Source organism: Gordonia sp. BP-119 (assembly GCF_016924115.1).
Taxonomy (GTDB): domain Bacteria; phylum Actinomycetota; class Actinomycetes; order Mycobacteriales; family Mycobacteriaceae; genus Gordonia; species Gordonia hongkongensis.
This window is the reverse complement of record NZ_JAFFZF010000006.1, coordinates 1-115,343: the sequence shown is the minus strand read 5'-3', so window position 1 is coordinate 115,343 and position 115,343 is coordinate 1. Positions and strand designations below refer to the sequence as shown.

General features: G+C 68.5%; 102 protein-coding genes, 1 tRNA gene, 2 pseudogenes and 1 riboswitch (1 of these 106 running past the window's edge). Of the genes and pseudogenes, 68 read left to right on the top strand and 37 right to left on the bottom strand.

Features of this window, described 5'->3' with window-relative positions; genetic code table 11:
* The 3 genes in view from carA to pyrF are tightly spaced (each overlapping or abutting the next) and all read left to right on the top strand, a layout consistent with a single transcriptional unit that may run on beyond the window.
* A protein-coding gene (carA, locus tag JW364_RS05960; RefSeq protein ID WP_068971598.1) for a glutamine-hydrolyzing carbamoyl-phosphate synthase small subunit crosses the window boundary here: on the top strand, positions 1-904 show its 3' portion. 266 nt of this gene lie to the left of the window's left edge; 904 of the gene's 1,170 nt are visible here — the last part of the coding sequence; its start codon lies beyond the left edge, outside the window; its stop codon occupies positions 902-904.
* Positions 904-4,239, top strand: coding sequence for a carbamoyl-phosphate synthase large subunit (gene carB, locus JW364_RS05955; protein WP_068971597.1), 3,336 nt, complete (start codon positions 904-906; stop codon positions 4,237-4,239). Before carA ends, carB begins: the two co-directional genes overlap by 1 nt.
* Complete coding sequence (gene pyrF / locus JW364_RS05950) at positions 4,236-5,066, top strand: orotidine-5'-phosphate decarboxylase (RefSeq protein WP_068971596.1); 831 nt, start codon at positions 4,236-4,238, stop codon at positions 5,064-5,066. The genes carB and pyrF overlap by 4 nt, the downstream gene beginning before the upstream one ends.
* A gap of 21 nt (positions 5,067-5,087) precedes the next feature.
* On the opposite strand, the gene JW364_RS05945 is transcribed toward pyrF, so the two are convergent.
* Positions 5,088-5,660 carry a hypothetical protein gene (locus tag JW364_RS05945; protein WP_139115557.1) on the bottom strand — a complete coding sequence of 191 codons (573 nt, stop codon included), beginning with the start codon at positions 5,658-5,660 and terminating at the stop codon, positions 5,088-5,090.
* The gene (locus JW364_RS05940; RefSeq protein WP_139115556.1) at positions 5,657-6,760 is read right to left on the bottom strand and encodes a hypothetical protein; all 1,104 of its coding nucleotides are present in this window, start codon (positions 6,758-6,760) and stop codon (positions 5,657-5,659) included. The genes JW364_RS05945 and JW364_RS05940 overlap by 4 nt, the downstream gene beginning before the upstream one ends.
* A 986-nt stretch (positions 6,761-7,746) precedes the next feature.
* Here JW364_RS05940 and mihF point away from each other — a divergent pair.
* The 11 genes from mihF to JW364_RS05885 all read left to right on the top strand — a co-directional run bounded on the left by mihF (position 7,747) and on the right by JW364_RS05885 (position 19,758).
* On the top strand, positions 7,747-8,061 hold the full coding sequence (gene mihF, locus JW364_RS05935) for an integration host factor, actinobacterial type (protein WP_004021989.1): 315 nt from the start codon (positions 7,747-7,749) through the stop codon (positions 8,059-8,061).
* A gap of 40 nt (positions 8,062-8,101) precedes the next feature.
* Positions 8,102-8,731 carry a guanylate kinase gene (gmk, locus tag JW364_RS05930; protein WP_137808803.1) on the top strand — a complete coding sequence of 210 codons (630 nt, stop codon included), beginning with the start codon at positions 8,102-8,104 and terminating at the stop codon, positions 8,729-8,731.
* A gap of 41 nt (positions 8,732-8,772) precedes the next feature.
* Positions 8,773-9,072 carry a DNA-directed RNA polymerase subunit omega gene (gene rpoZ / locus JW364_RS05925; RefSeq protein WP_004021987.1) on the top strand — a complete coding sequence of 100 codons (300 nt, stop codon included), beginning with the start codon at positions 8,773-8,775 and terminating at the stop codon, positions 9,070-9,072.
* Positions 9,073-9,084: 12 nt separating this feature from the next.
* Entirely contained in the window at positions 9,085-10,356 is a 1,272-nt protein-coding gene (gene coaBC / locus JW364_RS05920) for a bifunctional phosphopantothenoylcysteine decarboxylase/phosphopantothenate--cysteine ligase CoaBC (RefSeq protein ID WP_068971593.1), read from the top strand.
* Between the two features lie 86 nt (positions 10,357-10,442).
* A complete protein-coding gene (gene metK, locus JW364_RS05915; RefSeq protein WP_065632139.1) occupies positions 10,443-11,651 on the top strand; it encodes a methionine adenosyltransferase in 1,209 nt (402 codons plus the stop codon).
* 64 nt (positions 11,652-11,715) lie between these two features.
* Complete coding sequence (locus tag JW364_RS05910) at positions 11,716-13,680, top strand: primosomal protein N' (protein ID WP_068971592.1); 1,965 nt, start codon at positions 11,716-11,718, stop codon at positions 13,678-13,680.
* Positions 13,681-14,640: a methionyl-tRNA formyltransferase gene (gene fmt / locus JW364_RS05905; protein WP_205333430.1), complete on the top strand. Its 960-nt coding sequence runs from the start codon at positions 13,681-13,683 to the stop codon at positions 14,638-14,640.
* Positions 14,637-16,010 (top strand): RsmB/NOP family class I SAM-dependent RNA methyltransferase, encoded by a 1,374-nt coding sequence (locus JW364_RS05900; protein ID WP_068971591.1) that lies wholly within the window; start codon positions 14,637-14,639, stop codon positions 16,008-16,010. Before fmt ends, JW364_RS05900 begins: the two co-directional genes overlap by 4 nt.
* Positions 16,011-16,139: 129 nt before the next feature.
* Positions 16,140-16,451: a hypothetical protein gene (locus tag JW364_RS05895; RefSeq protein WP_068971590.1), complete on the top strand. Its 312-nt coding sequence runs from the start codon at positions 16,140-16,142 to the stop codon at positions 16,449-16,451.
* On the top strand, positions 16,451-18,964 hold the full coding sequence (locus JW364_RS05890) for a hypothetical protein (protein ID WP_068971589.1): 2,514 nt from the start codon (positions 16,451-16,453) through the stop codon (positions 18,962-18,964). Before JW364_RS05895 ends, JW364_RS05890 begins: the two co-directional genes overlap by 1 nt.
* Positions 18,961-19,758, top strand: coding sequence for a hypothetical protein (locus JW364_RS05885; protein WP_139115555.1), 798 nt, complete (start codon positions 18,961-18,963; stop codon positions 19,756-19,758). The genes JW364_RS05890 and JW364_RS05885 overlap by 4 nt, the downstream gene beginning before the upstream one ends.
* A 51-nt stretch (positions 19,759-19,809) precedes the next feature.
* On the opposite strand, the gene JW364_RS05880 is transcribed toward JW364_RS05885, so the two are convergent.
* Together JW364_RS05880 and JW364_RS05875 are read right to left on the bottom strand one after the other, a co-directional pair.
* On the bottom strand, positions 19,810-20,289 hold the full coding sequence (locus tag JW364_RS05880; RefSeq protein WP_068971588.1) for an SRPBCC domain-containing protein: 480 nt from the start codon (positions 20,287-20,289) through the stop codon (positions 19,810-19,812).
* On the bottom strand, positions 20,286-20,627 hold the full coding sequence (locus JW364_RS05875) for a helix-turn-helix transcriptional regulator (protein ID WP_068971587.1): 342 nt from the start codon (positions 20,625-20,627) through the stop codon (positions 20,286-20,288). Before JW364_RS05875 ends, JW364_RS05880 begins: the two co-directional genes overlap by 4 nt.
* Before the next feature lie 176 nt (positions 20,628-20,803).
* Here JW364_RS05875 and rpe point away from each other — a divergent pair, with 176 nt between their 5' ends.
* From rpe to ppc, 15 genes are all read left to right on the top strand, one after another.
* The gene (gene rpe, locus JW364_RS05870; RefSeq protein WP_068971586.1) at positions 20,804-21,508 is read left to right on the top strand and encodes a ribulose-phosphate 3-epimerase; all 705 of its coding nucleotides are present in this window, start codon (positions 20,804-20,806) and stop codon (positions 21,506-21,508) included.
* A gap of 5 nt (positions 21,509-21,513) precedes the next feature.
* Positions 21,514-22,539 (top strand): bifunctional diaminohydroxyphosphoribosylaminopyrimidine deaminase/5-amino-6-(5-phosphoribosylamino)uracil reductase RibD, encoded by a 1,026-nt coding sequence (gene ribD, locus JW364_RS05865; protein WP_068971585.1) that lies wholly within the window; start codon positions 21,514-21,516, stop codon positions 22,537-22,539.
* 82 nt (positions 22,540-22,621) lie between these two features.
* Positions 22,622-22,778, top strand: a riboswitch (FMN riboswitch).
* Positions 22,779-22,822: 44 nt separating this feature from the next.
* Positions 22,823-23,461, top strand: coding sequence for a riboflavin synthase (locus tag JW364_RS05860; protein WP_068971607.1), 639 nt, complete (start codon positions 22,823-22,825; stop codon positions 23,459-23,461).
* A gap of 20 nt (positions 23,462-23,481) precedes the next feature.
* Positions 23,482-24,810 carry a bifunctional 3,4-dihydroxy-2-butanone-4-phosphate synthase/GTP cyclohydrolase II gene (locus tag JW364_RS05855; RefSeq protein ID WP_068971608.1) on the top strand — a complete coding sequence of 443 codons (1,329 nt, stop codon included), beginning with the start codon at positions 23,482-23,484 and terminating at the stop codon, positions 24,808-24,810.
* On the top strand, positions 24,807-25,319 hold the full coding sequence (gene ribH / locus JW364_RS05850; protein WP_058250361.1) for a 6,7-dimethyl-8-ribityllumazine synthase: 513 nt from the start codon (positions 24,807-24,809) through the stop codon (positions 25,317-25,319). Before JW364_RS05855 ends, ribH begins: the two co-directional genes overlap by 4 nt.
* On the top strand, positions 25,316-25,804 hold the full coding sequence (locus tag JW364_RS05845; protein ID WP_068971584.1) for a PH domain-containing protein: 489 nt from the start codon (positions 25,316-25,318) through the stop codon (positions 25,802-25,804). Before ribH ends, JW364_RS05845 begins: the two co-directional genes overlap by 4 nt.
* 10 nt (positions 25,805-25,814) lie before the next feature.
* A complete protein-coding gene (gene uvrC, locus JW364_RS05840; protein ID WP_068971583.1) occupies positions 25,815-27,872 on the top strand; it encodes an excinuclease ABC subunit UvrC in 2,058 nt (685 codons plus the stop codon).
* Complete coding sequence (gene rapZ, locus JW364_RS05835) at positions 27,865-28,797, top strand: RNase adapter RapZ (protein ID WP_065632222.1); 933 nt, start codon at positions 27,865-27,867, stop codon at positions 28,795-28,797. Before uvrC ends, rapZ begins: the two co-directional genes overlap by 8 nt.
* Positions 28,794-29,822 (top strand): uridine diphosphate-N-acetylglucosamine-binding protein YvcK, encoded by a 1,029-nt coding sequence (yvcK, locus tag JW364_RS05830; protein ID WP_068971582.1) that lies wholly within the window; start codon positions 28,794-28,796, stop codon positions 29,820-29,822. Before rapZ ends, yvcK begins: the two co-directional genes overlap by 4 nt.
* Before the next feature lie 73 nt (positions 29,823-29,895).
* A complete protein-coding gene (gene whiA / locus JW364_RS05825) occupies positions 29,896-30,873 on the top strand; it encodes a DNA-binding protein WhiA (RefSeq protein ID WP_174316851.1) in 978 nt (325 codons plus the stop codon).
* Positions 30,874-31,032: 159 nt separating this feature from the next.
* Positions 31,033-32,052: a type I glyceraldehyde-3-phosphate dehydrogenase gene (gene gap / locus JW364_RS05820; RefSeq protein ID WP_058250365.1), complete on the top strand. Its 1,020-nt coding sequence runs from the start codon at positions 31,033-31,035 to the stop codon at positions 32,050-32,052.
* A 33-nt stretch (positions 32,053-32,085) separates the two neighbouring features.
* A complete protein-coding gene (gene pgk, locus JW364_RS05815) occupies positions 32,086-33,297 on the top strand; it encodes a phosphoglycerate kinase (protein WP_165630119.1) in 1,212 nt (403 codons plus the stop codon).
* Between the two features lie 3 nt (positions 33,298-33,300).
* Complete coding sequence (tpiA, locus tag JW364_RS05810; protein ID WP_205333431.1) at positions 33,301-34,089, top strand: triose-phosphate isomerase; 789 nt, start codon at positions 33,301-33,303, stop codon at positions 34,087-34,089.
* Between the two features lie 106 nt (positions 34,090-34,195).
* Complete coding sequence (gene secG, locus JW364_RS05805) at positions 34,196-34,432, top strand: preprotein translocase subunit SecG (RefSeq protein ID WP_010841002.1); 237 nt, start codon at positions 34,196-34,198, stop codon at positions 34,430-34,432.
* A gap of 55 nt (positions 34,433-34,487) precedes the next feature.
* Positions 34,488-37,319 carry a phosphoenolpyruvate carboxylase gene (gene ppc / locus JW364_RS05800; protein WP_205333432.1) on the top strand — a complete coding sequence of 944 codons (2,832 nt, stop codon included), beginning with the start codon at positions 34,488-34,490 and terminating at the stop codon, positions 37,317-37,319.
* A gap of 7 nt (positions 37,320-37,326) precedes the next feature.
* On the opposite strand, the gene pgl is transcribed toward ppc, so the two are convergent.
* Genes pgl through tkt form a run of 5 tightly spaced genes read right to left on the bottom strand, consistent with a single transcriptional unit; the run spans position 37,327 to position 43,830 of the window.
* A complete protein-coding gene (pgl, locus tag JW364_RS05795; protein ID WP_205333433.1) occupies positions 37,327-38,064 on the bottom strand; it encodes a 6-phosphogluconolactonase in 738 nt (245 codons plus the stop codon).
* Complete coding sequence (locus JW364_RS05790; protein WP_205333434.1) at positions 38,061-38,993, bottom strand: glucose-6-phosphate dehydrogenase assembly protein OpcA; 933 nt, start codon at positions 38,991-38,993, stop codon at positions 38,061-38,063. The genes pgl and JW364_RS05790 overlap by 4 nt, the downstream gene beginning before the upstream one ends.
* Before the next feature lie 49 nt (positions 38,994-39,042).
* Positions 39,043-40,596: a glucose-6-phosphate dehydrogenase gene (gene zwf, locus JW364_RS05785; RefSeq protein WP_205333435.1), complete on the bottom strand. Its 1,554-nt coding sequence runs from the start codon at positions 40,594-40,596 to the stop codon at positions 39,043-39,045.
* A 6-nt stretch (positions 40,597-40,602) separates the two neighbouring features.
* Positions 40,603-41,724 (bottom strand): transaldolase, encoded by a 1,122-nt coding sequence (gene tal, locus JW364_RS05780; RefSeq protein WP_205333436.1) that lies wholly within the window; start codon positions 41,722-41,724, stop codon positions 40,603-40,605.
* Between the two features lie 27 nt (positions 41,725-41,751).
* A complete protein-coding gene (gene tkt / locus JW364_RS05775) occupies positions 41,752-43,830 on the bottom strand; it encodes a transketolase (RefSeq protein WP_137808835.1) in 2,079 nt (692 codons plus the stop codon).
* A gap of 371 nt (positions 43,831-44,201) precedes the next feature.
* Between tkt and JW364_RS05770 the strand changes: the two genes are divergently transcribed.
* A complete protein-coding gene (locus JW364_RS05770; RefSeq protein ID WP_205333437.1) occupies positions 44,202-45,197 on the top strand; it encodes a heme o synthase in 996 nt (331 codons plus the stop codon).
* A gap of 7 nt (positions 45,198-45,204) precedes the next feature.
* Here JW364_RS05770 and JW364_RS05765 read toward each other — a convergent pair whose 3' ends face one another.
* Entirely contained in the window at positions 45,205-46,179 is a 975-nt protein-coding gene (locus tag JW364_RS05765) for a quinone oxidoreductase (RefSeq protein WP_205333438.1), read from the bottom strand.
* Positions 46,180-46,211: 32 nt separating this feature from the next.
* Here JW364_RS05765 and JW364_RS05760 point away from each other — a divergent pair, with 32 nt between their 5' ends.
* Positions 46,212-46,598 (top strand): hypothetical protein, encoded by a 387-nt coding sequence (locus JW364_RS05760; protein WP_058250374.1) that lies wholly within the window; start codon positions 46,212-46,214, stop codon positions 46,596-46,598.
* A 13-nt stretch (positions 46,599-46,611) separates the two neighbouring features.
* Here the strand turns inward: JW364_RS05760 and JW364_RS05755 are convergent, their stop codons facing one another.
* From JW364_RS05755 to mptB, 4 genes are all read right to left on the bottom strand, one after another.
* Complete coding sequence (locus JW364_RS05755; protein ID WP_205333439.1) at positions 46,612-47,670, bottom strand: heme A synthase; 1,059 nt, start codon at positions 47,668-47,670, stop codon at positions 46,612-46,614.
* Positions 47,667-48,497 (bottom strand): ABC transporter permease, encoded by an 831-nt coding sequence (locus tag JW364_RS05750; RefSeq protein WP_058250375.1) that lies wholly within the window; start codon positions 48,495-48,497, stop codon positions 47,667-47,669. Before JW364_RS05750 ends, JW364_RS05755 begins: the two co-directional genes overlap by 4 nt.
* Positions 48,494-49,483 (bottom strand): ABC transporter ATP-binding protein, encoded by a 990-nt coding sequence (locus tag JW364_RS05745; RefSeq protein WP_374100795.1) that lies wholly within the window; start codon positions 49,481-49,483, stop codon positions 48,494-48,496. The genes JW364_RS05750 and JW364_RS05745 overlap by 4 nt, the downstream gene beginning before the upstream one ends.
* 108 nt (positions 49,484-49,591) lie before the next feature.
* Positions 49,592-51,412 (bottom strand): polyprenol phosphomannose-dependent alpha 1,6 mannosyltransferase MptB, encoded by a 1,821-nt coding sequence (gene mptB, locus JW364_RS05740; protein ID WP_205333463.1) that lies wholly within the window; start codon positions 51,410-51,412, stop codon positions 49,592-49,594.
* Between the two features lie 133 nt (positions 51,413-51,545).
* Here mptB and JW364_RS05735 point away from each other — a divergent pair, with 133 nt between their 5' ends.
* The 8 genes from JW364_RS05735 to JW364_RS05700 all read left to right on the top strand — a co-directional run bounded on the left by JW364_RS05735 (position 51,546) and on the right by JW364_RS05700 (position 58,540).
* Complete coding sequence (locus JW364_RS05735; protein WP_205333464.1) at positions 51,546-52,388, top strand: metalloregulator ArsR/SmtB family transcription factor; 843 nt, start codon at positions 51,546-51,548, stop codon at positions 52,386-52,388.
* A complete protein-coding gene (gene sufB / locus JW364_RS05730) occupies positions 52,385-53,833 on the top strand; it encodes a Fe-S cluster assembly protein SufB (RefSeq protein ID WP_058250379.1) in 1,449 nt (482 codons plus the stop codon). The genes JW364_RS05735 and sufB overlap by 4 nt, the downstream gene beginning before the upstream one ends.
* Positions 53,833-55,020 carry a Fe-S cluster assembly protein SufD gene (gene sufD, locus JW364_RS05725; protein ID WP_205333441.1) on the top strand — a complete coding sequence of 396 codons (1,188 nt, stop codon included), beginning with the start codon at positions 53,833-53,835 and terminating at the stop codon, positions 55,018-55,020. The genes sufB and sufD overlap by 1 nt, the downstream gene beginning before the upstream one ends.
* A gap of 57 nt (positions 55,021-55,077) precedes the next feature.
* Positions 55,078-55,851, top strand: coding sequence for a Fe-S cluster assembly ATPase SufC (sufC, locus tag JW364_RS05720; RefSeq protein ID WP_058250381.1), 774 nt, complete (start codon positions 55,078-55,080; stop codon positions 55,849-55,851).
* Positions 55,852-55,896: 45 nt separating this feature from the next.
* On the top strand, positions 55,897-57,174 hold the full coding sequence (locus JW364_RS05715) for a cysteine desulfurase (protein WP_205333442.1): 1,278 nt from the start codon (positions 55,897-55,899) through the stop codon (positions 57,172-57,174).
* A gap of 3 nt (positions 57,175-57,177) precedes the next feature.
* Positions 57,178-57,645: a Fe-S cluster assembly sulfur transfer protein SufU gene (sufU, locus tag JW364_RS05710; RefSeq protein WP_058250382.1), complete on the top strand. Its 468-nt coding sequence runs from the start codon at positions 57,178-57,180 to the stop codon at positions 57,643-57,645.
* A complete protein-coding gene (locus tag JW364_RS05705; RefSeq protein WP_205333443.1) occupies positions 57,642-58,046 on the top strand; it encodes a metal-sulfur cluster assembly factor in 405 nt (134 codons plus the stop codon). Before sufU ends, JW364_RS05705 begins: the two co-directional genes overlap by 4 nt.
* A 101-nt stretch (positions 58,047-58,147) precedes the next feature.
* Positions 58,148-58,540, top strand: a complete 393-nt coding sequence (locus JW364_RS05700) for a DUF1992 domain-containing protein (protein ID WP_205333444.1) — start codon at positions 58,148-58,150, stop codon at positions 58,538-58,540.
* Here the strand turns inward: JW364_RS05700 and JW364_RS05695 are convergent, their stop codons facing one another.
* Complete coding sequence (locus JW364_RS05695) at positions 58,541-59,668, bottom strand: lycopene cyclase family protein (protein WP_205333445.1); 1,128 nt, start codon at positions 59,666-59,668, stop codon at positions 58,541-58,543.
* Between the two features lie 58 nt (positions 59,669-59,726).
* Positions 59,727-60,539 (bottom strand): SDR family oxidoreductase, encoded by an 813-nt coding sequence (locus tag JW364_RS05690; RefSeq protein WP_068971573.1) that lies wholly within the window; start codon positions 60,537-60,539, stop codon positions 59,727-59,729.
* Between the two features lie 100 nt (positions 60,540-60,639).
* On the opposite strand from JW364_RS05690, the gene JW364_RS05685 reads away from it, so the two are divergent.
* Positions 60,640-62,268 (top strand): ABC-F family ATP-binding cassette domain-containing protein, encoded by a 1,629-nt coding sequence (locus JW364_RS05685; RefSeq protein WP_068971572.1) that lies wholly within the window; start codon positions 60,640-60,642, stop codon positions 62,266-62,268.
* On the opposite strand, the gene JW364_RS05680 is transcribed toward JW364_RS05685, so the two are convergent.
* The 8 genes and pseudogenes from JW364_RS05680 to JW364_RS05655 form a co-directional block, all read right to left on the bottom strand.
* Positions 62,252-63,313 carry a histidinol-phosphate transaminase gene (locus JW364_RS05680; RefSeq protein ID WP_068971603.1) on the bottom strand — a complete coding sequence of 354 codons (1,062 nt, stop codon included), beginning with the start codon at positions 63,311-63,313 and terminating at the stop codon, positions 62,252-62,254. The genes JW364_RS05685 and JW364_RS05680 overlap by 17 nt on opposite strands.
* Positions 63,310-64,338, bottom strand: coding sequence for a 3-oxoacyl-ACP synthase III family protein (locus JW364_RS05675; RefSeq protein ID WP_159370746.1), 1,029 nt, complete (start codon positions 64,336-64,338; stop codon positions 63,310-63,312). Before JW364_RS05675 ends, JW364_RS05680 begins: the two co-directional genes overlap by 4 nt.
* Positions 64,335-64,999: pseudogene (locus JW364_RS05670) on the bottom strand (SRPBCC family protein). The gene JW364_RS05675 and the pseudogene JW364_RS05670 overlap by 4 nt, the downstream one beginning before the upstream one ends.
* Entirely contained in the window at positions 64,996-65,574 is a 579-nt protein-coding gene (locus JW364_RS24635) for a thiamine pyrophosphate-dependent enzyme (protein WP_374100793.1), read from the bottom strand. Before JW364_RS24635 ends, JW364_RS05670 begins: the two are co-directional and overlap by 4 nt.
* Before the next feature lie 224 nt (positions 65,575-65,798).
* Positions 65,799-66,026: pseudogene (locus JW364_RS24630) on the bottom strand (thiamine pyrophosphate-binding protein); the annotation flags it as partial.
* A 30-nt stretch (positions 66,027-66,056) separates the two neighbouring features.
* Positions 66,057-66,683 carry a thiamine pyrophosphate-binding protein gene (locus tag JW364_RS24625; RefSeq protein ID WP_374100792.1) on the bottom strand — a complete coding sequence of 209 codons (627 nt, stop codon included), beginning with the start codon at positions 66,681-66,683 and terminating at the stop codon, positions 66,057-66,059.
* 145 nt (positions 66,684-66,828) lie between these two features.
* Complete coding sequence (locus JW364_RS05660) at positions 66,829-68,373, bottom strand: AMP-binding protein (RefSeq protein WP_205333446.1); 1,545 nt, start codon at positions 68,371-68,373, stop codon at positions 66,829-66,831.
* A 112-nt stretch (positions 68,374-68,485) separates the two neighbouring features.
* Positions 68,486-69,934 carry a GMC oxidoreductase gene (locus JW364_RS05655; RefSeq protein WP_240198722.1) on the bottom strand — a complete coding sequence of 483 codons (1,449 nt, stop codon included), beginning with the start codon at positions 69,932-69,934 and terminating at the stop codon, positions 68,486-68,488.
* Between the two features lie 66 nt (positions 69,935-70,000).
* On the opposite strand from JW364_RS05655, the gene JW364_RS05650 reads away from it, so the two are divergent.
* A complete protein-coding gene (locus JW364_RS05650) occupies positions 70,001-70,789 on the top strand; it encodes a hypothetical protein (protein ID WP_307814750.1) in 789 nt (262 codons plus the stop codon).
* Between the two features lie 2 nt (positions 70,790-70,791).
* On the opposite strand, the gene JW364_RS05645 is transcribed toward JW364_RS05650, so the two are convergent.
* Together JW364_RS05645 and JW364_RS05640 are read right to left on the bottom strand one after the other, a co-directional pair.
* Entirely contained in the window at positions 70,792-71,358 is a 567-nt protein-coding gene (locus tag JW364_RS05645) for a TetR/AcrR family transcriptional regulator (protein ID WP_058250388.1), read from the bottom strand.
* A gap of 15 nt (positions 71,359-71,373) precedes the next feature.
* A complete protein-coding gene (locus JW364_RS05640) occupies positions 71,374-74,175 on the bottom strand; it encodes an aconitate hydratase (protein WP_205333448.1) in 2,802 nt (933 codons plus the stop codon).
* A 382-nt stretch (positions 74,176-74,557) separates the two neighbouring features.
* On the opposite strand from JW364_RS05640, the gene JW364_RS05635 reads away from it, so the two are divergent.
* From JW364_RS05635 to JW364_RS24495, 9 genes are all read left to right on the top strand, one after another.
* Positions 74,558-75,169: a DUF6676 family protein gene (locus JW364_RS05635; RefSeq protein WP_065632173.1), complete on the top strand. Its 612-nt coding sequence runs from the start codon at positions 74,558-74,560 to the stop codon at positions 75,167-75,169.
* Positions 75,170-75,541: 372 nt separating this feature from the next.
* Entirely contained in the window at positions 75,542-77,056 is a 1,515-nt protein-coding gene (locus JW364_RS05630; protein WP_065632228.1) for an NlpC/P60 family protein, read from the top strand.
* A 185-nt stretch (positions 77,057-77,241) separates the two neighbouring features.
* A complete protein-coding gene (locus JW364_RS05625; protein ID WP_065632174.1) occupies positions 77,242-78,441 on the top strand; it encodes a MoxR family ATPase in 1,200 nt (399 codons plus the stop codon).
* Positions 78,431-79,369 carry a DUF58 domain-containing protein gene (locus JW364_RS05620; protein WP_058250392.1) on the top strand — a complete coding sequence of 313 codons (939 nt, stop codon included), beginning with the start codon at positions 78,431-78,433 and terminating at the stop codon, positions 79,367-79,369. The genes JW364_RS05625 and JW364_RS05620 overlap by 11 nt, the downstream gene beginning before the upstream one ends.
* A 4-nt stretch (positions 79,370-79,373) precedes the next feature.
* Positions 79,374-80,342: a VWA domain-containing protein gene (locus JW364_RS05615; RefSeq protein WP_068971571.1), complete on the top strand. Its 969-nt coding sequence runs from the start codon at positions 79,374-79,376 to the stop codon at positions 80,340-80,342.
* An 87-nt stretch (positions 80,343-80,429) separates the two neighbouring features.
* Positions 80,430-81,164, top strand: a complete 735-nt coding sequence (fabG1, locus tag JW364_RS05610) for a 3-oxoacyl-ACP reductase FabG1 (RefSeq protein ID WP_065632177.1) — start codon at positions 80,430-80,432, stop codon at positions 81,162-81,164.
* Positions 81,165-81,252: 88 nt separating this feature from the next.
* Entirely contained in the window at positions 81,253-82,092 is an 840-nt protein-coding gene (gene inhA / locus JW364_RS05605) for an NADH-dependent enoyl-ACP reductase InhA (protein WP_065632178.1), read from the top strand.
* Entirely contained in the window at positions 82,089-83,213 is a 1,125-nt protein-coding gene (locus JW364_RS05600) for a ferrochelatase (protein ID WP_065632179.1), read from the top strand. Before inhA ends, JW364_RS05600 begins: the two co-directional genes overlap by 4 nt.
* 452 nt (positions 83,214-83,665) lie before the next feature.
* The gene (locus JW364_RS24495) at positions 83,666-84,010 is read left to right on the top strand and encodes a hypothetical protein (RefSeq protein ID WP_307814748.1); all 345 of its coding nucleotides are present in this window, start codon (positions 83,666-83,668) and stop codon (positions 84,008-84,010) included.
* A gap of 163 nt (positions 84,011-84,173) precedes the next feature.
* Here JW364_RS24495 and JW364_RS05590 read toward each other — a convergent pair whose 3' ends face one another.
* On the bottom strand, positions 84,174-85,028 hold the full coding sequence (locus tag JW364_RS05590) for a serine/threonine protein kinase (RefSeq protein WP_065632180.1): 855 nt from the start codon (positions 85,026-85,028) through the stop codon (positions 84,174-84,176).
* Between the two features lie 149 nt (positions 85,029-85,177).
* Here JW364_RS05590 and JW364_RS05585 point away from each other — a divergent pair, with 149 nt between their 5' ends.
* From JW364_RS05585 to JW364_RS05575, 3 genes are all read left to right on the top strand, one after another.
* A complete protein-coding gene (locus tag JW364_RS05585; protein WP_068971570.1) occupies positions 85,178-86,005 on the top strand; it encodes a DUF3097 domain-containing protein in 828 nt (275 codons plus the stop codon).
* An 82-nt stretch (positions 86,006-86,087) separates the two neighbouring features.
* Positions 86,088-86,516 (top strand): NfeD family protein, encoded by a 429-nt coding sequence (locus JW364_RS05580; protein ID WP_065632182.1) that lies wholly within the window; start codon positions 86,088-86,090, stop codon positions 86,514-86,516.
* Between the two features lie 45 nt (positions 86,517-86,561).
* Complete coding sequence (locus tag JW364_RS05575) at positions 86,562-87,794, top strand: SPFH domain-containing protein (protein WP_065632229.1); 1,233 nt, start codon at positions 86,562-86,564, stop codon at positions 87,792-87,794.
* Positions 87,795-87,801: 7 nt separating this feature from the next.
* On the opposite strand, the gene JW364_RS05570 is transcribed toward JW364_RS05575, so the two are convergent.
* From JW364_RS05570 to JW364_RS05560, 3 genes are all read right to left on the bottom strand, one after another.
* Positions 87,802-88,440, bottom strand: a complete 639-nt coding sequence (locus tag JW364_RS05570; RefSeq protein WP_065632183.1) for a hypothetical protein — start codon at positions 88,438-88,440, stop codon at positions 87,802-87,804.
* Positions 88,437-89,039 carry a hypothetical protein gene (locus tag JW364_RS05565; protein WP_205333449.1) on the bottom strand — a complete coding sequence of 201 codons (603 nt, stop codon included), beginning with the start codon at positions 89,037-89,039 and terminating at the stop codon, positions 88,437-88,439. The genes JW364_RS05570 and JW364_RS05565 overlap by 4 nt, the downstream gene beginning before the upstream one ends.
* Before the next feature lie 82 nt (positions 89,040-89,121).
* A complete protein-coding gene (locus JW364_RS05560) occupies positions 89,122-89,904 on the bottom strand; it encodes a TVP38/TMEM64 family protein (protein ID WP_205333450.1) in 783 nt (260 codons plus the stop codon).
* A gap of 145 nt (positions 89,905-90,049) precedes the next feature.
* Here JW364_RS05560 and JW364_RS05555 point away from each other — a divergent pair, with 145 nt between their 5' ends.
* The 3 genes from JW364_RS05555 to meaB are packed head-to-tail and all read left to right on the top strand — an operon-like array spanning position 90,050 to position 95,267.
* A complete protein-coding gene (locus tag JW364_RS05555; protein ID WP_205333451.1) occupies positions 90,050-91,996 on the top strand; it encodes a methylmalonyl-CoA mutase family protein in 1,947 nt (648 codons plus the stop codon).
* Positions 91,993-94,269 carry a methylmalonyl-CoA mutase gene (scpA, locus tag JW364_RS05550; RefSeq protein ID WP_065632187.1) on the top strand — a complete coding sequence of 759 codons (2,277 nt, stop codon included), beginning with the start codon at positions 91,993-91,995 and terminating at the stop codon, positions 94,267-94,269. Before JW364_RS05555 ends, scpA begins: the two co-directional genes overlap by 4 nt.
* On the top strand, positions 94,269-95,267 hold the full coding sequence (gene meaB, locus JW364_RS05545; protein ID WP_205333452.1) for a methylmalonyl Co-A mutase-associated GTPase MeaB: 999 nt from the start codon (positions 94,269-94,271) through the stop codon (positions 95,265-95,267). The genes scpA and meaB overlap by 1 nt, the downstream gene beginning before the upstream one ends.
* Before the next feature lie 144 nt (positions 95,268-95,411).
* On the opposite strand, the gene JW364_RS05540 is transcribed toward meaB, so the two are convergent.
* Positions 95,412-96,362 (bottom strand): LLM class F420-dependent oxidoreductase, encoded by a 951-nt coding sequence (locus JW364_RS05540; RefSeq protein ID WP_205333453.1) that lies wholly within the window; start codon positions 96,360-96,362, stop codon positions 95,412-95,414.
* 4 nt (positions 96,363-96,366) lie between these two features.
* Entirely contained in the window at positions 96,367-97,437 is a 1,071-nt protein-coding gene (locus JW364_RS05535; RefSeq protein WP_205333454.1) for a nucleoside hydrolase, read from the bottom strand.
* A gap of 266 nt (positions 97,438-97,703) precedes the next feature.
* On the opposite strand from JW364_RS05535, the gene JW364_RS05530 reads away from it, so the two are divergent.
* Positions 97,704-98,633 carry a mechanosensitive ion channel family protein gene (locus JW364_RS05530; RefSeq protein ID WP_205333455.1) on the top strand — a complete coding sequence of 310 codons (930 nt, stop codon included), beginning with the start codon at positions 97,704-97,706 and terminating at the stop codon, positions 98,631-98,633.
* A 66-nt stretch (positions 98,634-98,699) separates the two neighbouring features.
* Here the strand turns inward: JW364_RS05530 and JW364_RS05525 are convergent.
* Positions 98,700-98,788: transfer RNA gene (locus tag JW364_RS05525), tRNA-Leu, on the bottom strand.
* A 120-nt stretch (positions 98,789-98,908) separates the two neighbouring features.
* On the opposite strand from JW364_RS05525, the gene JW364_RS05520 reads away from it, so the two are divergent.
* Positions 98,909-100,243: a M20/M25/M40 family metallo-hydrolase gene (locus tag JW364_RS05520; protein WP_065632192.1), complete on the top strand. Its 1,335-nt coding sequence runs from the start codon at positions 98,909-98,911 to the stop codon at positions 100,241-100,243.
* A 106-nt stretch (positions 100,244-100,349) separates the two neighbouring features.
* Positions 100,350-100,895 (top strand): YbhB/YbcL family Raf kinase inhibitor-like protein, encoded by a 546-nt coding sequence (locus JW364_RS05515; protein ID WP_078112464.1) that lies wholly within the window; start codon positions 100,350-100,352, stop codon positions 100,893-100,895.
* A 53-nt stretch (positions 100,896-100,948) separates the two neighbouring features.
* Here the strand turns inward: JW364_RS05515 and JW364_RS05510 are convergent, their stop codons facing one another.
* The 3 genes from JW364_RS05510 to JW364_RS05500 form a co-directional block, all read right to left on the bottom strand.
* On the bottom strand, positions 100,949-102,085 hold the full coding sequence (locus JW364_RS05510; protein WP_205333456.1) for a quinone-dependent dihydroorotate dehydrogenase: 1,137 nt from the start codon (positions 102,083-102,085) through the stop codon (positions 100,949-100,951).
* Positions 102,079-102,426, bottom strand: coding sequence for a DUF5703 family protein (locus tag JW364_RS05505; RefSeq protein WP_058250410.1), 348 nt, complete (start codon positions 102,424-102,426; stop codon positions 102,079-102,081). Before JW364_RS05505 ends, JW364_RS05510 begins: the two co-directional genes overlap by 7 nt.
* 107 nt (positions 102,427-102,533) lie before the next feature.
* Entirely contained in the window at positions 102,534-103,613 is a 1,080-nt protein-coding gene (locus JW364_RS05500) for a hypothetical protein (RefSeq protein ID WP_205333457.1), read from the bottom strand.
* 101 nt (positions 103,614-103,714) lie between these two features.
* Here JW364_RS05500 and JW364_RS05495 point away from each other — a divergent pair, with 101 nt between their 5' ends.
* The 6 genes from JW364_RS05495 (at position 103,715) to JW364_RS05470 (ending at position 108,655) form a co-directional block, all read left to right on the top strand.
* Positions 103,715-104,557: an undecaprenyl-diphosphate phosphatase gene (locus JW364_RS05495; RefSeq protein WP_205333458.1), complete on the top strand. Its 843-nt coding sequence runs from the start codon at positions 103,715-103,717 to the stop codon at positions 104,555-104,557.
* 67 nt (positions 104,558-104,624) lie between these two features.
* On the top strand, positions 104,625-105,386 hold the full coding sequence (locus tag JW364_RS05490) for an MSMEG_4193 family putative phosphomutase (protein ID WP_058250413.1): 762 nt from the start codon (positions 104,625-104,627) through the stop codon (positions 105,384-105,386).
* A gap of 25 nt (positions 105,387-105,411) precedes the next feature.
* Complete coding sequence (locus JW364_RS05485; protein ID WP_058250414.1) at positions 105,412-106,146, top strand: DUF3090 domain-containing protein; 735 nt, start codon at positions 105,412-105,414, stop codon at positions 106,144-106,146.
* Positions 106,118-106,972, top strand: a complete 855-nt coding sequence (locus JW364_RS05480; protein WP_078112407.1) for an SCO1664 family protein — start codon at positions 106,118-106,120, stop codon at positions 106,970-106,972. Before JW364_RS05485 ends, JW364_RS05480 begins: the two co-directional genes overlap by 29 nt.
* A gap of 66 nt (positions 106,973-107,038) precedes the next feature.
* Positions 107,039-108,292, top strand: coding sequence for a cysteine--1-D-myo-inosityl 2-amino-2-deoxy-alpha-D-glucopyranoside ligase (gene mshC / locus JW364_RS05475; RefSeq protein WP_205333459.1), 1,254 nt, complete (start codon positions 107,039-107,041; stop codon positions 108,290-108,292).
* Between the two features lie 54 nt (positions 108,293-108,346).
* Positions 108,347-108,655 (top strand): hypothetical protein, encoded by a 309-nt coding sequence (locus JW364_RS05470; protein WP_058250417.1) that lies wholly within the window; start codon positions 108,347-108,349, stop codon positions 108,653-108,655.
* A gap of 28 nt (positions 108,656-108,683) precedes the next feature.
* Here JW364_RS05470 and JW364_RS05465 read toward each other — a convergent pair whose 3' ends face one another.
* On the bottom strand, positions 108,684-109,562 hold the full coding sequence (locus JW364_RS05465) for a PAC2 family protein (RefSeq protein WP_058250418.1): 879 nt from the start codon (positions 109,560-109,562) through the stop codon (positions 108,684-108,686).
* A gap of 51 nt (positions 109,563-109,613) precedes the next feature.
* Here JW364_RS05465 and metH point away from each other — a divergent pair, with 51 nt between their 5' ends.
* From metH to istA, 3 genes are all read left to right on the top strand, one after another.
* A complete protein-coding gene (metH, locus tag JW364_RS05460) occupies positions 109,614-113,204 on the top strand; it encodes a methionine synthase (RefSeq protein WP_205333460.1) in 3,591 nt (1,196 codons plus the stop codon).
* A gap of 38 nt (positions 113,205-113,242) precedes the next feature.
* On the top strand, positions 113,243-114,010 hold the full coding sequence (locus tag JW364_RS05455; protein ID WP_078112409.1) for a crotonase/enoyl-CoA hydratase family protein: 768 nt from the start codon (positions 113,243-113,245) through the stop codon (positions 114,008-114,010).
* 447 nt (positions 114,011-114,457) lie between these two features.
* A partial coding sequence (gene istA, locus JW364_RS05450; RefSeq protein WP_205333024.1) for an IS21 family transposase occupies positions 114,458-115,343 on the top strand: 886 nt, incomplete at its 3' end.

The following is a 115,343-nucleotide window of genomic DNA, read 5'->3' as shown; positions in this document are numbered from 1 at the left end:
CGCGGGGTATGCGGTTCGCAACCCCACCCGACGCGTCTCCAACTGGCGTGCGACGACCTCCCTCGCAGAGGAGCTGGACCGTCAGGGCATCGTCGGGATCGGCGGTATCGACACCCGCACCGTGGTGCGCATCCTCCGCGACCACGGGTCGATGAAGGCCGGGATCTTCTCCGGCCCGGCGCTCGCCGACACCGACGAACTCGTCGCCCGCGTCCGCAATCAGCCGGACATGAAGGGCGCCCGGCTGGCCGACGAGGTCACCACCGACAGCGGTTACGTGGTCGAACCCCTCGACCAGCACCGGTTCACGGTGGCCGCCATCGACCTGGGCATCAAGACCAACACGCCGCGGATGTTCGCCGAACGCGGCGTCCGCACCCACGTGCTGCCCGCGACCGTCGCGCTCGACGCCATCGCCGACCTCAAACCCGACGGGGTGTTCCTCTCGAACGGTCCCGGCGACCCGGCCACGGCCGACGACATCGTCGAGCTGACCCGCGGGGTGCTCGGCCAAGACATCCCGCTCTTCGGCATCTGTTTCGGGAACCAGATCCTGGGCCGCGCGCTCGGCCGGTCGACCTACAAGATGAAGTTCGGTCACCGGGGCATCAACATCCCGGTCGTCGACCACGCCACCGGCAAGGTCTCGATCACCTCGCAGAACCACGGCTTCGCGCTCGAAGGCGAGGCGGGCGAGGAGTTCGACTCCGACTTCGGCCGCGCCCGGGTCAGCCATGTCTGCGCCAACGACGGCACCGTGGAGGGCGTCGAGCTGCTCTCCGGTCGCGCCTACTCGGTGCAGTACCACCCCGAGGCGGCCGCCGGTCCCCACGACGCCGCCTACCTGTTCGACAAGTTCGTCACCCTGCTCGAAGGGGACAAGTCCCAAGGAGCGAGTGCCTGATGCCGCGCCGCGAAGACATCAACCACGTCCTGGTCATCGGGTCCGGGCCGATCGTGATCGGTCAGGCCTGCGAGTTCGACTACTCCGGCACGCAGGCCTGCCGGGTCCTCAAGGCCGAGGGCCTGCGGGTCAGCCTGGTCAACTCGAACCCGGCCACGATCATGACCGATCCGGAGTTCGCCGACGCCACCTACATCGAGCCGATCACGGCCGAGTACGTGGAGAAGGTCATCGAGGCCGAGCGCGACGCCGGGCATCCCATCGACGCCGTGCTGGCCACCCTCGGCGGTCAGACCGCGTTGAACACCGCTGTTGCACTACACGATCGCGGCTCACTGGAGAAGTACGGCATCGAGCTGATCGGCGCCGACTTCGACGCCATCCAGCGCGGCGAGGACCGGCAGATGTTCAAGGACATCGTCGAGAAGGTCGGCGGGGAGAGCGCCCGGTCCCGCGTCTGCCACACGATGGACGAGGTGCGGGACACCGTCGCCGAACTCGGGTTCCCGGTCGTCGTCCGGCCGTCGTTCACCATGGGCGGTCTCGGCTCGGGAATGGCCTACGACGACGAGGACCTCGACCGGATCGCGGGCGGCGGTCTCGCCGCCTCCCCGACGGCGAACGTCCTCATCGAGGAGTCGATCCTCGGGTGGAAGGAGTACGAGCTCGAGCTCATGCGCGACAACCGCGACAACGTGGTGGTCGTCTGCTCGATCGAGAACCTCGACCCGGTCGGCGTCCACACCGGCGACTCGGTGACCGTCGCCCCGGCGATGACGCTCACCGACCGCGAGTACCAGATCATGCGCGACCTCTCCATCGACATCCTGCGCGAGGTCGGCGTCGACACCGGCGGCTGCAACATCCAGTTCGCCCAGGACCCACGCGACGGCCGCCTCGTCGTCATCGAGATGAACCCGCGCGTGTCGCGGTCGTCGGCGCTCGCGTCGAAGGCCACCGGCTTCCCGATCGCCAAGATCGCCGCGAAGCTCGCCATCGGGTACAGCCTCGACGAGATCGTCAACGACATCACCAAGGAGACGCCGGCCTGTTTCGAGCCGACGCTCGACTACGTCGTGGTGAAGGCTCCGCGGTTCGCGTTCGAGAAGTTCCCGGGCGCCGACGACACGCTGACCACCACGATGAAGTCGGTGGGCGAGGCCATGAGCCTCGGTCGCAGCTTCGCCGAGGCACTCGGCAAGGTCATGCGGTCGCTGGAGACGAAGGCCGGCGGCTTCTGGGCCGAGCCCAACCGCCCCGACCCGGCGACGGTCGACCTGCCCGCCCTGCTCGAGGACATCAAGACCCCGCGCGACGGCCGGTTGTACAAGCTGATGCTCGCCTTCGAGGCCGGCGCGACGATCCAGGACCTCTACGAGGCCACTGCGATCGATCCCTGGTTCCTCGCCGAGATCGGCGGGATCGCCGCGCTCGGAGTGGAGATCCGCGACGCCGACACGCTGGACGAGGCGTTGCTGCGCGAGGCCAAGTCCACCGGCTTTTCCGACCGTCAGATCGCCGCTCTGCGTTCGGATTTCGCCGACGAGGCGGCCGTTCGCGCCCACCGGATCGGGCTGGGCGTACGGCCGGTCTACAAGACCGTCGACACCTGCGCGGCCGAGTTCGAGGCGAAGACGCCGTACCACTACTCGAGCTACGAACTCGACCCCGGGGCGACCAGTGAGATCGCGCCCCAGACGGAGCGCCCCAAGGTCCTGATCCTCGGATCGGGCCCCAACCGCATCGGTCAGGGCATCGAGTTCGACTACTCGTGCGTGCACGCCGCACTGACCCTGTCGGACGCCGGATACGAGACCGTCATGGTCAACTGCAACCCGGAGACGGTGTCCACCGACTACGACACCGCCGACCGTCTCTACTTCGAGCCGCTGACGTTCGAGGACGTCCTCGAGGTCTACCACGCCGAATCGGAGTCGGGCACCGTCGAAGGTGTCATCGTCCAGCTCGGCGGCCAGACGCCGCTCGGTCTCGCGCACCGTTTGGAGGAGGCCGGGGTGCCGATCGTCGGCACCAGCCCGGCGGCCATCGACCTCGCCGAGGATCGCGGCGAGTTCGGCAAGGTGCTGACCGCCGCCGGACTACCGGCCCCGGCGTTCGGTACCGCGACGAGCTTCGACGAGGCCCGCGACACCGCCGCCCGGATCGGGTACCCGGTGCTCGTCCGGCCGTCGTACGTCCTCGGTGGACGCGGCATGGAGATCGTCTACGACGAGAAGTCCCTGGAGGACTACATCTCTCGCGCGACCGAGCTGACCCCGGATCATCCGGTATTGGTCGACCGGTTCCTCGAAGACGCGGTGGAGATCGACGTCGACGCCCTCTGCGACGGCGACGAGGTCTACATCGGCGGCGTGATGGAACACATCGAAGAGGCCGGAATCCACTCCGGTGACTCGGCGTGCGCGTTGCCGCCGGTCACTCTCGGCCGAGCCGACCTCGAGATGGTGCGGACCTCGACCGAGGCGCTGGCCAAGGGCATCGGCGTCAAGGGTCTGCTCAACGTCCAGTACGCGCTCAAGGACGACATCCTCTACGTGCTCGAGGCCAATCCGCGTGCGAGCCGGACGGTCCCGTTCGTCTCCAAGGCCACCGCGGTGCCCCTGGCCAAGGCGTGTGCGCGCGTCATGCTCGGCGCGACGATCGCCGATCTGCGGGAGCAGGGCATCCTGCCCGCCACCGGCGACGGCGGAGAGGCTCCGGCGACGGCGCCGATCTCGGTGAAGGAAGCGGTCCTGCCGTTCAATCGGTTCCGTCGCCATGACGGCAGCGGGGTCGACAACCTGCTGAGCCCCGAGATGAAGTCGACCGGCGAGGTCATGGGCATCGACGCCGACTTCGGTCGCGCATTCGCCAAGTCGCAGACCGCCGCCTACGGCTCGCTCCCGACCAGCGGCAAGATCTTCGTGTCGGTGGCCAACAAGGACAAGCGGGCGCTGATCTTCCCCGTGAAGCACCTCGCCGACCTGGGGTTCGACATCCTGGCCACCGAGGGGACCGCGGACGTGTTGCGCCGCAACGGGATCAAGTGCGAGACGGTGCGCAAGCACTTCGAGGCCGCCGAGGGGCAGCGCACGATCGTCGACATCATCCGCGCCGGCGAGGTGACGATGGTGATCAACACCCCGTATGGCAACTCGGGGCCCCGCGTCGACGGCTACGAGATCCGGAGCGCCGCGGTGTCGGTGAACATCCCGTGTATCACCACGGTGCAGGGTGCCTCGGCCGCCGTGCAGGGCATCGAGGCCGCGATGACCGGCGACATCGGGGTGCGGTCGCTGCAGAACCGGCACGCCGACCTGGCCGGCCGCTCGTGACGGACGCGTCCGGGTTCGGCGGCCGCTACACGAGGGCGGTCGTCGAGCGCGGGCGTCTGTGCGCCGGGATCGATCCCCACGCCGCGTTGCTCGAGGAATGGGGCCTCTCGGTGGACATCGACGGACTGTCGGCGTTCGCCGACATCTGCGTCGAGGCGCTGGGTCCGGTGGCCGCCGTCATCAAACCTCAGGTCGCGTTCTTCGAGCCGTTCGGTTCGGCGGGTTTCGCGGTGCTGGAACGCGTCGTCGCGGGCTGTCGCGAGGCGGGCGCCCTCGTCATCGCCGACGCCAAGCGCGGTGACATCGGTTCGACGATGGCCGCCTACGCGCAGGCCTGGTTGTCCGAGTCGTCGCCGCTGTGCGCCGACTCGGTCACCGCGTCGCCCTACCTGGGTTACGAATCCCTGCGCTCTGCACTGGATCTCGCGCGGTCCGGCGAGCGCGGCGTCTTCGTGCTGGCGCGGACGTCGAACCCGGAGGGCGGCGAGCTGCAGCGGGCACAGGTGGGGGAGCGGACGGTCGCGCAATCGATCGTCGACGCCGCGGCCGCCGAGAACACGGACGGGACCGCGACCGTCGGCCTGGTCGTCGGGGCGACACGTGAGCACGGGCTCGATCTCGCCGGCCTCCGCGGCCCGATCCTGGCCCCCGGGCTGGGTGCCCAGGGTGCAACGGCCGCCGACCTGCCGATTGTGTTCGAGGGGGCCGACCCGGCCTGGGTGCTGCCCGCCAGTTCCCGCGGCGTGCTCCGAGCCGGGCCCGATCCCATCGCCCTGCGCGACGCTTTCGTCCGCGCCCGCGACGAGGTCGAGGCCGCGCTGGGCTGAGGTGCGGTCAGGGTTTCGTGCTCAGGGGGAGCGGGTTTCGACGGTTACCAGCATCGGCGGATCTGAGTCGGTTTCCGCAGTGAGTGGCTCATCACGCCGGATGGTGGTGCTATCACCCAACGCGCGCATGATCTCGGTGGCCCCGTCCCAGTGCATGCTTTGGACGGGACGAGGGCCGTCGAAAAAGATGTAGTCGCCCTGTGCGCCGAAATCGGGATCGCTGCGGCTTACCCCGAGAAAGCAGATGCCGGTAGTTCCGGCGGAGGCGTTGATCGACGCGGAATCGGTGTTGTCGAAAGCCTGCAGCACTCGGTCCCACGCTCCGGTCCACCCTGCTTCGCGAGCAACGTCGTGCAGCGTTGTCACCTGTGTGCCCGTTGAGGCTGACTGAATGGCTGCGTGTCTAAAACGCTCGGACGATCCCAGTGGTTGCGAATTGTCTTCGATACGGAACTCGGTCTCACACTGCATCTGCTTCTGCTCGGGACCCCCAGAGGCAAGTCCTGAACACCCGTTAATCGCCGTAGCGGTGAAGCAGACCACGAAAAGCCCGATCATCGCGCGGCACCACCTGCCGTGTTGATACGAGGTCACCGCTCACCTGCCGGTAGCGGGATATCCGTGAGTGACGGGGCACCGGTGCTGTGCTCAGCCACTCGGTCACTCCAAGCGATCTCGTCGTCGGCCCCGATGACGAGAGTCCTGCCGTCCCGGACTGCCCGATCGACGGCGGCGGCCAGTTCTTCGGGACTCGCTTCGGGGTGTTCCCGCGCCAACTGACGGCCGATCTCGTTGTTGTACAGATCCATCGCCTCTCGGGGAGGCGGGTTGCCGCCCAATTGCTCGTGCGCGGTTGCGAACTGTCGAGTCCAATCTTCCCCGAACCGCTGGGTCATGAGCGCATTCCAGTAAGTGTGCCGGAAGGCGTCGCCATGTCCATCGGAAATGCTGCGCGGTCCGGCATGCTGCTGTTCTGCGGCGCCGCTGGCCTGTGAACGAATGGCGAAAAAGTCGACCAGATCGTCCAAGCCGTTCGGCCGAGCCCCCATCGTCGCCAGCATGACGATCTCTTCTGGGGTCATGAAAACCGGCTCAACCGCCGGGTCCACCGCGCGGATTGCCTGCAACAGAACGCCGCTCGGCCACAACCGGGCACCGCCTTCGGACGGCGCCGTTTGGTATCGGCGAAGGATTTCGGCGAGTCTCGGATCGTCGGGTGTGCCGACCACCCCGTATTTCACTCTGTCGGAGAGGCCCCCAAGGACGGTTCGGAGCTCTTCAGCGCCTCGTCGATCGATGTCTTCGATCCGTGCCAGCGAGCCACGAATAGCGATTGTCAGGAAGTTCTCCAACCCTTCCTTCTCCGCGAGTTTGGTCAGATAGTCCGACTTCCACACACGCAACCACTCCATGTTCGACCGCTCGGAATTGACGGTGCCGTCGTCTTCGACGTAGAAATCGAACTCAGAGGAGAGTGCTTCGGTCACCTTGCTTGGAAGGTTCGAGACCTCGCCTTCGAGTTCGGACACCCGAGTGTCGAACTTCTCGGCCACCGCACCGATCACGGAGGCGCTGCGAACTGCGTCATCAGCGTGGGTCCGCGACGACTCGCGAGCGTCCTCTCCGCCGTGCCCGCGCCAGTATTCGTGCGACGCGTCGAAAGTACTGCCCGCGCTCTTGAAGTCGGTGGACATCTGCTTGGACGCGGACGACAGAAGACGACTGACCGATTTCGCACTGTCCAGGGACCACCCCATCACAAGGGGAACCGTGTACTTCGAACCTTCGCCGGACACTAGCCTCCACCCCCTCGACGATCGGGCTCAGCCGAAGTTCGGCCATGCGCCAGGTCGCTGCGGAGTCGCTGGCCGCTGGCATCGTCGGCGTTCTCATAAGAGTCCGCCCCGCGCGTGCAAAGGTGGGCGAAGCCGACGTACTGACCTGCGTGGTAGTCGACGACTCTATCCAGTGCTGCAGCTGCGTCGCGAAGGCTGACCGCTAGTTCATTGTCGTCAGCGCCGGCCACCGGATTGGCGCCGCCGCTCAGCGTGCGCGTTGCCGGGTCGCCTCTGCGACGGCCCGGGTTGCCCTTGCCAGGCCACGAACTCGCGGCGGATCCACAAACATGTCACTGACCCCCGATCAGTGTTCAGGTGAAAAGTCTGCTCACAGTAACCGAGGCACCCGACGATGCCGGCGCATGTGCTCACACTGCGCACAGGGCTGCCCGCGACACGCGCGGTGCCTCGGTCCAATCCCAGAATTTCCGGCCACATCACTGGTGTCACACGCGTCTCAGTCGAGGGACGTCCGGACGGGAGGTCGTTCGCTTTGCTATCGACCACCTTGTCGCCTGATGTTGCGCTGACCTGCGAGAATGCTACGAAACACGTAGTCAGCGCGATGGGGGAGGCACTGAATCGGTGCTGTGCTCCCGTGAACGCACACGAGGCCCTACAACATGAGAAAACGCCCCGAAAACGGGGGGTCGCACTCGCAAATGCCTGCTCACGTGGGTACGGTCGCATTCGCCGCCAACATTTTGATGGCGTCGGCCGGGTGAAGACCCGGCTGACAGGCCGGCGATGGCGATCCAGCCGGGGTCGCACGGCAACAGAGCCTCGGACGCCCCCGGGCGAACGATGCAGTCCCACTCGAGAACGAAAGACGGAGGAACCCCGTGGCCCTTCCCCAGTTGACCGATGAGCAGCGCGCCGCTGCGTTGGAGAAGGCAGCTGCCGCTCGTCGCGTCCGCGCGGAGCTCAAGGAGCGCCTCAAGCGCGGTGGCACCGATCTCCAGCAGGTGCTCAAGGATGCCGAGAACGACGAGATCCTGGGCAAGATGAAGGTCTCGGCCCTGCTCGAGGCCCTGCCCAAGGTCGGCAAGGTCAAGGCGCAGGAGATCATGACTGAGCTCGAGATCGCCCCGACCCGCCGCCTGCGTGGTCTCGGCGACCGTCAGCGCAAGGCTCTGCTCGAGAAGTTCAGCTCCTGAGCGTGAGCAACCGAACCGGATACGGCAGCGGAACGAACCCGTGGACGCGGCGGTGAACCACCGCCCGGACCACGAGGGAACCGGACGCACGAGGGGTCGACTGATCGTTTTGGTCGGCCCCTCGGCCGTCGGCAAGTCCACCGTGGTCGCGAGGGTCTGCGCCGCGGTACCCGATGTCTACTTCAGCGTCTCGGCGACAACCCGGGACCCACGGCCCGGTGAGGTCGACGGCCGCGACTACCACTTCGTGTCCGCGGGCGACTTCGACAAGATGATCGCCGCCGACGAACTCCTGGAATGGGCCGAGATCCATGGCGGGCTGCAGCGTTCGGGCACCCCCATCGCCCCTGTGCTCGCCGCTCTGGAAGCCGGCAAGCCGGTTCTGGTCGAGGTCGACCTGGTCGGTGCGCGCAACGTCGTGGCCCGGCTCCCGGAGGCGATCACCGTCTTCCTCGCGCCGCCCAGCTGGGACGAACTCGTCGCCCGCCTGACCGGGCGGGCCACCGAGACGCCCGAGGCGATCGAGCGCCGACTGGCCACCGCGCGCACCGAGATGGCCGCGCAGGACGAGTTCGACCACGTCATCGTGAACAGCGAAGTCGACCGCGCCGTCGATGAGTTGGTATCCTTGCTGGTCGGACCTGAACAGCCGGCCGCATCCGCGACCTGACCGGCCCTTTCCGACACCCAGACCTCGACGCAGGAGTTCGTGTGAGCACCCCGACCAATTTCGACATCACCGAGATCGCCGACGCACCGGCCTACGACACGCCGCTGGGGATCACCAATCCGCCGATCGATGATCTCCTCGACCGCGCGTCGTCGAAGTACGCACTCGTCATCTACGCAGCCAAGCGTGCGCGCCAGATCAACGACTACTACAACCAGCTCGGCGACGGCATCCTCGAGTATGTCGGCCCGCTGGTCGAGCCCGGCCTGCAGGAGAAGCCGCTGTCGATCGCGATGCGTGAGATCCACTCCGACCTGCTCGAGCACACCGAGGGCGAATAGTCGTCGTCGGTGATGACCAAACCGACCGGAACCCGGCGCCGCATCCTGATCGGCGTCGGCGGCGGGATCGCGGCCTACAAGGTCTGCTCGGTGATCCGACACTTCACCGAGTCCGGTCATGACGTCCGCGTCGTGCCGACCCCGGCTGCGCTGGAGTTCGTCGGCAAGGCGACCTTCGAGGCGCTGAGCGGTAACCCCGTCTCCACGACCGTGTTCGACGACGTCGACGAGGTCGCCCACGTCCGGCTCGGGCAGGGTGCGGACCTCGTGGTCATCGCCCCGGCCACCGCCGATCTCATGGCCCGCGCCGCACAGGGCCGTGCCGACGACCTGCTGACCGCGTCGTTGCTGACCGTGCGGTGCCCAGTGCTGTTCGTGCCCGCGATGCACACCGAGATGTGGGAACATCCCGCGACGCAGGCGAACATCGCGACGCTGCGGTCGCACGGCTCGGTGGTGATGACACCCGCGTCGGGCCGTCTCACCGGCACCGACTCGGGCCGCGGTCGTCTTCCGGATCCTCAGGAGATCGCCCTGGTGGGCGAGCTGTTGCTCGATCGCGCCGACGCACTCCCGTACGACCTCGCCGGCGTCCGCGTGCTCATCAGCGCCGGCGGCACCCGGGAACCGCTCGACCCGGTCCGGTACCTCGGCAACCACAGCTCCGGCAAACAGGGCTTCGCGCTGGCCCGCGCCGCGGCCCAACGCGGCGCGAGCGTCACCGTCGTCGCCGGGTCCACTGCCGACCCGGGCGACCCGGCCGGGGTCACCATCGTGCGGATCTCCACCGCCGAGCAACTCGCCGACGAGATGACCAAGCGCGCCGCCGACGCCGATGTCGTGATCATGGCCGCCGCGGTCGCCGACTTCCGACCGGTTGCGGTCGCCGAGTCGAAGATCAAGAAGGGCGACGAGGGCCCGGCGCCGATCCACCTCACCACCAATCCCGACATCCTGCGCGGACTCGTCACCGCACGCGACGAGGGCCGCATTCCCACTGCCACCGTGATCGTCGGGTTCGCCGCCGAGACCGGCGACGAGACCGGCGGTGTCCTCGACCACGGCCGCGCCAAGCTCGCCCGCAAGGGCTGCGACCTCCTCGTCGTCAACGCCGTCGGCGACGGCAAGGCCTTCGGGACCGAGGACAACACCGGCTGGTTGCTCGCCGCCAACGGCGACGAGACCGCCTTGCCCTTCGGGTCGAAAACACTCATGTCGAGTCGGATACTTGACGAAGTGCGGCAACTGGTGCCTGATGGTCGAGGAGCTCGACCGACCGATTAGGTTGGAAACATCCCCGGCCAGTCGGACTGGCCGACACCGCCAGCGGCGCGGCGACCATCGACGCGCGTAGATCTCGAGAGGATCTGATGACCACCTCGTCACGCCTGTTTACGAGCGAATCCGTCACCGAGGGACACCCCGACAAGATCTGTGACGCGATCAGCGACTCGATTCTCGACGCCATCCTCACCGACGATCCGAAGGCGCGTGTCGCAGTCGAGACCCTCGTGACCACCGGACAGGTGCACGTCGCCGGCGAGGTCACGACCACCGCCTACGCCGACATCCCCAAGATCGTTCGCGACAAGGTCCTGGAGATCGGGTACGACTCGTCGACGAAGGGCTTCGACGGCGCATCGTGCGGCGTGAACGTCGCCATCGGTGCGCAGTCCCCGGACATCGCGGGTGGCGTCTTCAACTCGCACGAGAGCCGCAGCGGCATCTCGGAGGACGAGATCGACAGCCAGGGTGCCGGCGATCAGGGCCTCATGTTCGGCTACGCCACCAACGAGACCCCGGAACTCATGCCGGTTCCCATCGCGCTGGCCCACCGCCTGTCGCGGCGCCTCACCGAGGTGCGCAAGAACGGCACGCTCCCGTACCTGCGCCCCGACGGCAAGACGCAGGTCACCATCGAATACGACGGTGACACCCCGGTCCGCCTCGACACCGTGGTCCTGTCGACGCAGCATGCCGCCGACATCGACCTCGACAATCTCCTCGCGCCGGACATCAAGAAGCAGGTCGTCGACGCGGTGCTCGCCGAGATCGATCTGCCGACCCTCGACACCACCGACTACCGTCTGCTGGTCAACCCGACCGGCAAGTTCGTCCTCGGCGGTCCGATGGGTGACGCCGGCCTGACCGGCCGCAAGATCATCGTCGACACCTACGGCGGCATGGCCCGTCACGGCGGCGGCGCGTTCTCCGGCAAGGACCCGTCGAAGGTCGACCGCAGCGCGGCCTACGCGATGCGCTGGGTGGCCAAGAACGCCGTGGCCGCGGGACTGGCGAACCGCATCGAGGTCCAGGTCGCCTACGCGATCGGCAAGGCCGCACCGGTCGGCCTGTTCGTCGAGACGTTCGGCACCGAGAAGGTCGATCCGGCCGTCATCGAGCGGGTCATCACCGAGAACTTCGACCTGCGTCCGCTCGCGATCATCCGCGACCTCGACCTGTTGCGCCCGATCTACGCACCGACCGCCGCGTACGGCCACTTCGGTCGTACCGACGTCGACCTGCCGTGGGAGCGGACCGACCGCGCGGAGAAGCTGCGGGCCGCCGCGGGTCTGTAGACCTTCTGCGGAAGTACTCTCACTGACACCCAAAGGAGCACGGGTCCCGGCCGCCGAGCTGCCGGTGGCCCGTGTTCTTCCTGTTCTGGGTCTCGCGCACCTCGACCGTCCCTTCGATTACCTGATCGACGTCGACCAGGACGAGGACGCGCAGCCCGGTGTTCGTGTCCGCGTGCGATTCTCGGGTCGGCTCGTCGACGGCTACCTCCTCGAGCGCATCGAGAAGAGCGACCATCCCGGCAAGCTGGGCTGGCTCGACCGGGTCGTGTCCGCCGAGCCGGTACTGACCCCGCAGCTGGCGACGCTGTGCCGTGCGGTGGCCGATCGGTACGCGGGCACGATGGGCGACGTCGTGCGCCTGGCCATACCGCCGCGGCATGCGCGCACCGAGAAGGAGACGACGCCCGACCCGGCCGCTGTCGTCGAATCGCCCGAACTCGCCGACTGGCATCGGTATGCCCTGGCCGACTCCTACGTGGAGAACCTGGCCGACGGTCATCCGCGGGCCGTCTGGCAGGCCCTACCGGGGGAGGACTGGCCGCGCCGTCTCGCCGAACTCGCCGCGGCGACCCTCGCAGCGGGACGCGGGTGCATCCTCGTCGTTCCCGATCAGCGTGATCTCGATCGGGTGTGGGCCGAGTGTGAGCCGTTGATCGGCGACCGTGGGGTCGCGCTGTCCGCCGGACTCGGACCCACCGCGCGCTACCGCCGATGGCTGGCCGTGCGCCGCGGTGCCGCGCAACTGGTCATCGGTACCCGAAGCGCGGTGTTCGCGCCGGTCAAGGACCTCGGTCTGGTCGTCGTGTGGGATGACGGCGACGACAGCATGGCCGACCCGCGCGCGCCCTACCCGCATCCCCGCGAGGTGGCGGTGCTGCGGTCGCACCACGAGCGGTGCGGCCTGCTGCTCGGCGGGTTCGCCCGGACCGCCGAGGCTCAGGCGCTGGTGGTCTCGGGCTGGGCGCACGACCTCGTCGCCGACCGCACGACGGTCCGCACCCGCAGCCCCCGTGTCCAGGCGATCTCCGACGACGACCGGCAGGTCGCCCGCGACCCCATGGCCCGGTCGGCGCGCATCCCCGAAGTCGCGTTCGACGCGGCGCGGTCGGCGTTCGCCGCCGATCGTCCGGTGATCTTCAGCGTCCCGCGCCGGGGTTACGTGCCGTCGCTCGCGTGCACCCGCTGCCGCGAACACGCGCGGTGCCGGGCCTGTCACGGACCGTTGCAGCTCGATGCCGACCAACGACTGAGCTGCCGCTGGTGCGGACGGCCCGAACGGTCCTTCCGCTGCCCGGAGTGCGGCAACACCTCGGTGCGCGCGACGGTGACCGGTGCACGCCGGACCGCCGAGGAGCTGGGACGAGCCTTCGCCGGCGTGCCGGTGCTGACCAGCGGCGGCAATACGATCCTCGACGAGATCGAACCCGGCGCACGGCTCGTCGTCGCGACGCCCGGCGCGGAACCGGTGGCCCCGGGCGGATACGGCGCCGCGATCGTCGTCGACACCTGGGCACAGCTCGACCGGGCCGACCTGCGTGCCGAGGAGCACGCGGTCCGGCGGTGGATGGCGCTCGCCGCGATGGTGACCCCGCACGGTGACGGTGGGCGAGTGGTGATCGTCGCCGATTCGGCGCTCGCACCCGTGCAGGCCCTGATCCGTTGGGACCCGGTGGGTTTCGCCTCGATCCAGTTGCAGCAGCGCGTGGAACTCGGATTCCCCCCGGCGGTGACGATGGCGTCGGTCGACGGGCCGACCGGGGTGATCACCGACTTCGTCGAGCACCTCGAGTTACCCTCCGACGCCGATGTTCTCGGCCCGGTGCCGTTGCCGCCCGGCGTCCGCCCGCCGGCCGGCAGTGCCGAGTGGGAGGCCGCCGCGGACGACGAGATGGACCGCATCCTGGTGCGGTTGCCGCGCAAGCACGGACGGCTCCTCGCCGAGGCGCTCGTCGCGGGCCAGGTGCGCCGCAACACACATCGACAGACCGGGCCGATCCGGGTGCAGATCGACCCGCCTACGATCGGATGAATGCGCATCGTTTTCGCCGGTACCCCCGAGGTCGCCGTGCCGTCGTTGCAGGCCCTCATCGACTCGCCCTCGCATGAGGTGGTCGGGGTCATCACCCGGCCCGACGCCGTGTCCGGCCGCGGCCGCAAGGTGATGCGGTCACCGGTCGGGCAGCTCGCCGACGAGCATGCGCTCGAGGTGATCACCCCGCGCCGGTTGTCGGAGCCGGAGGTCGACGACGTGCTCCGGCGCTGGGCTCCCGACTGCGGTGCCGTCGTGGCCTACGGCGGGCTCGTACCGCCCGGACTGCTGGACCTGCCGCGCCACGGTTGGATCAATCTGCACTTCTCGGTGCTGCCCGCCTGGCGCGGTGCCGCTCCGGTCCAGGCCGCGATCGCCGCCGGCGACGAGGTGACCGGGGCCAGCACGTTCCGGCTCGAGAAGGGTCTCGACACCGGTCCGGTCTTCGGGGTGCTGACCGAGACCATCCGACCCACCGATACCAGCGGTGATCTGCTCGGGCGTCTTGCCGATGCCGGGTCGGGACTGTTGCTGTCCACGCTCGACGGCCTCGAGGCCGGTGAACTCGCCCCCGAACCGCAGCCGGCCACGGGGGTGAGCCACGCGCCCAAGGTCGAGGTCGAGGACGCGCGGATCCGCTGGGAACTGCCGGCACACATCATCGATCGCCTGGTTCGCGCCTACACGCCCGCACCCGGACCGTGGACGAGCCTCGACGACGCACGGATCAAGGTCGGGCCGGTGTCGGTCGCGTCGGCCGACGATCCCGGTCTGCCCGACGCGGTGCGGGACGGCGCCCTGGCGCCCGGTGCACTCGCCGTCACGAAGAAGGCGGTGTTCGTCGGAACCGGTTCGCAGCCGGTGAGACTCGGCACCGTACAGCCGCCGGGGAAGAAGCCGATGCCCGCCGCCGACTGGGCTCGTGGCGCGCGCTTGACCGACGGGACGGTCCTGGGATGAGCGGCAAGTTCCGGCAGAAGGACCTCGATCCCGCGCGCGTGGCCGCCCGCGACACGCTCCGCGCGGTGCGCGAACGCGACGCGTATGCCAACCTCGTCCTGCCGAAGATGCTGCGCGACAGGAAGATCGAGGGACGAGACGCTGCCTTCGCCACCGAGCTGGCCTACGGGGCCGCGCGGGCCCAGGGTCTACTCGACGCGGTGATCTCCTCCGCCGCGAAACGGCCGGTCGCCGACATCGACGGCACGGTGCTCGACGTCCTGCGGCTCGGCACCTATCAGCTGTTGCGGACGAGGGTCGGCGCACATGCGGCGGTCTCCACGTCGGTTGACCTGGTGCGCGCCGAAAACGGGATGGGGCCTTCCGGTTTCGTGAACGCGGTACTGCGCAAGGTCTCCCAGAAGGACGAGGACTTGTGGGTGGAGGAGCTCGCACCGTCGCCCGCGGACGATCTCGTCGGCTATCTCGCCTTCCAGTACGCACATCCGCGCTGGATCGCAGAGGTGTTCCGCGACGCTCTCGGTGGTTCTGCGGGACAGCTGCAGGCGGCACTCGCCGCCGACGACGAGCGACCGCCGGTCCACCTCGTCGCTCGTCCGGGGTTCATGACCGCCGAGGAACTCGCCCTCACCAGTGAGGGGGAGGTCGGCGACTACTCCCCGTACTGCGTGTACCTCCCGGGCGGCGATCCCGGCGACGTCGCCGCGATCCGTGAGGGGTACGCGGGTGTCCAGGACGAGGGCAGTCAGCTGATCGCCCGTGCGGTGACCGTGGCCGAGGTCGCCGACGACGCTGGGCGGTGGCTCGACATGTGCGCCGGCCCCGGCGGGAAGGCCGCATTGATCGGTTCGCTCGCCGAGATCGACGGTGCCCGACTCGATGCGGTCGAGGTGTCCGAGCATCGCGCCGGCCTGATCCGCAAGGTCGTCTCCGACCTCCCGGTCAGCATCCATGTCGCCGACGCCCGGTCGAGTGGGCTCGACGCCGGTTACGACCGCATCCTGCTCGACGCCCCGTGTTCGGGGCTGGGCTCGCTGCGCCGACGACCCGAATCCCGCTGGCGCCGGACCACTGCCGACGTCGACGAACTCGTCGTCCTACAGAAGGAGCTCCTCACCGAAGCGCTGCGCCTGGTGAAACCCGGTGGCATCGTGGTCTATTCGACGTGTTCGCCGCACCCGGCCGAGACGACGGCGGTGGTGGCCGACGTCCTGGCGTCGACAGACGGTGTGCGCCAACTCGATGCCCGCCCGTTGGTGACGGTGGGCAAGCTGGGCCCGGACCTGCTGGGCGACGGACCCCACGTTCAACTCTGGCCGCATATCCACGGCACCGACGCCATGTTCCTGGCGGCGTTGACGCGGGACTGACGACCAGCACCGAGCCCGATCCGGTCCATCAACGTGTGCACAGGGCAGAGACTTCGGAGTTGTCCTGGGGTAGTCTGCGATCGCGTTTTCGCATCTGGCAAAGAGTCTGCATGCGCACGGACGGGGGAAATGGTGGGCGAACGGTTTGCTGTGGACGAGGTCGGCACGATCTACGAGGTCGGAGCCACGCTCGCGCAATGTGGTACCGAGATCGGGAATCTCTGGAAGACCGAGGGCGCGTTCGTTCTCGCGACCGCAGGAATGCCGAACTCGGCGATCGGGGAGGCCTGCGCGGACAAGGATTCCCTCGTGCGCGCAGTTCTCGGCAGGGCAGCGTCCAGACTGGACCAGGTGGCGCAGACCTGCTTCCAGGCTGGACAGCAAGTGATTGACACCGAGGACGAGCTGGCCAGCGGTTTCAACGCGATCTCAGAGTTCTGATGAATCGGCCTTCCCGGTCGACCGTCAACGGATGGGACGTTCTGTCTCTCGACGACGCAGCCAACAAGCTCGACACCGCCGTTTCGCTGTTGTTGAGACAGACGCAGAAAATGGTCGACGCACCAATGATCGCAGGTGACTCGCAGGCATGGGTGGGTGCATCTCAACGCGGGTGCGAGAGTCGAACGCAGTCGGACCGTACGGAGATCAACAAGATCGGTACTGAACTCTCTGCAGCGGCGAATGTCCTACGGAACACTTCGACGGCAATCAGCGCCAACCGCAACGTCGCGCTGACCCGGTCGTTGGCACTGGAAATGGATCGTTTCGAGGTGCACGACGATTGGTCGGTCACCGACACGCGTGACTACTCGAGTGAGCTCAGAGGCGTGGAAGCCGGGAGCGCGGCGGAGAACAGCATCTTGACCGAGAGGGCCGATCGAGCAAGTGAGGCCACGAATGCTCGGTTGTCTCTGCAGGGTCTGGCTGACCAGATGGGAGTGGATGACCGCAACGGTGCGACCGCGCTCGCCACCGCATTTGCCGGCGCTGACGCGAATGCTCCTGTGACGTCTGCATATTCACCCCAGACCGCCAAGACCGACTGGCTGGCCATCATGCAAGGTACTGCCACCGCAGAGCAGCGTGAACGTTTTGCTCGAGCGACACAGCTGACGACCGAGCAGCGCGCCGCGCTAGCACGCGGAGAACATGCAGTGATCCCCAAAGAACAACTTGACTACCTGAAGGCCTTTTACGAGGCATCCGAAGGCGGAGTCGCTGGGCTCCCGCGGGGTCTAGATGCCCAGGCCGCGTTCGGAGATCACTTCGGGGGTCTCGAGTCGGACGCACTGAAACGTCAGTTCGCGGACGGACTGTACCTTCTTGGCAATCCCCGGGTACGGACAGAACAGCGACTCGAACCGGGCTTTCTCGCCGGTCCACTGCAGACCTTAGGCCTCACACCGCCACAAAGGTTTGTCGCCGGGGGCGTCAATGAGCTGCCTCCATCGGTCAGGGATTTGCTGACAAAATCGTCGGTGTCGGAACGAGACGTGTCGAAATCTATGACTCTGACCGGTCATTACGCGGATATTGAGAACTTTCACAGTTTTAAGAAGCTGATGGACATCCTCGACCATCGATCGATGGATCCGGGTCAGAGCAATCAGCTCGGTAGTGACATCGACCGCGCGTTGATCTCGCGTGCCAGCGAGATCGCGGGGGGAGGGAATGGGACGGATGCCTACAGTATCGGCGACGATGAGATCGCGCACGGCGATGTCGAGAAGCTTCTACGAAGAATGGTTGATAACGCCGGCAGCGATCACATCGCGGTTCACGACGCACTCATGGGCCGCAACGGCAGTGCCGCACCGCTCGGTTCCATGCCTGAGGTTTTCGACCTCAATGGAAAAGCGAGTTCTTACAACGCTTCCGATGCGATGCGACACCTCCTCACCTTCGATTGGTCGGACGACGTCGATGTAGACGGTGTGGGAGTCGGCAGCGACGGAGTGAACAAACTATTCAATTGGATGCCCGATGTGGCGATCCCACAAGACGGTAGCCCCGAGGCGATCGCGGCGAGCGAGCGAGCCGGCCATGTAGCAAGTGAACTCGCACGGATCTTCGCGGAGAACAGGACCGAACTCGTCGACATCGGGGACGACAAGCTCGCGATCGGCGAACTCAATCCCGAACTCACGCAGACCCTTGCCAAAGCTCTCGCTCCATATACTCCGGAACTGGCCGGTGCGGATCCGGACATCTTTGGGACTTTGGGCACGTCATCTCTGGATTCCGCCTACGAGCTGAAATCGGTGTTTCAGGTCCTTGACTCGGATCCGGTAGCAGGGCGGATTTTCAACTCGATGGCAGCGATCCAGGTCGACCACATCCAGGAACTCTTCGGTGCAGATCCGACTCGAGCATCGCTCGGTACTCTCGCAGGTCGAATCGAGGGTGCGATGACTGGGGGAATGCAGGCGCAGATCGACAACGATACGGAGGACAGTCGAAGCCACGCTGTCAAGGCCTATACCGAGCATGGTGCGATGTACGACAGCGGCAAGGCGTTGGTTTCGGCAGTGCCGGGCCTCGGCCCAGTCGTGAAAGCCATTCTCGACGTGTCCGCGCCAGAGGCAAAGCTAGAGTTTGTGGGGCTCCCACCTGGGCAGGGCACCGGCAATGCGGAGCTGTCAGCTCTCGACAACCAGATTTTCAAGAGCACGTCAACAGAGGCTCAATACGTCCAGATGTTGGAGGGCCATCTTCGTGCACATCCCGATCTCGTTGACGACCCGAGTTTCCGACGTATGTTCACGGGCCAAGATGAAGCGTTCTTCGAAGGGGTGCGAGCAACCGGCAGATTCCCGGCAGACGTGAACCTGGCCAAGGTCCCAGAATTCATGTTGAACCTCCCGGGCGCCGAGATCGACAACTACAGCACCCTGTACGACCCGCAATTCGACCGTGTCAGGACCGCGACCGAGCATCGGGAGGGTTGGTGACTGTGGTCGTTCCACCACGCGCTGCCAGAACCGTCGTCGGGTTGTTCCTGGTTCTGGCAGTCCTAGCCACGTCAACCGGGTGTGGCCCTAACGACTCGCCTCTCTCGGAGTCGTCGTCGGTGGCTCCTTCGGTGGATCATCTGCCGCCGCGGTACGACGTCACGTTCCGTTGGGCGCCGACCGATGTCGTCGACCTGCACGATTCGATAGGCACCTTCGTGCGGGCCTTCGTCGAATCGTTTGAGTTGGCGTTCGCCGGTCGATCTCCGGAGTGGGGCTATCCGGGCTTCAGGGAGGCTGCACCGGCGGACATCGACTCCCTCGTCGCTGGGCGGCTCGTGTCCCCGAGCTACTCGACGGATGTGGCCGGCACGTACTTCTTTCGTCCTCTCAGACGCGAGGACGACGGGTTGTTCACGACCATGGTCCTGTGTCGCAGTGAGATTCAATCCGTGCGCAGGAATCCCGAGGCTCCAGCCCGCGAATGGCAGAATTCTAGCTACCCGCGTTGGACCTTCCCCGCTGTCATCGTTTTCGAACGCGCGCCGGGCGGTGTCCCGGCAGCCGACCGAGGTGGGAGAGCCAGAGGTGCCACCCGAGATGTGTTCGGCGCGTGGCGCGTCGTCGACTACATACGCCAATCGGTTGGGGGTACGCGCTACATCAACGATGAGGCGGAGTGCGACCGAATCGGGAGGAACGCTGAAATTCCACAACAGCCGGATAGTTTCGGGCCGCGACCGTGGCCGGTGATGAAGCCGTCGCCCGGTTGGCAGGTCCATCCGTCGGTATGAAGCCGCCGACCGTGGCGTCGTCGAACAAGACGAAGTCCGCGACGGCGATTGTCATTGTGGGGCTTCGTGTTCCACCAGATCGGCGAGTGCGGCGGTGACCGAACCCCACCCGTTGTAGAACCCCAGTTCGTCATGGCGGTCACGGTCGGACGGGCTCCGATGGCGTACCACGACGTTGTACTCGGTTCCGTCCGCGTGCTCGGTCAACGCGATCTCCGCGGTCATGGGAACCGGCGCCGGCTCGGCGGGACGCCAGGAACTGTCGACGGCATTGGTGAACACCAGGCGCTCGTAGGTGTCCGCGACCAGAAAGACGGCATCCATGTGCGGGACGAAAGTGGTTCCGTCCTCGCTCATCCGTGTGACGAGAGCGCCGCCGGGCTTGGCTTCGAGTCGGTCGACGCGGGTGACCGTCGGAGCTGGCGTCCACCACTTGGCGAACAGCTCCGGCCGGGTCCAGGCATCCCAGATCCGTTGTCGCGACGCGCGGATGACGCGGTGCAGGGTGAGGTCGAGTTCGGGGTCGATCATGGTGTCTCCTCGGTGCTGGTGTCGGTGACGAAGTGCTCGAGACGGTCGGTGCGTTCGGTCCAGACGGTGCGCTGATGGTCCAGCCAGGTGGACATCCGTCTGAGCCGGCGTCGGTCGAGTGTGCACATTCGAGTCCGGCCGACCTTCTTTGTCAGAACCAAACCGCTGTCCTCCAGGACGCGTAGGTGCTTCATGAACGACGGCAGGGTGATGGGGAAGGGGTCGGCGAGCTCGCCGACACTCGCGGGTCCATGCCCTAGTCGTTCGACGACGGCGCGACGCGTCGGGTCGGACAGAGCGCCGAAGATCTCGTCCAAAGGAGCCAGACTATGTGCCATGTGGCTAAGTGTCGCAGCAAATGACACTGAACTCAATGGCTAAGTGTTGCTGGCTGGCATCCGCGGTGACGACCGAGTGCGGAATCGGTTTCGGATACCGATACAGGTCCCGCATTCTGCGGGAGCTCCCGAGCGCGTTCATCCGTTGCCGAACCCGCGTCCTACACTTGTCGACCATGTGCACCGCCGGTACCGCGCCCATGATCGCCCCGTCCATCCTGTCCGCGGACTTCGCGAATCTCGCGGCCGAGGCTGCTGCGGTGGCGCAGCCAGGGGAGACCCGCGCCGACTGGTTGCACGTCGACGTCATGGACGCGCACTTCGTGCCGAACCTGACCCTGGGGCTGCCGATCGTCGAGAGCCTGCTGAAGGCCACCGACATTCCGCTCGACTGCCATCTGATGATCGAGAACCCGGAGCGGTGGGCGCCGCCGTACGCCGAGGCCGGAGCACACAACGTCACGTTCCACGCCGAGGCCACCGAGAACCCGATCGGCGTCGCCCGCGACATCCGCGCCGCCGGTGCCAAGGCGGGCCTGTCGATCAAGCCCGGTACGGCGCTCGAGCCGTACCTCGAGATCCTGCGTGACTTCGACACCTTGCTGATCATGAGCGTCGAGCCGGGCTTCGGCGGTCAGAAGTTCATCCCCGAGGTCCTCGAAAAGGCCCGCGCCATCCGGAAGTTCATCGACGCCGAAGACCTGCGGCTCCTCGTCGAGATCGACGGCGGCATCAACGCCGACACCATCGAGGAGGCCGCCGAGGCCGGCATCGACTGCTTCGTCGCCGGTTCGGCCGTCTACGGCGCGGACGACCCCGGACAGGCCGTCGCCGCACTCCGCGAGTCGGCCGCCGCCGCACGGGCGCAGATCCAGGCCTGACCCCGATGGACATCGCCACCGCCATGGAACGCGCCATCGGCGCGTCCCGGGAGGCGATGGGAATCAGTTCGCCCAACCCGCCCGTCGGCGCGGTCATCCTCGCGGCCGACGGCAACGTCGCCGGCGTCGGCGCGACGCAACCACCCGGCGGGCCGCACGCCGAAGTCATGGCGCTCCGAGCCGCAGGCGAGGCCGCGCGAGGCGGCACCGCGATCGTCACCCTCGAACCGTGCAACCACATCGGCCGGACCGGCCCGTGCGCGCAGGCACTCATCGAGGCCGGGATCGCCGAAGTCCAGTACGCGGTGAGTGACCCGAACCCGGTCGCCGCCGGTGGTGCCGAGACGCTTCGGGCCGCCGGGGTCCGGGTGACCGGGGGAGTATCCGCCGGCGCCGTCGAGGACGGGCCCCTGCGGCCATGGCTCACCCGCCAGCGTCTCGGTCGTCCGCACGTCACCGCGAAGATCGCGTCTGGTGTCGACGGCCGGATCGCAGCGCCCGACGGCACCAGCCAGTGGATCACCGGCCCGCAGGCTCGCGACCACGCGCACACACAGCGCGCCCGGATCGACGCCATCGTGATCGGTACCGGCACCGCGCTGGCCGACAACCCCACGCTCACCGCGCGCACCGCCGACGGCGCACTGCACCCGCACCAGCCCGCGCGCGTGGTCCTCGGTCACCGCGACATCCCGGCCGACGCCCGGCTCCGGGATCCGGCCGGCGGACCGCTGGTCCGCATCGACTCCCACGACCCCGCCGACGTCCTCGCCGCGCTGCCCGACGCGCTGTGGGTGCTGGTCGAAGGCGGGCCACACATCCTCGGCGCGTTCATCGCGGCGGGCCTCGTCGACGAGGTGCACGCCTACGTCGCCCCGCTGGTGCTGGGTGCCGGTCGCAGTTCGGTCGAGATCCCGGGCGTGACCACCCTCGACGACGGCCAGCGGTTCAGCACGAGATCGGTGACCCGACTCGGGGAGGACGTCCTCGTCACACTGTCGCGGCCGTCGACCACCCCGCGCGACAGCTGAGCGAGACGACATGCCCGCGACGCATTTCGCTCACCGGAATCGCAATGCGACTGACATCGCCGACCGTGCTAGCGTCGATGTCACCAGTTCTCGGGGCGGGGTGGAAATCCCCACCGGCGGTGATGAGGGTGCGGTGGATCCGCATCGTCCAGCCCGCGAGCGCCTGCCACCAGGCAGGGACAGCAGATTCGGTGCGAATCCGAAGCCGACGGTCACAGTCCGGATGCGAGAGAACAGGCGACACGAGGCCGCCCTGTCTGCTCCGAGCGAGCAGGAGGAGTGCGTGTTCACCGGAATCGTGGAAGAACTCGGCGTCATCGCCGACCGCGAGGATCTCTCCGACGCCGCCCGATTCACCGTCCGCGGGCCCGTGGTCACCGCCGACGCCGGTCACGGCGACTCCATCGCCGTCAACGGTGTGTGTCTGACGGTCGTCGACCTCCGTCCCGGTGAGTTCACCGTCGACGTGATGGGCGAGACCCTTCGCCGCAGTTCGCTGTCCGATCTCGCCGTCGGAAGCACCGTCAACCTCGAACGCGCCATGCCCGCGAACGGCCGCTTCGGCGGCCACATCGTGCAGGGACACGTTGACGGCACCGGCACCATCGCCGCGGTCAACCCGTCGGAGAACTGGACGGTCGTACGGATCGCCGTGCCCGCGGCGCTCACCCGGTATCTCGTCGAGAAGGGTTCCATCACCGTGGACGGGGTGTCCCTCACCGTGTCCGCGGTCGGCGGGTCCGGCGACGACTCCTGGTTCGAGATCTCCCTGATCCCGACGACCCTCAACGAGACCAACCTCGGCGCGGCCCGACCCGGCACCGTGGTCAACCTCGAAGTCGACGTCATCGCCAAATACGTCGAGCGCCTTCACCTGGGTTCGGACACGACTGGTACTCCTGATGTAGCGGGGGCGAAATGAGCACAACGAGTGAGGTTCTGATGAGCGAGTCACCGCGCGAGGGGAACAACGCGACGGCAACCGAGGGTGGCGGCGCCGTCGCCTTCGACACGATCGAGCGCGCCATCGCCGACATCGCCGCCGGCAAGGCGGTCGTCGTGGTCGACGACGAGGATCGTGAGAACGAGGGCGACCTGATCTTCGCGGCGGAGAAGGCGACCCCCGAACTGGTGGCGTTCATGGTGCGCTACACCTCCGGCTACCTGTGTGTCCCGCTCGACGGCGACGCCTGCGACCGGCTCGGCCTGCCGCCGATGTACTCGATGAACCAGGACAAGCACGGCACCGCCTACACCGTGACCGTCGATGCCCGGGAGGGCATCGGTACCGGCATCAGCGCCGCCGACCGCGCCACCACCATGCGTCTGCTGGCCGACCCCGACGCCGCGGCCGCCGACTTCACCCGGCCCGGCCACGTCGTCCCGCTGCGAGCGAAGGAGGGCGGCGTGCTGCGTCGTCCCGGGCACACCGAGGCCGCGGTCGACCTCGCCCGCCTGGCCGACCTCGCCCCGGCCGGCGTGATCTGCGAGATCGTCAGCCAGAAGGACGTCGGCTCGATGGCGCAGACCGACGAGCTGCGTGTGTTCGCCGACGAGCACGACCTCGCACTGATCTCGATCGCCGACCTCATCGCGTGGCGCCGCCGTCACGAGAAGCACGTGGTCCGCGTCGCGGACGCCCGGATCCCCACCCGGCACGGCGACTTCCGTGCCGTCGGCTACTCCAGCGTCTACGACGACGTCGAACACGTCGCGCTCGTCAAGGGAGACGTCACCGGCGAGGACGGCGAAGGCCACGACGTCCTCGTGCGGGTGCACTCGGAGTGCCTGACGGGCGATGTCTTCGGGTCGCTGCGCTGTGACTGCGGACCGCAGCTGGACGCCGCGATGGAGATGGTGGCCGACGAGGGCCGCGGGATCATCCTGTACATGCGCGGGCACGAGGGTCGCGGGATCGGGCTGTTGCACAAACTGCAGGCCTACCAGCTGCAGGACGCGGGGTCCGACACCGTCGACGCCAACCTGGAACTGGGCCTGCCCGCCGATTCGCGGGACTACGGACTCGGTGCCCAGATCCTCGTCGATCTCGGCGTACGGTCGATGCGTCTGCTGACCAACAACCCCGCCAAGCGCGTGGGGCTCGACGGATACGGTCTGCACATCGTCGACCGGGTCGCGATGCCGGTGCGCGCCAACGCCGAGAATCTGCGGTACCTGCGTACCAAGCGTGACCGGATGGGCCACGATCTGATCGGGCTCGACGATCACGTCCAGCCCACCGACGGCGCGTCCGAAGGAGCACCTGCATGAGCGGCCACGGAGAGCCGACCCTCGAACTCGCCGACGCCGGCTCGCTGCGTCTGGCGATCGTCTCGTCGCAGTGGCACGAGGTCGTCTGCGGCGCGCTCCTCGACGGCGCCATCCGGGCCGCGCGGGACAACGGCGTCGTCGACCCGACCATCGTGCAGGTGGCCGGCGCCATCGAGCTGCCCGTCATCGTGCAGGCACTGGCGCGGACGCACGACGCGGTCGTCGCGCTGGGCGTCGTGATCAAGGGTGAGACACCGCATTTCGAGTATGTGTGTGACGCGGTGACCGCCGGCCTGACACGGGTGTCGCTCGACGAGTCGACCCCGGTCGGCAACGGAGTCCTGACCGTGCTCACCGAGGACCAGGCGATCGCACGGGCCGGACTCCCGGGCTCGACGGAGGACAAGGGCGCACAGGCGACGGTCGCCGCGCTGGCGTCGGCGCTGACCCTGCGCGCGCTCGCGCGTGGCGAAACCCTCCCGGTGGCGGTCGGAGGAGCATCGGCGTGAGTCCCGCGGACACCCCGCCGACCGACTCCGCCGGCTGGGACCTGGTCTACCGGCCCCGCAACCTACCGCGGTGGGCCATCGCCGCCGCGGTCGTGGTGATGGCCATCCACATCACGTTCGGTCTACTGCTCACGATCGACGACGTCGGAGTCCGCAATCTCGGCGGTTCCGACCAGATCGCGATCATCCTCATCGGCGTGCTCATCTCGGCAGCCATCCTGCTGTTCACCCGCCCGCGACTGCGCGTCGGAGCCGCCGGCGTCGAGGTGCGCAACCTGGTGTCGGCGCGGCTCTTCGAATGGGACCGTGTTCTCGGTCTCACCTACCCGGAGCAGGGTTTCGGGGCGTGGCTGCTCTTCCCGGCCGACGAACACATCACCGTCCTGGCGGTTCAGGCCGGTGACGGTCAGCGCGCCATCGACGCGATGGGTCGATTCCGCGAGCTCGAGGAGCGCTACCGCGGGACTGTCCGGCCCGGACACTAGCCTGGAACACGTGGCCGACCCGACTACCTACCGACCCGCCCCGGGGTCCATCCCCACCGATCCCGGGGTGTACAAGTTCCGCGACGAGCATCGTCGTGTCATCTACGTGGGCAAGGCCAAGAACCTCCGGTCGAGGCTGACGTCGTACTTCGCCGACATCGCCTCGCTGCACCCCCGCACCCGTCAGATGGTGACGACGGCCGCCTCCGTCGAGTGGACGGTGGTCGGCACCGAGGTCGAGGCGCTGCAGCTCGAATACAACTGGATCAAGGAATTCGACCCGCGCTTCAACGTCCGCTACCGCGACGACAAGAGCTACCCGATGCTCGCGGTCACCCTGAACGAGGAGTACCCGCGCCTGTTCGTGTACCGGGGTCCGCGCCGGCGCGGCGTGCGCTACTTCGGTCCGTACGCGCATGCGTGGGCGATCCGCGAGACGGTCGACCTGCTGACCCGGGTCTTCCCGGCCCGGACCTGCTCGGCCGGTGTGTTCAAACGGCATCGGCAGATCGACCGCCCGTGTCTGCTCGGCTACATCGACAAGTGTTCCGCCCCCTGCGTCGGGCGGGTGGATGCCGAGGAACACCGGGAGATCGTCGAGGACTTCTGCGATTTCCTCGCGGGCCGCACCGACCTGATGATCCGCAAGATGGAACGGGACATGAACGTCGCGGCCGAGGAGCTCGACTTCGAGCGTGCCGCGCGGTTGCGTGACGACATCGGTGCGATGCGACGCGCCATGGAGAAGCAGGCGGTCGTGCTCGGCGACGGCACCACCGCCGACGTGATCGCGCTCGCCGGCGATCAGCTCGAGGTGTCGGTCCAGGTCTTCCACGTCCGCGACGGACGGGTGCGCGGCCAGCGCGGATGGGTGGTCGAGCGCAGCGACAACGGCACCGACGGCGATGTGGTGGGGGAGTTCATCACCCAGTTCTACGGCGCCCAGGTCGATTTCGACGCCACCGTCGACGTCGGGACCGATCGGGCACACGGGGAGTCGATCCCCCGTGAGGTGCTGGTGCCGGAGTTGCCGTCCGACGCCAAGGAGCTCGAGGAGTGGCTGTCCGGTCTCCGCGGCAGCCGGGTGCGGTTGCGGGTGCCGCAGCGCGGCGACAAGAAGGCGCTGTTCGAGACCGTCGCCCGCAATGCCGGCGAAGCCCTTGCGCAGCACAAACTCCGACGCGCGGGCGATCTCACGACCCGATCGGCGGCGCTCACCGAGCTGCAGGAGTCGCTACTGCTCGATCAGGCGCCGCTGCGCATCGAGTGCGTCGACATCTCGCACGTGCAGGGCACCGATGTGGTCGCCTCCCTCGTGGTCTTCGAAGACGGTCTGCCGCGTAAGTCCGACTATCGGCACTACTCGATCCGGCACGCCGCCGGCGAGGGCCGATCCGACGACGTCGCGTCCATCGCCGAGGTCACTCGACGCCGGTTCCTGCGCCACCGCACCGACCGCGATGCGCCGCCACCGGTGTCCGGCGAGATCAGCGCGGCGGCCGACACCACGGCGCAACCGCGGAAGTTCGCCTACCCGCCGAACCTCTTCGTCGTCGACGGCGGTGCGCCCCAGGTGCACGCCGCCGCGGCGGTCCTCGACGAACTCGGCATCACCGACGTCTCGGTGATCGGGCTCGCCAAACGCCTCGAGGAGGTGTGGGTGCCCGGCGACGACGACCCGATGATCCTGCCGCGCAACAGCCAGGCACTGTTCCTGCTGCAACGGGTGCGCGACGAGGCCCATCGGTTCGCCATCACGTTCCACCGCAGCAAGCGCAGCAAGCGCATGACCGAGTCGGTGCTCGACGGGGTCCCCGGCCTCGGCCGAACCCGCCGCACCGCGCTGGTGACCCACTTCGGTTCGGTTGCGCGCCTGCGCGAGGCATCGTTGGATGAGATATCCCAGGTGCCCGGGATCGGCCTCACCACGGCGCGTGCGGTCCAGACCGCGCTCTCCGGCGAGGTGGCGGCGCCCGACCAGACCCCGAACCCGGCCCCGATCCCGGAGCGGGCCGAGAAGGAGATGACGGTGGCGACCGGTGACGCGGGACGAGGTGCCGATGAGTGACCACACCGAAGTGCAGAGCGCGGCGATCGCCGAGGCGAACGACACCGACTTCACCGTCCTGTTCGTGACGGGGATGTCCGGCGCGGGACGCTCCACCGCGGCGAACGTGCTCGAGGACGACGGCTGGTACGTCGCCGACAACGTGCCTCCCTCGCTGATCTCGACGATGGTCGGGATGGTCCGCGAAGACGATCCGGCGATCACCCGGCTCGCCATGGTCTTGCGCGCGTCCGACGCCAACCTGGCCCATCAGCTCGAACAGCTGCGGGACCGTCTCGAAGAGTCCGGGATCCGGACCCGGCTCCTCTACCTCGACGCCAGCGACCAGGTGCTGGTTCGCCGTTTCGAGCAGGTTCGTCGCCGACATCCGTTGCAGGGCAAGGAAACCCTCGTCGAGGGGATCGCCCGCGAACGGGCGATCCTCGCCCCGATCAAGAACGTGGCCGATCTGGTGGTGGAGACGTCGGCGCTGACCGCGGCCAAACTACGCGCGATCGTCGAGGGCGTCGCGCCGGGCGACACCGAACCGCGGCTGTCGATCGCGGTGCAGTCGTTCGGCTTCAAGTACGGTCTGCCCATCGATTCCGATCTCGTCGCCGACGTCCGCTTCCTGCCCAATCCGCACTGGATCGACGAACTGCGCGATCACAACGGCCGGGAGGCGCCGGTCCGCGACTATGTCCTCGGCCAGCCGGACGCCGACGGATTCCTCGACCTCTACACCGGCCTGGTCTCGATCGTCGGCCGCGGTTACCTGCGGGAAGGCAAGCGCTACATGACCATCAGCGTCGGCTGCACCGGCGGCAAGCACCGCAGTGTCGCCATCGCCGAGGAACTGTCGGCTCGGTTGCGCCGCGCCGTCGACGACGCCGGCCACGCGTCCTATGACGTCCGGGTCATGCATCGTGATCTGGGGCGCGAATGAGTTCCCGGGAGCCCCGGATCGTCGCGCTCGGCGGCGGTCACGGCCTGTACGCGACGCTGACCGCGATGCGCTATCTGAGCGCCGACATCACCGCGGTGGTCACCGTCGCCGACGACGGGGGGTCGTCGGGACGGTTGCGCGCCGAACTCGGACTCATTCCACCCGGTGACCTGCGAATGGCGCTCGCCGCCTTGATGAGTACGCCCGACGGCTTGGCGGACGCACAGGCCGCCGACGGCCCGGCGGCCCGCCGCCGGCACGAACTGTGGGCCGAGGTGCTCCAGCACCGCTTCGGCGGCCGTGGGGCGCTCGCCGGGCATCCGATCGGCAATCTGCTCCTCGCCGGACTCACCGAGGTGCTCGGCGACACCGTGGGGGCCCTCGCCGAGTTGCGGGAGATCTTCGGCATCACGGGGCACGTGCTGCCGATGTCGACCGTGCCCCTCGACATCGAGGCCGACGTGTCGGGACTCGAGGCCGATCCACGCATCAGTCGCGAGATCCGGGGACAGGTCGCGGTGGCCACCACGCCCGGCAAGGTGCGCCGCGTCCGGCTGTTGCCCGGCGACCCGCCGGCCTGCGAATCGGCGCTGACCGCAATAGAATCGGCCGACCTGCTGATGCTGGGGCCGGGCTCCTGGTTCTCAAGCGTGATCCCGCACGTGCTCGTGCCCGAACAGTTGAAGGCCTTGCAGCGCAGCAGCGCTCGCAAGGTGCTCGTGGTCAATCTGGCCCCCGAGCCGGGGGAGACCCCGGGGTTCTCGGTCGAGCGTCACCTCCATGTGCTGCACGCCCATGCGAACACCTTCCGCGTCGACCACGTCCTCGTGGACGCGTCGTCGGTGCCCGCGGGACGGGAGCGCGATCACCTCGTGCGTGCGGCCGGATTGTTCGGCGCGGAGCTGAATGTCGGAGACGTCGCGGTGCCGGGCCGGCAGGTCCATGACCCGGCGAAAGTCGCCGCCGTGGTGAACGAACTGTGCGAAGGTGAACTGACCCGTTACTCTGACCGAGCGGACGCCTGATTCGGGCGATGTCTCCGCGATTTTCACTCGAGGGACGTGTGGTCTGTTGACAGGAGGACAGGTACCGGTGGCGATGACGGCGGCGGTGAAGGACGAACTCAGTCGCCTGTCGGTGACTCAGGTGAGTTGCCGGAGAGCCGAGGTGTCCGCGCTGCTGCGTTTCGCCGGCGGTCTGCACATCGTCGCGGGTCGCGTGGTGGTCGAGGCCGAGGTGGACATGGGCAACGTGGCGCGCCGGTTGCGCCGCGAGATCCACGACCTCTACGGCTACGCCTCGGATGTCCACGTCCTGCGCGGTGGCGGGCTGCGGAAGTCGGCGCGCTACATCGTGCGGATCACCAAGGACGGCGAAGGCCTGGCACGACAGACCGGGCTGCTCGACCTGCGCGGCCGCCCGGTGCGCGGCCTGCCCGCCCAGGTCGTCGGCGGTAGTGTCGCCGACGCCGAGGCCGCCTGGCGCGGAGCATTTCTCGCGCACGGCTCGCTCACCGAACCAGGCCGGTCGTCGGCCCTGGAGGTCAGCTGTCCCGGGCCGGAGGCGGCGCTCGCCCTCGTCGGCGCGGCCCGACGCCTCGGTGTCACGGCGAAGGCCCGCGAGGTCCGCGGAGCCGACCGCGTCGTCATCCGCGACGGCGAGGCCATCGGGGCGTTGCTGACCCGGATGGGGGCCCACGACACGAGGCTCGTGTGGGAGGAACGCCGGATGCGGCGCGAGGTGCGCGCCACCGCCAACCGCCTGGCCAACTTCGACGACGCCAATCTGCGTCGATCGGCGCGTGCGGCGGTCGCCGCCGCGGCCCGCGTGGAACGCGCGCTGGACATCCTCGGCGACGAGGTGCCCGACCATCTGATCGCGGCCGGTCAGCTCCGGATCACCCACCGGCAGGCGTCGCTGGAGGAGCTCGGTCAGCTCGCCGACCCGCCGATGACCAAGGACGCCGTCGCCGGGCGCATCCGCCGCCTGCTGTCGATGGCCGACAAGAAGGCCCGCCAAGACGGCATCCCCGACACCGAATCCGCGGTGACCTCCGAGCTGCTCGACGAGGCCTGACACGGACCTGCGGTGTGCCGAGCAGAGGGTCGCCTACTAGGCTGGTGGCGACGTGGGCGGAGGCGTGACCACTCAGGTGTGCTTCGCTGACCGCTCACGCGCGGCCAGACCGGGCTTGACCACCAGGCCCGACCATGAATACCGCTAAGGAGCACAACTGTGACTGTTCGGGTAGGCGTCAACGGATTCGGCCGGATCGGCCGCAACTTCTTCCGTGCCGTCGAAGCGCAAAAAGCTTTGGGCACCACCGACATCGAGATCGTCGCGGTCAACGACCTGACCGACAACGCGACCCTCGCGCACCTGCTGAAGTTCGACTCCATCCTCGGTCGCCTGTCCGACGACGTCACCCTCGAGGGCGACGACACCATCGTCGTCGGTGAGCAGAAGATCAAGGCCCTCGAGGTCAAGGAAGGTCCGGCCGCCATCCCGTGGGGCGACCTGGGCGTCGACGTGGTCGTCGAGTCGACCGGCATCTTCACCGCTCGCGCCAAGGCTCAGGGACACCTCGATGCCGGCGCCAAGAAGGTCATCATCTCCGCCCCCGCCTCGGACGAGGACATCACCATCGTGATGGGCGTCAACGACGACAAGTACGACGGCAGCCAGAACATCATCTCGAACGCCTCGTGCACCACCAACTGCCTCGGCCCGCTGGCCAAGGTCCTCAACGACGAGTTCGGCATCGTCAAGGGCCTCATGACCACGATCCACGCCTACACCCAGGACCAGAACCTGCAGGACGGCCCGCACAAGGACCTGCGTCGCGCCCGCGCCGCCGCCATCAACATCGTGCCGACCTCGACCGGTGCCGCCAAGGCCATCGGCCTGGTGCTCCCGGAGCTGAAGGGCAAGCTCGACGGCTACGCGCTGCGTGTCCCGATCCCCACCGGTTCGGTCACCGACCTCACCGCCCAGCTGTCGAAGACCGCCACCGCCGAGCAGATCAACGCCGCGCTCAAGGCCGCTGCCGACGGTCCGCTCAAGGGCATCCTGAAGTACTACGACGCACCGATCGTCTCGTCCGACATCGTCACCGACCCGCACAGCTCGCTGTTCGACGCCGGCCTGACCAAGGTGATCGACGACCAGGCCAAGGTCGTGTCCTGGTACGACAACGAGTGGGGCTACTCCAACCGCCTCGTCGACCTCATCGGTCTCGTCGGCAAGTCGCTCTGACCCACCCCCAACGACCTTAGGAGTCAACGCCTCATGGGTGTTTCCACTCTGAAAGACCTTCTGGACGAAGGTGTTTCGGGCAGGGGTGTGCTGGTCCGGTCGGATTTCAACGTCCCGCTCGACGGGTCGACGATCACCGATCCGGGTCGCATCCTCGCGTCCCTGCCGACGCTCAACGCGCTCATCGACGCCGGTGCCAAGGTGATCATCACCGCGCACCTGGGTCGTCCGAAGGGCGAGCCGGATCCGAAGTTCTCGCTTGCGCCGGTGGCCGCCCGCCTCGGTGAGGAACTCGGCCGCAACGTGCAGCTCGCCGGGGACGTCGTCGGCACCGACGCGCTGGCCCGCGCGGAAGGACTCACCGACGGCGACGTCCTGCTGCTGGAGAACATCCGCTTCGATCCGCGGGAGACCGCCAAGGACGACGCCGAGCGCGAGGCGCTCGCCAAGGCGCTGGTCGAGCTCGTCGGGGACGACGGCGCGTTCGTCTCCGACGGCTTCGGAGTGGTGCACCGCAAGCAGGCCTCGGTCTACGACGTCGCCAAGCTGCTCCCGCACTACGCGGGCGAGCTGGTGGCGGCCGAGGTCGACGTGCTGTCCAAGCTCACCGAAGAGGTGACGCGTCCCTACGCGGTCGTCCTCGGCGGGTCGAAGGTCTCGGACAAGCTCGGCGTCATCGAGGCGTTGGCACCCAAGGTCGACACGCTGGTCATCGGCGGCGGTATGGCGTTCACCTTCCTTGCCGCACAAGGGCATTCGGTGGGCTCCTCGCTGCTGCAGGAAGATCAGATCGACGTCTGCAAGAGCCTGCTCGAGCGGTTCGGCGACGTGATCCACCTGCCCGTCGACGTCGTGGTGGCCGACAAGTTCGCCGCGGACGCCGAGTCGGACACGGTGGCGTCCGACGCCATTCCCGACGGCTGGATGGGGCTCGACATCGGACCGGAGTCGGTGAAGCGATTCGCCGCGGTCCTCTCGGGTGCCAAGACCATCTTCTGGAACGGTCCGTCGGGCGTGTTCGAGTTCGAGAAGTTCTCGGCGGGCACCCGCGGTGTCGCCGAGGCCATCGCCGGTGCGACGGGCAACGGCGCGTTCACCGTGGTCGGCGGCGGCGACTCGGCGGCCGCGGTCCGCACTCTGGGTCTGCCCGACTCCGATTTCTCGCACATCTCCACCGGAGGTGGCGCATCGCTGGAGTACCTCGAGGGCAAGGAACTCCCCGGACTGAAGGTTCTGGAGAGCTGATCCATGGCAACTCGTAAACCGCTCATTGCGGGCAACTGGAAGATGAATCTGAACCACCTCGAGGCCATCGCGCTGGTTCAGAAGATCGCCTTCGCCCTCCCGGCGAAGTACTTCGACAAGGTCGACGTGACGGTCATCCCGCCGTTCACCGACATCCGCAGCGTGCAGACGGTCGTCGACGGCGACAAGCTCCTGCTCACCTACGGTGCGCAAGACCTGTCGGCGCACGACTCAGGCGCCTACACCGGCGAGATCAGCGGTGCGTTCCTCGCGAAGCTCGGCTGCACCTTCGTGGTGGTCGGGCACTCCGAGCGTCGCACCCTGCACAACGAGACCGATGAGGTCGTGCTGGCCAAGACGAAGGCGGCGCTCAAGCACGAACTCACCCCGATCGTGTGCATCGGTGAGGGGCTCGACGTCCGCGAGGCCGGCGACCACGTGACCTACAACGTGGCGCAGCTCAAGGCATCGCTCGCCGGTCTGTCCGCGGCCGAGATCGCTCAGACCGTCATCGCGTACGAGCCGGTCTGGGCGATCGGCACCGGCCGGGTGGCGAGTGCGGACGACGCCCAGGAGGTGTGCAAGGCGATCCGTGAGGCGCTGGTCGAGATCGCCGACGCCGAGACCGCGGCATCGGTGCGGATCCTCTACGGCGGATCGGTCAACGCCAAGAACGTCGGCGACATCGTCGGACGTCCCGACGTCGACGGCGCCCTGGTCGGCGGCGCATCGCTGAAGTCCGACGAGTTCGCGACGCTGTCGGCGATCGCCGCGGGTGGCCCCTTGCCCTGACGGGTCGCACCCACGCGTACACTGTGGCAGGTTGGCCTCTTTTCGGGGGTTGACCTGCCACAGCTGTATGTAGGGGCTTTACGGAAGGGCGTTGCGACTCGTGACTGTGCAAGGTGCACTCGACATCGGATTGATCGTGACCAGCGTGTTGCTGATCGTGCTCATCCTGCTGCACCGCGGCAAGGGTGGCGGTCTGTCGTCGCTGTTCGGCGGCGGTGTCCAGTCCAGCCTCTCGGGCTCGAGCGTCGTCGAACGCAACCTGGACCGGTTGACGATCTTCGTCGGGCTCATCTGGGTGATCTTCATCGTCGGCGTGGGCGTCGACATCAAACTGTCCGGCTAGTCACCGTTCGCGCCTCGGGATGCCGCGCCCGTAGGTTGCCGGGATACTTGACGGCATGAGTGAAACCGTTCCCGCGCGGGGAGTCCCGGACTGGCGCCCATCGATCTCCATCGTCGACCACATCGTCGTCGACGACGAGGGCCGAGCACTCACCGAACCCCTACGGGAGGACATCCGCCTTCTCGGCGGGATCCTGGGTGACGTCGTCCGCGAACACTCCGGCAGCGACGTCTTCGACCTCGTCGAAGCCGCCCGCGTCGCCGCATTCCGGGTGCGCCGCAACGAGATCGACCGCACCGAACTCGCCGACATGTTCGTCGATCTGGACATCTCCACCGCGGTCCCGGTCATCCGCGCGTTCAGCCACTTCGCGCTGCTGGCGAATCTGGCCGAGGACATCCACCGTGAGCGGCGCCGCGCCATCCACGTCCGGGCCGGAGACCCGCCCCAGGACAGCAGCCTCGCCGCCACCTACCGCAAGCTCGCGGAGGCGGGACTCGGCGACGACGAGGTCGGCCGGGCGCTGGCCGATGCCGCCGTCGTGCCGGTCATCACCGCTCACCCCACCGAGACCCGCCGCCGCACCGTCTTCGAGGCCCAGAACCGCATCACCGAGCTGATGCGGTTCCGCGGCCGGACCGAGCTGATGCCGGACGAGGACGCGGCGGTCACCGAGTCGATCCGGCGGCAGATCCTGACGCTCTGGCAGACCGCCCTCATCCGGCTCGAACGTCTCACCATCCAGGACGAGATCCGTTCCGGGCTCCGCTATTACGACGCCTCGTTCTTCGAGGTCGTGCCCGCCATCAACACCGCGGTACGCACCGCGCTGCGCTCGACGTACCCCGACGCCGGACTCGCCGACGAACCGATGATCCGGATGGGGTCCTGGATCGGCGGCGACCGCGACGGCAATCCGTTCGTGAACTCCGAGGTGGTGACCCTGGCCACCACGCTCGCCGCGCAGACCGCAGTCGGACATCACCTGGCCGAACTCGAGAGTCTCGCACAGGAACTCAGCATGTCGGCCCGGCTCATCGACGCCAGCGACACCCTGTTCGACCTCGCCGGGGCCGACGCCGACGACCCGGGGGCCGACGAACCCTTCCGGCTCGCCCTGCGCTCCATCCGGTCCCGCCTTGTGGCGACCGCCCGGGAGATGTTCGACGACGACTTCCTCACCTCGAGCGACCTCTTCCTCATCGACGGGAAACAGCCGTACGGCGACGCCGCCGAACTCCTCGCCGACCTCGATGTGATCGACGGCGCGCTGCGCGCGAACAACGACGACACGATCGCCGACGACCGGTTGCTCGCCCTGCGAGAAGCCGTGCGCACCTTCGGGTTCCACCTGTCCGGGCTGGACATGCGGCAGAACTCCGACATGCACGAGGAAGTGGTCGCCGAGCTGCTCGCGTGGGCGGGTGTGCATCCGGACTATGCGTCGCTCGACGAGTCCGCGCGCGTCGAGATCCTCTCCGCGGAACTGCGTGCGCGTCGACCGTTGACCAGTCCCGACGCCGAGCTGAGCGAGCTGGCCACCAAGGAACTCGGGATCGTCCGGGCCGCCGCCAGGGCGGTCGCGACCTTCGGTCCCGCGGCCGTGCCCAACTATGTGATCAGCATGTGCACGTCGGTCAGTGACATGCTCGAGGCGCTGATCCTGCTCAAGGAGGCAGGCCTCTACGATCCGAATGACGGAACGCCACGCTGTACGGTCCGCGTGGTTCCGCTGTTCGAGACGATCGAGGATCTCCAGCAGGGCGCAGCGACCCTCCTCGCCGTTCTCGACGTCCCGTTCTATCGGGCGATGGTCGAGTCCCAGAACGGGATTCAGGAGATCATGCTCGGCTACTCGGACTCGAACAAGGACGGCGGCTACATGGCCGCGAACTGGGCGCTCTACCGCGCCGAGCTCGATCTGGTCGACGTGGCGTCGCGGTCGGGCATCAGGTTGCGTCTGTTCCATGGGCGCGGCGGGACCGTCGGGCGCGGCGGCGGTCCCAGTTACGACGCCATCCTGGCCCAGCCGCCCGGTGCGGTCCAGGGCTCGCTGCGCATCACCGAGCAGGGCGAGATCATCGCCGCGAAGTACGCCGAACCGGTCACGGCGCGGCGCAACCTGGAGACGCTGCTCGCCGCGACCATCGAGTCCTCGCTCCTGGACACCGAAGGCCTCGGCGACGAATCCGACTCGGCCTACGAGATCATGGACGACATCGCGGCGAAGGCGCGAGCCGCGTACAGCCGGCTGGTCCACGAGACCCCGGGATTCGTCGAGTACTTCACCACCTCGACGCCCCTGTCGGAGATCGGTGCCCTCAACATCGGCAGCCGGCCGGCGTCGCGCAAGCAGACCGAGAAGATCTCCGATCTGCGGGCGATCCCGTGGGTGCTCTCGTGGACGCAGTCGCGCGTGATGCTGCCCGGCTGGTACGGCACGGGCTCGGCGTTCGAGGAATGGGTCGGGGACGATCCGGAGCGGTTGGAGACGTTGCGGCGGTACTACGCCAAGTGGCCGTTCTTCCGCACCGTGATGTCGAACATGGCTCAGGTACTGGCGAAGTCGGACATGGGCCTGGCCCACCGGTACGCACAGCTGGTGCCCGACGAGGAGCTGCGCGAGCGGGTGTTCGGCATGATCGTCGACGAACACGAGCGGACGATCGCGATGTGCGCGAAGATCACCGGCACCGACGACCTGCTCCACGACAACGCCGCGCTGAAGCGGTCGGTCTACAACCGCTTCCCGTATCTCGAGCCGCTCAACCTGCTGCAGGTCGAGTTGCTGCGGCGCTTCCGTGCGGGGGAGGACACCCCGATCGTGCGGCGCGGGATCCAGCTCACGATGAACGGCCTCGCCACCGCGCTGCGGAACTCGGGCTAGCGGACGGTCACCGGATGTCGGCGGCGGCCGCGTCGTCGAGGAACCAGATGGTCTCCTCGGTGCCGCGCGCCCCGGCGGCGGGCCAGTCGGCCGGGTCCGCGCCACCGTGTGCGGCACCGACCGCCTCGGCCTTGTCGGCGCCGGCGACCAGGAACCACACCTGCCGGGAACGGTTGACGACGGGCAGGGTCAGGGTGATCCGGCGCGGCGGCGGCTTCGGCGAATCCTCGACGGCGACCACCGACTTCGTGGTCTCCGCGGTGGCCGCAGTGTGCGGGAACAACGAGTTGATGTGTCCCTCACCGCCCATGCCGAGCAGATGGAGATCGAACTCCGGCGCCACGCCGTCGCTCGACCGGCCGGCGAGAATCGCGGCGTAATCCGCGGCGGCGGCCTCGATGTCGTCGCCGAGCGGTCCGTCCGACGGCGCCATCGGGAACACCCGCGACGGGTCGACGGGCACCTTGTCGAGCAGCGCCTCGCGCGCCTGACCCGAATTGCGTTCCGGATCGTCGGCGGGGACGAAACGGTCGTCGCCCCAGTAGATGTCGATTTTGGACCAGTCGATGGTGCCGCTGTCGGCGGCGAGCGCGGACAGGAGGCCGATCCCGTTGCTGCCGCCGGTCAGCACCACACTCGCGACGCCGCGTTCGGCCTGGGCTCGGGTCACGAGATCCACGAACCGGCTCGCGGCGGTCTCGACGAGTTCCTGCTTGGAGCCGAAGACGAGGGTCTCGGTGGTCATCGGGCGGCAACTCCTTCGGTGTCATCTGTGAACTCGACCTCGGGCACACCCTTGAGTGCTTCGATGTACACCTCGTCGGTGTCGAGTCGTCGTAGCTCCTCCGCGATACACGCGGGAAGTTCACGTCGGCCCATGGCGACGCGTCCATCGGGTTTGCCGGGCATCGTCAGCACGGCGTTGTTCTCCTCGTCGACGGCGAGGATGGTCGGACCGTCGTCGCGGTGGAGTCGGATCTCGAAACTGCCGCGGCGGCGTCGCGTCGGGACGTTCAGGGTGGACCGCAGCCAACCGGCGATCAGGTCCACCGAGGGCGAGTTCTGCGACCCGGTGACCACGACCTCGGTGATCGGGGTGTGCGGCGGTCGGTCGACCGCGGACGCGAGGATCGCGCGCCAGTGGGTGATGTGGGTCCAGGCGAGGTCGGTGTCGCCGGGGGAGTAGGTCTCGAGGCGCTGCGCCAGCACCGCGAGCGAGTCGCCCGCCTTGCTCGCGTCGACGATGCGCCGGTGCCCGAGTTTGCCGAGCGGATCGTCGGCGGGGCGTCGTGGTCCCTTGCCCGGCCACCAGGTGACGACCGGGGTGTCGGGGAGGAGGAAGGGGGTCACCACGCTGTCCGGATGGTCGGCGAGTTCGCCCTGCAGCGACAGCACGACCACCTCGGAGGCGCCGGCATCGCCGCCCACGCGGATCTGCGCATCGAGCCGTGAGTCGCCTTCACGCACACCGCGATACACGACGATGACGCGGCTGGGGTGCTCGCGGCTCGCGCCGACCGCCGCCTCGATGGCCCCTTCCATCGGCTCACCGAGTTCGACGCACACGACCAGGGTGAGCACGCGACCCAGACTCAGCGCGCCGCCTGCGGCGCGCACCTCGATGATCTTCTTGGCGACCTTTCCGGTCGACGTGTCGGGCAGTTCGACGATCATCGGGAGGCCTCCTGAACGGATCGGACGGTGCGGGCGTACGGACGTCTCGTCACGGCCGGCGCCACGCGCGACCGGTGCGGGCCATCATCTCCTCGGCCGAACGCGGCCCCCACGTCCCGGACTCGTAGGTGTCGGGCGACCCCGACTCGGCCCAATGGTCGAGCACCGGATCGAGGATGCGCCACGACAATTCGACTTCCTCGTTGACGGGGAACAGCGAGGGTTCACCCAGCAGGACGTCGAGGATGAGACGCTCGTACGCCTCCGGCGAGGCCTCGGTGAAGGCGGTGCCGTAGCTGAAGTCCATGTTGACGTCCCGGACCTCCATGCTCGACCCGGGGACCTTCGACCCGAATCGGAGGGTGATGCCCTCGTCCGGCTGGACCCGGATCACGAGCGCGTTCTGGCTCAGTTCCTCGGTCATGGTCTGGTCGAACGGCAGGTGCGGAGCGCGCTTGAAGACGAGTGCGATCTCGGTGACGCGACGGCCCAGGCGCTTTCCGGTGCGCAGATAGAACGGGACCCCTGCCCAGCGGCGGGAGTCGACCTCGAGGGCGATGGCGGCGAAGGTCTCGGTCTTCGAGTCCTTCGCGAAACCCTCCTCCTCCTTGAGGCCCGGCACCCTCTCGCTGCCCTGCCAACCCGGTCCGTACTGACCGCGGGCGGTGTTCTCGTCGATCGGCAGGACGTTGCGCGTCGCGGCGAGGACCTTGATCTTCTCGGCCTGTAACTGCTTGGGCTCGAAGGAGATCGGCTCCTCCATCGCGACCAGGGCCATGAGCTGCAGCAGGTGGTTCTGGATGACGTCGCGTGCCGCGCCGATCCCGTCGTAGTAGCCCGCCCGGCCGCCGAGACCGATGTCCTCGGCCATGGTGATCTGGACGTGGTCGACGTAATGCGAACTCCACAGCGGATCGAACAACTGATTGGCGAACCGCAGGGCCAGGATGTTCTGGACGGTCTCCTTGCCCAGATAGTGGTCGATGCGGAACACCGACGACTCGGGGAAGACGTTGTTGACGATCGCGTTGAGTTCGCGTGCGGACTCGAGATCGTGACCGAACGGCTTCTCGATCACCACCCGTCGCCAGCTGTCGCCCGTCGGCGTGGCGAGACCGCTGCGCTCGAGCTGCTCGCAGACCGTCGGGAAAGCCCCCGGCGGTATCGACAGGTAGAACGCGTGATTGCCGTCGGTCCCGCGTTCGACATCGAGCGACTTGAGCGTGTCGCGCAGCCTGTCGAAGGCGGCGTCGTCGTCGAATGCGCCCTGCACGAACCGGAATCCCTCGGCGAGGCGTTCCCACACCTCTTCGCGAAATCCGGTCCGTGCGTGTTCACGGACGGCGTCGTGGACGATGGCGCCGAAGTCCTCGTCGGTCCAGTCACGCCGGGCGAAGCCGACGAGGGCGAACGACGGTGGCAGGAGGCCGCGGTTGGCGAGGTCGTAGACCGCCGGCATCAACTTCTTGCGGGCGAGGTCGCCGGTGACCCCGAAGATGACCAGGCTGCACGGTCCCGCGATGCGCGGCAGCCGTTTGTCCTGCGGGTCACGGAGCGGATTGGTCCACGAACCGGTCCCGGTTGACTCCTCGCCTCCCGCCACCTGGGGTCAGCCCTTGTTCGCCGCGGACAGTTGCTCGGCGGTCGCGCTGAGCAGATCGTTCCACGCGTCCTCGAACTTGCTGACGCCCTCGTTCTCCAGGACCAGGAAGACGTCGGACAGGTCGACGCCCACCGCGACGAGCTTGTCGAAGATCTCCTGCGACTCGGCGGCGAGACCGATGATCGACTCGGTGTTGACCCAGCCGTGGTCGGCGAAGGCGTCCATCGTCTTGCCCGGCATCGTGTTGACCGTGTTGGGTGCGACCAGCTCGCTCACATACAGGGTGTCCGGGTAGTCGGGGTTCTTCACACCGGTCGACGCCCACAGGGCGCGCTGCGGGCGGGCGCCCTTGGCGAGCAGGTCGGGGAAGCGGGATTCGACCTCGAAGACCTGCTGGTACGCCGAGTATGCGAGGCGCGCGTTGGCCAGTGCCGCCTTGCCCTTCAGGTCGGTGGCCTCCGGGGTGCCGATGGCGTCGAGCCGCTTGTCGATCTCGGTGTCGACCCGCGACACGAAGAACGAGGCGACGGAGTGGATCCGGGAGAGGTCGTGGCCGGCCTGGGCGGCGGCGTCGAGGCCGTCGAGGTAGGCGGCGATGACCTTCTCGTAGCGCTCGACCGAGAAGATCAGCGTCACGTTCACGCTGATGCCCTCGGCGATGACCTTGCTGATCGCGGGGAGCCCGGCCTCGGTGGCCGGGATCTTGATGAGCAGGTTCGGCCGGTCGACGATCTTCCACAGCTCCACGGCCTGTGCCACCGTGGCGTCGGTGTCATGGGCGAGGCGCGGATCGACCTCGATCGACACGCGTCCGTCGACGCCGTCGGTCGACTCGAAGGTCGAGGCGAGCACGTCACAGGCGTTGCGCACGTCGTCGGTGGTGACCGTCCGGATGGTGGCGTCGACGTCGGCGCCCCGTGCGGCCAGCTCGTTGACCTGGTCGTCGTAGGCATGGCCCGACGACAGCGCGGCCTGGAAGATCGACGGGTTGGTGGTCACCCCGACGACCGACTTGGTGCTGATGAGTTCGGCGAGGTCCCCTGAGCTGATCAGGTCCCGGGACAGGTCGTCCAGCCACACCGACACTCCGGCGGCGGACAGTTCGGCGAGCTTCTCGTTCTGGGTCACGATTCTCTCCTTGTGGGTTGTGGTCGCTCAGCCGGCGACGGCGCGCTCGGCGGCCGCGGTCACGGCCTCGGCGGTGATGCCGAACTTGGTGAACAGCACCTTGTAGTCGGCGGAGGCCCCGAAGTGCTCGATCGAGACGATCTCGCCACCGGCGCCGACGATGCGGTACCACGGCATGGCGATGCCGGCTTCGACGGCGACGCGCGGAACCGACGGCGGCAGCACGTGGTCGCGGTACCCCTGCGGTTGCTCGTCGAACCACTCGACACAGGGCATCGAGACGACGCGGGCCTTGATTCCCTTCTCCGCCAGTGCTTTCTGTGCGTCGACGGCCAGGTACACCTCGGAGCCGGTGCCGATGAGCACGACGTGAGGGTCACCCTCGGAGTCGCTCAGGACGTATCCGCCGTTGGCGACGCCCTGCGCCGAGGTGCCCTCCAGGATCGGGATGTTCTGGCGGGTGAGCGCCAGGCCGACCGGATGGTTCCGGCGGGTGAGCAGGTGCTGCCAGGCGTACGCGGTCTCGTTGGCGTCGGCCGGCCGGACGACGTCGAGATTCGGGATCGCGCGCAGCGCGGCCAGGTGCTCGATCGGCTGATGGGTCGGGCCGTCCTCACCCAGACCGATCGAGTCGTGGGTCCAGACGTAGATCGGATCAATCTCCATCAGCGCCGCGAGGCGGACCGCGGGACGCATGTAGTCGGCGAACTGCAGGAACGTACCGCCGTAGGCGCGGGTCGGCCCGTGCAGCGCGATGCCCGACAGGATCGATCCCATGGCGTGCTCACGGACACCGAAGTGCAGGGTGCGGCCGTAGGGGTTGGCCGACCACTTCTTGGTGCTGATCGAGGTCGGTCCGAACGACGGCTCGCCGTCCATGGTGGTGTTGTTGGAGCCGGCCAGGTCGGCCGAACCGCCCCACAGCTCGGGCAGCACGGGCGCGAGCGCGCCGAGCACCTTGCCCGATGCGCTGCGGGTCGCGACATCTTTGTCGCCGACGTTCCAGCTGGGCAGCACGTCGGTCCAGCCCTCGGGCAGTTCGTGAGCGGTGAGCCGGTCGAACAGCTTCTTGGCGTCGGGGTTCTTCTCCGCCCAGGCATCGAACGACGACGTCCACGCCGTGCGCTCCTCGGCACCGCGGTCGATGAGCTTGCGGGTGTGGCCGATCACCTCGTCGGTGACCTCGAAGTTCTTCTCCGGGTCGAAACCGAGGACCTTCTTCGTCGCCGCGACCTCGTCCTCGCCGAGCGCCGCGCCGTGGGCCATGCCGGTGTTCATCATGTTGGGGGCGGGGTAGCCGATGATGGTGCGCAGGCAGATGATCGACGGCCGGTCGATGACCTGCTGGGCCGCCTCGATCGCCGCCTCGATGGCGACGACGTCCTCGCCGCCCTCCACGGTCTGCACGTGCCAGCCGTAGGCCTCGTAGCGCTTCGCGACATCCTCCGACAGCGCGATGTCGGTGTCGTCCTCGATCGAGATCTGGTTCTGGTCGTAGAACACGATCAGGTTGCCGAGCTGCTGGGTGCCTGCCAGCGAGCTGGCCTCCGACGTCACGCCCTCTTCGATATCGCCGTCGGAGGCGACGACGTAGATGTAGTGGTCGAACGGGCTCTGTCCGGGCGCCGCGTCGGGGTCGAACAGGCCGCGTTCGCGTCGGGCGGCCATTGCCATGCCGACCGACGAGGCGAGACCCTGACCCAGCGGGCCGGTGGTGATCTCGACGCCGCGGGTGTGGCGGAACTCGGGGTGGCCCGGCGTGAGGGAGTCCCAAGTCCGCAGCGCCTCGATGTCGGACAGCTCGAGACCGAACCCGCCGAGGTAGAGCTGGATGTAGAGCGTCAGGCTCGAGTGTCCGCACGAGAGGACGAAGCGGTCGCGCCCGGCCCAGTCGGTGTCGGTCGGGTCGTGACGCATGACTCGCTGGAACAAGGTGTAGGCGAGCGGAGCAAGGCTCATCGCGGTACCGGGGTGTCCGCTTCCGCACTTCTGCACTGCGTCGGCCGCCAGAATCCGGGCCGTGTCGACGGCGCGGGTGTCGAGGTCGGTCCAGTCGTCCGGGTGGCGGGGGGTGGTCAAAGCGCGGATCTCGTCTGTGTCGGCCACGATGCTGAAGGTCTCCTGTGCCTGCTCGGTGCGATTCGTACTCGGTCGGAGGTCGTAGAAGGGGCGATGGGTACCAGGGCGACCGGTACCAGCGTGATCGGTGTAGGCGTTGATCGGTATCGGCGCTGACCGGTGTCGGCCACCGACGATCGTCGGCGCGTACGCGTCCAGAGTAATCGGCGCCGGCCGCGCGTTGCGCGCCGACCGATGGTTACCGGCGAGTTCTGGCGTCATCGCCGGTCGAGAGCTCGCGCATGGCGGTGCCATGCCTCGATTCACGGTTCGCAGAGGCAAACGTCTACCATGCTCCGTAGTAGCCCGCGGGCGTCTGTGCGGGCGGACGAGGAGTGTTCGTGAGGATAGGGGAGCGTGTGAGCGGGAACAGTTCCGCCGCATCTCACTCGACCGACACCGCATCGAATCCGCAGGTATCGACCGAAACGGTCGCACCGGCCGATCAATCGTGGGCCGGGCGTGTGCGTGCGACGGTGCTCGCCTACATCGCGCTGACCAAGCCGCGTGTCATCGAGTTGCTTCTCGTCGCCACGATCCCGGTCATGCTGCAGGCCGACCGCGGCCACGTCGACATCGCGGTCATCGCCTTCACCCTCATCGGTGGCTGGCTCGGCGCCGGCAGCGCCAACACCCTCAACATGGTGGCCGACGCCGACATCGACAAGAAGATGAAGCGCACGGCCCGGCGTCCGCTGGCCCGCCGCGCGGTCGCGCCGCGGAGCGCGCTCATCTTCGGTCTCGCGTTGTGGGCGGCGTCCTTCGCGGTCCTGTACTTCGCCGCCAACCTCCTCTCGGCGCTGCTGGTCTCGGCGACGATCCTGTTCTACGTCGGCGTCTACACGCTGATCCTCAAGCGTCGGACCTGGCAGAACGTGGTCTGGGGCGGCGCCGCGGGTTGTATGCCGACCCTGGTGGGGTGGGCCGCGGTCACCGGTTCGCTGAGCTGGCAGCCGATCGTCCTCTTCGCGGTCATCTTCTTCTGGACGCCGCCGCACACCTGGGCGCTGGCGATGCGCTACAAGGAGGACTACAAGGCGGCCGGTGTGCCGATGCTCCCGGTGATCGCGACCGAGAAACGCGTCACCCGCCAGATGCTGATCTACACGGTTCTCACCGTGGTGACCTCACTGCTGCTGATCCCGGCGACGAGCTGGATCTACACCGTGATCGCGCTGACCGCCGGCGGCTGGTTCCTGGAGCGTGTGACCAAGCTGTACCGCGACACCAAGCGCGGTGCCGAGGTGGCACCGCTGAAGGTGTTCCTGCAGTCCAACGAGTATCTCGCCATCGTCTTCTGCGGCCTCGCGATCGACGCGGTCGTCGGCCTGCAGACCATCTCGTCCTACTTCTGAGCGCGGCTCACGTCCCGGCCGGCAACAGCACCGTCGAACCCGTGGTGACACGTGCCTCCAGGGCGGCGTGTGCGGCAGCCGCATCGGCCAATCGGTAACGCTGGCCGACGCGCACCTCGACACTGCCGTCGACGATCGCCTCGAAGTACTCACCGGCCCGGCGGTTCAGTTCCTCGGCCGTGTCGGTGAAGTGAGCCAGTGTCGGCCGCGTCACCGACAGCGACCCCGCCGCGTTGAGACGCTGGAGGTCGAACGGCGGAACCGGCCCGCTCGCCGCCCCGAAGAGCACGATGATCCCCCGGACCGCGGTCGACGCCAGCGACTGCTCGAAGGTGTCCGCGCCGACGCCGTCGTAGACCACCGGCACGCCACGTCCGTCGGTGAGGTCACGGACGCGGGAACTCAGGTCCTCCCCGTAGGGCAGGACGTGATCCGCCCCGGCGGCGCGCGAGAGTTCCGCCTTCTCATCGGACGAGACCGTCGTGATGACCGTCAGTCCGCGGCGCTTCGCGAGCTGGGTGAGGATCAGGCCGACACCACCGCCACCGGCGTGCACCAGGATCGTATCGCCGGCCCGGGGATGAGCACTCCCGTCGAGGAGATAGTGCGCGGTGAGACCGCGGAGCAGCGACGACCCGGCCACCGCGTCGTCGACCGCGTCGGGTACCGGGACCGCCTTCGACGCCGCGACCGCAACAAGCTCGGCGTACGAACCGGGGGCCGCACACCACGCCACCCGCTGACCTTCCTGCAGCGACGTCACATCCGAGCCGGTCGCGACGACGACGCCCGCGCCCTCGGTACCGGGGATGTAGGGCGGTGTGGAGGGGTACAGGCCCCGGCGCAGATAGGTGTCGATGAAGTTCACGCCCACCGCTGCGGTTCGGACGATCACCTCGTCGGCGGCCGGGATGGGATCGTCGACACTGCCGAAGGTCAGGACGTCGGGTCCGCCGTGGCGGGTCACCTGGATAGCTCGCACGACACCGTTCTACACGCCGGGATCGCCCCGGTATGCTGACCCCCATGACGAACACCACCGACGACGAGAAGTCGGGCACGCAGCAGAAGGTCGAGGCACCCACCGAGGTCGTCGCCTCGGTACGCAAGTTCGTCGAGCGCGAAGGTGGCAGCGCGAAGGTCGTCCTCCAGGCGATCGGGGACGCCGGTGTGCGGATCACGCTCGTCGGCGACGCCAACGGCATCCTCGGGGACCGGGTCGTGCCCGATCTCGCGACCGCGCAGGCCGTGGTCGACGCCGTCGACGGTCTCGAGATTGCCGAGTGGGACCGTGACCTCACCTCGGAGACCACGGTGTCGACGTCGCACTACCGCAAGATGGCGGGTTGGGTCGCGCGGCAGAAGCGCTTCCCGCGTGCGCGCAACCGCGCCATCCTCTGAGGCCGGAGTTCGATCAGGCAGGCTCGCGCAGCGGGTCTGCCTTTTTCGTGGCCGGATCCTTGTCGATCGGGTTCCGCGCGATCAGGAGCTGCCAGGTGGCGCCGATGAGCAGGACCGCACTGCCGAACATGTGCGCGATGACGAGGGCGATGGGCAGATCGGTGGCGAACTGCACGAACCCGATCAGGCCCTGAAGCAGCAGGAGCAGCATGAACACCACTGCCGAGCGCTGTTGCGGCCGCGCGAACACCCGTGCGTAGACGAGGGCCGCGATCGCGAGCCCGACGAGGGTGAAGACGGCGTCGGCGTGCAGCTGTGTCGCGTTGCCGGGGTCGAGACCGTTCCGCGGGGCGTCCACATCGCCGGCATGCGGGCCGGAGCCGGTCACGACCGTGCCGAGGTAGATCGTGCCCCAGGTGACGAGATAGACCAGCCAGGCGAGGTAGATGCCGAGTCGGCGCGTGGCGGTCGAGGGAGCGTCGGCGTCGGGCGATCCGGGCGCGGTCGGCGTCGGATACGGACGCATCCGGTAGACGAGCAGGGTGGATGCGGAGACCAGCGCCATGGACAGCAGGAAATGCAGCGCGACGACCCACGGGTTGAGCTGGGTCAGGACCGTGATCCCGCCGATCACCCCCTGGAACGGGATGCCGAGCGCGATGAGGGTGACCAGCCACTTGTCCCGGCGCGCCGCTCCGGCTGACCGCAGGACGGCGACCCAGGTCGCGATGGCGATGACGATCAGCACGAAGGTGAGCAGACGGTTGCCGAACTCGATCGCGCCGTGCATGCCCAGTTCGCCGTGCGGCACGAACGACTCGTCGGTGCACCGCGGCCAGGTCGGGCAACCGAGGCCCGAGGCGGTCACGCGCACGGCGCCGCCGGTGGCCACGATGCCCACGTTCGAGACGAGCAGGGCGATGGCCCAGCGATGCACGAATCGTGCGGTCGGACGGCCGAAGCCGAGGACGAACCGCCACGGACCGGTCAGCGGCCGGCGCGCTTCGCCGGCGGCCGCGGCATGATCGCCCGACCGGGCCGTCGCCGGGGCGTTCGAAGTATCGGATGTCATCGGAATCGGAACCACCTCACCGCCAAGGTGCCGGCCACCGCGGCCCACACCAGCAAGACACCCACCCCGAAGGCGTCGAACGAACCCTCCGAGGCCATCTCGAGCGCCTCGCTCAATGCCCCCGACGGGATGCACCGCGCGATCCAGTGCACGGCGTCGGGGATGTTGGAGTCGACGACGACCAGACTGCCGAGGCCGATGAACGCGAACCACAGCAGGTTCGCCAGTGCCAGCACGACCTCGGCCTTCAGGGTGCCGCCGAGCAGCAGCCCAAGAGCCGCGAAGCACGCGGTGCCGACCGCGAGGACCACCGCACCGATGAGCAGACCGACGGGGCTCGGTCGCCAGCCGAACGCGGCGCCGATCCCACCGAGGATCACCGACTGCAGCGCGACCACCACGAGGACCGCGATCGACTTGCCGGCGATGATGCCCCAGCGCGGTATCGGCGTCGCGCCGAGGCGTTTCAGCGCGCCGTAGCGACGGTCGAACCCGACGGCGATCGCCTGTCCGGTGAACGCCGTCGACATCACCGCGACGGTCAGGATCGCCGGGACGAACAGCGCCGCCCGCTCGGCGGGGCCGTCGCCGAACCCGGTGTCGATCGGCAGCAGGCACAGACCGACGAGCAGCGTGATCGGGATGAACATCGTGAGGAGCAACTGCTCGCCGTTGCGGAGCAGGAGCTTGAGTTCGAGGCCGCTCTGCGCGGCGATCATCGCCGGCAGCGACGCCGCCCGGGGAGCGGGGCGGAACAGACCGTCGGGGAATGTTCCGGCAGCACGGTCGGCGGGGCGGGGGAGCCCGGTGGGTGCGGATGAGGTCACGGTCGAAGGGTCCGTCCGGTGAGATCGAGGAAGACGTCTTCGAGGCTGCGGGTCTCCACGCGCAGATCGGTCGCGAGGACGTTGATCTTGGCGCACCAGGCGGTCACCGTGGCCAGCACCTGCGGCGTCATCGGACCGATGACCAGATACGAGCCGGGGGTGGCCTCCGTGCAGTGGTAGTCCTCGGGCAGGGCCAGCACCAGCATCGACAGGTCGAGTCCACGTGGTGCGGTGAAGCGCAGTTCGTTCTCGGCGCCGGTGCTGGTGAGGTCGGCGGGTGTCCCGTCGGCGACGACGCGGCCGTGATCGATGATCGCGACGTGGTCGGCGAGTTCCTCGGCCTCGTCCATCAGATGGGTCGTGAGCAGGACGGATGCTCCGTCGGCCCGGAGCCGGTCGATGAGTTCCCACACGACGAGGCGGGCGTGGGCATCGAGTCCGGCGGTCGGTTCGTCGAGGAAGACCAGTTCGGGGCGGCTGACGACCGCGCAGGCGAGGGCTAGGCGCTGCTGCTGGCCACCGGACAGACGTCGGTAGGACGTACGACGCACCTCGGTCAGCCCGAGTGCGTCGAGCAGGAACTCGGGATCGATGGGATCGGCCGAATACGCGGCCACCAGGCGCAGCATCTCCTCGGCCCGGGCTCCCGGATAGGCGCCACCGCCTTGCAGCATGACGCCGATGCGGCGCCGGAGCGCGTCGTTGTCGGCGATGGGATCGAGACCCAGGACGCGGACGCTGCCGGCGTCGGGCGCGGTGAAGCCCTCGCAGATCTCGACGGTCGTGGTCTTGCCCGCGCCGTTGGGACCGAGCAGGGCGAGGATCTCGCCGCGTTCGAGGGTGAGATCGAGCCGATCGACCGCGGTGCGATCACCGAAGCGCTTGACCAGACCGCGGACCTCGACGGCCGCCGCAGAGGCGGCCGGGGTGCCGGCGGAGGCGGCGGAGGCGGCTGACCCGGGATCGCGGAGCCGACGATCGTTCACCCGATCGTCGTCGTTGATCTGCCGAGAGGTCGTGCTGCGCACACTGGTCAGACTAGGCGCTCGGAGCCCAGGGACGAAAAGCGGTGACCGGGCACACGGCGCATGCGCTCATCGTCGTGCCGACGCCGACCCGGCCGTCGCCTCGTCGTCGTCCGACACGGGCCCGCGGCGGCGTCGCCGACGGGGCGCGCGGTCCTCGAAGAACAGGGCGGTGAGAACCGCGACCATGATCACGCCGGCCAGAAGTCCTTGTGCCAGAACCACTCCGCTCGTGTTGGAACTCGTGGGCATCACCACGATGGCGATGATCGCCGACGCCGCGATGGTGGAGATCCGGAACCAGGCGCCGGTGGCCCACGCGGCCAGCGGGATCACGGCCCACAGGAGGTACCAGGCCTGCACGAACGGGAAGAACAGCACGACTGTGGCCATCGACACACCGAGTGCGCCGAGTGGGTGGAGCCGGCCGCCGAGCGTGGCGAGCATCCACCGGACGATGAACAGGGCGGCGACGAGCTGGCCGATGGGCCGGGCCACCTCGAGGATCGCCTGCGTGTGCTCACCGAGGCCGAGGGTGACACCGATCCGGCCGGTGGTCACCGACAACAGGGTCGGCATCGACATCCACGAGCGGACGATCTCGCCCGTCGACAACGTGCCCGTCCAGCCGAAGCCGAGCCCGGTGCCGAGGGAGATCCCCATCATCACGATGCCCAGGACCACCACGTAGAAGGCCGCCGACGCGCTCAGCATGTACACCGACCACCGGGAGCGACCCCACCATTCCCGGATCGGCGTGTGGCGGAGCACGGGCAGGGTGGCGCCCCACCGCATGGCCAGCGCGATGCCGACGAAGCCCAGGGCGAGCATCGAGGTGACCTTGATCATCGCTGACGCCGCGAGTACCGCACCGCCGCCGATGAGCAACCAGCCCGCTCGGGTGGGGACGAAGGTCCCGGGTCGGCGGAGTCGTTCGGCGCCGTAGATGGCGCGGAAACTCAATTCGAGACCGACCAGCATCAGGCCGAGCATGAGGGCCTCGTTGTGGATGCCGCCGACGAGATGCAGGATGACCAGCGGGTTCATCGCGCCCAGCCAGAGTGCGGCCACCGACGAGACCCCGCAGCGGCGGGCCAGGCGGGGGAGTGCCCAGACGATGAGCGCGACGCCGATCAGTGCGACGACGCGGTGCAAGAAGATCGCGGCGGTGATGTTGTCGCCGGTGACCTTGGTGATGCCCTCGCCGATCCACAGGAAGAAGGGGCCGTAGGGCGCGGGGGTGTCACGCCAGAGGTTGGGCACCGACCTGGTCAGGATGTGGTCCACGCCGAGTCCGCGGACCGGACTGACCGAGTACGGATCCATGCCCCGGAAGGCGATGGCGCTCTGCGCGAGATACGAGTAGATGTCCTTGCTCAGCAGCGGCGGCGCCACGATGATCGGGGCGATCCACAGCATGAGGGTCCGGTCGGCCTGGCGGCGGCTCATGCGGCGCTCCGGGCTCCGGCCGTGGCGGACCTCGACGCTGAACCGGCCGACTGCGAACCGGCCGAGCAACAACCACGCGACGACCAGGGTGATCGCGCCGCCGATGGACAGCGCGAGGGCGGTGCCGAACATGCGTGACGGCAACGACAGGACGCGCATCCCGGCAACGGGGTTCTGCAGTACGGGTACCGCACCGGTCCCGAGGGCGCCGATGAGGATCAGTACCGAGCCGGTGGCGCCGAAGAGCTTGATCCGGCGGAGCCGGCGGGTCTCCTCGGCGTTGAGCGGGCCGACCTCGCGCTCGTCGTCGTGTAGGCGGGCCACGGTCTTGCCGTAGTCGCCGGGTTCGGCGCCGGCAGCGGCAGGGCGCTGTTTGCGCAGTCCGAGATAGTCGAGCAGGGCGACCAACCGGGTCCAGACGAGTCCGAAGTAGTCCGGCACGCGGCGCGGAGCTGTGGTTTCGGGCACACGACGACTGTAATCGCCGGGCGTGGTGGCCTCACGACCCCCTGCGATAAGGGCACCCTTGCTGGCAGCAGGGAAGTAATTACGTCACACTCGTGTTGTGAAAACCATGCGGAACGATGTTGTGCTGCCTTCTGGCAGTGTCGGCGCCGTGCCCTCCGCTGGTACGGGTGCCGGAGTGACCGGCGGTGTCGACGCGCACCATGACGGTCAGACCCGGGAGGCCGTGATCACCCTGCTCGTCGAAGACGGCCCGCTCACCGCCGGCGACATCGGCGAGCGCCTCGGCATCTCGGCGGCCGGCGTGCGTCGCCATCTCGACGCCCTGACCGGCGCCGGGGACATCGAGGTCGCCTCGCCGGGGTTCGGCCAACGCGGCCGGGGCCGGCCCGCCAAGTACTTCCAGCTCACCGCTTCCGGACGCGGCAAGATGCGCCACGCCTACGACGACCTGGCCGGTGCGGCGATGCGAAAGCTGCGTGATCTCGGCGGCACCGACGCGGTCGCCGAGTTCGCGCGCGAGCGCGTCGAACGCATCGTGGCCGGCGTCCGTCCCAGCACCGGCCCGGTGACCGTCGCCGACACGGTCGCCGAGATCGCCGACGCGCTCACCAGCGCGGGGTACTCGACCAACACGCGTCAGGTCGGGACCGGCATGCAGATCTGCCAGCACCATTGCCCGGTGGCGCACGTCGCCACCGAGTTCCCGGAGCTGTGTGAGGCGGAGACCGCGGTCTTCACCGAACTGCTCGGCACGCACGTGCAGCGTCTGGCGACCATCGCCAACGGTGACTGCGCCTGCACCACCCATGTGCCGATCCACCCACCGCCGGGTGGGACCACCGAAGACCGACCCGGGGCCGTCGCGGACCCCGATACGCAGCCCGTATCGCCCCGCGCCACCCCCAACCAGACACCGACCGCCACGACAACCCGAAAGGCCACGCGATGACTGTCACCGATCCGGCCACCCCGACCCCAGCGGCGCCCCTCACCCAAGAGGAGACGATCGCCGCCCTCGGCAAGTACGGCTACGGCTGGGCCGATTCCGACGTCGCGGGCGCGAGCGCCAAGCGCGGACTGTCCCCGGCGGTCGTCGCCGACATCTCGGCGAAGAAGAGCGAGCCCGAGTGGATGCTCGAGCAGCGCCTCAAGGCCCTGAAGATCTTCGACAAGAAGCCCATGCCCGGCTGGGGTGCGGGGCTCGAGGGCATCGACTTCGACAACATCAAGTACTTCGTGCGCTCCAGCGAGAAGCAGGCCGCCACGTGGGACGACCTGCCCGAGGACATCAAGAACACCTACGACAAGCTGGGCATCCCCGAGGCGGAGAAGCAGCGTCTCGTCTCCGGTGTCGCGGCGCAGTACGAGTCCGAGGTCGTCTACCACTCGATCCGTGAGGACCTCGAGAAGCAGGGCGTGATCTTCCTCGACACCGACACCGCGCTCAAGGAGCACCCGGAGATCTTCCAGCAGTACTTCGGGACCGTCATCCCGGCGGGCGACAACAAGTTCTCCGCGCTCAACACCGCGGTGTGGTCGGGTGGGTCCTTCATCTACGTGCCGCCGGGTGTCCACGTCGACATCCCGCTGCAGGCATACTTCCGGATCAACACCGAGAACATGGGCCAGTTCGAGCGCACGCTGATCATCGTCGACGAGGGTGCCTATGTGCACTACGTCGAGGGCTGTACCGCGCCGATCTACAAGACGGACTCGCTGCACTCCGCGGTCGTCGAGATCATCGTGAAGAAGGGCGGCCGCTGCCGCTACACGACCATCCAGAACTGGTCGAACAACGTCTACAACCTGGTGACCAAGCGCGCGAAGGCCGAGGCCGGCGCGACCATGGAGTGGATCGACGGCAACATCGGTTCCAAGGTCACCATGAAGTACCCGGCGGTCTGGCTGACCGGCGAGCACGCCAAGGGCGAGGTCCTCTCGGTCGCGTTCGCGGGTGAGGGCCAGCACCAGGACACCGGTTCCAAGATGGTCCACCTCGCGCCGAACACCTCGAGCAACATCGTCTCCAAGTCGGTGGCCCGAGGCGGTGGCCGGGCGTCGTACCGCGGTCTGATCAAGATCAACAACGGTGCGCACGGCAGCCGGTCGACGGTGAAATGCGATGCGCTGCTGGTGGACACCATCTCGCGCAGCGACACCTACCCGTACGTCGACATCCGCGAGGACGACGTGACGATGGGCCACGAGGCGACTGTCTCGAAGGTCAGCGACGACCAGCTCTTCTACCTGATGAGCCGCGGTCTGACCGAGGACGAGGCGATGGCCATGGTGGTCCGCGGCTTCGTCGAGCCGATCGCCAAGGAACTCCCGATGGAATACGCGCTCGAGCTCAACCGCCTGATCGAGCTCCAGATGGAAGGAGCTGTCGGCTGATGGCCGATCCCACATTGCCCGTGACCACTCCCGGCTCGGCGGCGCCCGTCGTCAACAAGGGCGAGATGTTCACCTCGTTCGACGTCGACGCCTTCGAGGTGCCGAGTCCCCGCGAGGAGGCGTGGCGGTTCACCCCGTTCCGTCGTCTCCGCGGGTTGCACGACGGATCCGCGCAGCGGACCGGCGAGGCGACCGTGGAAGTGACCGGAGCGTCCGAGGGCGTCAAGGTCGAGACCGTCGGTCGCGACGACAAGCGGCTCGGCCAGGGCGGCGTGCCGTTCGACCGCGTTGCCGCGCAGGCGTATTCGTCGTTCACGCAGGCGACCGTGGTGACCGTCGGCCGCGAGGTCGAGCTCGCCGAGCCGGTCACCGTCACGGTCACCGGCCCCGGCGAGGGCGAGACCGCCTTCGGCCACACCCAGATCCGGCTCGAGGCGTTCGCGCGCGCCGTCGTCGTCCTCGATCAGAAGGGCAGCGGCACGTTCGCGGAGAACGTCGAATTCGTCGTCGGCGACAGTGCCGCACTGACCGTCGTGAACATCCACGACTGGGAGGACGACGCCGTCCACGTCGCGACGCATCACGTGCGCGCCGGTCGTGACTCCGTGGTCCGCCACTTCGCGATCAGCTTCGGCGGCAACCTGGTTCGGCTGTCGCCGATCGTCCACTACGACGCGCCCGGTGGCGATGTCGAGATGTGGGGTCTGTACTTCGCCGACGCCGGCCAGCATCTCGAGCAGCGACTCCTCGTCGACCACAGCCAGCCGCACTGCCGCTCGAACGTCGTCTACAAGGGCGCGCTGCAGGGCGACGTCTCCGGCGATCGCAGCCGTGAGGCCCACACCGTGTGGGTCGGCGACGTGCTGATCCGCGCCGAGGCCGAGGGCACCGACACCTTCGAGCTCAACCGCAACCTGGTGCTCACCGACAACGCGCGTGCCGACTCGGTGCCGAACCTCGAGATCGAGACCGGCGAGATCGTCGGTGCCGGACACGCCAGCGCCACCGGTCGTTTCGACGACGAGCAACTGTTCTACCTGCAGGCCCGCGGCATCCCCGAGGACCAGGCCCGACGCCTCGTCATCCGCGGCTTCTTCGGCGAGGTGATCGCCAAGATCGGTGTGCCCGAGCTGCGCGAGCGTCTCTCGGCGGCGGTCGAGCAGGAACTCGAACTCGCCGGCGCCTGACCGCCGATCACCCTCGCCATCCGAACTTCCCAGCCCGGAGAAAGAAATCCTGAGACTATGACCACACTGGAAATCCGTGACCTGCACGTCGATGTCGCGCAGACCGACGCCGACGCCGAGCCCATCCACATCCTCAAGGGTGTCGACCTGACCGTGAAGTCGGGGGAGACGCACGCGATCATGGGCCCCAACGGTTCCGGCAAGTCGACGCTGTCCTACGCCATCGCCGGTCACCCCAAGTACGAGGTGACCTCGGGGTCGATCACCCTCGACGGTGAGGACGTCCTGGAGATGAGCGTCGACGAGCGAGCCCGCGCCGGACTGTTCCTCGCCATGCAGTACCCCGTCGAGGTGCCCGGCGTCTCGATGTCGAACTTCCTGCGGACCGCCGCCACCGCCGTGCGCGGTGAGGCGCCGAAGCTGCGCCACTGGGTCAAGGAGACCAAGGAGGCGATGACCTCGCTCGACATCGATCCGTCGTTCTCCGAGCGCAGCGTCAACGAGGGTTTCTCCGGCGGTGAGAAGAAGCGTCACGAGATCCTCCAGCTCGATCTGCTCAAGCCGCGGATCGCGATCCTCGACGAGACCGACTCGGGACTCGACGTCGACGCCCTGCGGGTGGTCAGCGAGGGCGTGAACCGGTACAAAGAGCGCGACAACGGCGGGATCCTGCTGATCACGCACTACACGCGCATCCTCCGCTACATCAAGCCGGAGTTCGTGCACGTCTTCGTCAACGGTCGCGTCGTCGAATCCGCCGGTCCCGAACTCGCCGATGAGCTCGAGGAGAAGGGTTACGAGCGTTTCACCTCGGCTGCCAAGGCCGGCTGAGACCGCCCGACCGATCCGAGCCGACCAGCACAGGAGGTGTACCAGGTGACACTCTCGACAGAGGTTTCCACCGCCCTGGACGTCGATTCGCTGCGCGCCGACTTCCCGATCCTCTCGCGCACCGTGCGCGACGGAAAGCCGCTGGTGTACCTGGATTCCGGGGCGACCTCGCAGCGTCCGGTCCAGGTGCTCGACGCCGAACGGTACTTCCTCACGCACCACAATGCGGCGGTGCATCGCGGCGCGCATCAGCTCGCCGAGGAGGCGACCGATGCGTATGAGGACGCCCGGGAGGTCATCGCGGCGTTCGTGGGGGCGTCCGCCGACGAGCTCGTGTTCACCAAGAACGCAACCGAGGCACTCAACCTCGTGACCTACACCCTCGGCGACCCGCGGTCTGCGGATGTCCTCGGGGGTTCGGCGCTCGGGCCCGGCGACACCGTCGTCATCACCGAGCTGGAGCATCACGCCAATCTCGTTCCGTGGCAGGAGCTCTGCGGCCGCACGGGCGCGAGGCTCCGCTGGTTCGGGGTGACCGACGAAGGTCGAATCGACCTCGAATCGCTGACCCTCGACGAGTCGGTGAAGGTCGTCTCCTTCACGCACCAGTCGAATGTGACCGGGGCGGTCGCCGACGTGGCCGAGCTGGTCTCGCGCGCACGGGCGGTCGGCGCACTCGTCGTGCTCGACGCCTGCCAGTCGGTGCCGCACATGCCGGTCGACTTCCGTGCGCTCGACGTCGACTTCGCCGCCTTCTCCGGGCACAAGATGTTCGGGCCCAGTGGGGTCGGTGCGCTGTACGGCAAGTCCGATCTGCTGAATGCGTTGCCGCCGTTCATCACCGGCGGATCGATGATCGAGACCGTGACCATGGAGGGGTCGACCTACGCCCCGCCGCCGCAACGGTTCGAGGCGGGCGTGCCGATGACCTCGCAGGTCGTCGGACTCGGTGCCGCGGTACGTTACCTGACCGATCTCGGCATGGACGCCGTCGCCGCGCATGAGCATGCGCTGACCGCGCGGGCGCTGGAGCAGCTCGGCGACATCGAGGGCGTGCGGATCATCGGGCCGTCGACCCCGGAGAACCGCGGCGGCGCCGTGGCCTTCCTCGTCGACGGCATCCACGCCCACGATCTCGGGCAGATCCTCGACGACGAGGGCGTGGCCATCCGGGTGGGTCACCACTGCACGTGGCCGCTGCACCGGCGCTTCGGCGTCGCCGCCACCGCACGTGCGTCGTTCGCCGCGTACAACACGTTCGCCGAGGTCGATGCGCTCGCCGCCGCGATCGTCACGGCGCAGAAGTTCTTCGGGACGGTCTGAGCCATGCGGATGGAACAGATGTACCAGGAAGTGATCCTGGACCACTACAAACACCCACACGGGCGCGGACTCCGTGAACCGTTCGGTGCCGAGGTCCACCACGTCAACCCGACCTGTGGTGACGAGGTCACCCTGCGCGTGGCGGTCTCCGACGACGGTTCGAGCATCGACGACGTGTCCTACGACGGGCAGGGATGCTCGATCTCGCAGGCGTCGACGTCGGTGTTGCACGACCTCATAGTCGGGCGGCCGGTCGGGGAAGCACTGGCCACCGTCGAGTCGTTCAACGCGATGATGACCTCCCGCGGCAAGGACGCCGGCGACGAGGACGTCATCGGCGACGGGATCGCCTTCGCCGGGGTGAGCAAATACCCGGCACGCGTCAAATGCGCGCTCCTGGGCTGGATGGCCTTCAAGGACGCACTCGCGCAGACGATGGACAGCCACGAGACACGAGCGGAGACAGCATGAGTGACGACACAGCCACCACGGACACACCGACGACCGCGGCCGCCGACACCGGCGTGACGGGGACACCCCGCGCGCCCGCGACGTCGCTGCCGGCCATCGAGGACGTCGAGGAGGCGATGCGCGACGTGGTCGACCCCGAACTGGGGATCAACGTCGTCGACCTCGGTCTGGTCTACGGCATCGAGGTGACCGACGACGCGGTCGCGAAGATCGACATGACCCTCACCTCGGCGGCCTGTCCGCTGACCGACGTGATCGAGGATCAGTCGCGCGGTGCGCTGGTCTCCAGCGGTCTGTGCACCGACATGGAGATCAACTGGGTCTGGCTGCCGCCGTGGGGTCCGGACAAGATCACCGACGACGGTCGCGAGCAGCTCCGCGCCCTCGGCTTCACCGTCTGACCGACGATCGGACACACCACTGCGCCGGCCCCGGTCATGATCGACGACCGGGTCCGGCGCTTGTTCGTCGGTAGGGCACTTCCGTGCGGGGAGTTGATCGCATGAGGCGTTTCGAGTCGCGGGTCGAGCGGATGATCCGCGAGGCCACCGAACGCGGCGAGTTCGACAACCTGCCGGGCGCGGGGAAGCCATTGGACCTGACCGACAGCGACGATCCCGACTGGTGGGTCAAGCGCAAGATCCGCGAGGAGAACCTCGACTCGTCGGCGTTGCTCCCCGCGCCGCTGCTGTTGCGCCGGGAGGCGCAGGATTTCCCGGAGTCGCTGCGCCACATCGCCGACGAGGACGCGGTCCGCGACATCCTCGTCGACTTCAATCGCCGTGTGCGCGAGGCACATCTCGCCTCCCGCCAGATGGCGTTGCCGCACAGCGTCGTCGCGCACACCGTCGATGTCGACGACATGATCCGGCGGTGGCGGGTGCTGCGGCGCTGATCAGCCGGCGTCGCCGGCCCACGCCGGGGTGGACATCGCACCGCGCGCCACCACGACGCGAGTACGCATGTCGACTGCGGCGATGACCCTGGTCATCGCGCTCATCGTGCCGGTGAGATCGTCCCGCTTGCTCAGGTAACTGCGTTGTGCGGCAAGGGGCATCGTGAAGAACGCCTCGAAGAACGCGACCGTCTGCGACGGACTGAGCCCCAGTAGGGCGCTGAGCCCACGGAGACGCAGGTTGTGTACCGCACGGGTGGACGGCGGCCACAGATCCGCGGCGGGGTCTCGACCCGCGGCGAGAGCGGCCACCACGGCGTCGGTGCACATCAACGATGTCGCGACGCTGTAGCCGGTCGTCGGGTTCTTGAAACCGCCCGCGGCGCCGAACCGGAAAACGGGATCGCGCCAGGGGTGTAATGACGAGCCGGTCAGCGGGAAGTCGACGTGCTCGACCCGCCGGATCCCCGACGGCATCCCGCCGAGCCGCGCGGCCAGGCGGCGTTCGAGTTCGTCGAGACCGAGGGCGGGATGCCCGGCGAGACAGGTCTCCTCGAGGAGGTACTCGCCCCCGCCGAGCGGCACGACATACAGAAAGGACGGCAGCGCCCGGCGGTCTGTCGCGCCACCCCGCCAGTCCATGAGCAGTGCCTCGTGCCCGTCCAGCACGGGTGCGGCAACCTCAGCGTCGACGACGATCCCGTACGCGGTCTGTCGAGGTGCGTCGTGGGGGAGCGCACCGCGACAGTCGACCACGGCATCGCCGGTCAGGACCGAACCGTCATCGAGATGCACACGCGCGCCGTCGATCTCGACCACCCGAGCGGAACGGGTCGGAACCCCGTCGAGGGTCAGTGACCGTTGCAGGCCGGGGGTGTCGAAGACGGTGTACCCGCGGGCCACCTCCTCGAGTTCGCGGCCCGCGATCCCGATGCGCGCGGTCCGGGCGGCGACGGCGGACTGCTCGACCCACTCGGGCAACTCGTCGGACCAGCATGCGAACGTGGACCGCCAGACCCGGTCGGGGGACGGATCGACCAGGGTGACCGGTACGCCGGCACGGGCCAGGCGGTGGACGAGGGCGCGGCCGGCCGGCCCGGCCCCCGCGACGATGACTCCGGAACTCACATCCTGTCCTTCGGCGCGGGCGGCGATCCGGACGGTGACGTGTCGTCGGGCAGGGACGTCACGAACCGCCGGTGGCGAGCATGCCACCGTCGACGGCCAGGGTCTCGCCGGTGATCCACGCCGACTCGTCGCTCGCGAGGAAGGCGACCGCCCGGGCGACGTCCTCGGGTTCCCCGATCCGCTTCATCGGGTACGAGTTCGCCGCGCGGGCCTCGTTGTCGCCCTCGGTGAACACGGATGCGAACTTGGTCCGCACGATGGAGGGGGCGATCGCGTTGACGCGGATCGCCGGACCGAGTTCCCAGGCGAGTTCGGCGGTGAGACGGATCAGCGCCGCCTTCGACGTGCCGTACGCCGCGATCACGCCCGTCGACCGCAGGCCCGCGACCGAGGAGATGTTGACGACCGACCCGCCGGTGTCCTTCATGCCCGCCCGGTAGGCCTCCTGGACGAACCCGAGCGCGGCGACGACGTTGGTGTCGAACGTCTTGCGGTACGCGGCGAGGTCGGCCCCCATCAGTGGGCCGGCCAGCGGCGCGATCCCGGTGTTGTTGACCAGGATGTGGATGCCGCCGCCCTGTGCGACGGCCGCGTCCACGGCGGCCGCCCGGTCGTCGGCGTCGCCGGTGTTGCCCGCACACGCCGAGACCGTCGCTCCGGGCACCGCCGTCCGGATCCGGCCGGCCGCCTCCTCGAGTGGCTCGGCCTTCCGGCTCGTGATGACGACCGAGGCGCCGCGACGGGCCAGTTCCGTCGCGATCGCCTCACCGATGCCGCGACTGGCACCGGTGACGAGCGCGGACCGGCCGGTCAGGTCGGAGGACTGCGGGAAGTTCTGCGGAATCGTTGTGGAGTGCGTCACGTCCCACACCGTATCGGTCCACCGTGACGGGGGTGGTCGACTCGGCCGCACGGCGCCGGGGTCCGCACGTGGAAAAAGCAGTGGCGTGGCACCGGTAGAATCGACCGTCGTGATCACCGCGACCGACCTGGAGGTACGAGCGGGCGCTCGGACCCTGTTGGCGGCGCCCGGCGACGCCTTACGCATCCAGCCCGGCGACCGGATCGGCCTCGTGGGCCGCAACGGTGCCGGCAAGACCACCACGCTGCGCATCCTGGCCGGCGAGACCGAACCCTACGGGGGATCGATCCGCCGGTCCGGTGAACTCGGTTACCTCCCGCAGGACCCCAAAGAGGGCGACCTCGACGTCCTGGCCAAGGACCGGGTGCTCTCCGCGCGCGGTCTCGACGAGATCCTGCGCGACATGGAGAAGCAGCAGGCGCAGATGGCCGAGGCCGCCGACGACAAGCTGCGGGACAAGGCCGTGGCGCGGTACGGCCGCCTCGAAGAGCGCTTCGCCGCCCTCGGCGGATACGTCGCCGAATCCGAGGCCGCGCGGATCTGCAACAGCCTGGGTCTGCCCGATCGGGTTCTCGAGCAGCCGCTGCGGACACTCTCCGGCGGTCAGCGCCGACGGATCGAGCTCGCACGCATCCTGTTCGCGGCGTCCGACGGTTCGGGGAAATCCGACACCACCCTCCTGCTCGACGAACCGACCAACCACCTCGACGCCGACTCGATCGCCTGGCTCCGTAGCTTCCTGCAGAACCACGAGGGGGGTCTCGTCGTGATCAGTCACGACGTCGACCTGCTGGCCGACGTGGTGAACCGGGTGTGGTTCCTCGACGCGGTGCGCGGTGAGGCCGACATCTACAACATGAGCTGGAAGCGGTACCTCGATGCCCGGGCGACCGACGAGCAGCGCCGTCGTCGCGAACGGGCCAATGCCGAGAAGAAGGCGTCCGCCCTGCGCGCGCAGGCCGCGAAGCTCGGTGCCAAGGCCACCAAGGCGACCGCCGCGCAGAACATGCTCAAGCGCGCGGAGCGGATGATCGACGCCCTCGACGAGGAACGGGTGGCCGACCGCACCGCGCGGATCAGGTTCCCCGAACCGGCCGCATGCGGCAAGACACCGTTGATGACGTCCGGACTCTCGAAGAGCTACGGCTCGCTGGAGATCTTCACCGGGGTGGACCTCGCGATCGACAAGGGCAGTCGCGTCGTCGTCCTCGGCCTCAACGGCGCGGGCAAGACGACGCTGCTGAGAATGCTTGCCGGAGTGGAGAAGCCGGACACAGGGTCGATCGAGCCGGGATTCGGTCTGAAGATCGGCTACTTCGCGCAGGAACACGACACCCTCGACGACCGGGCGTCGGTGTGGGAGAACATCCGGCACGCTGCACCCGACGCGGGCGAGCAGGACCTCCGAGGCCTGTTGGGCGCGTTCATGTTCAGCGGCGCCCAGCTCGATCAGCCGGCCGGCACGCTGTCCGGCGGTGAGAAGACCCGGCTCACGCTGGCCGGGCTGGTGTCCTCGGCGGCGAACGTCTTGCTCCTCGACGAGCCGACCAACAACCTCGACCCGATCTCGCGCGAACAGGTCCTCGACGCCCTGCGCAGCTACACCGGGGCCGTCGTCCTGGTGACGCACGATCCGGGCGCCGCCGCCGCGCTCGATCCGCAGCGTGTGATCCTGTTGCCCGACGGCACCGAGGACCACTGGAGCGAGGAGTATCAGGAGCTCATCGAGCTCGCCTGATCGCCTCGATGAGCCGATCGGTGCCGGCGCGGTCGGGCACCGTCAGCGGGTGACCGTGTCCGGCGAACTCCCGGCCGACGACCCCCGCGTCCCGCAGTCGCCGCCCGAACTCGATGCCGTCGGGGCCCGGCACGAACACGAAATTCGCCTCGCTCGGCAGCGCCGGGTGGCCCGAGTCGCGCAGCGCGTCGGCGATTCGATCGCGTTCGCGGCGCATCGCCGTGACCCGTCCGGCCAGCTCGTCGGACGCGGCAAGTGCCACTGGCGCAGCGTGTTCGGCGCCCGCGGTGATCGAGAAGGGGACCTCGTGACGGCGGGCACCGCCGACGGACGTCGCCGACCCGATCGCATATCCGACCCGCAGTCCCGCGAGACCGTGGGCCTTGGAGAGGCTTCGCACCGCGATCAGGTTGGGGTACTCGTCGACCAGCGTCCGGACATCGGGTGCGTTCCGGCAGTACTCGACGTACGCCTGGTCGAGGATCACCGGGATCGCCGGGTCGACAGCCGTGAGCAGTTCACGAATCTCCGCGTCGGAGAGGACCGATCCGGTCGGGTTGTGCGGGCTGCAGACGATGACGGCCGCGGTGTCCGGACCCGCGGCCGCGGCGAGCGCACCGACATCGGGACGCCCGTCGTCGAACAGCGGGGTCGTGTCGATCCCGAGCCCGATCATCTCGGCGAGCAGCGCGAAACCCTCGAATGTCGGTGCAGGGGTGACAATCCGAGGTCCGGTACGACCCCTGGCCCGGGCCCGTGCAGCCGAGTCCTGCAGGATCGCGGAGAGTACGGCCGTCGCCCCGGCGCCGACGCTGATGTGCGCTGCCTCGACACCGGTGTGCTCGGCGATCGTCGCGCGCAGACCGTCGGGACGAAACGACGGGTAGCGGTGGGCCGATGCCGCCGTGTCGCGCAGCGCGGACACGACCGCGGGCAACGGGGGATAGGCGGACTCGTTCCGGTCGCATCGCACGACGACGTCGGTGCGCACGCCGGCGAGGTCCGTGGCGCGCTCGGAGACCGGAGCCGGCAGCAGAACCGTCACGAACGCCCACTCCACCGGATCGCTCCGGCAGCGGCGAAGTCGCCGGCATGGGCGAACGCCGACATCATCACGATGTCACCGGGACGCACGCGCCCGTCGTCGATCGCCGCGTCCAGAGTCATCGGAATCCCGACCGCAAACAGGTTCCCGCAGTCGTCGAACGTGTCCGGGTGTCGCGACTCGGGCAGTTCGAAGGCCTCGCGCCAGTTGCGCAGGAATATCCGGTTGGGCTGGTTGGTGACGAGCAGGTCCAGGTCGGACGGACGTACCCCGATTCGATGAGCAAGCGCCGCAGCCACTTCCGGGACCATCCGGTTCCCGCGTGCGAGTACTTTCGCGATCTTGGCCTCGGTGAAGCCGACATGGATCTGACCCGGGCCCGCCTCCCAGTACTTGCGTTCCGGCTGTGCGACGGCGGTCATGTCCGCCGAGAACTGGCCGAAGGACCGGCATTCGGTCCCCAGCACCGGGTTACCCGCGTCGCCGAGAGTCAGGATCGCCACGGCCGCGCCGTCACCGGGTATCGCGGCCTGCGCCTTCATCCGTACCTGCTCCTGGGTGAAGATCTGTCCGGCGCTGTTCTGCGCCAGCGCGATCAGGGCCTTGCGGCCTCCGTTCGCGCGCAGGAGCGCTCCGGCGATCTCGATGAGGTGGACGAAGGCCGCACAGCCGCCGTTGTGCACGTCGAGCACGGTTCGCGGGGCGAGGCCGAGGCGGTGTGCGACCTCGCCGACACACCCGCGGACCGGGACCTCCGGCAGCTGGCTGTGGGTGAGCACGACGTCCACGTCGTCGAGATATCCGTCGCCGTGGCGCTCGACGAGACGCCGTGCGGCGGCGACGATCATGTCCGCCGACGTCTCACCGTCGGCCGCGTGGTGGCGGAAGGACGGAGCCCGGAACATGACGTTGCCGGCGAGTTCGTCGTCCTCGGCGTACTGCGCGAAGAACTCCGCCGGCACCCGGGCGGCCGGGCGGTAGGTGGCGAGGTCGGCGAGCGAGACGGCGGGGGCGTCGGCGGTCATGAGCGCATCCATTCGGGGGTCAGCGGAAGTCCGTGGCGATGGCGGTGTTCGGCGATGGCGGTGAGGTTGTCGAGTTCGATCTGATGTCCGGCACCGAACATGTCCCACAGGTCGCCGACCCACTCCTCCCGACCGGCCGGTGCGGTCTCGGGAAAGGGGTTCTCGTCGTAGAACGGGTGGTGGCAGTTGTTCCACAGACCACCGAACCCGGACGGTCGAGAACGAGTTGCGCGTCGACGACGCGCATCAGGTAGATCATCCAGAGGTGCTTTCCCTGATCCCAGGCACAGTGGTAGTCGACGGTCATCGCGTCGGCGTTCGCCACGGTCCGGACGTAGATCTTGGTGTCCTCGTTCAGGCGGTCGTATCCGACCCACAGGTCCGGCTCCCCGGCCGGCTCGAAACCGCGTGTGCTGTAGGTCCATTCCTCGAGCGAGCGCGTGTCGGCCAGCCATTCGTACAGTTCGCGCGGCGGTGCGTCGACGTAGCCCTGCACGGGGCAGAAGTCGCCGAACACCTGGTGATGGGGATACACCGAGCGGACCTTGTCGACGACGAGTGCCGTGTTGGCGGAACGGGGGTGGGTCTCCACCCGGACCACGCCGTCGAGCGTGGCCGCGGTGTCCCCGAGATCGGACAGCGCGGAGGTGTGCGTGGTCATGGGGTACCTCTCGAGATCAGTGGGGCGAACGGGGGTTCTTCGTCGGGATCCACTTCCACGATGAGGCAATTCGGTCCGGTGTGTGAGAACAGTTCGTCGCATGCCGAGCGCAGGGTGAGGAGATCGCCGGCGGTGCGCACCGGGAGGCCGGTGAACATCGCGGCCAGCCCGCCCGCGATGTCGGTGTGGCGGAACCGGTTGACGCTCGGCGCGCCGGGGAAGAATCGCGCCTCACGTGTGACACACATGCCGTGCGCGTCGTTGTTGAGCACGATGAGGGTGATCGGCGCATCGTGTTCGATCGCGGTGTGGAACTCCATGCCGTGCATGAGGAACGAGCCGTCACCGGCGATGACGACGACCCGACCGTCCGGAAGGGTGTCCTGCGCGGTGATCGCGGACCCGATCCCCGCCGCGATGGCCCATCCCATCCCGCCCATGCCCAATGCGACGACGAACCGCCCGTCGCCGAACGGGAGATGGTGGATCGCCGCCGCGCCGGTGTTCCCGGCGTCGGCGAACACCGCGCACCCCGCGGGCAGGGCGGCGCCGATGGTGACGAGCACGTCGCGCATTCCGAGGGCGTGAGCCGAGGGTGCGACGGACAGGTGGTCGAGCGGGTGGACCCGGGGTGGGCGGCGTCCGGGGAGCCGGTCGGCGAGTGACCGCTGGAGCGCCCCGAGGGTCTCGGTGAGACGTGCCGTCCCGATGTGCTCGACGTCGGCCGCGGGGTGCGCGGCGGCGCGCTGCCGAGATGCACGACCGGGATCGCTGCGAGGGCGTCGTCGAGGCCGGCGCGATCGGTCATCGACATGCGGCAGCCGATCACCAGGATCAGCTGTGATTCCCGCACGGCCCGATGGGCCGACGGGTGCCCCATCACCCCGGTGACCCCGGAGCAGGACCCGCGGCCGATGTCGCGACCGCCCGGTGAGACCACGACCCCGGCGCCGAGGAGGTCCGCGAGATCCTCGACGGCACTGTGCAATCCGAGCCGCGATGCCTCCTCGCCCGCCCAGATGCACACCGACCCGCCGTCGCGCGCCACCCCGACGAGTCAGTCGGCGAGTCCGTCGACGACCGCCGGGGGCACCGACCGGAGTTCGGTCGGTGCCCCCGACCGCGACGGTGTGGCGTACCCGGGTGAGGACTGCACGTCTTTGGGCAGGATCACCGCGGCCGGCAGACCTCGTGCGAGGGTGGCGAACGCCTCGTCGAGGACCTGATCGAGACGAGCCGACTCGTCGACGAGCCCGCAGAATCCGACGACGCCGGACATCACGGCACGCAGGTCCACGGTGTCCGGCGGGTGGAGCATGTCCTGGAAGCCACCGCGCCCCACCGCGGCGGTCGGCGCCGAACCGATCACGGCGAGCACGGGTACGCGGCTGTCATAGGCCTCGCCCAGCGCCGGGATGACGTTCAGTGCACCGCCACCCGACGTCGTCAGGACCGCGGTCGGCTCGGCGGTGAGCCGTGCGTGCCCATCGGCCATCGCGCCGGCCCCGAACTCGTGTTTCGCGACGACCGGGGTGAGCAGCGGGTGCCGGACCGCCGCATCGAAGACGTCTTCGATGTTGGCCCCGTGAACGCCGAAGACGGTCCGCACCCCCGCATCGACGAGTCGCGCGACGAGGAGGTCGGCCACCGGCACGGCCGCCCGTCCCGGATCGTCATCGGGCACAAGCCCGCCTACCGCGTCCAAACCCTGCACTCCCCAGCTCCGAACAGCGGTGCGGCACCGGCCGATTCGCCGATGTCCGTAACCGGACCAACTCAGTGTGAGTTAGCTTAGCGTAAGCTAACGTTCGGCGGCAGGGGGTGGGGTGTCAGGCCTCCGGCCAATACCGCTTGCGCAGATCGCCTTTCACGAGCTTCCCGGTGGGCGTGCGCGGAAGGTCGTCGACGAAGTCGACCGACCGGGGCGCCTTGTAGGCCGCGATGTTCTCGGTGGTGAACGCGATCAGCTGCTCGGCGAGCCGATCGGTGGGTTCGTGGCCGTCGGCCAGCTGCACGCAGGCCTTCGCGACCTCGCCGAGGTCGGGGTCGGGGACACCGATCACCGCGACGTCGAACACCGCCGGGTGATTGATGAGGACGTTCTCGGCCTCCTGCGGGTAGATGTTGACGCCGCCGGAGATGATCATGAACGCCTTGCGGTCGGTCAGATACAGATAACCCTCGTCGTCGACGTATCCGACATCCCCTGTGGTGGACCAGTTCTCGTGTTCGGGGTGCTGGGCCTTGCGGGTCTTGTCGGGGTCGTTGTGGTACTGGAACGCCACGTCCTCGCGTTCGAAGAAGACCTGGCCGACCTCGCCGGTCGGGAGTTCCTTGCCGTCCTCGTCGCAGATGTGGACCACGCCGAGCAGCGGTTTGCCCACCGAGCCGGGATGATCGAGCGCCTCCTGCGGGCCGATGAACGTCGCGCCGGCGGCCTCGGTCGATGCGTAGTACTCGTGGATGACCGGGCCCCACCACTCGATCATCGCCCGCTTCACCTCGATCGGGCAGGGCGCGGCCGCGTGGACGGCGATCTTCATGCTGCTGACGTCGTACTTGGAGCGGACGTCCGCGGGCAGCTTCAGCATCCGGATGAACATGGTGGGCACCCACTGGCTGTGGGTCACGCGGTACTTCTCGATGGCGGCGAGGGCCGCTTCGGGATCGAACCGGTCCATCATGACGACGGTCCCGCCGACCGAGTTGGTCATCCCGCAATAGCGCAGCGGCGCCGCGTGATACAGCGGCGCGGGGGAGAGGTAGACCGCGGAGTCGTCGTAGCCGTACATGGGTGCGAAGATCGCGGTGTAGGCGTCGGGCACCTGGTCGACCTGCCCTTCGGGCATCGGTGTCTTGATGCCCTTCGGACGGCCGGTGGTCCCGGAGGAGTAGAGCATGTCGGTGCCGCGCGGCTGGTCGGTGCGGGGCTCTGCCGACGCATTGGCCAGGACCTTGTCGTAATTCTCGAAGCCGTCGAGATCGCCACCCCACACGATGCGGCGACCCGGGCCGGCAAGGGCCTCGATCTCGCCGGCGGCCGACACGGCCTCGACGACCGAGGCGCCGGCGAACAGGACCTGCGCGTTGCAGTCGGAGAGAATGTAGTTGGTCTCCGCCGCGGTGAGGTGGTGGTTGACCGCGGTCACGTACAGACCGCTGCGCAGGGCCGCCCAGTACACCTCGAAAACGTGGAAGTCGTTGGCGGAGACCACGGCGATGTTGTCGCCGCGTCGGAGTCCGAGGGAGTCGAGGTAGTTGGCGAGCCGGGTCGAGTTCTCGTCCAGTTGTCGGTAGGTCAGTACCTCGCCGGTGGCGGCCCGGATGACGGCCGGCTTGTCGGGGGTGGATTTCGCGAAGACTCCAGGAAACAAGAGTGACGCTCCTCGTGACGAAGGGATGGCCACCCCGAACGACCGTATCTAACGCTCGTTCGGGGTGTTGCGAGTCACAGTACCCTAGCGTCGTGTCCGATTTCGCAGTTCCTCAGTGCGTCGCGAGAAACCTGTCCATGGTTCGCTCCGCGAGCGCGGTGATCGTCAGCGCGGGATTCACCAGGCCGACTGCCCCGGGTACGAAGGAACCGTCGACGACCCACAGGTTGTCGTAGCCCCGGATTCCGCCGTCAGCGTCGGCCGCGGCACCCATGACGACGCCGCCGAGCCCGTGATAGGTACTCGCGGAACCGAATCCGAGCGCGCGAGACGACACGTGGGTTCCGTTGGCGGCGAAGCCGAAACGGCCCTCGGTGCGTTCGTGGAAACGCTTGATGAAGGCGTTGCTCCGGCGGTCGAGGTCGTTGCGGTCGGCGGGGTGGGGATAGTTCAGCTGCGCCCGCCGGGTGCGATGGTCGTAGTCGATCGTGCCGCGTTCGTCGGTGTGGGCCTGCACGAGGTGGGTGGTCGCGGCCTTGCCGAGCGGTGCCGGCAGCGGGGTGGCCTGATAGACCATCGAGACCGGTCCGCCGGGCAGGTTGTCCTCGTAGATCCGTGCGTAGCCCGGTCCGCCCTGGACGGCGCCGAAATCTTCGCGGGGGTTCGCCCGGATGGTGAGGAAGTCGCCGTTCACGCCGAAGCCGTCACCGATGCGCGGTGACAGTCGTGGCAGGCGCCCCTGCGCGCGCGCTTCGACGAGCAGGCGGGTGGTGTGGAAGGAGCCCGCGGCCATGAAGAGATGATCGGCCTCGGTGGTCACGGTGCGTACCGTGCGGCCCTGCTCGTCGAGAACCCGTGCAGTGACGACGAATCCGGCGCGGCGCGAGCGAGGCCGGATGTCGAAGACCTCGTGCATCGGCTTGACGGTGACGTTGCCGGTCCGTTCGGCGGCGAGGAGGTAGCTGCGGTCGAGAGACTTCTTGGCGCCGCTGTTGACGCCGTAGCTCAGTTCGCCCGCGGTCACCGACGGGGTGGCCCGGCCGGCCAGTTCGTCGCGGACGATGTCCCAGTCGATGGCGAAGTCGAAGAAGTGCGGTGACGCGCCGTAGCGCTCGATCACCTTCAGCCAGGACCGGGCCCCGACGTATTTGGGGTGCGCGAGGATGTCCGCGGGCAGCGGCGAGACGCCGAGCCCGGCCTTCGCGCGCGGGAAGTAGGGCTGGGCGAGCTGCGCGTAGTCGGCGGCCGCCGGGAAGATGTGCTCGAAGTCCTGTCGGCGGGGGACGGGCGTGAAGGAGCCGAACACGAACGACCCACCGCCGACGCCCGCGCCGTACACGGCCTCGACGCCGTTGCCCATCACATGGTCGAAAACGCCGGGGTACGGCTCGACCGGGAGGCCGCTCGCTGCACTCGCCCCGGCGGGGCTGCCGAACCACGCGGCGCGCTTGTCCGGGGTGGTCGTCGTGGCGAAGGTGTTGCCGTCCGGCGCGGTGCGCGATCGGCGAGTCGGCCGGGGCCGCGGGACGTTAGGCTCCGGGGTGTGACGGCTGCGCTGCAGATCGAGGTGGACCGCGACAGCGTGGCGATGGGGGATGACGTCGCTTCCCACGCACACTCACTCCTTGTGGAGCCGGGTACGGCGCTGAGTGTCGTCCTCGCCGCGGCGGCGCCCGAAATCCGTGCTCGGGGATGGTCCTGGTTGGCCGACGTCGACGGCCGGGTCGCCGCCGTCTGGTCGGCCGACCACGGTGTGCAGATGCTCGTCGGGGACGGACCGGTGACCGCGGACGACGTGCCGTGCCGGATTCATTACCGGTACTTCCTGCAGATCGACCCGGCGTGGCTGCATCGGCGCCTCGCCGAGGGGGCCGCGGCGGACCGGGGCGCCCTCGAACGCGAGTACCGCCCGATCGGTGATCGGCGACGCGAGGAGGACGAGCGTCGCCGCGAACGCGATTCGGCGACAAGGTATCTGACCGTCGAGTGCACCGCGGCGCTGCGCGGCTTCGGTGTGGAGTTCGATCTGCACAACGACCGGATGGCACGGTTCGACCTGGTCGGCTCGATGTGGCGGGTACAGCGCGCCGACACCATGACCATGACCTTGGACGGGGCGAATCAGGTCCTGTCGTCGATCCGACCCGTCGGCGTCGCCGAGTGCTGGCTGGTTGCGGCCGTCGGACTGCGGATGCGACAGGCCCGAGGGCTCACTCCGGTCCCGGACGACCCCCGTTTGCCGGTGCCGGAGCTGCGGCCGATGGGATCCGGGGTGGCCGGATCGCCACGCTGGACGACGAGAGGCATGAGAGGCGATCCCGTCGTCCAGCTGACCGGCGATGAGGCGGTGCGGGCCTACCGGTTGTCGGCGAACCGTTCGATCGACGAGGTCGTGTCCCTGCTGGCCCCGGACTGAGGTCAGTCGTGTGCGCGCACGGACTCCTCGACGAGGTCGAGCACCGCGTGCAGATCGTCGGTGGGCTGGCCGGTGGCCAACCGCGTGATCAGGCCGTCGAGCACGAGGTCGAGGTAGTTGAGCAGAACGTCGGTCGGGACGTCGTCGCGCAGGCGCCCCGCCTGCCGACCCCGCTCCAGCCGGCTGAGTGTCGCCTGCTCGACTTCGGCCGCGTAGGACACCCACTCCGCACGGAATCCGTTGTCTGTCCGTAGTTTCCGCGCGATCTCCAAGCGCGTGCCGAGCCAGTCGAAATCCTGAGGCCGCGTGAGCATGTCGCGCATGACCTGCACCAGGCCCTGCTCGGCCGCCACGTCGGCCATGCGCTCGGCATCTTCCCGCGCGAGCGCGAGGAACAGCGCCTCTTTGTCCCGGTAATGGTGGAAGATCGCACCCCGGGACAAGCCGGTGGACTCTTCGATCCGTTTGACGGTCGCGCCGTCGTATCCGTACTCCGCGAAGCAATGCCGCGCGCCGTCGAGAATCTCCCGACGACGCGCGGCAAGCCGGTCATCGCTGACCTTGGGCACGTCGAGTGCCTCCTGTCAGCTCTTGATCATGTTGCGCAGCACGTACTGCAGGATGCCTCCGTTGCGGTAGTAGTCGGCCTCACCCGGGGTGTCGATGCGGACCTTGGCATCGAACTCCACCGTCGAGCCGTCTTCCTTGGTGGCGGTGACGTGCACGGTAGACGGCGTCGTCCCGTTGTTGAGCTCCTCGATGCCCGCGATGTCGTAGGTCTCGGTGCCGTCGAGGCCCAGCGACTTGTGCGACTCGCCCTCGGGGAACTGCAGCGGGATGACGCCCATGCCGATGAGGTTCGAGCGGTGGATGCGCTCGAAGCTCTCGGTGATGACGGCCTTCACGCCGAGGAGGCTGGTGCCCTTGGCCGCCCAGTCACGCGACGATCCGGTGCCGTACTCCTTGCCGCCGAGCACGACGAGCGGGATGTTCTGCTCGGCGTAATTCTGCGCGGCGTCGTAGATGAACGACTGCGGTGCACCCTCCTGGGTGAAGTCGCGGGTGTAACCGCCGGTCACACCGTCCAGCAGCTGGTTCTGCAGGCGGATGTTGCCGAAGGTCGACCGGATCATCACCTCGTGGTTGCCGCGACGGGCGCCCAGCGAGTTGTAGTCCTTGCGAGCCACGCCGTTGGCGTCGAGGTACTGCGCGGCGGGGGTGCCGGGCTTGATCGTCGACGCGGGGGAGATGTGGTCGGTGGTCACCGAGTCGCCGAGCTTCGCGAGGACGCGAGCGCCCTTGATGTCGGTGACCGGTGCCGGCTCACGCTGCATGCCCTCGAAGTACGGAGGCTTGCGCACGTAGGTCGACTCGTCGTCCCACTCGAAGGTCTTGCCCGACGGCGTCGGCAGGTTCTGCCAGCGCTCGTCGCCCTTGAAGACGTCGGCGTAGTCGGAGGCGTACTGCTCCGGCGAGATCGACGAGGCGATCGTCGCCTCGATCTCCTCGTTGGACGGCCAGATGTCCTTGAGGAACACGTCGTTGCCGTCGGTGTCCTGGCCCAGGGCGTCGGTCTCGAAGTCGAAGTCCATCGTGCCGGCCAGTGCGTAGGCGATGACCAGCGGCGGCGACGCGAGGTAGTTCATCTTCACGTCGGGGTTGATGCGACCCTCGAAGTTGCGGTTGCCCGACAGCACCGCGGTGGCGGTGAGGTCGTTGTCGTTGATCGCCTTCGAGATCTCCTCCGGCAGCGGGCCGGAATTGCCGATGCACGTGGTGCAGCCGTAGCCGACGAGGTAGAAGCCGAGCTTCTCCAGGTACGGCCAGAGACCGGACTTGTCGTAGTAGCCGGTGACGACCTGCGAGCCCGGTGCCATCGACGTCTTGACCCACGGCTTGGACGACAGGCCCTTCTCCACGGCCTTCTTGGCCAGGAGCGCCGCGCCGAGCATGACCGACGGGTTGGAGGTGTTGGTGCAGCTGGTGATCGAAGCGATGGTCACGATCCCGTGGTCGAGGATCATCGATCCTCGTTCCTCGGAATCCACCCGGACCGGATTGGTCGGCCGGCCCTCGGCGCCGTTGGCGGCCGAGTGCAGCGGCTCGGCGTCGTCGTCGGCGAAGGACAGGGTCGCGGGGTCGGACGCCGGGAAGGTTTCCTCGACCGCCTCGTCCAGCTTGGTCTGCGGAGCGGAGTTGCCGTTCTCGACGTAGTTGTGGATGTCCTTGCGGAACGCGTTCTTCGCGTCCCACAGCTCGATGCGGTCCTGCGGACGCTTCGGGCCGGCGATCGACGGGACGACGTCGGCCAGGTCGAGCTCGAGGTACTCCGAGTACACGGCCTCCTCGGCGTCCTTCTCCAGCCACATGCCCTGTTCCTTGGCATAGGCCTCGACGAGCGCGAGCGTCTCCTCGCTGCGCCCGGTGAGTCGGAGGTAGTTGACGGTCTCGCCGTCGATCGGGAACATCGCGCAGGTCGAGCCGAACTCGGGGCTCATGTTGCCGATGGTGGCGCGGTTGGCGAGCGGGACCTCGCCGACACCGTTGCCGTAGAACTCGACGAACTTGCCGACCACGCCGTGCTTGCGCAGCATCTCGGTGATGGTGAGGACCACGTCGGTCGCGGTGACGCCCGGCTTGGTCGCGCCGGTGAGCTTGAAGCCGACGACGCGGGGGATGAGCATGGAGACCGGCTGACCGAGCATCGCGGCCTCGGCCTCGATGCCGCCGACGCCCCAGCCCAGGACGCCGAGGCCGTTCTCCATCGTGGTGTGCGAGTCGGTGCCGATGCAGGTGTCGGGGTAGGCGACGCCGTCACGGACCATCACCGAGCGCGCGAGGTGCTCGATGTTGACCTGGTGCACGATGCCGGTGCCCGGCGGCACGACGCGGAAGTCGTCGAAGGCGCCCTGACCCCAGCGGAGGAACTTGTAGCGCTCCTCGTTGCGCTGGTACTCGATCTCGACGTTGCGCTCGAACGCCTGGGCATTGCCGAAAGCCTCGATGATGACGGAGTGGTCGATGACCATCTCGGCCGGCGCGAGCGGGTTGACCTTGTCCGGGTCGCCGCCGAGTTCCTTGACGGCGTCGCGCATGGTCGTGAGGTCGACGATGCAGGGCACGCCGGTGAAGTCCTGCATGATCACGCGGGCAGGCGTGAACTGGATCTCGACGCTCGGTTCGGCGTTCGGGTCCCAGTTCGCCAGGGCCTCGATGTGCTCCTTGGTGATGTTCGCGCCGTCCTCGGTGCGCAGGAGGTTCTCGGCGAGGACCTTCAGAGCGTAGGGGAGCTTGGCGGTGCCCTCGACAGCGTTCAGACGGTAGATCTCGTAGCTGTTGTCACCGACGTCCAGCGTGCCGCGGGCGCCGAAGGAATTGATACTCACGTCTAAATCCACTCTCCTCGTGTGCCGGCGGGCTGCGCCGGCGATTACTCGATGATCCACTTGCGGTCGGGCGGGGCTGGTCGATCCGGCGCAGTCGTGCCGCACCGGCTGACGTTCTGCACCGGCGGGCTGCGCCGGCACCATCGGATGTCCGCGAGGGCCACCCGCGACAACGTCGTCCAGTCTAACAGTACGAGCGTACTGTTACCAAGCTCGGGCCGGGACACGCCGGATCGGACCTGCCGACACCGGAATACCCAGACGAGTCCATTGTGTCGTACGGTGCAGGGCGGGGTTCGGCGAGGAGACACTCGACGCCGGCGCGATACCGCCCGTCAACGTGCACGCAACCCCGGGTGATCTCGAGAGGCAGGGGTGGCGGATGGGTCCGCAGGCGACGACGCTGGTGCTGGCAGCTCCCGCGGAGAACAACGAACTCACCGGACTCGTCGGGGTCGACATGGGTGAGCTGTCGCGGGACATCGCCGACGACGGCGTGGCGGGGGCGACGCCCGAACAGTTGCCCGGCATGCTCGAGGTCGTCGAATACGCCCAGTCGAAGGGCCATGACGTCAGCTTCGTGGTCATCGACCAGGTTCAGCCCCGGTTCACTCTCTACCGCGACGTCGCGAACCAGTTGCAGGAACAGGTCGGCGGCACCGTCATCGTGCTCGGCCCCAACTCGGTCGGCAGCTCGTCGCCCGAATTCAGCCGGGTGGTGCAGGAACAGGCCACCGACGGCCTGACCCTCACCGACCCCGCGGGTGCGGCGCGACAGATGATCGACACGATGACCGGTCCCAACGTGGACTGGACGATCGTGGGCCTCCTGCTGATCCTGGTCGTCGCGGGCGGAGCCGTGCTCGCCCGGCTCCGGCAGGTCCGCACCCGCAAGAACCTGGCCGCCGGTCCGCTGGGACCCGTGCGGGCCACCGCCGCGGAGTCGGATGACTCGTCGGCACCACGTCGCGAGCCGACCGCTTCCGGCCGGTAGTACGCAGGCCAGGGCCGCCTCGGCCGGCCGGCGATGCGGCGGGCGGGCCCGGCTCCTGGCACCTCGTTCTCGCGCGGCGGGGACCCTTCACGGCGTGTCTTCCGGTCTGTTGCCAATTCGAGACCTTGACGACCGTTCGATCTTTCGCCAGTTCACGGCATTTTCGCAGGTAATCACGCCTTTGTAATTCGCGAACACGGTTTTCTCGTGTGGTTGATGTGACGTACGGTTCTGATGTCGCGTGTGATGCCTGTGTTCTCTACAGGGTCCGATGTGGCGGAAGTGCAGTGCGTGATCGCCGCGGGTTCAGACACCCCGGACGGTCGCCGGACCGGGGATCGGAAGATCCCCGCGAATCGCGAGGAGTTCCAGGTGAGGCGAGGAAGAACTGGTGCGTCATGGCCGGCGCGCGTCTCGGCGGCCCTTGCTGTCGCACTCGTCTGCGCGGTCGGCGCGGGTCATGCCGACGCGGCGCCCAAGAAGACGCCCGAGTCGCCCATCTCCGGTCTGATCAACCGGATCGCGACGGTCAACCAGGACATCGCCGACCTCGACCAGGCGCTCGCGTCCCGCCAGGAGAACGTGAACCGATCGATCGTCGACTTCCAGAACTCGCTCGCGCAGCAGCGCCTCGCCACGGTGGCCGCGCGTGGAGCACGCACCGAACTCGACCGATCGAGCAAGGCCGTCGTCGACGCGCAGAAGGAGTTCGACCGGTTCGCCCGCCTGGCGTACCAGCAGGGGCCCGAGCAGGGTTCGATGTCGAACTACGTTGCCTCCGAAGACCCGCAGGGCGTCCTCGACCGCATGAAGCTGATCGATCAGGTCGGCAAGAAGCAGCAGGAGATGATTCGACGGCTGCAGGTGGCCCGCAACCAGAAGGCCAACCGACTCGCCGCCGTCGAGGCCACCCGCCGGCAGGCGTCGTTCGCGGCCAAGAGCGCCGAACAGCGCAAGACCGACGCCATGGCGGCGGTCACCGAGGCGAAGGCCGCCATCGCTTCGCAGCAGAAGCGCAAGGCCACCCTGATCGGGGAACGCGACCGGGTCCAGAAGCGCCTCAACACGATTCGCGGATACGTGCCGAAGAAGACGGTCGAGGGGCCGTCGGCGAGCGATCTGCTCTCGAACCTGTTCCCGACGGAACCGTCGGCCGAGGGGGCGCTCAAGGCGCTACCCGCCACGCCCGCCACCGACAACCAGGCACTGGCCGTCGCGGCGGAGGCCGCCGCGCGCCTCGCCATCGACGTCGGTTCGTCGATCCTCGCCGGTCTGGTCGGGCAGCAGCAGTTGCCCCAGTCCGAGTTGCTGAACGAGCTCGGCATCGGTGGTGCGGACATCACCGGCAGCAGCGGTGGCGACACCCTCAGTGCGCGACTCGGTTCGGGAAGCCTCGGCTCTCTGTTCGGCAGTTCCTCCGGCGGCGGCGGGGGCGGGGGCGGCGTCGTCCGACCCGGGCTGCGCGGTCCGCAAGCCGTCGAGATCGCCGTCAACCGTGCGCTCTCGCAGCTGAACGTGCCCTACGCCTGGGGCGGTGGCGACGCGAACGGCCCGACGCAGGGAATCCGCGACGGCGGTGTGGCCGACAGCTACGGCGACTACAACAAGATCGGTTTCGACTGCTCCGGCCTGATGATCTACGCGTTCGCCGGCGTCGGGATCGAACTGCCGCACTACACCGGTTACCAGTACACCTCGGGACCGCAGTTCCCGCTGTCACAGATGCGACGCGGCGACATGATCTTCTACGGCCCCAACGCGAGTGCGCACGTCGCGCTGTACCTCGGCGACAACAAGATGGTCGAGGCACCGCAGTCGGGTGACGTGGTCAAGGTGTCCCCGCTGCGCACCAACGGTGCGATGCCGAACGTGGTCCGTCTGCTCTGAGGCGTGGTGGTTCCGGCGGCAGCTGTGAACGACCGACACCCGTCGAGTCTTCTTGGCACCTTTTCAGCCGGCACGGCTAGGCTGGCACAGACACGCGGGGTCGACGCCTGCGCGCTGCGCGTTCGCGCCGCCCGTGGGCCCTCGCGGTTCGACGGAACAGCAGTTCAGAGGAACAGGAGCACGGGTTGACCGAATCGCACTCCCTCGGCAAGGCGGCCACGGGGGATCCCGCGGCGGCAGGAGCGGACGGCTCGGTGCTGAGCGACGCCGACGTCGCCCTGCTCGAGCGGGCCATCTACGAGGTCAAGCGCGTCATCGTCGGCCAGGATCAGCTCGTCGAGCGCATTCTCGTCGGTCTCCTCGCGCGCGGACACATCTTGCTCGAGGGCGTGCCGGGTGTCGCGAAGACGCTCGCTGTCGAGACGTTCGCCCGCGTCGTCGGCGGGTCGTTCTCGCGAGTGCAGTTCACCCCTGACCTCGTGCCCACCGACCTGATCGGTACGCGTATCTACCGTCAGGGCCGCGAGGAGTTCGACACCGAGCTCGGCCCGGTGGTCGCGAACTTCCTGCTCGCCGACGAGATCAACCGCGCACCCGCGAAGGTGCAGTCGGCACTGCTCGAGGTGATGGCCGAGCGGCACGTCTCGATCGGCGGCAAGACGTACTCGATGCCGGATCCGTTCCTGGTCATGGCGACGCAGAACCCGATCGAGAACGAGGGTGTCTACCCGCTGCCCGAGGCGCAGCGGGACCGCTTCCTGTTCAAGGTCCTCGTCGACTACCCGTCAGTGGAGGAGGAGCGCGAGATCGTCTATCGGATGGGCAACGTCCCGCCGACCGCCTCCCAGGTTCTCGACCCCGCCGCGATGCTGCGCCTGCAGCGGACCGCGGCGAACGTCTTCGTCCATCACGCGCTCGTGGACTACGTCGTCCGGGTCATCAACGCCACCCGCCGGCCGGCCGAGCTGGGCCTGAACGACGTCGCGTCGTGGCTGTCCTACGGCGCGTCGCCTCGTGCGACGCTGGGCATCGTGGCCGCGGCCCGCGCCCTGGCGCTGGTCCGCGGACGCGACTACGTGATCCCGCAGGACGTCGTCGAGATCATGCCCGACGTGCTGCGGCACCGCCTCGTGCTGTCCTACGACGCACTGGCCGACGAGATCGATGCCGACCAGGTCATCGCCCGCGTCCTGCAGACCGTCGGACTGCCGCAGGTCGGCGCGCAACCGGTGCCGCAGGGGCAGTACCCGCCCGGACAGCAGCACGCGCCCAATCCCGGACACGGGCCGAATGGGTATGCGGGACAGCAGGTCCCGCAGTCCGCCGGTCCGATGGACCCGAATTCGGCCCCGGCGAACCGGAATTCACCTCAGTATGGCGGCTAATCGGGACCTACCGCGTCTCGGCGCCGGGCTGCTCGACGAGGCGCAGCTGACGGCGGCGCTGAAGATGCTCGAGCTCACCGTGCGGCGCAAACTCGACGGCGTGCTCCAGGGCGAGCACCTGGGTCTGATCCCCGGACCGGGTTCGGAGCCGGGGGAGGCGCGGGCCTATCAGCCGGGCGACGACGTCCGGCGGATGGAGTGGTCGGTCACCGCACGCACGACCCAGCCGCATGTCCGGCAGATGATCGCCGACCGGGAACTCGAGACCTGGCTCGTCGTCGACGCCTCGGCCAGCCTCGACTTCGGCACCGTCGACTGCACCAAGCGCGACCTGGCCGTCGCCGCGGCCGCGGCTCTGGTCCACCTCACGACCGGCGGCGGCAACCGGCACGGCGCGCTGGTGGTGACCGGTGACGACGTGGTGCGGGTACCGGCCCGTGCCGGGCGCGCGCACGCCCAGAACCTCCTCAAGACCATCGCCACCACGCGACGCAGCTCGCCCGGCGTCCGGGGTGACCTGAAGGCGGGGATCGAGGCGCTCCGACGGCCCCAGCGCCGTCGCGGCCTCGCGGTCGTCATCAGTGACTTCCTCGGCCCGATCGACTGGGAGCGCTCGCTGCGCGCCATCGGCGCACACCACGAACTCCTCGCGGTCGAGGTCCTCGACCCCCGCGATCTCGACCTCCCGGCGATCGGGGAGGTCACCCTGGCCGACGCGGAGTCCGGGGAGATCCACGACGTGACGATCACCGACGACCTCCGGCGCGACTTCGCGGCCGCGGCGCGCGCACACCAGCAGCGGGTCCACCGCACTCTGCGCAGCTGTGGCGGCGCGATCCTGACGTTGCGCACGGATCGGGAGTGGATCGCCGACACCGTCAAGTTCGTCGCACAACGCCGCCGCGGTCTCGCGGCGGGGGTGGGGTAGGTCGATGCTGTCCAGTCCCTGGTGGTTGCTCCTGCTCCTGGTCGTGGCGCTGCTCGGCGCCGCGTACGTCTACATGCTGCGCCGGCGGCGGCAGCGTGCGCTGACCTTCGCGAACCTGGACCTGCTGAAGTCGGTCGCGCCCGCGGACCGTAGTCGTCTGCGGCACCTGCCGATCGCACTGCTGATCGTCTCGCTGATCCTGTTGACGGTCGCGCTGTCCGGGCCGCAGGCCGATCGCAAGGTGCCGCGCAACAAGGCGACCGTCGTCCTGGTGATGGACGTGTCGCGGTCGATGAACGCCACCGACGTGTCGCCGTCGCGGATCCGCGCGGCGCAGGAGGCGGCGAAGAAGTTCGCCGACGAGCTGACCGAGGGCATCAACCTCGGACTGATCTCCTTCGCCGGTACCGCCGCCAGCCTTGTGTCGCCGACGCCGGATCACAACGCCACCAAGGTCGCGGTGGACAAACTGCGGCTCGACGACAAGACGGCAACCGGGGAGGGCATCTTCGCGGCCCTGCAGCAGATCAGCACGTTGAACGCGGTGCTCGGCGGGACCGAGGGCGCACCACCTGCGCGGATCGTACTGCTCTCCGATGGTAAGGAGACCGTCCCGGACGACCCCGACGACCCGCGGGGTGCCTTCACCGCGGCCCGGAAGGCCAAGGAGGAGAAGATCCCGGTCTCCACGATCTCCTTCGGTACCCGGACCGGCACCGTCGAACTCGAGGGCGACCGGGTGCCGGTGCCGGTCGACGACGACTCGCTGCGCAAGATCGCCAACCTGTCCGGTGGCGACTTCTTCACCGCGGCCAGCCTCGACGAGTTGAACAAGGTCTACGAGCAGCTCCAGGACGAGATCGGTTACGAAACCCGTCGAGGGGACAATTCGAAGCCGTGGCTGGTCGCCGGTACGTTGTTCGCGCTGGTGTCGGCGTTCGCCGCGCTGGCCATCAACCGCCGGCTGCCCTGACGCGGACGTGTCCGGGGTGTGCCGCCGTGCGCCCCGCCCCCCGACCGCGTGTCACCCCCGCAACGAGAACGGATAAGTTGAACACCCATGACGGCAGCTAGCAACGAAGCGCAGAATCCCTCCCGCTCGGTCCTGGTGACCGGCGGCAACCGCGGAATCGGCCTGGCCGTGGCCCAGCGACTGGCAGCCGACGGTCACCGGGTGGCGGTGACGCACCGCGGTTCCGGAGCCCCGGACGGACTGTTCGGCGTCAAGTGCGATGTCACCGACTCGGAGTCGGTCGACCGCGCCTTCGCCGAGGTCGAGGCGCATCAGGGTCCCGTGGAGATCCTCGTCGCCAACGCGGGGATCACCGAGAACATGCTCCTCATGCGACTGTCCGAGGAATCCTTCGAGAAGGTCCTCGACGCGAACCTCACCGGCGCGTTCCGGTGCGCCAAGCGCGCCACCAAGGGGATGCAGCGCGCCAAGTGGGGCCGGATGATCTTCCTCGGCTCGGTGGTCGCGATGTCCGGCATCCCCGGCCAGGTGAACTACGCGGCCTCGAAGGCGGGCCTGATCGGGATGGCGCGCTCGATTGCGCGTGAGATCGGCTCGCGCAACATCACCGCGAACGTCGTGGCGCCCGGGTTCATCGAGACGGACATGACCGCGTCGATGGAGGACCGCTACATCGAGATGGCCAAGCAGGCGATCCCGCTCGGCCGAACCGGCAAGCCCGAGGACGTCGCGGCGGCCATCAGCTTCCTCGCCTCCGACGAGGGCGGTTACATCTCCGGTGCGGTCCTGCCCGTCGACGGCGGGATGGGCATGGGGCACTGAAACTGCCGAGCGCGGTCGCACGGCTACTGACCCGCACAGCGCAGTCGTAAGGCACGTCAATCAACGTCGAACTCAGGAGCACATCTTCGTGAGCGGAATCCTGGACGGGAAGACCGTCCTCATCACGGGCATCATCACCGATGCGTCGATCGCCTTCCACGCCGCCGCCATGGCGCAGGAGCAGGGCGCCACGGTCCTCATCACCGGCATCCCGGAACGGCTCCGGTTGATCGACCGGATCGCCAAGCGGTTGCCGAAGGAGGTGCCGCCGGCCATCGGGCTCGACGTCACCAACGAGGGCGATCTCGGCGCGCTCGCCGGGAAGCTCGCCGAGCTGGCGCCGCAGGGCATCGACGGCGTCATGCACTCGATCGCCTTCGCGCCGCGCACCTTGATGGGTCCCGAGGCCAAGCCGTTCCTGGAGGGGCCGGGCCCCGACGCCGCCAAGGCCTTCGAGATCTCGGCGTGGAGCTACGCCTCGCTCGCCCGCGCCGTGCTCCCCGCCATGAACGAGGGCGGCTCCATCGTGGGCATGGACTTCGATCCCCGCACCGCGATGCCGTACTACAACTGGATGGGTGTGGCGAAGGCCGCGCTCGAGTCGGTGAACCGGTACGTGGCGCGCGAAGTGGGCAACGCGAAGAACATCCGGTCGAACCTGGTGGCCGCCGGCCCGATCAAGACCCTGGCCGCGAAGGCGATCGCGGGTACCGCGACCGATGACGCCAAGCAGCTCAACATGCTCAACGAGTACTGGGACGGCGCGTCCCCGATCGGCTGGGACGTCGACGATCCCACCGTCGTCGCGAAGTCGGTGTGTGCGCTCCTCAGCGACTGGCTGCCGGCGACCACCGGTTCCATCGTCTACGTCGACGGTGGCGCCAGCCACAACACCTGGTTCCCGGAGGGCATGACCACCGGCTCATGAGTTCGCCAGCACCGGGGGACACCGCGCCCGTCGATCCCGCTCCGTTCGATGCCGTCCTGTTCCTGTCGTTCGGCGGACCGGACGGGCCCGAGGACGTGATGCCGTTCCTGGAGAACGTCACTCGCGGTCGGGGAATCCCGCGCGAACGGCTCGAGTCGGTGGCCGAGCACTACCTGCACTTCGGCGGCGTCTCACCGATCAACCGGCTCAACCTCGAGATGATCGATGCCCTGCGTGCCGAGCTCGACCGACGTGGTGTCGACCTCCCGGTGTATTTCGGCAACCGCAACTGGCACCCGATGGTCGAGGACACCCTGGCCGAGATGTACCGCGCCGGTCATCGCCGGATCCTCGTGTTCCCGACCTCGGCGTGGGGCGGCTACTCGGGGTGCCGGCAGTATCACGAGGACATCGACCGGGCGGTGACGGCGCTTGCCGACCGTGAACCGACGAGCCGCGAACCCGACGGTGCGGTGGTGCTCCGCAAGCTCCCGCAGTACTGGTCGCATCCGGCGTTCGTCGCGGCCGGGGCCGACGCGGTGAGCCGCGCTCTGGACGCACTCGGGCCCGGCGAGGAGCCGCCACGGCTGGTGTTCACCGCCCATTCGGTCCCGACCTCGGCCGATGAGGCGTCGGGTCCGGCGGCCGACGGCGGGAAGCTGTACTCGCGCCAGGTGCTGGCGGCGTCGCAGGCGGTCGCCGACGAGCTCGGCGTCGCCGACTTCGATCAGGTCTGGCAGTCACGGTCGGGTCCACCGCAGATCCCGTGGCTGGAGCCGGACATCTGTGACCATCTGGAGAGCCTTGCCGCGGAGGGTGTTCGACGGGTGGTCGTCTACCCGGTCGGGTTCATCTCCGACCATCTCGAGGTGATCTGGGATCTCGACAACGAGGCCGCGGAGGTCGCCGAGCGCCTCGGCCTGGACTATGTCCGCGCCGACACCGTGGGTCCCGATCCGCGGTTCATCTCGATGATCGGCGAATTCGTGGAGGCCTACGCCGGGGGCTTGGGCGACCTGTCGGCGATGGGATGCGGAGACAACGGCAGCACCTGTCGAGACCGGTGCTGTGTGCCCGCGGCGCGGCCTAGATCTGCGGCGAGGCCATCTGACCGCGCGTAGATTCACTGGCTTTGTTTGCCTTCATAACGATTTGATATAGGAACGGTCCATAATGTGATCTGCGCCTCAGTCGAAATGAAACTCTCGTGGCACGCGCATCTGAATCGGGGTGCGAACGTGAGAGAGAAATTTCCATGGCAGAAGGACCACTGAGGCTCGAGATAGATTTCCTCGGACCGATTCTGAAGACACTTTCCACCGGCTCCGCGGACGGTAGCAGCGAGCCCGTCAACTGAGATCCGTTTCCGCTGTGGGCTGCGTTGACGACGTAGCCCACAGCGGCGTGATCTCTCCTTTGTGCGCGTGTATCAACAGTGTTGACCGCGGAACGACTACTCATCCCAGTTGATCTCCGACCTGCTACGCAGCTACTCGCACGAGCGGTCGAGGACATTCCGTTGTATCGATGGGTGTTGGGTGACCACCTCCCGGATCTCACGCTGCGGGAATGGTTGGCCGAGATCTTGGTGCGGCCTTATCTCAACGCCGGCTGCGTATTGGGTTCCTTCCAGAACGAGCATCTCGTCGGAATTCTGATCTGGCATCCCCACGATGTCGAATTGTCGCCCGACGGCGAACCGCCGCTCGGCCCGGCTGATTTCGTCCGGGTCGCGGCCATTCCCGGACTCCGCGAACGGCTGATCGAGTTCCTCACCAGCCCACAATTGCCCTCCCCGGCATCGGATGCCGTCGATGTGCGGATCGCGGCGATTGTTCCCGAAGCTCGTGGTGGCGACGCTCTCGTTCGCATGATGCGCGAAGTGGAACGGTTCTGTGTCTCTGCGGCCCGGCCGTAGTACGCCTGGACCGGCTCCGCTCGGCTGCGGGACTGGTTCGTCCACGAATGGGGGGCGACGTTGTTCGCCACCGAACAGCGGAACGGACTCGATCTGTACGGCGTCGTGTCCGACCGTCCGCCGCGGCTCCGGGAGTGACCTTCCGGCGGTGGCGGCCCGGGTCCTAGCGTCGCAGTAGCTCGAGGATCGTGTGATTGACCGCCGCCGCCCGTGCGGTCCGCGTCAGCGCCTGGAGGCCCCGGAGCGTCGCGTCGCCGGAATCCCATTGTCCGGCACTGTCGCCGATCTCCACATTGCGCGCTCCGGCGAGGTCGACGATCGCCTCGACCTGTGCCGCCGTGTCGATCAGGCGGGTGGAGCGCGCGTCGAGGAGGTGCGGGGGCAGGGCGACCCGATGCCTCGAGGTGAGCGCCGCGAGTTCCGTACGGAGGTCGCTCGCGTCGGCCGACCGGCGTCCGCCGAGCCCGCCGATGATCGTGGTCGCCTCTCGAACTGCTTGCCGCAGCTCGTATTCCAGATCACCGGCACTGGGTCCCGCGGATACGAGATGACCGAGGTCGAGGGTCGCGTCGTAGCGGTAGGCCGACCACGTGCACGTGACGAACGGTGGATCGGCGGTGTCGGCGGCGAACTCCGGTACGAGCGCGAGCGTGCCGGCGCCCGCCGCGTCGTCGACGAGCAGCACCTCGCCCGCGCCGAGTGCGGCCGACGTCGCGACATGCGGTGGGAGTCCCTGCGGATCACCCGTGGAGGGCAGGCGGACGACGAGGCGTCGAGCGGGTCGCAGCAGCGCGAGCAGATCGAGCACCCCGTTCGCCGAACCCGTTGCGGGCGAATTCTGTTCGGCCCCGGCGACCCCGCCGTCGGGCCAGTGCAGGAGGTGCCGGTCGGCGGATTCCGCCAGGGCTTCGATCACGTCGTCGGGGGAGCACCGGCCGGTGAGCCAGGCGGCCGACCACGCGCCGAGGGCGCACGTCGGCCACGCGACGGTGGCGGAGAGCAGGCGGCTGCGTTTCATCAAGAAGCCAGGATACCGGCGAGGCCGGTGGGAGCCGGGCGTGGCAACCCCGCGGGCGGGCCCGCGGGGCATACGGTGTGTGCGCCGCCCGACCTGTCCATCGCGGCGGCGTGATCACGAGATGACCGATCGAGAGATGGTGGTGTGCGATGGATGACCGCTACGGACGCGATGTGCTCTCCCAGCACCGTCGGGCGAAGCCGCGTCCCGCGGAGGTCGCCGCGGATCGCGATCTGGTCGTCGAGGACGCCGCCACCGGCTTCTGCGGTGCGGTCGTCGGGCTCGAGAAGAGCTACGCCGGCGATCTCGTCCGGCTGGAGGACCGGCGAGGTCAGACGCGGGTGTTCCTGATGCACCCCGGCGCGTTCCTCATCGACGGTCGGCCGGTGACGCTCGTACGGCCGCGCACCAGGGGCCCGCAGCAGCCGGCCATGACGGCGTCGGGATCGCGAGCCGCACCTCGCGCCCGCGCGCGGACCGCGCGCGCCAGCCGGCTCTTCGTCGAGGGCGTGCACGACGCGACACTCCTCGAGCGCGTGTGGGGTGACGACCTCCGCGCGGAGGGCGTGGTCGTCGTCAGCCTCGACGGCCTCGACAACCTCGAGGCGGCACTCGACGAATTCCAGCCGGCACCGCATCGCCGGGCCGGTGTCCTCGTCGACCATCTGGTGGCGGGTTCCAAAGAAGCACAACTCACCGCCGAGGTCGGGGAGCACGTCCTCGTGTGCGGGCATCCCTACATCGACGTCTGGGAGGCGGTGAAGCCGGCGTCGGTGAAGATCCCGGCGTGGCCGCACATCCCGCGGGGCACCGACTGGAAGACCGGGGTGTGTGCCGAGCTCGGCTGGGGGGACCCTCGTGACGGCTGGCGCCGGGTGTTGGGCGGGGTGAGCAGTTTCCGGGATCTCGAGGTCGATCTGCTGCGGTCGGTGGAAGAACTCATCGATTTCGTGACCGCGGCCGAAGCGCCCAGGTGACGCACACGGCCTGACGCCCACCGGGGCCCACCCGCGTCGTGAGCGCCGAAGGCGGTTCGGACATCTCTGGCAGACTGGACCCATGAGCGCCCTGCTGTGGTTGGCGGCCGCGATCGTCCTGGTGGTCGCGGAGATGTTCGGTGGCGAACTCGTCCTGCTCATGCTCGCCGGGGGCGCATTCGCGGCCGCCGGTGTCGATTTCGCGTTCGAGACGCCGCTGTGGGTCGAGGGGCTGGTCTTCGCGCTCGTCTCGGTGCTGCTGCTGGTTGCGGTCCGTCCGATCGCCCGTAAGCACATGCTGAACCGTCCGGCGGTCCTGATGAACACCGAGGCGCTCGAGGGTCGGCCGGCGGTGGTGACCGAACAGGTCGACGCCCGTGACGGACGCGTCAAGATCGGCGGCGACGTGTGGTCGGCCCGCACGATGGACCCGACCCAGGTGCTCGAACCCGGAACCCACGTGACCGTCGTGGAGATCGACGGCGCGACCGCGGTGGTGTGGCGCGCCTGAGTGTGCCGCCGCGACACCGCCGAACGACAACGCTGGAAGGTGACCATGGAGTACGAGATCTTCGGCCTGACCGTCATCGTTTTGCTCGTGTTGCTCGTGGTGGTGATGCTGGTCAAGTCCGTCGCCCTCATCCCGCAGGCGGAGGCCGCGGTCATCGAGCGACTGGGCCGCTACACCCGCACCGTGTCCGGCCAGCTCACCCTGCTGTTGCCGTTCATCGACCGCATCCGCGCCCGCGTCGACGTCCGTGAACGAGTGGTGTCGTTCCCGCCGCAGCCGGTCATCACCGAGGACAACCTGACGCTGTCCATCGACACCGTCGTCTACTTCCAGGTCACCAATCCCCGCGCCGCCGTGTACGAGATCGACGACTACATCGCCGGCGTCGAGCAGCTGACGATCACGACGCTGCGCAACGTGGTCGGCGGGATGACGCTCGAGGAGACCCTGACCTCCCGCGATTCCATCAACGGCCAGCTGCGCGGAGTCCTCGACGAGGCGACCGGCCGCTGGGGCCTCCGGGTCGCGCGCGTCGAGCTGAAGTCGATCATGCCGCCGCCGTCGATCCAGGAGTCGATGGAGAAGCAGATGAAGGCCGACCGCGAGAAGCGGGCGACGATCCTCTCGGCCGAGGGCCAGCGCGAGTCGGCGATCAAGACCGCCGAGGGAAACAAGCAGTCGCAGATCCTCGCCGCCGAGGGTGCCAAGCAGGCCGCGATCCTTGCGGCCGAGGCGGATCGGCAGTCGCGCATCCTGCGGGCGCAGGGCGACCGCGCCGCGTCGTACCTCAACGCCCAGGGTGAGGCGAAGGCGATCGAGAAGACCTTCGCGGCGATCAAGGCGGCCAAGCCGACCCCGGAACTCCTGGCCTACCAGTATCTGCAGCAGTTGCCCGAGATGGCCAAGGGCGAGGGCAGCAAGGTGTGGGTGGTGCCGTCCGACTTCGGTTCGGCCCTCCAGGGTTTCGCGAAATCCTTCGGTGTCCAGGGAGACGACGGCGTGTTCCGGTACGAGCCGGCCGACTCGCCGCCCTCGCCGATCGACGACTCGGAGACCGAGGACTGGTTCTCGATGGCCTCCGATCCCAAGGTCGCCCAGGCCGTCGCCGAGGCGGAGGCGGTGGCCCGCACCCCGGTCGCGCCCGAGATCACCGCTCGTGCGTCGCGCGCGTCGCGCCATGCGTCGCCGGTGGGGTCCGAGCCGGCCGAGCTCACCGATGGTGCGTGGTCCCAGCCCGTACAGCCCGAGGAGCCGGGGCCGGCCGAGCCCACGACCTGAGAACGGCTCAGCGGATGAGGTGCTCGACGCCCGCCATGCCGACCGCCCACATCACCGAGGCGAAGGTGCCCATGATGAACTGCTCGGCCGCATGCGGGGCGCGCAGCTCGGGGTAGCGGGCGAGGCTTTTCACGGCCAGGATGATCGCGAGGCCTTCGGGCCACCCCGCCATCAACGTGGTGACGACCGCGAGGCGTTCGAGGTATCCGATCACCCGGCCGCCGCGCAACGGCCCGGCTTCGGCTGGGTCGGCCGGGTCGGCCGGGGCGGGCGCCGGGGAGTCGGGCGCGTCGGTGTCGTCCCCGGATCCGTCATCCGGCGACCCCTCCGGATCGGGTCCGGGCCCCGTGCGCTGGCCGACCCCGCCGGCGACGAGGACCGTCCGGACCACGGGTCCGCCGCCGGTGACCGCCGCGAGCGCGGCGACGACCGGGACGGCCGAGGCGAGGAAGCCCGTGGCGGGCGCGGCCACGGCGGCGAGGACGGCGGTCACCCCGGCCAGGACCAGCAGGACGACGGCTCCGATGACGTCGAGTCTGCGTACGACGGACACCGGCGCGTGGTTGCGCTTCTTCCGCGTCGCGAGCGCCCAGGTCGGCGTCGCCAGCGCGGTCAGGAGAAGAAGGGTGATCGCTGCGGTGGTCATGCCGATCCTCCGGACGGGAGTCGGTCGGCCTCGGCGAGCGCGTCGGCGACGAGGCCGAGGGAATCGGATTCCAGATCCCACGCCGCGGTCCGCAGCCGTTGACTCATGGCCTGTGGCGTGATGTCGAGTGCGGCGGCGGCCTCGACCTGGGTGAGGCCGCGACGCATCAGCTCCACCGCCTCCCGGCCGGCGGCACTGCGCGCGGTGATCACGTCGGCGATGAGACGGCCGGCCGTCTGGGCGTGACGGGACCAGCGAGTCTCCGGGCCGCGGACACAGAGGGGGACCCGCTGCCGCTTGGCGGCCTCGACGGCGTCGCGAGCGTGGACGAAGGCGGGCCCGCGCCCGGCCCGGGTGGACGGGGGGAGAGGCTCGTCGACCGGTCCGGCGCCGATGCCGACACTCCAGTGACCCTCGGCGGTGAGTTCGACGGCCAGTCGGGCGGCCGTCACCGGATCGGCGAGGACTCCCTGGATCTCGTCGCCCGCGGTACGTTCGAAGGCCCGTACGGTCTGGACCGATGCGAGAGCGGTGAGGATGGCGTCCACCCGGTCGATGTCGCGGCGACTCCCGCGTTGGTCGACGGTGAGTACGAACATCACTCAAGGCTATGCACTTGATCGCTGTGAATCAAGTCCCCTGACTGGATGGGATCGCGCTAGGTGACTTGATCCCCGAGGATCAAGTCGCTGCGCTTGTCGCGTTCGACGACGAGACCGGCAGGCGGGAGTCGAGCACCAGACCGGCGATGCCGATCGCAAAGAGGCCACCGGTGACCGCGAGCTGGAGGGGATGCGTGTCACCGGTCAGGGAATCGCCCAGCATGACCACCGCCGCGGTGCCGGGGGCCATGCCGAGGATGCTGGCAATCGCGTACGGCACGAGACGCACCGAGGACAGTGCCGAGCAGTAGTTCGCCACCGAGAACGGGCATGCCGCGATGAACCGCAGCGACCCGACCGCCAACCAGCCACGACGCTCGAGCCGGTACTCGACGGCACGGACCACCGGTGCCTTCAGGTACGGCTGCACGCGGTCGCGTCCGACCCTGCGGACCAGGACGAAGGCTGCCACCGCCGCCACCGACGAGGCGATTATCGCCCCCGCGAAACCGACCAGCGGTCCGAAGAAGATCCCGGACATCACCGTGAACGTCGACCGTGGGATCGGGGCGATGGTGACGACCGCGTAGGCGAGGAAGAACAACCACACGAAGGCCGGTCCCAGATCCGCGCCCCAGTCGCGGACGCTCGAGATCGAGGGCAGCGGGACGAAGTAGGACGCGGCCAGGACGGCGGCGAGGAGCACGGCGGCGACGAGAGCCCGGCGCAGGATCCGTCGATCGGCCCGACGACGGCCCGACGTCGGCGGGTGACCGTCTCCGGCGCTCGCCGCGTCCGCGATCTCCGCGTCGGCCGCGGTCGGGCCGGCGACATCCTCGCTGACAGCGGATCGATCGGGCACCCGGACACTCTACGCTGGGCCCAGCGGTGTACCGGGTCCCCGAGTGCGCCACGTCACGCCGACCTCGACGCCGAGCCGAGCGAGCGATCGGCTAGTGTCGTGTACGCGCTCATCACAGTGCATTCACGGAGGTGTGCTTCCCCACATGCCACAGCAAACTGACCAGCCCAAACCCGAGTCAGAACTCGACGACGCCTACCAGGCGTGGTCGACGGCCGCCGCGGCCGTTCTGGCGAAGTCGCGACGCGTCGACGTCGACGAGCTGCCTGACACACCCGAGGCGCTGCTCTCGACCGACACCGCCGACGGGCTGACCATCCGGCCGCTCTACACACGTCGCGACGAACTCGCCGAGCCCGGTGTCCCCGGTCGCTTCCCGTTCGTCCGCGGCGCCGACCCCGTGCGTGACGTCACCACCGGCTGGCGCGTCACGGAACGGTTCGGCGACGACGCGACGCCGGCGGCGGATCTCAACGAGCTCATCCTGGAGGCGATGGCCAACGGGACGAGCGGTCTCTGGCTCTCGGTGAGCAGGCCCGGTGACGGGCTGGGGGTCGCCGACCTCGCGACGGCGCTGCGCGGCGTCTACCTCGATCTGGTGCCGGTGACCCTCGATGCGGGCACCGAGGGCATCGCGGCGGCTCGCGAACTGCTCGGCCTGAAGGAAAAGGCCCAGGCCGCTCCGGTCGCCGCCGCTCCGACGGCGGCCACCGTCCACTCCTTCGGCCTGTCGCCGCTGACGGCCGCGTTCTCGGGCCGGGCGACCGTCGATCCCGACGAGGCCACGGCGCTCGCCGCATCCGGGCTGCCCGACGGGGTCCGTACCTTCCGGGTGGACGGCAGCGACTTCGCCACCGCCGGTGCCGACAACGGCCTCGAACTCGCACTGACGGTGGCGGCCGCGGTCGCCCACCTCCGTGACCTCACCGCGGCCGGCCTCTCACCCGAGGCCGCGCTGCGTCAGATCACCTTCGGCGTCTCCGCCGACGACGACCAATTCGCCACGATCGCGAAATTCCGTGCGCTGCGCAAGATCTGGGCTCGGGTGGCCGAGGTCGTCGGCGCACCCGAGGTCGGCGGAGCGCTGACCCACGGCGTGACCGATCTGTCGATGTACTCCCAGCGGGACCCGTGGGTCAACATGCTGCGCAGCACCATCGCGGCATTCGGAGCCGGGGTCGGCGGCGCCGACCAGCTGACCGTCCTGGGCTACGACGCGACCATCCCGGCGGACAAGCGCACCTCGAGCGCGTCCTTCTCGCGACGCATCGCCCGTAACACCCAGCTGCTGCTGCTCGAGGAGTCCAACATCGGACGCGTCCTCGATCCGGCCGGCGGCTCGTGGTTCGTCGAGTCCCTGACCGACGATCTCGCCACGAACGCCTGGACGGTGTTCACTGAGGTCGAGGCCGCCGGCGGTTACCGTGTCGCGCTCGACACGGGCTGGATCGCCGAGAAGGTCGACGCCTCCCTCGCTCGCCGCGACACCGAGGTCGCGCACCGCCGCATCTCGGTCACCGGCGTCAACGAGTTCCCCAACATCGACGAGCGCTCACTGTCGGAGACGACGGGGGCCCCGGCTTCCGCGGTCACCGACGTCGTTACCGGTACGCCGCGCCTCGCGCGGATCGGACGCGCCTTCGAGGAACTGCGGGACCGGTCCGACGTCGTGCTCGCCGAGCACGGTGCACGGCCGTCGATCCTGCTCATCCCGCTCGGCAGCGTCGCCGAACACAACGGCCGCACCACCTTCGTCGCGAACTTCCTGGGTGCCGGTGGCATCACCGTCGTCAACCCCGGCCCGCTGACCGCGGACAAGGTCGGCGACGCGGTGGCCGGGGCGAACACCCCGATCGCGGTCCTCTGCGGAACCAAGGCGCGCTATGCCGAAGAGGGGCCCGCCGCACTCGCGGCCGCTCGCGCGGCCGGTCTGTCGACAGTGCTCCTCGCCGGACCGGACAAGGAATGGCCCGAGGGCGACGATCGTCCCGACGGTTCGCTGCGCGTCGGCATCGATGCGGTGAGCACCCTCGGCGACCTTCTCGACCAGCTGGTCTCGACATCCCTGAAGACGGCGGGAGCAACGGCATGACCCAGACCGAACCCGATCTGACACAGACGATTCCGAACTTCGCCGGAATCGGTCTGACATCGGACGACACCGGTGCGACGACCGCTGATGGTGCCGCGGCCGCGGTCGCCGAGGAACTAGCCTCGGCGCACGGATACTCGGTGGACCAGGTCACCTGGAGCACCCCGGAGCAGATCGACGTCACGCCGGTGTACACGCGCGCCGAGCGCGACGCCGTCCTCGACGATGCCGAACATCCGTACCCGCTCGATTCCGTTCCCGGTGCCGCACCGTTCATCCGGGGCCCGTACCCGACGATGTACGTCAACCAGCCGTGGACCATCCGCCAGTACGCCGGCTTCTCGACCGCGGCCGAATCCAACGCCTTCTACCGCCGCAACCTCGCGGCCGGCCAGAAGGGACTGTCGGTCGCATTCGACCTCGCGACCCACCGCGGCTACGACTCCGACCATCCGCGCGTCGCCGGTGACGTCGGCATGGCCGGGGTGGCGATCGACTCGATCCTCGACATGCGTCAGCTCTTCGACGGGATCGACCTCGGCAGCGTGTCGGTGTCGATGACGATGAACGGCGCGGTGCTGCCGATCCTCGCGCTGTACGTCGTGGCCGCCGAGGAGCAGGGTGTGCCGCCGGAGAAACTGGCCGGGACCATTCAGAACGACATCCTCAAAGAGTTCATGGTCCGCAACACCTACATCTATCCGCCGAAGCCGTCGATGCGGATCATCTCCAACATCTTCGAGTACACCAGCCAGAAGATGCCGAAGTTCAACTCGATCTCGATCTCCGGCTATCACATCCAGGAGGCCGGGGCGACGGCCGATCTGGAGCTGGCCTACACGCTCGCCGACGGCGTCGAGTACATCCGCGCCGGACTCGAGGCCGGCCTGGACATCGACAAGTTCGCCCCGCGACTGTCGTTCTTCTGGGGCATCGGCATGAACTTCTTCATGGAGGTCGCGAAGCTGCGTGCGGCGCGTCTGCTGTGGAGTGAGCTCGTCGCCGAGTTCGATCCGAAGAACGCGAAATCGCTGTCGCTGCGCACACATTCGCAGACCTCGGGCTGGTCGCTGACCGCCCAGGACGTGTTCAACAACGTGGCCCGCACCTGCGTCGAGGCGATGGCCGCCACGCAGGGTCACACCCAGTCGCTGCACACCAACGCCCTCGACGAGGCCATCGCGCTGCCGACCGACTTCTCGGCCCGCATCGCGCGCAACACCCAGCTGCTCCTGCAGCAGGAGTCGGGCACCACCCGTCCGATCGATCCGTGGGCCGGTTCGAACTACGTCGAGTGGCTCACGCATCAGCTGGCGCAGAAGGCGCGCAAGCACATCCGCGAGGTCGAAGAGGCCGGCGGCATGACGCAGGCCATCAACGAGGGCCTGCCGAAGCTGCGCATCGAGGAGGCCGCGGCGCGCACCCAGGCGCGTATCGACTCCGGCCAGCAGCCGTTGGTGGGCGTGAACAAGTACCAGGTCGCCGACGACGAGGAGATCGAGGTCCTCAAGGTCGAGAACTCGAAGGTGCGCGCCGAGCAGCTCGAGAAGCTGGACCGGCTTCGCGGACAACGCGACTCGGCTGCGGTCGAGGCGGCCCTGGCCGATCTCACCCGCGCCGCCGCGTCGTCGGAGGGTGGCCTGGAGAACAACCTGATGGCGCTGGCCATCGAGGCAGCACGGCATCAGGCGACGGTCGGCGAGATCTCCGAGGCACTCGAGAAGGTCTATGGTCGCCATCAGGCGGAGATCAAGACGATCAGCGGGGTGTACCGACATGAGGCGGGCGAGGTGAGCAACATCGACGCGGCGATCGAGGCCGTGCGCCAGTTCGCCGAGGCAGAGGGCCGCCAGCCGCGTGTCCTGGTCGCGAAGATGGGCCAGGACGGCCACGACCGCGGCCAGAAGGTGATCGCGACCGCGTTCGCCGACCTCGGCTTCGACGTCGACGTGGGCCCGCTGTTCGCCACGCCGGAGGAGGTGGCCGCGCAGGCCGCCGACAACGACGTGCACGTGGTGGGTGTGTCGTCGCTGGCCGCCGGGCACCTGACGCTGGTCCCGGCCCTGCGGGAGGCGCTGCGCGAGGTCGGACGCGAGGACATCATGGTGGTCGTCGGCGGCGTGATCCCGCCCGGCGACTTCGCCGAACTGTACGAGGCCGGCGCCGCCGCGATCTTCCCGCCCGGATCGGTCATCGCCGACTCGGCCGTGGAACTCATCGGCAAGCTCGCCGACACCCTCGGCCTGGAGCTGCCCGGGGCGACCGCGAACTGATGGCGGTCCAACCGCGACGTCCCATCGACGTCGACGCGCTGGCCGACGCTGTCCTGGCCGATCGCCGCGCCGATCTGGCGCGTGCGATCACGCTCGTCGAGTCCAAGCGCGCCGATCACCGGGCCGCCGCCCAGGAGCTGTTGCTGAAGCTGACGCCGCACGCGGGCAAGTCGTTCCGCGTCGGCATCACCGGCGTCCCCGGGGTGGGCAAGTCGACGACGATCGAGGCCCTCGGCATGCACCTGCTTCAGCTGGGCCACAAGGTGGCGGTGCTCGCCGTCGACCCCAGTTCGACGCGCACGCGGGGCTCGATCCTCGGCGACAAGACCCGAATGGGCCGGCTGTCGACGGCCGAGAACGCCTACATCCGGCCGTCGCCGACGTCGGGCACGCTCGGCGGCGTGGCCAAGGCCACCCGCGAGAGCATCGTGCTCGTCGAGGCGGCCGGCTTCGACGTCGTGCTGGTCGAGACGGTGGGAGTCGGGCAGTCCGAGGTGACGGTCGCGAACATGGTCGACACGTTCACGTTCCTCACCCTGGCCCGCACCGGGGATTCGTTGCAGGGCATCAAGAAAGGTGTTCTCGAACTCGCCGACGTGGTCGTGGTGAACAAGGCCGACGGCAAACACCTCAACGAGGCGAAGAGCGCGGCACGCGAGTTGAAGAACGCGCTGAAGCTGATCTATCCGCACGACGCGCTGTGGATGCCGCCGGTGCTGACCATGAGCGCGATCGAGAACACCGGCGTCGACGAGTTCTGGAAGACCGTGGTACGCCACAACGAGACACTCACCGCGGCAGGAGAGTTCACCGCCCGCCGCAACCAGCAACAGATCGACTGGACCTGGGCGATGGTCAACGACATCGTGCTGTCCCGGCTCGGTGACTCACCGGCCGTGCGCGGGATCCGCGGCGACGTGGAGCAGCAACTGCGGGACGGGTCGCTGACCCCGGCCCTCGCCGCGCAACGGATCGTGGACGCGTTCGACGAGCGTTGAGTGCACCGATCGAGGTCGCATGCGATTTCGATCCGTCCGTGCGACCTCGATCGAGGTCGCGTCAACGGACTGAGGTCGCATGCGACGTCAATCCCGGCGGCGGCGCGGACATCTGGTGCGGCCCGGCGCCCCGGGGTTAGAGCATCAGGCCAACAGCGGTGCCAGCGTCTCGCCGAGTAGCGAGACCCGCCCCGGCACGTGGCCGTTGGCGGGAGCGTTCACCGTGACACCGTCGACACCGGTCGCGAGCAGCTCGGCGTACCGGGCGGCCACCTCGTCGGGATCCCCGACGATCGTCGATCCGCGGCGTGACTCGGCCGCCGGTGTGCGCTCCAGGTACGCCTCCAGCTCCGCGGTCGCCTCGGCGGCGGTCGGCGCCACGCAGGCCGACGTCTGCACGGTCACGGTGATCTCCGAGCGGTCCCGGCCGAGTCGTTCGCAGTGTTCGGCGAGGGCGTCGAGTTTGCGGGGAATGTCGGCGGGTGTGCACAGCAGGTTCGATTCGTCGGCGTACTGCGCGACCATCCGCAACGTCTTGCGCTCGCCGCCGCCGCCGATCATCACCGGGATCTTCGACAGCGGCGCAGGCACATTGAGAGCGTTGGTGACCCGATAGCGGTCACCGTCGAGGCTGGGTGCCTCGCCGGCGAGCATGCCGAGGATGATCTGCAGCGCCTCCTCGAGGCGCTCGAACCGGTCGGTGAACGTCCCGAACTCGTACCCGAGCGAATCATGTTCCAGCTCATACCATCCCGCGCCGATGCCGAGCTGGGCCCGACCACCCGACACCACGTCGAGGGCCGTGACCGTCTTCGCGAGCAGCGTCGGGTTGCGGTAGGTGTTGCCGGTGACGAGCGACGACAGACGGACCTTCGAGGTGTGCTGGGCGAGTGCCGCGAGCAGGGTGTAGCACTCGATCATCGGATCGTCGGGCTCACCGAGCATCGGCAACTGATAGAAGTGGTCCATCACGAAGACGGTGTCGAAACCGGAGTTCTCGGCCTCTTGCGCCTGCGCGACCACGGTGGGGAACAACTGGTCGGCGGCGACGCCGGGGTAGGTGAAGTTCGGGATCTGGTAACCGAGTCGAGTCACCCGTTCAGAGTAGTCCGGTGGACTCCTCCGGCGCGGTGCCGACGATTTCGGGTGCGCGACTGCGCGCGAACTCGCCGATCGTCTCGATCAATTCGTCGAACACGGCGTCGACGTCGGTGGAGGTCGCGATGCGGGCGTTGGGTCCGGGTGCGGTCATCGCGCGTTCGTCGGCCACGGTCATGCCCCGCGTCAGCGTCCCGGCGAGTTCGACGTCGACGCGCGCCGGGCGGGTCTCGACCGTGTCGGGGGCCAGCGCGACCAGTGCGGCGAACGGGTCGTGCAGGTGGGCGATGTAACCCTCGTCGTGATCGTCGTGGAACTCGAAATAGAACCGCAGGGCGTCGACGAGATGCCGGATGATCTCGTTGTTGGCGACCGAACGGAGTCCGCGTTCGTCGGTCGGGTCCGGGCACTCGACGGGCGTGCTGCCGGCCGCGGCGGCGAGTCGGACGACGTGATCGGGTGTCAGGACGACCGACTCGGTGAGGTCGAGCGCGCAGACGATCGGTTCCGGGGCGCCCGCGGTGCCGAAGGCGGTGAACACCTCGGCCGCTGCTTCCGGGTCGACGGCCACATTCCACTCCGAGGTGGGCGTCGTGTTGCCGTGGGTGTGGAAGGCGCCGCCCATGATGACCAGGCGCCGCAGGCGCGCCGGCAGGTCCGGGTCGCGTCGAATCGCGGTCGCCAGGGACGTGAGGGGGCCGGTCACCAGGCCGACGAGTTCGCCGGCGTGCGCCCGCGACGCCTCGATCCAGGCGTCGGCGGCGTCGAGATGGCTCGGCGTCGTGGTCGGGGCCGGCAGTTCGGCGTGTCCGACGCCCAGCGGACCGTGGGTGTCCTCGGTGGTCATCAGCGCGGCGACGAGGGGAGTGGCCGGGCCCGTGTGGACGGGCACCTCGGGGCGTCCGCACAGCTCCAGCCACGAGAGATTGTTGGCCGTGACGACATCGACCGGCACGTTGCCGGCCGTGGAGGCCACTCCGACGAGGTCGACGTCGGTGCGCGCGAGCAGATAGATCAGCGCGAGTGAGTCGTCGATGCCGGTGTCGCAGTCGAAGAACAGGCGCTGGGTCACCGCACAATTGTGCCGGGTCCGCTGCGAACGGGTTTTACCACCCCGTGGGGACCACGCCGACGCCTCGGAGGCCACCCGGGGGGCGGTTGCGGCTCGCGCTCGACGTGATGGAGACCACATACGCGAAACAGATGATCCTCGGCCGGTTCATTGTCATGTTCACCGCAGGCCGACAACGGTTTCCGCCACATCCCGTCTTGCCCAGAGAGCGGACACGGGGTCGGTCACGACTGGACAACGATCTCATCATCCGTACGGTCGGACCCATGTCGATTCAGGACTCTGCCTTCGAATGGACGGAAACGAACCGCGAATGGCTGATCGAGAATCCCGCTCGCATCGTCGCCTACGTGGTCGTGGCGTTGATCGTCCGCTTCGTGTTCCACCGTGCCATCGACCGCGCCACCCGGCCACGGACCGCCGGAGCGGAGCCGGGCCGCGGCACCGCTCTCATGCGCGGACTGCGGTCGAAGTCGGCCTCCACCGAGCGCAACGCCCAGATCGCCGCACGCCGTGCACAGCGGGCTGCGACGATCGGGTCGGTGCTCAAGTCGACGGTGTCGATCGTGCTGCTCGTCTGGGTGGTGCTGTCGGTCCTGAGCGTCCTCGGCGTCAACATCGCGCCGTTCATCGCCTCGGCCGGCATCGTCGGCCTCGCCATCGGCTTCGGTGCGCAGAACCTGGTGCGTGACTTCGTGACCGGCGTCTTCATGCTGCTCGAGGACCAGTACGGCGTGGGTGACATCGTCGATCTCGGCGAGGCCGTCGGCGAAGTCGAATCGGTGGGGCTGCGCGTCACCACCCTGCGCGACATCGACGGCACTCTCTGGTACGTCCGCAACGGCGAGATCGCCCGCGTGGGCAACATGAGCCAGGAGTTCGCGGTCGCGCGCGTCGATGTCCCGGTGGCGCCCGGCGCCGACATCGACAAGGCGCAGCAGGTGGCCGACGAGGCGGCCCGCACCGCGGTGGAGGAGGACTCGACCGACATCCTCGGCCAGATCGAGATGCTCGGCGTCCAGGAGGTGTCGTCGGATCAGGTCGTCCTGCGTCTGACGGTGAAGACCAAACCGAACGGCCAGTGGGCGGTGCAGCGGCGACTGCGTCGGGCGATCCTGCGGGCCTTCGTGGAGAACTCGATCGATCTGCCGTACTCGCGGGCGTGGGCGGCGCTCGCGGACTCGGTCGCACCCTGACGCGGAGATCGCCTGCGGCACAACGAGAAAAACCCCGGCGGTGAGCCGGGGTTCTTCTCGTTGTTCTGGTGTCCGAGGGGGGACTTGAACCCCCACGTCCGTTAATAGGACACTAGCACCTCAAGCTAGCGCGTCTGCCATTCCGCCACTCGGACCTGCGTGCCGCGGTGAGCGTCCGGCGATCTCCCGCCGGTGGTCTCTCGACCCCGTCTCGCTGCAGCGGGATAACCCTAACCGAGGTTGCCCGTGTATCCCAAATCCCGTAGGAGTGAGGGGTGTCTTCACAGTCTGCGACCGACGAAGTGGTCGATCTGGTCAGCCAATTGATCCGTTTCGACACCTCCAACACGGGCGAGCCCGAGACCACCAAAGGCGAGGAGGAGTGCGCCAAGTGGGTGGCCCAGCAGCTCGAGGAGGTGGGCTACACCACGCAGTACGTCGAGTCCGGCCGTCCCGGCCGCGGCAATGTGTTCGCGCGCCTCGCCGGTCCGCCCGACTCCGATCGCGGCGCGCTGCTGATCCACGCCCACCTCGACGTCGTGCCCGCCGAACCGGCCGACTGGAGTGTTCACCCGTTCTCTGGTGCCATCAAGGACGGCTACATCTGGGGCCGCGGCGCGGTCGACATGAAGGACATGGCCGGAATGGCCCTGGCGCTCGCGCGTCAGTTCAAACGAGACGGCACCGTGCCGCCCCGGGAGCTGGTGTTCGCGTTCCTCGCCGACGAAGAGGCCGGCGGGGCGTGGGGCGCCCACTGGCTCGTCGAGAACCGGCCCGACCTGTTCGAGGGCATCACCGAGGCCGTCGGCGAGGTCGGCGGCTTCTCGCTCACCGTCGACCGGCCCGACGGCACGCAGAAGCGTCTCTATCTGGTCGAGACGGCCGAGAAGGGGCTCGCGTGGATGCGGCTCACCGCCGAGGCGCGGGCCGGGCACGGATCGTTCCTGCACGAGGAGAACGCCGTCACCGAGGTCGCCGAAGCGGTCGCCCGGATCGGTCGGCACACGTTCCCCCTGGTGATGACGGAATCGGTCAGCCAGTTCCTGGCCGAGGTCAGTGCGGAGACGGGCCTGGACCTGAGTCCCGAGGCCCCCGACCTGGAGACGTCGCTGTTCAAGCTGGGCAACCTCGCGCGGATCATCGGCGCGACCCTGCGTGACACCGCCAATCCCACGATGCTCAAGGCCGGCTACAAGGCCAACGTCATCCCGCAGAAGGCCGAGGCGGTCATCGACTGCCGCGTGCTCCCCGGGCGGCAGGCCGCGTTCGAGAAGGAGATCGACGAACTCATCGGCCCCAACGTGCGGCGGGAGTGGATCACCCATCTCGATTCCTACGAGACGACCTTCGACGGCGACCTGGTGGATGCGATGAACGCCGCCGTCCTCGAGCACGATCCGCAGGGAAAGACGGTGCCGTACATGCTCTCCGGCGGCACCGACGCCAAGGCGTTCGCGAAGCTGGGCATCCGGTGCTTCGGGTTCGCGCCGTTGCGGTTGCCGCCCGAACTCGACTTCGCGGCCCTATTCCACGGCGTCGACGAACGCGTGCCCGTCGATTCGGTTCTGTTCGGCACCAAGGTCTTCGAGCACTTTCTGCGGCACAGCTGAGCACACCACTACAGTGGGCGTCACGGCCTTCCCGCCGATCCGGACGCACCGGTTCGGAGGGTGACCGGCACTCTTCCGCCGCGCGAAACGTGAGAAAGGTGAACACATGTCGTCATTCGACCCGTACTCCCCGCTGCCGAGCCTTCCCGGTTTCACCCTGACCTCGGAGAGCTTCACCGACGGGGCCGCACTCGCCAACGGGCAGGTGAGCGGGATCATGGGTGCGGGTGGCGAGGACCTCTCACCGCAGCTGAGCTGGTCCGGATTCCCCGCCGAGACCAAGAGTTTCGCCGTCACCGTCTACGACCCCGACGCTCCGACCGCCGCCGGGTTCTGGCACTGGGCCGTCGCCGACATCCCCGCCTCGGTCACGAGCCTGCCCGAGGGCGCCGGCGACGACGACGGGTCCGGGCTCCCCGAAGGCGCGGTCACTCTCACCAACGACGCTTCGCTACGCCGCTACATCGGTGCCGCGCCGCCCCCCGGACACGGCCCGCACCGCTATTTCGTCGTCGTGCACGCCGTGGACACCGAATCGCTCGGGCTGCCGGAGAACGCGACACCGGCCTACCTGGGTTTCAACCTGTTCTCGCATGCGATCGCGCGGGCGACCCTCGTCGGCACCTACGAGCAACCAGCCGAGAACGTCTGAGTTCTCGCTCGGCCGATCGCCCGGTGCCCTGCGTACCGGGCGATCGGTGGCCGTCAGGGCTGGTTGCGGGCCGCGCAACCGACCGCGTCGGAGATCGAGGCGAAGCCACCGTCCCGGGCGCGCCGGGCGAGTCCGGCATGGAGTTCGGCGAGCCACACCGGGCCGCCGTAGATGAAGCCGGTGTAGACCTGCAACAGGTCGGCACCGGCGCAGATCCGCTCCCAGGCCTGGTCGACGGTCTCGATTCCGCCCACGCTGACGAGCGCGATACGTCCGCCGACGCGGTCGTAGAGGCGACGCAGCACCGTCAGCGACCGAGCGGCGACCGGCGGCCCGGACAGCCCACCGGCACCGATCTCGTCGACCTCGTGCGACGCGGTGCGCAGACCCTCGCGGCCGATCGTGGTGTTGGTGGCGACGATCCCGGCCAGGCCGAGCTCCACGGCCAGGTCCGCCACGGCGTCGACGTCGTCGTCGACGAGGTCGGGGGCGATCTTCACCAGCACCGGGACGTCCACGGCGGCGAGTACCGCGGCCAGGATCGGTCGCAGTGAGTCGACGGCCTGCAGATCACGCAGTCCCGGGGTGTTCGGCGAACTCACGTTGACCACGACGAAATCCGCGAGCGGTCCGAGCAGTTCCGCCGAACGCCGGTAGTCGTCGATGGCGTCCTCGACCGGGACGACCTTGGTCTTGCCGATGTTGGCTCCGATGGGGACCGACACCGGCCCCCGTCGTACCTCGGTCAGGTGCTGTGCGGCCACCTCGGCACCGGGATTGTTGAAGCCCATCCGATTGATCAGCGCACGGTCCGCGGGCAGCCGGAACAATCGCGGCGTCGGGTTCCCGGGCTGCCCCTGGCCGGTGATCGTGCCGATCTCGGCGAACCCGAAGCCGAGCTGACCCCAGGTGTTCACCGCGCCGGCCGTCTTGTCGAACCCGGCCGCCAGACCGATCGGGGCGGGGAAGTCGATGCCGAACACCCGCGTCCGCAGGATCGGATCATGCCGGGCCAACAGCCTCGCGGTCAGGAACGCCAACGGCGGAAACCGCCCGACGACGCGCAGCACCGAGAACACGATGTGATGGATTCGCTCCGGATCGACGCGGAACATGATCGAGCGCAGCAGGGGATAGCACCACCGGTTGAGCACGGGAAGTACTCGGGTGGTGCTGCGGGACATCAGCATGCGCGGGCGCTCCGTGGGTCGTTGTCGTCGAATCCGGTGGACCGGTCGCCGGTCGGGTCGGCGGTGTCGGGCCCGCGTGAACCTCGCGGCGGCCGGCGCCGTTTGAGCAGCACCTTGCGGGTTCCGTCGGAGTAGAGCCGCACCCGGGACAGCTCCCAGCCGCCGAACTCTGCCTCGAGGGCCAACCGCATCGAGGCGGTCACCCGGGTGACGTCAGGGGGAAGACGCAGCAGGATGCACTCGACATCCTCCGAGGTGACCTCCCACCCGTCGGGATAGCGCGAACCGAGGCGCGCAGCAGTACGCGCACTACGAGCGTGCGGACGCCGGTCAGTATTCATTCGGCCCGCTCGCTTCGCTCCCGGCGCCGGGATTCATTCGGCCCGCTCGCTTCGCTCCCGGCGCCGGGATTCATTCGGCCCGCTCGCTTCGCTCCCGGCGCCGGGATTCATTCGGCCCGCCCGTCGTCGGGAACCACCTGGAGTCCGCCGTTCCGCGCCGAGAGCACGTAGACGGTGCCCGATCCGTCGACCACGATGCGGTCGGGCTGTACGACCGAGGCGAACCGCCGGACCTCGGTGGGTTCACCGTCTGCCAGGTCAAATGCCACCACCTCGTTGTCGCCGGTCGTCGAGACCCAGAGCAGGTCCCGGGTGTCGTCGTAGTCTACGGCGTACGGTCCGCCGGCCACCGGGTAGCGAAAGCGCATCACCAGCGGTGATCCGAAGAAGCCGAGGATCTCGCCGTCACGGGTGTTGGCGACCAGCACGCGTCCGAACTCGTCGACGGTCGAGTTGGTGGCCCCGTTGCCCGCACGCAGCGCCGGCCCCAGTTCACCGGATTCGGGGTCGACGGGGGTCACCGACGACTGCGCCCGATCCAGGACGACGACCTGGCCGTCGAGGCCTTCCGCAGACTCGGGCGCGGCCGTCACCGAGTCCACCCGTACGAAGCGATCGACGTCGTGCTTCTTCGCGAAATCGTTGTCGTACACGAGGACTCGTCCATCGGCCGTGCCGACGACGAGCAGCCCGGCCGTGGTCCGGGCGATCGCCGTCGGCTGGTCGGACTCGAGGTCGCCCGTGCGGACCCGCCCGTCGGCATCGACGACGACGAGCGCACCCGGGCCCGCGCCGACGAACCCGCCGTCGTCGCCGGCGGCCAGGGCGGTGAGGCCCGGGACCGCGATCGTCTGCGGCGGGGTCGTCAGCGCCCCGGCGTCGTATCGGAGGATCTGGTTGCCGTCGGCTGACAGGACGGCAACGCTGCCACCCGACGCGGCGAGCGCACGCGCCTCGGCCGGGGCGGGCACGACGGTGCCCGCGGGAGCCGTCGTCGAATTCGCCGGCGCCTCCGGCGCGGTCGCGGGCACGACGGTCGGTACGTCGGGGGTGCCGTCGTCGGAGCCGCACGCGGTGATCATGCCCACACCGATGACCAGTGCCACCGTGGCCGCGATCGGACCCCGTAGCCGCGACACGCCCGTGTGGGGCTGGTGACTTGAGCGTGAAGGTCGCGGGAAGTGCATGTCCCCATCTTGCGCGACCGCTTCCGCGCGCCGCTCAGGCGGGTCGGGGCCGTGTCGTCGTGTCGGGTCGGCTGCGGCGGTCCCAAGTAGCATCGGGCGCCGTGACCGACACCATGACGTGGACCCAGTCGATCGTCCTCGGGGCGTTGCAGGGCCTCACCGAGTTCCTGCCGATCTCGTCGTCCGGGCATCTCCGGATCGCCTCCGAACTGATGTTCGGCGAGGACGCCGGGGCCTCCTTCACCGCGGTCACGCAGCTCGGCACCGAGGCCGCGGTCCTCGTCTTCTTCGCCCGCGACATCGTCCGCATCATCACCGCGTGGTTCCGCGGGCTCCGTCATGCCGACGAGCGGAACCTCGACTACCGGATCGGCTGGTACGTGATCTTCGCGACCATCCCGATCGGCCTGATCGGCTTCCTGTTCAAGGACGAGATACGCACAACCGGACGCAATCTGTGGCTCGTCGCCATCATGCTGATCGTGTTCGCCGGCGTGTTCTGGCTGGCCGAGCGCTACGGGCAGAAGCAGCGGAACCTCGAGCAGCTCACCCTGCGGGACGGCCTCGTGATGGGTGGCGCCCAATGCCTGGCGCTGATCCCGGGGGTGTCGCGCTCCGGTGCGACCGCGAGTGCCGGCCTGTTCCTCGGGCTCGAACGCGAAGCCGCCTTCCGCTTCTCGTTCCTGCTGGCCATCCCCGCGGTCACCGCATCCGGCCTGTTCAGCCTCCCGGACGCGTTCAACCCGAGCGGGGAGGGCATGGAGGCCAGCGGGCCCCAGCTGCTCGTCGCGACGCTGGTCGCGTTCGTCGTCGGTTATGCCGCGATCGCCTGGCTGCTCAAGTTCGTCAGCGCGCACTCCATGAACTGGTTCGGCGCCTATCGCATCGTGCTGGGCGTCACGCTGATCATCCTGTTGTCGACCGGCGTCGTCTCGGCGACCTGATGCCACGGCCGCGGCGCCGGGCGGTCGCGCCGTGCGGTCCCGCCGGGCCGGTGCCTATGGTTGTGGGATGACCGTGATCCTTCTCCGGCACGGCCGTTCGACGGCGAACACCTCAGGGGTGCTCGCCGGTCGCAGCGCCGGCGTCCACCTCGACGACCGCGGGCGCGCCCAGGCCGATGATCTGGTTCGTCGTCTCGGCGACCATCTCGGGTCCATTCGCGCGGTGGCGCGTTCGCCGCTCGATCGGTGCGCCGAGACCGTCCAGCCACTGCTGGCGGCGCTGGCCGCGGACGGGCAGGCGCCACCCGAGATCGTCGTCGACGATCTCGCCGAGGTCGATTACGGCGGGTGGACCGGGCGTCCGATCTCGGAATTGTTGACCGAACCGCTGTGGAAGGTCGTGCAGCGGCAGCCGTCGGCCGCGATCTTCCCCGACGGGGAGGGACTCGCCGACGTGCAGGCACGGGCCGTACGCGCCATCCGCGAACTGGACCGCGTCCACGGCGGCCCGGACGGTTCCGGGGTGTGGATCGCGTGCTCGCACGGTGACGTGATCAAGTCGATCATCGCCGACGCCATGGGCAGCCACCTCGACGCCTTCCAGCGCATCGTCGTCGAACCGGCGTCGATCAGCGTGATCCGCTACACGCCGTCGCGTCCTTATGTCCATACGGTGAATGCGACCGAGTTGCTGTCCATCCCGAAGCCCCCGCCGCCGGCGCAGGACGGGCAACGACCGTCCGACGACGCGGTGGTGGGCGGCGACACGGGCGCGGATGTAGCGCCGTCCGCCAATGGTGCCGCTACGATCCCGGCGACATCGGGATAATGAACCAGACGACGAAGGAGGTGTGATGTCTCGAGCGATACACGTGTTCCGGAGCCCGGACCGCTTCGTGGCGGGCACGATCGGGCAGCCCGGTGACCGCACGTTCTACCTCCAGGCGGTCCACGAGGCCCGCATCATCAGCGTGATGCTGGAGAAGCAGCAGGTCCAGATCCTCGCCGACCGGATCGGTGCCCTGCTCGACGAGATCCACCGACGCTTCGGCACGCCGATCCCGCCGGAGACCGACCGGGTCGGTGACCTGAGTCCGCTGGTGATGCCGGTCGACGCCGAGTTCCGGGTCGGCACCATGGGTCTCGGCTGGGACGCCGAGTCCGAGGCGGTCGTGGTCGAGTTGCTTGCCATCACCGAGGGGGAGTTCGACGAGAGCGTGGTCCTCGACGACACCGACGAGGGCCCGGACGCGGTGCGGGTCTTCTTGACGACCGCGGCGGCCCGCGAGTTCGCCGCCCGCTCGTCGAGGGTGATATCCGCGGGACGACAGCCGTGCCCGTTGTGCAGCGAACCGCTCGACCCCGAAGGTCACCTGTGTATCCGAACCAACGGATACAAACGGGATGCGGAGTTGAGCAAATCCCTCGACTTCATCGACCCCGATGTCTTCAACAGCCTTGCCGCACAGAGTGATCCGGGCCTGGCGGCCGATGACGACCCCTTCGGCCAGGCGGGGGACACCCCGCCGTCCGGTGACCCGGACGACCCCGACGAGCCCGGTGACGCCGGCTCTTCCGCACGTGACTGACGAGCCCGCGGTCGACCACGTCCTCCGCGACGGCGAACTCACCATCCTCGGCCGGATCCCCTCGGCCAGCAACGCGACGCTCGTGTGCGATGCGGTGCTCGACGACCGGACCTCGGTGCGTTGTGTCTACAAACCGGTGCGCGGTGAGGTCCCGCTGTGGGACTTTCCCGACGGCACGCTCGCCGGACGGGAAGTGGCGTCGTACCTGATCTCGGAGGCGCTGGGGTGGGACACGATCCCGACCACGGTGCACCGCGACGGGCCGCTCGGGCCCGGGATGGTGCAGCGCTGGGTCGAGACACCCGACAACACCGATCACCCGATCCCGGAGACCGAACCGCGGGTCGACCTGGTCGACCTGTGCCCGGTGGGCGCGGTACCCGCCGGCTATCTCGCGGTCCTGCAGGCCTACGACCCGTACGGCGACCCCGTCGTGCTGGTGCACGCCGACGACCCGCGGTTGCAGCGCATGTCGGTGCTCGACGTCATCCTCAACAACGCCGACCGCAAGGGCGGTCACGTCCTGGAAGGTCTGGACGGCACCGTCTACGGGATCGACCACGGCATCTGTCTGCACGAGGAGGACAAACTGCGGACGGTGCTGTGGGGCTGGGCGGGCGAACCGGTACCCGGGCACCTCGTCGCCGATGTCGCCGAGCTCGCGGAGCGCTTGGAGACCGACGGCTCGGCCCTGCGCGCACAGCTCGCCGAACACATCACGCCCGACGAGATCGAGTCGCTCGCGATCCGCGCGATCGTGGTCGCCGAGAGCGCGACCATGCCGCACCCGCCCGGTCACCGGCCCATCCCGTGGCCGCCGTTCTGAGCGAATGCGCTCCGTCCCGGACGAGGCCGTGAAGGGCCTGCGCGCGGTGGGCAATACAGTGGACGCATGCAGTCGTGGCCCGATCTCGAACTCCCCGCCGTACCGGGCAGTGGACCCGCCCTCCGTCTCTACGACACCGCCGACCGTGCGGTCCGTCCCGTCGCCCCCGGGGCCACCGCGACCATGTACGTGTGCGGCATCACCCCCTACGACGCGACCCACCTGGGGCACGCCGCCACCTATGTGACCTTCGACCAGGTCAACCGGATCCTGCGCGATCAGGGTCACGAGGTTCATTACGTGCAGAACGTCACCGACGTCGACGACCCGCTGTTCGAACGGGCGGACCGGGACGGCGTCGACTGGCGTGATCTCGGGGCGCGGGAGACGCAGCTGTTCCGCGACGACATGACCGCCCTGCGCGTCCTGCCCCCGCGCGATTACATCGGCGCGGTCGAGTCGGTCAACGAGGTCGTCGAAGTCGTCGGCAAGCTGCTGGCCTCCGGGGCCGCCTACACCGTCGACGACGCGCAGTTCCCGGACGTCTATTTCCGCACCGATGCCACCGAACAGTTCGGCTACGAGTCGGGGTACGACCGCGAGACCATGGAACGGTTCTTCGCCGAGCGCGGCGGCGATCCCGATCGTCCCGGCAAACGCGATCCGCTCGACGCGCTGCTGTGGCGCGCCGAACGTCCGGGCGAGCCGTCGTGGGAGTCGCCGTTCGGTCCGGGCCGGCCGGGCTGGCACATCGAGTGTTCGGCGATCGCGCTGAACCGGCTCGGGATCGAGTTCGACATTCAGGGCGGCGGTAACGATCTCATCTATCCGCACCACGAGTACTCGGCGGCCCACGGGGAGGCCCTCACCGGTTCGCGGCGGTTCGCCCGGCACTACGTGCACACCGGGATGGTCGGGCTCGACGGCGAGAAGATGTCGAAGAGTCGTGGCAATCTCGTGTTCGTGTCGGTCCTGCGTCGCGAGGGCGTGGACCCCGCGGCCATCCGACTCGCACTGCTCGCCGACCACTACCGCGGTGACCGGATGTGGACGGACGCAGTCCTGGACACGGCCGTCGAACGCCTCGGTCGCTGGCGTACGGCGCTCGGCGCCGGCGCCGGACCCGACGCCGAACCGGTCATCGCACGGATCCGCCAGCATCTCGCCGACGATCTCGACACCCCGAAAGCGCTTGCTGCAGTGGACGGTTGGTGCGCGGATGTCCGCAACGGAATCGGTTCGTCGACGACGGCGCCCGCCGAACTCGCGGCCGCGGTCGACGCGCTGCTGGGAATCCCGCTCGTCCCCGACGTCCGATAGGCGTTGTCCCCACACCCGGATGTCCGCGCGCCGACGTCTGGGTAGAGTGCTGACGTGGCGCGCGTGCAAGAGATCCGACCCGAGACCGACGCCGGGGTGTACACCGTCGTCACCCGGACGTCGACCTACCTGCTGGATTTCACCGAGATGACGCTGCTCCGGGCCCCCGGGGTCGGCGGCACCGAGAACGAGGACTGGACGGTCAGCAGGCTCCGACGCGACTCCGAGGACATCCCGCTGCTCGGGGTGAAGTCCTGTCGCCTGGGGGAGTCCGCGCAGTTCTGGGTGCGCGCCGCCGACGATCCCGACGTCCGCACGTGGCGGATCACCACCCCCGTGGTGTCCATCGAGAAGATCGGCTGACGACCCGGATTCCGGCCGGACGCCTGGTTCAGGGTCCGAACGGGCCCTGGCCGCGACGCTTGAGATACCGCTCGAACTCGGCGGCCAGCGCGTCGCCGTCGATCTTCGCCATGACCTCGTCGGTGTCGACCTCGGCGTCCCCGCGCTCTTCGAGCCCGCGTACGTAGTCGGCGATCTCTTCGTCGTCTTCCGTCATCTCGGTGACCGCGCGTTCCCATTCCTCCGCCTGCTCGGGGAGGGTGCCGAGCGGCACCTCGATGTCGAGGACCTCCTCGACCCGGGTCAGCAGCGCCACCGTGGCCTTCGGGTTCGGCGGCGTCGACACGTAGTGGGGGACGGCCGCCCAGAACGAGACGGCCGGCAGACCCGCCTGGACGAAGAGATCCTGGAGCACGCCGGTGATACCGGTCGGTCCCTCGTAGCGACTCTCCGCGAGGTTGTACCGGGCCGCGGACTCGCTGCTGTAGGCCGCGCCGGTCACCGGCACCGGGCGGGTGTGCGGGGTGTCGGCGAGCAATGCGCCCAGCATCACCGTGGTCTCGACACCGAGCTCTTGCGCGAGGTCGACGATCTCGGCGCAGAACGCCCGCCACCGCATGTTGGGTTCGATACCGCGGACCAGCACGATGTCGCGATCGGCGCCCCGCGGGCTGCAGTACGAGATCGACGTCGTCGGCCAGTCGATCCGGCGCGTGACCCCGTCGATCTGATTCACGGTGGGGCGATTGACCTGGAAGTCGTAGTATTCATCGGAGTCGATGTCGGCGAGGGGTCGGGCGTCCCATTCGAGTGCCAGGTGCTCGACAGCGCTGCTGGCGGCGTCCCCGGCGTCGTTCCACCCCTCGAAGGCCGCGAGCAGAATGGGTCTGCGCAGCTGGGGAAGGTTCGACGTCTGCTCAGCGTTCACCGATCCAGCCTACGACCGAACACGCAGAGAGGGCGAACTACGCTGTCAACCATGTCCCCTGACTTCTCCGGAACCGATCCACGCGATTTCGACACGACATTTCTGTCGGCGATGTCGCGTCGGGTACTGATCGGCGACGGGGCGATGGGCACCATGCTGCAGGCCGCGGATCTGACGCTCGACGACTTCCGTGGCCTCGAGGGTTGCAACGAGATCCTCAACGACACCCGGCCCGACGTCCTCGAGGGCATCCACCGTGCGTACTTCGAGGCCGGCGCCGACGCCGTGGAGACCAACACCTTCGGGTGCAACCTCTCGAATCTGGGCGATTACGACATCGCGGACCGGATCCGGGAGCTGTCGTACAAGGGAACGACGATCGCGCGCGGCGTCGCCGACGAGATGGGCCCCTCGGCCGACGGCACCGACCGTTTCGTCCTGGGTTCGATCGGGCCGGGCACCAAGCTGCCCAGCCTCGGCCACACCACGTATGCGGCCATCCGCGACGCCTACCTGGAATGCGTCATCGGCATGCTCGAGGGCGGTGCCGACGCGATCCTGATCGAGACCTCGCAGGATCTGCTGCAGGTGAAATCGGCGGTGGTGGCCGCCCGCCGTGCGATGGAGCGGGTGGGCCGCAAGATCCCGATCATCTCCCACGTCACGGTCGAGACGACCGGCACGATGCTCCTCGGCTCGGAGATCGGTGCCGCGCTGACAGCGCTGGAGCCGCTCGGTATCGATCTGATCGGCCTGAACTGCGCCACCGGTCCCGCCGAGATGAGCGAACACCTGCGGTACCTCTCCAAGCATGCGCGCATCCCGGTGTCGGTGATGCCCAATGCCGGTCTGCCGGTCCTCGGTGCCAACGGTGCCGAGTATCCGCTGACGCCCGAGGAACTCGCGCAGGCCATGTCGCAGTTCGTGGGCGAGTTCGGCCTGCAGTTCGTCGGCGGTTGCTGCGGCACGACACCCGAACACATCCGGCAGGTCGCGGACGCGGTGTCCGAGGTGACCCCGGCGACCCGGACCCCGGAACACGAGTCGGAGACGTCGTCGCTGTACTCCGCGGTGCCCTTCGACCAGGACGCCAGCTTCCTGGTGATCGGTGAGCGCACGAACACCAACGGCTCCAAGGCCTTCCGCGAGGCGATGATCGCCGAGGACTACCAGAAGTGCCTCGACATCGCCAAGGACCAGACCCGCGACGGCGCGCACATGCTCGACCTCAACGTCGACTACGTCGGTCGCGACGGCGCCGCCGACATGACGGCTCTCGCCAGCCGGTTCGCCACCTCGTCGACGCTGCCGATCATGCTCGACTCCACCGAGCCGGAGGTCATCCGAGCCGGTCTGGAGTCGCTGGGCGGGCGCTGCGCGGTGAACTCGGTCAACTACGAGGACGGCGACGGACCGGATTCGCGGTTCACCAAGATCATGCAGCTCGTCGTCGAGCACGGGGCGGCGGTCGTCGCGCTCACCATCGACGAGGAGGGGCAGGCGCGTACCGCGGACTGGAAGGTCCGGGTGGCCGAGCGGCTGATCGCCGACATCACCGGCAACTGGGGACTCGCCGAAGAGGACATCATCCTCGACACGCTGACCTTTCCGATCTCGACGGGTCAGGAAGAGGTCCGACGCGACGGCATCGAGACCATCGAGGCCATCCGCCGGCTGCACGAGGCCCACCCCGACGTGCACTTCACGCTGGGCATCTCGAACATCTCCTTCGGGCTCAATCCCGCTGCGCGACAGGTGCTCAACTCGGTCTTCCTGCACGAGTGCGTGCAGGCCGGCCTCGACACCGCGATCGTGCACGCGTCGAAGATCCTGCCGATGGCCCGGATCCCGGAGGAGCACCGCGAGGTCGCCCTCGACCTCGTCTACGACCGGCGACGTGAGGGTTACGACCCGCTGCAGAAGCTCATGGAGCTGTTCGAGGGCGTCTCGGCCGCCTCGGCGCGTGAGTCGCGGGCCCAGGAACTGGCGAAGCTGCCGCTGTTCGAGCGCCTGGAGCGCCGGATCGTCGACGGTGAGCGCAACGGTCTGACCGACGACCTCGACGAGGCAATGACCCAGGTCCCGCCGCTGACGATCATCAACGACACGCTGCTGGCCGGGATGAAGACCGTCGGCGAACTCTTCGGTTCGGGCCAGATGCAGCTGCCGTTCGTGCTGCAGTCCGCCGAGGTGATGAAGACCGCGGTGGCGCATCTCGAGCCGCACATGGAGGCCACCGGCGAGGACGGCAAGGGACGCATCGTCCTCGCCACCGTCAAGGGCGACGTGCACGACATCGGCAAGAACCTCGTCGACATCATCCTGTCCAACAACGGGTACGAGGTCGTCAACATCGGCATCAAACAGCCGATCGCGACCATCCTCGACGTCGCCGCGGACAAGCGGGCGGACGTCATCGGGATGTCCGGGCTGCTGGTCAAGTCGACCGTGGTGATGAAGGAGAACCTCGAGGAGATCAACTCCCGCGGGCTCGCCGACGAGTACCCGGTGCTGCTGGGCGGCGCCGCGCTCACCCGCTCCTACGTCGAGAACGATCTCTCCGAGACCTACGATGGCGACGTGCACTATGCGCGTGACGCTTTCGAGGGTCTGCGCCTGATGGACGACATCATGGCGACCAAGCGCGGTGGGGGACCCGACCCGGACAGCGACGAGGCGAAGGCCGCGGCGGAGAAGGCCGCCGAACGCAAGGCCCGCCATGAGCGATCGAAGCGCATCGCGGCCAAGCGCAAGGCCGCCGAGGAACCCGTCGAGGTGCCGGCCCGCTCGGATGTGGCTGCCGACAACGAGATCCCGACCCCGCCGTTCTGGGGGTCGCGGATCGTCAAGGGCGTCCCGATCGCGGACTACATGCAGCTCCTCGACGAGCGCGCGCTGTTCCTGGGTCAGTGGGGCCTGCGGGGCGCCCGCGGTGGTGACGGGCCGTCGTATGAGGACCTCGTCGAGACCGAGGGCCGTCCGCGACTGCGGTACTGGATCGATCGCCTGTCGACCGAGAACATCCTGCAGCACGCCGCGGTGGTCTACGGGTACTACCCGGCGGTCAGCGACGGCGACACCGTCCACGTGCTCACCGAGCCGGAACCCGATGCGCCGGTGCGGTTCAGCTTCACGTTCCCGCGTCAGCAGCGGTCGCGGTTCCTGTGCATCGCGGACTTCATCCGGTCCCGCGCCGACGCGAAGGCGGCCGGCAAGGTCGACGTGCTGCCGTTCCAGCTCGTCACCATGGGACAGCCGATCGCCGACTTCGCCAACAAGCTGTTCGCCGACAACGCCTACCGCGACTACCTCGAGGTGCACGGCATCGGCGTGCAGCTGACCGAGGCGCTCGCCGAATACTGGCACCAGCGGGTGCGCAGCGAACTCGCGTTCGGCGACCGCACGATGGCCAGCGAGGACCCGGAGAACGCCCAGGGCTTCTTCGACCTCGAATACCGCGGCGCGCGTTTCTCGTTCGGTTACGGCGCCTGCCCCGACCTGGAGGACCGGGCGAAGATGATGGAGTTGCTCGAGCCGGGACGGATCGGCGTCGAACTGTCCGAGGAGTTGCAGTTGCATCCCGAGCAGTCGACCGACGCGTTCGTGTTGCATCATCCGGAGGCGAAGTACTTCAACACCTGACGTACTTCGCCACCGGATCGAGGGACGGGGGACAGGCGATGACGGTTCTGGAGCGGTCCGAGGGGCCGGTGCGGATCATCGGGATCGACCGGCCGGATCGGCGCAACGCCGTCGACCGCGCGACCGCCGATGCGCTGGCGGATGCCTTCCGGCGGTTCGACGCCGACGACTCGGTGTCGGTCGCGGTGCTTCACGGAGAAGGCGGGACCTTTTGCGCCGGAGCCGATCTCAAGGCCATCTCGGACGGTGACCCGAATCGGGTGGCACCCGACGGTGACGGCCCTATGGGTCCGACCCGAATGACGTTGTCCAAGCCGGTCATCGCGGCGATCTCCGGGCACGCCGTGGCCGGCGGACTGGAGCTGGCGCTGTGGGCGGACCTGCGTGTGGTCGACGACGACGCCGTCTTCGGGGTGTTCTGCCGGCGCTGGGGCGTCCCGTTGATCGACGGTGGGACCGTTCGACTTCCGCGCCTGATCGGCGAGAGCCGGGCCATGGATCTCGTGCTGACCGGCCGGGCGGTAACCGCCGACGAGGCATTGTCGATCGGGCTCGCCAATCGCGTCGTCCCGTCCGGGACCGCGCTACCGGCCGCGATCGCACTGGCCACCGAGGTCGCCGCGTTCCCGCAGACGTGCATGCGCCAGGACCGGCTGTCGGTCCTCGAACAGGACGGCCTGGACACGGACGCGGCCATCGCCAACGAACTCCGACACGGCATGGTCTCGCTCGCCACCGACACCCTGGCCGGCGCAAGCAGATTCGCCGGCGGCGCGGGCCGGCACGGGGAGGGCGTGGGCAGTTAGACGATCCGACGAATGCGGAACGTCTCGACGCGCCAAGCTACTCACCAGCCCCTGCTCCCTGATCCGAAAGAACGCCCTGCCCCCGCTCCCTGAGGAGCGCCCGGAGCTTGCGGAGGGCGACCAACCCCGCTCCCTGAGGAGCGCCCGGAGCTTGCGGAGGGCGACCAACCCCGCTCCCTGAGGAGCGCCCGGAGCTTGCGGAGGGTGCGTCACGAAGGGTCTTCGCAACCCGACTCACCAGGACCCTTCGTGAAGGCCTCCGCATGCTCCGGCCTCCTCAGGGTGTCCATGGCCATGAGAAAGTCCCCACTGGTGGCCAGGTCGAGGTCCCCGCTGGTGGCCAGATAAAAGTCCCCACCCTGTGTTCGTCGTGTCGACCCGGAACTGAAGGCCCAGGCGATGACGGTGAAGGTGCCAACCGATCACCATCACCGCCCGGGAGTTCCATTGAAGTCTGCGAAGGACCGTATGGACATCATTTCTGCTTACCGAGAACTCGGAAGCTATCGCGCCGCAGCCGAGGTGTGCGGCACCACCCACAAGACCGTCAAGCGCGTGGTCGATCGGTTCGAAGCCGACGATCAACCACCCGATCGCAAGGAACGGGCCCGCAACTACGATGCGGTGGCCCAGCTCGTCGCGCAGCGAGTCGCGCGGTCACACGGCCGGATCACTGCCAAACGGCTGCTACCGGTAGCGCGAGCGGCAGGATATGAGGGGTCGGCGCGGAATTTCCGTCGTCTGGTCGCCCAGGAGAAAACGCAGTGGCGCCGTGAGCATCACCGCGGCCGTCGCCCGGCAGTGTGGGCTCCGGGTGACTACCTGGTCATCGATTGGGCGGTGATCGGCGGGTTACACATGTTCTGCGCGGTGCTGGCGTTCTCACGCTGGCGGTTCGTTCGGTTCGCCACCAACGAAACAGCCACCACCACACTCGGATTCATTGCTGAAGCCTTCGAGGAGATCGGTGGAGTGCCCAACAAGGTACTTGCTGATCGGATGGGCTGCCTCAAAGGTGGAGTCGTCGCCAACGTCGTCGTACCCACCCCCACGTATGTGCGGTTTGCCACCCACTACGGGTTCGCCCCGGACTTCTGTCACGGCGCCGATCCGGAGTCGAAGGGGATCGTGGAGAACCTGTGCGGGTACGCGCAGTCGGATCTGGCGCAGCCGTTGTGGACCGAAGCCAAGATCGCCGCGGGTCGCGACGACGTGCAGCTGGATGTGCATCTGGCGAACCGGGCTGCGTGGGACTGGTGTGCCGAGGTCAACACTCGACGCCACAGCGATACGCTGACGGTGCCCACTGACCAGCTGGTGAGTGAACGGAAAG

Coding starts and splice junctions, on each gene's coding strand:
- carB (WP_068971597.1), top strand. CDS start 904: ATGCCGCGCCGCGAAGACATCAACCACGTCCTGGTCATCGGGTCCGGG.
- JW364_RS05940 (WP_139115556.1), bottom strand. CDS start 6,760: ATGTCCACCGACTTCAAGAGCGCGGGCAGTACTTTCGACGCGTCGCAC.
- coaBC (WP_068971593.1), top strand. CDS start 9,085: ATGACCAAACCGACCGGAACCCGGCGCCGCATCCTGATCGGCGTCGGC.
- metK (WP_065632139.1), top strand. CDS start 10,443: ATGACCACCTCGTCACGCCTGTTTACGAGCGAATCCGTCACCGAGGGA.
- fmt (WP_205333430.1), top strand. CDS start 13,681: ATGCGCATCGTTTTCGCCGGTACCCCCGAGGTCGCCGTGCCGTCGTTG.
- JW364_RS05900 (WP_068971591.1), top strand. CDS start 14,637: ATGAGCGGCAAGTTCCGGCAGAAGGACCTCGATCCCGCGCGCGTGGCC.
- JW364_RS05895 (WP_068971590.1), top strand. CDS start 16,140: ATGGTGGGCGAACGGTTTGCTGTGGACGAGGTCGGCACGATCTACGAG.
- JW364_RS05890 (WP_068971589.1), top strand. CDS start 16,451: ATGAATCGGCCTTCCCGGTCGACCGTCAACGGATGGGACGTTCTGTCT.
- JW364_RS05880 (WP_068971588.1), bottom strand. CDS start 20,289: ATGATCGACCCCGAACTCGACCTCACCCTGCACCGCGTCATCCGCGCG.
- JW364_RS05875 (WP_068971587.1), bottom strand. CDS start 20,627: ATGGCACATAGTCTGGCTCCTTTGGACGAGATCTTCGGCGCTCTGTCC.
- rpe (WP_068971586.1), top strand. CDS start 20,804: ATGTGCACCGCCGGTACCGCGCCCATGATCGCCCCGTCCATCCTGTCC.
- ribD (WP_068971585.1), top strand. CDS start 21,514: ATGGACATCGCCACCGCCATGGAACGCGCCATCGGCGCGTCCCGGGAG.
- JW364_RS05855 (WP_068971608.1), top strand. CDS start 23,482: ATGAGCGAGTCACCGCGCGAGGGGAACAACGCGACGGCAACCGAGGGT.
- ribH (WP_058250361.1), top strand. CDS start 24,807: ATGAGCGGCCACGGAGAGCCGACCCTCGAACTCGCCGACGCCGGCTCG.
- rapZ (WP_065632222.1), top strand. CDS start 27,865: ATGAGTGACCACACCGAAGTGCAGAGCGCGGCGATCGCCGAGGCGAAC.
- yvcK (WP_068971582.1), top strand. CDS start 28,794: ATGAGTTCCCGGGAGCCCCGGATCGTCGCGCTCGGCGGCGGTCACGGC.
- whiA (WP_174316851.1), top strand. CDS start 29,896: ATGACGGCGGCGGTGAAGGACGAACTCAGTCGCCTGTCGGTGACTCAG.
- pgk (WP_165630119.1), top strand. CDS start 32,086: ATGGGTGTTTCCACTCTGAAAGACCTTCTGGACGAAGGTGTTTCGGGC.
- tpiA (WP_205333431.1), top strand. CDS start 33,301: ATGGCAACTCGTAAACCGCTCATTGCGGGCAACTGGAAGATGAATCTG.
- ppc (WP_205333432.1), top strand. CDS start 34,488: ATGAGTGAAACCGTTCCCGCGCGGGGAGTCCCGGACTGGCGCCCATCG.
- pgl (WP_205333433.1), bottom strand. CDS start 38,064: ATGACCACCGAGACCCTCGTCTTCGGCTCCAAGCAGGAACTCGTCGAG.
- JW364_RS05790 (WP_205333434.1), bottom strand. CDS start 38,993: ATGATCGTCGAACTGCCCGACACGTCGACCGGAAAGGTCGCCAAGAAG.
- JW364_RS05760 (WP_058250374.1), top strand. CDS start 46,212: ATGCTGACCCCCATGACGAACACCACCGACGACGAGAAGTCGGGCACG.
- JW364_RS05755 (WP_205333439.1), bottom strand. CDS start 47,670: ATGACATCCGATACTTCGAACGCCCCGGCGACGGCCCGGTCGGGCGAT.
- JW364_RS05735 (WP_205333464.1), top strand. CDS start 51,546: ATGCGGAACGATGTTGTGCTGCCTTCTGGCAGTGTCGGCGCCGTGCCC.
- sufB (WP_058250379.1), top strand. CDS start 52,385: ATGACTGTCACCGATCCGGCCACCCCGACCCCAGCGGCGCCCCTCACC.
- sufD (WP_205333441.1), top strand. CDS start 53,833: ATGGCCGATCCCACATTGCCCGTGACCACTCCCGGCTCGGCGGCGCCC.
- sufC (WP_058250381.1), top strand. CDS start 55,078: ATGACCACACTGGAAATCCGTGACCTGCACGTCGATGTCGCGCAGACC.
- sufU (WP_058250382.1), top strand. CDS start 57,178: ATGCGGATGGAACAGATGTACCAGGAAGTGATCCTGGACCACTACAAA.
- JW364_RS05705 (WP_205333443.1), top strand. CDS start 57,642: ATGAGTGACGACACAGCCACCACGGACACACCGACGACCGCGGCCGCC.
- JW364_RS05700 (WP_205333444.1), top strand. CDS start 58,148: ATGAGGCGTTTCGAGTCGCGGGTCGAGCGGATGATCCGCGAGGCCACC.
- JW364_RS05675 (WP_159370746.1), bottom strand. CDS start 64,338: ATGACCGCCGACGCCCCCGCCGTCTCGCTCGCCGACCTCGCCACCTAC.
- JW364_RS24635 (WP_374100793.1), bottom strand. CDS start 65,574: ATGCGCGACGTGCTCGTCACCATCGGCGCCGCCCTGCCCGCGGGGTGC.
- JW364_RS05635 (WP_065632173.1), top strand. CDS start 74,558: ATGGGTCCGCAGGCGACGACGCTGGTGCTGGCAGCTCCCGCGGAGAAC.
- JW364_RS05620 (WP_058250392.1), top strand. CDS start 78,431: ATGGCGGCTAATCGGGACCTACCGCGTCTCGGCGCCGGGCTGCTCGAC.
- JW364_RS05615 (WP_068971571.1), top strand. CDS start 79,374: ATGCTGTCCAGTCCCTGGTGGTTGCTCCTGCTCCTGGTCGTGGCGCTG.
- fabG1 (WP_065632177.1), top strand. CDS start 80,430: ATGACGGCAGCTAGCAACGAAGCGCAGAATCCCTCCCGCTCGGTCCTG.
- JW364_RS05600 (WP_065632179.1), top strand. CDS start 82,089: ATGAGTTCGCCAGCACCGGGGGACACCGCGCCCGTCGATCCCGCTCCG.
- JW364_RS05590 (WP_065632180.1), bottom strand. CDS start 85,028: ATGAAACGCAGCCGCCTGCTCTCCGCCACCGTCGCGTGGCCGACGTGC.
- JW364_RS05585 (WP_068971570.1), top strand. CDS start 85,178: ATGGATGACCGCTACGGACGCGATGTGCTCTCCCAGCACCGTCGGGCG.
- JW364_RS05580 (WP_065632182.1), top strand. CDS start 86,088: ATGAGCGCCCTGCTGTGGTTGGCGGCCGCGATCGTCCTGGTGGTCGCG.
- JW364_RS05575 (WP_065632229.1), top strand. CDS start 86,562: ATGGAGTACGAGATCTTCGGCCTGACCGTCATCGTTTTGCTCGTGTTG.
- JW364_RS05570 (WP_065632183.1), bottom strand. CDS start 88,440: ATGACCACCGCAGCGATCACCCTTCTTCTCCTGACCGCGCTGGCGACG.
- JW364_RS05565 (WP_205333449.1), bottom strand. CDS start 89,039: ATGTTCGTACTCACCGTCGACCAACGCGGGAGTCGCCGCGACATCGAC.
- JW364_RS05555 (WP_205333451.1), top strand. CDS start 90,050: ATGCCACAGCAAACTGACCAGCCCAAACCCGAGTCAGAACTCGACGAC.
- scpA (WP_065632187.1), top strand. CDS start 91,993: ATGACCCAGACCGAACCCGATCTGACACAGACGATTCCGAACTTCGCC.
- meaB (WP_205333452.1), top strand. CDS start 94,269: ATGGCGGTCCAACCGCGACGTCCCATCGACGTCGACGCGCTGGCCGAC.
- JW364_RS05530 (WP_205333455.1), top strand. CDS start 97,704: ATGTCGATTCAGGACTCTGCCTTCGAATGGACGGAAACGAACCGCGAA.
- JW364_RS05515 (WP_078112464.1), top strand. CDS start 100,350: ATGTCGTCATTCGACCCGTACTCCCCGCTGCCGAGCCTTCCCGGTTTC.
- JW364_RS05510 (WP_205333456.1), bottom strand. CDS start 102,085: ATGCTGATGTCCCGCAGCACCACCCGAGTACTTCCCGTGCTCAACCGG.
- JW364_RS05505 (WP_058250410.1), bottom strand. CDS start 102,426: ATGAATACTGACCGGCGTCCGCACGCTCGTAGTGCGCGTACTGCTGCG.
- JW364_RS05500 (WP_205333457.1), bottom strand. CDS start 103,613: ATGCACTTCCCGCGACCTTCACGCTCAAGTCACCAGCCCCACACGGGC.
- JW364_RS05490 (WP_058250413.1), top strand. CDS start 104,625: ATGACCGTGATCCTTCTCCGGCACGGCCGTTCGACGGCGAACACCTCA.
- JW364_RS05485 (WP_058250414.1), top strand. CDS start 105,412: ATGTCTCGAGCGATACACGTGTTCCGGAGCCCGGACCGCTTCGTGGCG.
- mshC (WP_205333459.1), top strand. CDS start 107,039: ATGCAGTCGTGGCCCGATCTCGAACTCCCCGCCGTACCGGGCAGTGGA.
- metH (WP_205333460.1), top strand. CDS start 109,614: ATGTCCCCTGACTTCTCCGGAACCGATCCACGCGATTTCGACACGACA.
- JW364_RS05455 (WP_078112409.1), top strand. CDS start 113,243: ATGACGGTTCTGGAGCGGTCCGAGGGGCCGGTGCGGATCATCGGGATC.